Source organism: Silicimonas lutimaris (genome assembly GCF_047314965.1).
GTDB lineage: Bacteria > Pseudomonadota > Alphaproteobacteria > Rhodobacterales > Rhodobacteraceae > JAVJUV01.
On record NZ_JBLBVK010000038.1, the window covers coordinates 56,554 to 169,335 of the forward strand.

Below are 112,782 nucleotides of genomic sequence, written 5' to 3' on the forward strand. Positions count from 1 at the left end.
TCACCAACCCCGAAAACACGGTCTTTGCCGTCAAGCGCCTGATCGGCCGCCGCGTGGACGACGCGGAAGTGACGAAGGACAAAAAGATCGTTCCTTACAACATTGTTGATGGCGGCAATGGCGACGCTTGGGTCGAAGCCGGCGGCGAGAAGTACTCGCCCAGCCAGGTTTCCGCCTTCATCCTTCAGAAGATGAAGGAAACCGCCGAATCGTATCTGGGTGAAAAGGTCGAGCAAGCGGTCATTACCGTTCCGGCCTACTTCAACGACGCACAACGTCAGGCCACCAAAGACGCCGGCAAGATTGCCGGCCTTGAAGTCCTGCGCATCATCAACGAGCCAACAGCTGCCGCTCTGGCTTATGGTCTCGACAAGAAAGAGACAAAGACCATCGCGGTCTATGACCTTGGCGGCGGTACCTTCGACATCACCATCCTTGAAATCGACGATGGCCTTTTCGAAGTGAAATCGACGAACGGCGACACGTTCCTCGGCGGCGAAGACTTCGACATGCGGATCGTCAATTACCTCGCCGATGAGTTCAAGAAAGAGCATGGCGTTGATCTGACCAACGACAAGATGGCGCTTCAGCGCCTGAAGGAAGCGGCCGAAAAGGCCAAGATCGAACTGTCGTCCTCTTCGCAGACCGAAATCAACCAGCCGTTCATTTCGATGAACAAGGACACCGGCACGCCGCTGCACATGGTCATGAAACTGACCCGCGCAAAGCTGGAGTCGCTGGTTGGCGACCTCATCAAAAAGTCGATCAAACCGTGCCAAGCAGCTTTGAAAGACGCTGGCCTTTCGACAAGCGATATCGACGAGGTCGTTCTTGTCGGCGGCATGACCCGCATGCCGAAAGTCATCGAAGAGGTGACAAAATTCTTCGGAAAAGAGCCGCACAAGGGTGTGAACCCGGATGAGGTCGTGGCCCTCGGCGCCGCGATCCAGGCCGGCGTTCTGCAGGGTGACGTCAAGGACGTTGTCCTTCTCGACGTCACGCCTCTGTCGCTCGGCATCGAGACGCTCGGTGGCGTGTTCACCCGCCTGATCGACCGGAACACGACGATCCCGACCAAGAAGTCGCAGATCTTCTCGACCGCCGAAGACAACCAGAACGCCGTGACGATCCGTGTCTTCCAGGGCGAGCGTGAAATGGCCGCGGACAACAAGATGCTGGGCCAGTTCAATCTCGAGGACATCCCGCCGGCACCGCGCGGCATGCCGCAGATCGAGGTCACATTCAACATCGATGCCAACGGCATCGTAGCCGTGTCCGCGAAGGACAAGGGCACCGGCAAGGAGCAGACGATCACGATCCAGGCATCGGGCGGCCTGTCCGACGAAGAGATCGAGCAAATGGTCAAGGACGCCGAGGCGAACGCCGAGGCCGACAAGGGTCGCCGCGAACTGGTCGAAGCCAAGAACGAGGCCGAACGTGTCGTGCACGAGACGGAAAAGGCCATCGAAGAGCATGGCAGCAAGGTTGACCCGACCACGGTCGAAGCCATCGAGCTGGCCATTGCGAACCTCAACGAACAGCTGGAAACCGACGACGCCGGCAAGATCCGCGGCGGGATCCAGAACGTTCGCGAGGCGTCGATGAAGCTTGGCGAAGCCATCTACAAGGCCGAACAGGAAAAGGCCGGCGAGGTCGATCCTGACGACGAAGGTCCGCGCAATGTCGACGACGACATTGTCGACGCCGACTTCGAAGATCTCGACGACGATAAGCGCGCCGGCTAAGGCGCGTGTGAACGCGGCAAACGGGCTGGCCCGACCCGATCGGGCCAGCCTGCGCGTTCCAGGGGAAAAACCAGATGCCAAAGCGCGATTACTACGAGGTACTAGGGGTCTCGAAAGGCGCATCCGCCGACGAGATCAAGAAAGCCTATCGTTCGAAAGCGAAAGAGCTGCACCCCGACCGCGCACAGGACAATCCCAATGCCGAGGCTCAGTTCAAGGAAGTGAACGAAGCCTATGACGTCCTCAAGGACGCGGACAAGAAAGCCGCATATGACCGCTTCGGCCACGCAGCCTTCGAAGGCGGGATGGGCGGTGGCCCTCGTGGCGGAAACTATGCCGGCGGCGATTTTGCCAGCGCCTTTTCCGACGTTTTCGATGACCTGTTCGGTGACATCATGGGCCGGCGTGGCGGTAGCGCGGGCAAACGCGCCGTTCGTGGCTCGGACCTGAGGTATAATCTACGAATTTCTCTGGAGGACGCCTATCGCGGGCTCCAGAAATCCATACAGGTGCCAACAGCTGTGCAGTGCGACACCTGCCATGGTACCGGTGCAGAAAGCGGAGCCGAGCCTCAGGCCTGTCCGACATGTTCCGGAATGGGTAAGGTGCGTGCCCAACAGGGCTTCTTCACAGTCGAAAGAACATGCCCGACGTGCTCTGGTATGGGTCAGATCATCAAGAATCCCTGCGCGAAATGCGGTGGAGCCGGAAGGGTCGAGAAGGATCGATCTCTCAGCGTGAACATCCCGGCAGGTGTCGAGACGGGTACACGAATTCGCTTGGCAGGCGAAGGAGAGGCCGGCCTGCGAGGCGGGCCCTCAGGCGACCTTTATATCTTCATCGAAGTGACAGAACATGCGCTGTTCCAGCGTGACGGCATGAACCTCTATTGCCGCGTCCCCGTCTCTATGACATCGGCTGCAATCGGCGGTGACATTGAGGTGCCAACCATCGACGGTGGACGCAGCCGGGTCAAGGTTCCGGCAGGCAGCCAGTCAGGACGTCAGATGCGGCTACGCGGAAAGGGTATGCCAGCTCTTCGCGGCGGCGGGAGCGGCGACATGATGATCGAACTCGCGGTGGAAACTCCGGTCAACCTGACAAGCCGGCAGAAAGAGTTGCTCAAAGAGTTCGAGAAGCTTTCAGAGGAGAATAACCCGGAATCCTCGGGCTTCTTCAAAAAGGTCAAAACCTTTTGGGACAGCATGAAAAGCTGACATTTGATTCTTGAATTCCGAAACAATGAGGGCCGATCCGGGATACCGTGATTGGCCCTTGTTCAATCCGCCCCAATTCCACCCGATTTCTTGGTGAATAAGGCAAAAGCGTGTACAAATTTCGTCATTAATTAGTTTAGCGCCCCGCCCCGCGCACAAGTGACGAGTACCGATATGACCCCCATCGAACGCGTTTCCGTCCGAAGCAAAGCTCTTGCCACACTTGGATTGCAAGGCAATCCTACAAAGTCGGAAGTCCGAAACGTGTTCCGCAGACTGGCTTTCGAAAAGCATCCGGACAAATGCAAGGGCGCTGACGACGAATTCGCGCGGATCTCGGAAGCCTATCAAATGCTTTTCGAGTCCGCCGAAGACGATACGCCAAAACCCCCGAGTGCGTCGGTTTCTCGCCCGTCCGTGCGGCCAGTAGAGGCTGTATTCGATGAACAGACGATTGCCCTGTGCCGTGCTTTGTTCGAAGGCACTCACGAAGAAGCCAGTCATCATGTGGCGACCCGGCTGTATCGCAAAGGCCGGATGCTGACCTATTTCGTTCCGACATCCGTCCTCGAGGGACAGAACAAAGTTGCCCTGCCAACTGGCGACCTCATCGATTCCCGCCGTGTTCAGACCCGACTGGTCGATGTGCATTCGGCTGATCTTGCAGGCAACATCTTTGATGTGCCCGCCAAGATCTGTGCAGAAGTATTCCCCGGTGCGCGCAGTGTTCAGATCCGCTTTGGCGACGCGAATTAGAGTTAACTGAATTTTCACTACGAACAGGTCAGCGTGCCGGTTATGACCGGCACCAGCTCCTTCGACGAACCGCCATTGCCCCTTTTCGAGGGACAGGAATTCATTCTGACAGGGCCCCAGGGAAAGCTGCCGTCCTATATCAAGGATCACCGTAGTCGCCTGCGCCAACGCTTCTTGATCGGCGGTTCTTCCGCCATGCCGGATTACGAACTCCTGGAACTCGTTCTGTTCCGGTCTTTACCCCGCTGTGACGTCAAGCCGGTGGCCCATCGCCTTCTGCATACCTTCGGCGATTTCAACCGGGTGCTCTCGGCTCCGGTCGAGCGCCTGACAGCGGTCCGGGGAGTGGGACACATGGTGGCTGTGGACCTGAAGGTCGTCGAGGCGGCGGCGCACCGCCTTTCCCGCGCCCGAGTCCTGAAACAGCACGTCATCTCAAGCTGGGGGGCGCTCCTGGACTATTGTCACACCTCCATGTCCCACCTTGAAACGGAACAGTTCCGGGTCCTGTTTCTGGACCGCAAGAATGTCCTGATTGCCGACGAGGAACAGGCGAAAGGCACCGTCGACCATGTTCCGGTTTATCCCCGCGAAGTCGTCAAACGCGCGCTCGAACTGAATGCCTCGGCCCTGATTCTCGTCCACAACCACCCGTCAGGCGATCCGACACCGTCGGAAGCAGACATTGCAATGACACGCCAGATCGAAGCGGCGGCACAGGCTCTGTCGATCACGATCCATGACCACCTGATCATAGGAAGATCAGCAGAGTTTTCGTTCCGCTCGGAAGGTCACCTGTCCGGCTAAGGGGTCGGGCCTCGCAGCCAGACTTCCACCCGTCGGTTCACCTGCCGTCCCCAGGCAGTGTCGTCGCACGCCATCGGCAGAATCTCTCCATAGCCATCCACTTCGAGTTTCACAGGTGAATCCCCGGTGAATGCACCAACAGCCTGCCTGACGGCCCTGGCACGCCGCATGGACAGACGCTGGTTTCCCTCTGCAGGCCCGTCGCCATCAGTGAAGCCGACAAAAACCAGCTCCTTGCCATCGAACTCGCCACGCCAGATCGCATCCGCAAGCCTGCGAACATTGGAGGCGGACTGCGGATCCAATTCACTGGACCCATCGCGGAAACGAAAGGTCAGGGTCAACCGCTCTCCTAGCATCAATGTTGCGATCATTCGCTGGATTTCCTGCATTCGCTCCTGATCATCTCCAGCTGTCAGAACCGCATTCGCCAGCCGATCACCCTGACGATCGAACGGGATAAACCCGATCCCCTGATCCACGAAGCCTGCGGCCTGGATCACCGGCTGCGCCTCGTGCGATCGGACGTAGGCAATGAAATCACGCACGATCCGAGGCTGTCTTGCGCCATTGCGATGCAGAAACAGCGGTTGCGTCAGAGGATAGTCTTCGGCCTTTACTGTCCCGCGCGTAGCCGGACTGGCCAGACCGCAAGAACCGCTTATGACCAGCGGTACAGTGTTGCCGAGGCGAGAAAGCGGGACAAGCCCGAGAGCCGATGAACTGCTCGCAACCGCCGTCGCAAGAAGCTTCTTGTCCCTGTGCCTCGTGGCGCTCCCGGCTCGCAGACCGGGAAAGACCCGCGCCAGGGCCCTCGTCACATCGCGCCCCTCGGGAAGATGAAGATCGACCGGCATGTCGGGGCCATCGAGTTCCTCCCAGTTGTCGATATCACCCGTCAGAAGCCCTCGAAACTGCTCCAGCGTGACCATCGCCCTCGGGTTATCCAACGATACCACAGGAACCAGTGCGTCCAGCGCAATCACATCTTGGTCAACCGATTTTCCAGCCTCCTTTCGACCCAGAGAGAGATCCGTATCTCGAGAGGCAAGTTGGGTCAGCACATCTTCCTCCGGCGCGACCGCTCCTTCGATCCGAGCAACCAATCGGCTTGTCGAAGTTTCCGTCAGTTCCCAGGTAACCGTCTCATCACTTGTGAAAATCCGGTGATACGACAGTCCCTGCCGTCTGGCGAAACTCTCCAGAAGCGGCGGCATGAGAAGATGGATCATGTCGGCGGGTCCACCAACTCTCGCATGGGCGACCAATGCCTCGGGTTCGGGGCACCCGGGACCATCGCAGGAGACGTCCCCCCGATCCAATGTCAACGCGCCGAACTCGGTCTCGACCCGAAAGTATTCTCCATCGAAGGACAACAATTCGCCCGAGACGCTGTGCGACCCGTCAAGCGTCGTCAAAACGACAGCGCCGGAACTCCATCCGGTGCCGGGCACAAGGGCGATCACCGCCAAAGCGGCAAGTTTCTGGATCATTGGCAGCCAGACGTCCGATTAACGCCCGGCCAGTCTCATGTCCTGCAATAGGTTTTTCAACTCAATGACGTCGCCGATGCGATTGCATTCAGGAAGTGTGACCCTGACGTCCGTTTCGGTCATCCCTCCAAGTGGTCCGCTCTGCAATGCTTGAGCACTGATCATACGCCCGCAATTCGTCTCTGTCACATCGGCTTCCACCACAAGCTCAACGACGCCCTTGAGAGGCGTGAAACCCGTGGGAAACGTATAGACCTCGGCGCTGCGCCCAGTTCCATCGCCAATCGCGACAAGAAAACCTCCGGTTCCGCGCATCGCACGCGCTGGCGTTTTCGCTGATCCGGCCCGGATATGTCCGCTTTCGCCTCGTGATGCCCCCAGTTCATAGGCGTTCATCCGGAATACTTGCGTGCCCTCCCATGCCAGGATCACGCGCGAAAAGGCACGGGCATCGCTGACGTTGGAAATCGCCCGAGCCGTCTGGCGTTCCGATATCACCAGCACCTCCTCGATGTCTGTGAGTGCCGGAACCAGCGTCTCGGCACGACCAAAGGAATCGGTCGTCACATCGATTTCCAGCATACCATGCCGAACGGTCACCTTTCGGTTGGGGTCGCAGGCTGCGAAGTACAAGACTTCGATCATTGCAGCATCCAGAACACTAACGGTCAGATCCGGAGTGCAATCGAACCCGAACGGACTCATCCGTGCATCGTCCCAAATCTGCGGCAAAACAGGATCGGGCTTGTCGACGCGGTTCGGCATGATGGGTGGATTTGGAACCAGTGGGACAAGCGTCGCGGCCGGTGGCGTTGGCAAGCTGCCAGGCTGATCGGCTGACCGCAAAAGCGGCGCGGCATCCGGCATTTCGTCAACGGTCGCCAGCGGGGTGTTCTCAACCAGAACGCTTTGCATCAGGTACCCGGCACCAAAGGCAAGCAGAAGCGCTGCCAACGCCGAAACCGCCCGGCGCCTGCCAAGCAATGCAAGAGAGTTCATGCCTGCCTCCGTTTGGTCCGCTCTTTTACGGCAGATCCATTGTTTCAAGCATAATGCCCGCCAACTTAGCGTTGGCGGGCAAACCGTTCAGATGACAAATTTTTACGAAGCGCTGCGACGCGCATGCCACAACGCGTCAAAGCGCGCCGTGACAATGCTTGAACTTCTTGCCCGATCCACAGGGACAAGGATCATTCCGGCCTGGATTTCCCCAAGTCGAAGGATCGCTCTCGTCGAAACCGGCGTCGATGGCCTCGGCTGTGGGCGCAGGCGGACTGCTGGCCGCTGCCGCGGCTGCCGCGGCTGCCGCCTGCTGCTGCGCCAGCATCTGCTGCATCAAGGCCTGTTGTTCCTCCTCGGTCATCGGACGGATCTGGGCCAGCTTCTCGGTGACCTCACCGCGCAGACCATTCAGAAGACTGTCGAAAAGCTGGAAGCCTTCTGTCTTGTACTCGTTCACCGGATCACGCTGCGCATAGGCGCGGAATCCAACGACAGACCGCAGGTGTTCCAGCGTCAGGATATGCTCGCGCCACTTGGCGTCTATGGTCTGCAAAAGAAGCTGCTTTTCGATCGAGCGCATGTTCTCGACGCCGAACTGCTGCGCCTTGGCGTCCATGAACGCATCCGATTTTTCGTACAGCCGTTCGCGGATTTCCGCGTCATCCACGCCTTCCTCGTCAGCCCATTCGACGACGGGCACAGAAATGCCCAGCGACTTCTCGACGGCGGACTTCAGCCCTTCGGTATCCCACTGGTCGGCATAGGACTTGGGCGGAATGTAGGTATCGACCAGATCGTCGATCACCTGGTGGCGCATGTCCTGAACGACCTCCTCGACCTCCTCGGCCTCCATGATCTCGCGGCGCTGACCGAAGATCGCCTTCCGCTGGTCATTAAGCACATCGTCCAGCTTCAGAAGCTGCTTACGGATGTCGAAGTTCCGACCTTCCACCTTGGCCTGCGCCCGTTCGAGCGATTTGTTGACCCACGGATGCTTGATCGCCTCGCCCTCGGCCATGCCGAGTGTCGAGAGAACCTTGTCCAGCCGCTCGGAGCCGAAGATGCGCATCAGGTCGTCTTCGAGGCTCAGGAAGAATGCGGAACGCCCCGGGTCACCCTGACGACCGGACCGACCGCGCAGCTGGTTGTCGATTCGACGGCTTTCGTGTCGCTCGGTCCCCAGTACAAACAGGCCACCGGCCGCAAGTACTTTCTCCTTGTCGTCTTTGTGCTCGGCCTCGATCCGTGCGCGGATCTCGTCGGGATGCGCTTCCGGGTCTTCGGCCAGCGCGGCCATCACCCGCATTTCAACGTTTCCGCCAAGCTGGATGTCAGTACCGCGGCCCGCCATGTTGGTTGCGATCGTGACGGCGCCAGGGATGCCCGCATCAGCGACGATCTGGGCTTCTTTCTCATGCTGGCGTGCATTCAGGACATTGTGCGGGATGCCGTCCTTCTTCAGCAGTTCGGAAAGGAATTCCGACCGCTCGATCGAGGTGGTGCCCACCAGAACCGGCTGGCCCTTGGCATGCGCCTCCTTGATCGCCTTGACGATTCCTTCAAATTTCTCGCGCGCGGTGCGATAGATCTGGTCGTCTTCGTCGACACGCGCAATCGGGCGGTTCGTCGGAATCTCGATCACGCCCAAACCGTAGATCTCGCCGAATTCCTCGGCCTCGGTCGCGGCCGTGCCGGTCATGCCGGCCAGTTTGTCGTAGAGACGGAAATAGTTCTGGAACGTCACGCTTGCCAGGGTCACGTTCTCAGGCTGAATCGCCACGCCTTCCTTGGCTTCGATTGCCTGATGCAGACCCTCCGACAGCCGGCGCCCGGGCATCATCCGGCCGGTGAACTCGTCGATCAGGACGACCTCTCCGTCACGAACGATATAGTCCTTGTCCCGCGTGAACAGCTTGTGGGCCCGCAATCCCTGGTTCACGTGATGAACGATCGTGGTCGACTCAGGATCGTAAAGGGTCTGATCGTCGGGCAGCAGACCCGACTCGTGAAGGCGCTGCTCCAGAAACTCGTTGCCCTCGTCAGTATAGGTGACGTTCCGGGTCTTCTCATCCAGCGTGAAATGTTCGTTCCGGACCTCGGGGATCAGCATATCGATTGTGCGGTATAGCTCCGACCGGTCCTGGCTGGGCCCGGAAATGATCAACGGGGTCCGCGCCTCGTCGATCAGGATCGAGTCGACCTCGTCAACGATTGCAAAGTAATGCCCGCGCTGCGAAAGGTCGGACAGGCTCGATTTCATGTTGTCACGCAGGTAATCGAACCCAAGCTCGTTGTTCGTGGCGTAGGTGATGTCGGCTTGGTACGCGGCTCGCTTCTCTTCCTCGCCCTGCTGAGGATAGACCGCGCCGGTCGTCATCCCCAGATGCGCAAAGACCTTGCCCATCCATTCGGCATCGCGGCGAACCAGATAGTCGTTCACCGTGACGATATGCACGCTCTTCCCCGTCAGCGCGTTCAGATAGGCCGGGAACGTCGCAACCAGCGTCTTGCCTTCGCCAGTCTTCATTTCGGCGATATTTCCCTGGTGCATGAATATGCCGCCGATCAGCTGCACATCGAAGGCGCGGAGGCCAAGCGCTCGCTTGGCGGCCTCGCGGCAGTTGGCAAAGGCCTCGGGCAAGACGTCGTCAAGACTGGCGCCTTCGGCGACTCGCTTTTTCAACTCTTCGGTCTTGGCGATCAGGCCTTCGTCTGAAAGGGCCGCGAACTCCGGCTCCAGCGCGTTGATCTTTTCGACCACGGGCTGCGTTGCCTTGACCTTGCGGTCATTGGTTGTGCCAAAAACCTTCTTCGCAATCTTTCCGAATCCAAGCATCAATACTGCCTTCTTGCGCTGATCTGACGAGGTTGTGTGAGGGGATGCGCTTGCCCGTGCCTCTGGCCCGCCATAGAAGGGCAAGGCGATGACCGTCCTGACCCGTTGTTCAGCGATGTAAGGGGCGGGTTTCAGACTGTCAACGTCGCGGACCCGCGCGGCATCCAGAGAGGAAAGATTATGGCTTTCAGACACGGAATTACCGCAGCCGCAATGGCGCTCACCCTGGCACTTGCCGGTCCTGGCAATGCCGAGAACCATCTGGCCGCCGATACCGTGGTCGCAACCGTCAATGGCACCGACATCACACTTGGGCACATGATCGTCCTGAAACAGCGCCTGCCGGCCCAGTATCAGCAACTTCCGGCCGATGTCCTGTTCGAGGGGATCCTAGACCAGCTTGTCCAGCAGACCCTGCTCGGAGAGAGCGTGGACGAACTTTCGCTCGGCTCTCGCATCGTTCTCGAAAACGAATCCCGCTCACTACGCGCCGCCGAGGAAATTCAGCGCATCACCGATAGCGCCATCTCCGAGGATGCCGTGCAGAAGGCCTATGACGCCGCTTATGCGAATGCAGAGCCCGAAACCGAGTACAATGCGTCTCACATCCTGGTCGCAACCGAGGAAGAAGCACAGGCGCTGATCGACGAATTGGCCGGCGGCGCGGATTTCGCGACTCTCGCCCAGGAAAAATCGACAGGTCCTTCGGGCCCGAATGGAGGCCAGCTTGGCTGGTTCGGGCCGGGCGCCATGGTCGCTCCGTTCGAGGAAGCCGTCGTCGCCATGGAAGTGGGGACCGTTTCTGTTCCGGTGCAGACCCAGTTTGGCTGGCATGTGATCCGCCTGAACGAGACAAGGCTCAAAGACGCCCCAGCCCTCGACGCTGTCCGCGGTGAACTCAGTGAAGCTCTGCGCCGCGAGGCGATCGAAAGCCGGGTTGTAGAACTGACCGAGGGCGCCTCGATCGACCGGGTGGAAGCCGGAAGCATCGATCCAAACGTTCTGAACGACATCTCCATCGTCATCGAATAGGCATCCCATGGCAAAAGCACTGCCCGTCTCACCGCTTGCCCCGAAATCCGGTTTCCCGGACTTGCCGGTCATAAGTGGCGTTCGTTTCGCAACCGTTGCAGCAGGCGTTCGATATGCAGGCCGTACCGACGTCATGCTGGCGGAACTTGCTCCCGGAACGGTAATTGCCGGAACCTTCACAAGGTCGAAAACGCGTTCGGCTCCGGTTCTTGACTGCGAAGCGAAACTGGGCGGCACTTCGGACGCAGGGGCCGCAATCCTGGTGAACTCGGGCAATTCCAATGCATTTACCGGAAGCCGTGGGGTCGAGGCCGTGCGTGCTGTGACTGCCAAGGTCGCGGGCGCGCTGGGTATTCCGGAGTCCCGGGTGTTCACCTCGTCTACCGGGGTGATCGGAGAACCTCTGCCCCACCAGCGGATCACCGACGTGATCGATGCGTTGAACGCATCTCTCTCGCCAAACAGTATTGCCGACGCCGCGCGAGCTATCATGACCACCGATACCTATCCAAAGGGGTCGGTTCGGACGGTGGAGATTGACGGAAAAACAGTCTCTATTGCAGGGATCGCGAAGGGTTCCGGCATGATCGCGCCGGATATGGGCACGATGCTGGTCTATATCTTCACAGACGCGAAAGCCGACTTCCCCGCATTGCAAGCGATGACCGGGCAGACCTGCGACAGGACGTTCAACTGCATCACTGTCGACAGCGACACGTCGACGTCCGACACGCTGCTGGTCGCCGCAACTGGTGCCTCTGGTGTGGATGTATCCGGTTCTTCCGAATTTGCAGATGCGCTCACCGACGTCATGATGGACCTTGCCCACCAGGTTGTCCGCGATGGGGAAGGCGCGACGAAATTCGTCACGATTGGCGTTGAGGGCGCGGCCTCGGCCGGCGATGCGAAATTGGTGGCAATGGCCATCGCCAACTCGCCCCTCGTCAAAACCGCGATCGCCGGGGAAGATCCGAACTGGGGTCGCATCGTCATGGCTGTCGGCAAGTCGGGCGCCGAGGCGGATAGGGATCGGCTCACCATCCGCTTCGGAGATGTCCTCGTGGCACAGAACGGGATGGTCGCCGAGGGCTACTCCGAACCAGAGGCTGCGGCCCACATGAAGGGTGAAAACGTCACTATTTCGGTGGATTTGGGCTTGGGCGATGGCTGTTCGACCGTCTACACCTGCGATCTCACCGCCCAGTATATCGCCATCAACGCCGACTATCGTTCGTGAAGACCGTCCTCGTCTCCGCAGTCGCCCTGATCGACCGGGACAGCCGTGTCCTCTTGGCTCAGCGTCCCGAGGGGAAATCGATGGCCGGTCTTTGGGAATTTCCTGGCGGCAAGGTGGAGCCGGGAGAAACCCCGGAAGCCGCGCTCGTGCGCGAGTTGCATGAAGAATTGGGAATCGAGACCTGGACCAGTTGCCTCGCTCCCCTGACATTCGCCAGCCACAGCTATGACGATTTCCACCTGCTCATGCCACTCTTCGCCTGCCGAAAGTGGGAAGGAACCCCGCAATCTCGCGAGGGACAGGCTCTGAAATGGGCAAAAGCGAATGAGTTGCGCAATTTCCCGATGCCTCCGGCTGATATCCCGCTTATCCCAATATTGCGTGACTGGCTTTAACCATCTTTCTTTCGCACAATTTTCGGAAACAAACGGAAATATCTGCGTGCATTTTGTCCTAAATCGAATTACGTTCCGTCTTGCCGAAACTAATGGGGGTATCGTCGAATGCTTCGGACGATCCTGATGGGAAGTTGCGTATCGGTACAGGGCATTTTTGTTCAGGCCTTCACGGATGGCCGCATCGCGGTACGCGTGGGTAAGCGCGTCTTCAGTGGGTATCCCGTAGGCTGATCGCTTCCAGGGTCTCAAAGCCCTGAATGAAAAACGCCGCCCGAAAGGCGGCGTTTTTGTTTTACTTCAGCGTCCGCTCGATTTCTTCGCGCTCAAAGATCTCGATAACGTCACCCGGCCGGATATCGTCGTAGTTCTCGAAAGCCATACCGCACTCCTGACCGGAAATGACCTCGGCTACCTCGTCCTTGAAGCGCTTCAGCGTCTTCAGCGTGCCTTCGTGAATCACCACGTCGTCGCGCAGCAGACGAACACCGGCCGAACGACGGGCCACGCCTTCAGTGACAAGACAGCCCGCTACCTTGCCGACGCCCGATACCTTGAACACTTCCTTGATCTGCGCGTAGCCGATGAAGTTCTCACGAACCTCGGCCGACAGCAGGCCGGAAGCCGCCGCCTTGACGTCATCAACAAGGTCGTAAATCACGCTATAGTAACGAATTTCGACGCCCTTCTGGTTTGCGGCCTGACGTGCGGGCGCGTTTGCACGGACGTTGAAACCAATAACCGGCGCGCCAGATGCTTCGGCAAGGCCGATATCGGATTCCGTGATCGCGCCGACACCCGAATGCAGAACGCGCACGCGTACCTCTTCGTTGCCGATCTTGTCCATCGCCTGAACAATGGCTTCCGCGGAACCCTGCACGTCGGCTTTCACGACGATCGGCAGCTCGGCCACGTTTTCGTCTGCCTTGGCTTTCGCCATAAGCTGCTCCAGCGTAGTCGCAGCACCGGCCGCAGCCCGCTTTTCCTTTGCAGCATTGGCGCGGTACTCGGCGATTTCACGTGCCTGAGCTTCGGTCTCAACAACGTTGAGGACGTCGCCCGCCTCGGGCGTGCCGTTCAGGCCAAGAACTTCTACGGGAACCGAAGGTCCAGCTTCCTTGACGCGCTCGCCCTTGTCGTTCTCCATCGCACGAACCTTGCCCCACTGCTCGCCAACGACAAAGATGTCGCCTTGGCGCAGCGTGCCGTTCTGAACGAGCACGGTTGCAACAGGGCCACGGCCCACATCAAGCTGAGCTTCGATGACGGCGCCCTGAGCAGCGCGGCTAGGGTTCGCCTTCAGTTCAAGGATTTCCGCCTGCAGCGAAATCGCTTCGAGAAGCTCGTCCAGACCCGTACCCTTGGCGGCCGAAACCTCTACGTCCTGTACTTCACCGGACATCTTCTCAACGACCACTTCGTGCTGCAGCAGATCAGTCCGCACCTTGTTCGGGTTGGCCGCCGGCAGGTCAATCTTGTTGATCGCGACGATCATCGGCACACCCGCCGCTTTGGCGTGGTTAATCGCTTCAACCGTCTGGGGCATCACAGCGTCATCCGCCGCCACAACGAGAACGACGATATCGGTGACCTGAGCGCCGCGGGCGCGCATCGACGTGAACGCCGCATGGCCCGGGGTATCCAGGAACGTCAGTTTGGTACCATCCTGATCGACCTGATAGGCGCCGATATGCTGTGTGATCCCGCCTGCTTCGCCCGCAACGACCTTGGCGTTGCGGATCGCATCAAGAAGGCTGGTCTTGCCATGGTCGACGTGGCCCATGACCGTGATGACCGGCGGGCGTGACACGAGTTCTTCCGGCCGATCCTCTTCGGTCTGGATGACGTCTTCAACGTCGGCATCCGAAACGCGCTGAACCTTGTGGCCAAATTCCTCGATGATCAGCTCCGCGGTATCCGCGTCGATTGTCTGGTTCTGCGTCGCCATGATGCCGCTGTTCATCAGGGACTTGACGACGTCTGCCACCCGCTCCGACATCCGGTTGGCCAACTCGCTGACCACGATGGTTTCGGGCAACTGAACGGTGCGCATGACCTTCTCGCGGTCCTGCTGGCCGCCCAGGGCTTTCTGACGGGCGCGCTCCTGTTTGCGCTTCATCGCCGCAAGGGACTTCTGACGTCCGCCTTCCCCACCGGACAAAGCCTGGTTCAGGGTCAGTTTTCCTGACCGGCGCTCGCCATCATCCCGGCTTCCGCGACCGCCACGTGTCTCGCGACGCTCTTCCCGGCTGTCACGCTCGCGCAATTTCGGGGCCGGCTTTCCAGGACCGCGTGCGGGCCCAGACGGCTCTTCGTCCGGCACGGCCGCCGGTACTTCTGCAACTCGGGCTTTCGCCTCTTCTTCTTCGCGCTTCTTGCGTTCTTCTTCTTCGGCCTTGGCACGCGCCTTTTCTTCAAGCTCGCGCTCTTCGCGCTCTTTTGCCTCAGCCTCGGCGCGGCGACGTTCACGTTCCTCGGCGCGAGCCTGCTCTTCGGCCGCGCGCTTCTCGGCTTCCTCGGCCTCTGCTGCCTTTGCGGCAGCAAGTGCCTTCATGCGGCGTTCCAGTTCAGCGTCCGAAATCCCGGCAGGCCGGTTCGACGGATCGGTCGCAGGAGACTGGCTCCCGGGCCCGGCCACGGACTTTCCTCCGGCGGCACCCGGCTTAGGCACGACAACGCGCTTGCGTTTCGTCTCGACCACGACGCTCTTGGTCCGGCCATGGCTGAAGCTTTGCTTCACCTGTCCCGGCCCGCGGCCGCGCAGTCCAAGTGTCTTTTTGCCGTCACTATCGCTCATGTGGTCTTCTTTACCTTTCCGGTGGTGTCCCCACCGTCCAATTCGCGAACGCCAGATAGCCGGATGGCGTCCTCTCTGATCCGTTCAGTGAGTCCGCCAAAACCGAGCGCCGCATGTATCACACGTTCGCGCCCAAAGGACAAACCCAATTCTGAGGCCGTCAAAACCTCGAAAAAACTGCCCCGTCCACCCGGCGGATACAGTTTCGACTTACCGCGTTCCGAGCCGTCTATGGCCTGAAACAGAATTCTCGCTTCTTCCCGTCCAAGCCAGTCCTTGACCTTCTCGAACCCGGCAACAGCGCGTCCGGCCTTGCGCGCCATGGAAATGCCATCGATCAATCTCTTGGCCAATCCTGCCTCGACATCGGCGACAAGGGTCTCGGGAACCTTCACCGGTTGACGAGCGGCGCGGGCAAAAAGGCCCTTGTTCACCGCTGTCTCCAGAGCGCTGCGTTCAGCTGCTACCCAAATGCCCTTTCCCGGCAGTTTTTCAAGGATGTCCGGCACAACAATACCATCAGGCGACACCGCGAACCGGATCAGTCCTCGCTTGGGCTGAACCTCACCGGTCGCGATGCAGCGGCGCTCAGGATCGCCGTGCAGTTTTTCCTTGCCGCCGCGGGTCAAGGCGCCAATCCAGGGCCATCAGGCCCCGGCCTCCTCGTCTGCACCCTCTTCGCCGTCTTCGGCGTCATCACCTTCAAGGTCTGCGGGATCGACCCAGCCAAGCTGGATTCGCGCGGTCATGATCATGTGCTGTGCTTCTTCCAGCGACACGTCGAACGGCTCAAGCACACCGTCGTCCTTGACCCGCTCGCCATCGACGGTGGTCCAGCCACCAGCCAGTTCCCAGTCGGCGCAGGTGGCGAAATCTTCCAGCGTCTTGACGTCGTCCTTGGCCAAGGCTTCAACCATCTGCGGAGTCAGACCCTCGAATTCGATCAGGCTGTCCTCGGCACCCAGCGCACGGGCGCTCTCCAGCGCCTTGCGGTTCTGCTCTTCAAGGAAATCGCGCGCACGCGCCTGAAGCTCGGCCGCCGTGTCTTCGTCGACGCCATCGATGACCAGAAGTTCGTCAACATCGACATAGGCAACTTCTTCGAGGTTGGTGAAACCTTCCGAGACCAATAGCTGTGCAAAGAACTCGTCCAGGTCCAGCGTGTCCATGAACAGCTTTGTCCGCTCTTCGAATTCCTTTTGGCGCCGCGCCGATTCCTCTTCCTCGGTCATGATATCGATATCGAGGCCGGTCAGCTGCGAAGCAAGGCGCACGTTCTGACCGCGACGGCCGATCGCCAGCGAAAGCTGCTCTTCCGGCACCACGACTTCGATACGTTCGGCCTCTTCGTCAAGAACGACCTTCGTGACCTCTGCGGGCTGCAGCGCGTTCACAAGGAACGTGGGCGCATCCTCGTTCCACGGGATGATGTCGATCTTTTCGCCCTGCAGTTCGTTGACCACGGCCTGCACCCGCGAACCACGCATACCGACACAGGCGCCAACCGGGTCGATCGAGTTGTCATAGGAAATGACAGCGATCTTGGCCCGGCTTCCCGGGTCCCGCGCCACGGCCTTGATCTCGATGATGCCGTCGTAAATCTCCGGGACTTCCATCTTGAACAGTTCCGCCATGAACTCCGGCGCGGTCCGGGACAGGAAGATCTGCGGGCCGCGAGCCTCGCGCCGGACATCCTTGATGTAGCAGCGGATGCGATCGCCCGGACGGTACGATTCCCGGCCGATCTTCTCGTTGCGGCGCAGAACGCCCTCGCCCCGTCCGATGTCGACGATGACATTGCCGTATTCCTCGCGCTTGACGACACCATTGATGATGGTGCCCGCACGATCCTTGAATTCCTCGAACTGACGGTCACGCTCGGCCTCGCGTACCTTTTGCAGAATCACCTGCTTGGCCGACTGCGCAGCGATCCGGTTCATGTCGACCGGCGGCACCTCGTCCACGATCACATCGCCCGGCTTCGGATCGTCGAGGTACTGTCTGGCCTGCTCAACAGTCAGTTGCGCCTGGTAGTTTTCCAGCTCGTCTTCCGGTCCAATCACGGTGCGAACGCGTGTAAATGTCGCCTTTCCGGTTTTCCGGTCGATGGACACGCGGATGTCCATTTCGCTGCCGTAGCGGCTCTTCGCGGCTCGGGCGAGGCTCTCTTCCATCGCTTCGACCACCAGCGAAGGGTCGATCATCTTTTCGCGCGCGACCGCTTCGGCCGTTTGCAGAAGTTCAAGCTGGTTTGCGGATGTGATCGCCATGTCTCAGGTCTCCTCGTCGCCATCCATGATGGTTTGCACTTCGTCAAATTGTGTCTCGTCCACCTGGCCCGAATCCTTTCGGGCACGCAGAACATCGCGGATCAGCTCGTCGGTCAGAACAAGCTTGGCATCCGCCAGCCAATCGAATTTCAGCCCGATCACCGTTGGTTCACCATTCACCTCGATCTCGATCAGGACTTCGTCGCCCTCGACACCCATAAGGATACCTTTGAACCGCTTGCGCCCGTCGATCATCTCTTCGGTCTCAAGCCTGGCCACATACCCTTCCCAGGTCGCAAAATCCTTCAGCCGGGTAAGAGGCCGATCGATACCCGGAGAACTGACCTCCAGCGTATAGGCGTCTTCAAGCGGGTCCTCGACATCCAGCGTCGCACTGACCGCGGTCGAGATATCCGCACAATCGTCGACCTCGATACCGCCTTCAGGACGGTCGGCCATGATCTGCAAAGTCTTGGTCTGGCCACCCATCAGGCGAACGCGCACCAGTTCAAACCCCATGTCCTCGATGACAGGGGTGATGATCTCGGCTAGGCGCCGGTCGATACTGGCTTTCGCAATCAGATCGGACATTCGCTCAGACACAAAAAAACGGGCCAGCGGGCCCGTCGGTGGTTTCCGGTGGAGCCTCGGGGTTGGAAGCCGAAGCGCCGCTGTTGAAGGGCATATACGCTTCGCTCCGAAAAACTGCAAGAGCGGAACGCACCACGCTTTCGAATACCGAGGTTCAGTCCAAACCGCCCTCGCGCATTGTGATCTCGGCATCGCTCCGGCTATGGATGGGCAAACGTTTCCGGAAGTGAGGCCGCCTTGGACACGATGTCGCCAGTCATGCTCGGATTTACCGGCGCCTTGGCCGCGGGCCTGATGACATCCGTCGGCGCGGTTCCGGTCCTCTTCGGCCGCGCTCCTTCCCGGGCGACCCGCGACATGTTTCTCGGTTTCGCGGCGGGCGTCATGCTGGCGGCCTCGTTCTTTTCCCTCATCATTCCGGCCATTGACGCTGCGGCTAAAACCTTTGGCGACGGCGCGATCCCGGCCGGGATCGCCTGTCTGGGCATCCTTTCGGGTATGATCGCCGTACACCTGATGAACGAACTACTTCCGCACGAGCATTTCACCTCTGGCCGTGAAGGTCCCGAGGCCGCGTCGCTCCGGCGTGTCTGGCTCTTCGTCATCGCGATCACGATTCACAATTTCCCCGAGGGACTCGCGGTCGGAGTCGGTTTCGGTGCCCACGGCTTCGAAGGTGGCCTGCCCCTGGCGATCGGAATCGGGCTGCAGAACGCGCCCGAGGGTCTTGCCGTAGCAGTGGCCCTGTTGGGTGAGGGATACTCCCGCTTACGGGCGGTGGCGATCGCAGCACTAACCGGCATGATCGAACCTTTGGGCGGTCTGGTTGGCGCCGGCATCATTTCGGTCTCTGCGCCACTGCTGCCCTGGGGCTTGTCCTTCGCGGCAGGCGCGATGCTTTACGTGATCAGTCACGAGATCATTCCCGAGACTCACCGGAGCGGCCACCAGAACAAGGCGACCCTCGGACTTGCCGTCGGTCTCGTGGTGATGCTTTTCCTCGATGTCTGGTTGGCTTGACGTCGGCTATTGGCCGATCGTCATCGAAGGCTCGCCTAGCCGACGAAATTCTGGGTCACCCAGAAGCGGCCGCAATACTGGGCATTCGGATCAAAGGCGACAGCAGCCGACATCTTGGATACGCGCTTGTCCAGAATGTTCTTCCTGTGGCCCGGCGACTCCATCCAAAGGTTCACGATATGACGGGCAAGCGAAGCATAGGAGTGTGCCGGCAGGCGCTGCCCTTCGTAGGTGGCAAAATGGCAGCCTGATGAATCGAGAATTTTGAAACGGCGATTGTCGATCTGATACCGATGCACCATCCCGATGTTCTCGGACCCGGTGCGCACCTTCAAACCCGCGTTCTTCACTCTTTGTTGTAGCGTCGCCGCGCCCGCAACGGTGCTGCGATGGGTCAGCTGCTGGGTCTTGGCCATCCAGATCGAATGCTTATGCGCCTGGTTCGCCAGGCCATTTCCGCCATCGGAAACTGCGCGAAGTCCCGCGCGGCAGCGATGGAAATTCACCTCGGCGCGAATGGCGGTTTCCAGCAGCGGCTGGTCAATACCCTTCGCGGGAACCAACGATTGGGACGCAGCCTTCGACACCGAGCGGCTGCATGCATCGGCAGCGCTCGACAGCCCGAAAGTAATGGCGGCGCATACGCATGCGGCGATGAACTTCATTGTCATCCCAAAGTCCCCTGGCAGCGCCCCCAACGCAGGCACAGTTCTGCGAAAATGCGGCCAAACATTGGCGTTGGATCGGCAGACGTGGGGAAATTGATACCGAGATCGAAGAATGTTCTCAACTTGCGAACGGACGCTCGGCCAATAACTGCTCCGGCGCTACCCGGCGCGCCGAAGCGTATCCATCGTGCGAACAAGTTCGGCGCTGATGCCGGGTTCACTCAGCGCATGTCCGGCCCTAGGTACGAATCGCAAGACGGATCGGGGCCATTTGGCATTCAGCCGGTACGCCGCCGCGGGAGGGCAGATCATGTCATATCGGCCCTGGACAATGGTACCGGGTATGTCGGCGATCCGATCAAGGTTGGCCTCGATCCAGTTGTCGTGCTCGAGAAACCCGTGGTTTGAGAAATAATGGTTCTCAAGCCGCGCGAAGGCGCGCGCATACTCTGCCGGACTATCGCCGCCGGGACCGTCATTCGCGATAGAAGCCAGCGTGTTCTCCCAAGATGCCCAGGCGCGGGCATACCGCGTCTCGGTTTGCAGATCTCCCGAGAACAGCCGCCGGGCATAGGCTGCGATCAGATCATCCTGCTCGTCCGTCGGGATCATGCCGGCGAAATGCTTCCAGACATCGGGCCAGAAAGCGCCGGCACCCCCGCCATAGAACCAGCGCAGCTCAGCCTCGGTCATCATGAAGACGCCACGCAGCGCCAGATGGCGTACGCGCTCAGGGTGCTGGATGGCATATATCAGCGCAAGGGTCGCGCCCCAGCTGCCGCCGAAAACGATCCATCGGTCGATACCCAATGTCTCGCGGATCAGCTCGATATCCTGAACAAGATGCCAGGTCGTGTTGGCTTCGACACTGGCATGCGGCCGCGAGCGCCCGCATCCGCGTTGGTCGAACAGGATGACGCGATAATGTGAAGGATCGAAATAGCGCCGCATCGCTGGGCTACAGCCACCACCCGGCCCGCCGTGCAACACGACGACCGGTTCACCATGCGGCGATCCACACTGCTCCATATAGACGCGGTGACCATCTCCCACGTCCAGAATCCGCTGATCGAACGGGTCTATCGGCGGGTAGAGAAAATGTGACGCACCTTTTTTCCCTGCGGGTCTGTCCATATCCGACCTATATAGCGGGGCGGGGCGGTGTTCCACGGCCCAAATGACAAGAAATTCTCGCGCGGAGCTTTGACATGACGCAAGTATCCACCATCGACGCCGGCGAGGTCGCCAAGTTCCAGGCGATGGCCGCGGAATGGTGGGACCCGAACGGCAAGTTCAAGCCGCTTCACATGCTGAACCCCTGCCGGCTCGACTATATCACCTCGCAGATCGCGGCCGAGTTCGATCGTGATCTCACCGATCCCCTGCCATTCGAGGGGCTCCGCATCCTCGACATAGGATGCGGCGGCGGGTTGCTTTCAGAACCGATGGCGCGCCTTGGGGCTACTGTTGTCGGCGCCGACGCGGCAGAGCGAAACATTCCCGTCGCACAGGTCCACGCCGAAGAGCAGGGTCTCGATATCGACTACCGCCACACGACTGCGGAAGATCTTGCCGCAGCCGGAGAACGCTTCGATGCGGTTCTGAACATGGAAGTGGTCGAACATGTATCCGACCCGCTCGCCTACCTCACGGCCTGCCATGACTTGCTGAAGCCCGGCGGGCTGATGACCTGTTCGACGATCAACCGGAACCCGAAAAGCTTCATGATGGCCATCGTTGGAGCCGAGCATGTGATGCGCTGGCTGCCGAAGGGCACCCATGAATGGTCGAAGTTCATCACGCCCGACGAACTGTACGATCTGCTTCGACAGGCAGGGATGGATCCGGTCGATCGCAAGGGCTTCGTCTTTAACCCCGTCACCTGGAGCTGGCGCCTGTCCGACCGAGACCTCTCGGTCAACTACGTCACGGCTTCTGTTCGCCCGGCATAGCCCCCGCCTCGATTTCCTCGAAACGCAGACGCATCTCGCGCAGCACGGGCAGGACATTCCGCACGTTGGACGCGCCGATTGCTTCGACAACATCCGCAACGATGGGTGTGATCGCTGAAATCGCCGCGTCCCGCGCCTTGATTCCCGACGGACTTATCGAAACGAATTTGCGCCGCGCGTCATCCCAGTCCGGGCGTACGTGAACATGTCCCGCCCATTCCAGTTTTCCGATGGTGTTGGTCATCGCGCCGCGCGTGACATGAAAGGTCCGCGCCAGCTGCGCCGGTGTTCGCTCGGCTTTCGATCGGGCCAGATGGTTCAGAACCGAGAAATGGCTTAACTCCATGCCCTTGGGCAATGCCTTCGCAAGCCGCGCTCGCGCCAACTGGTCAGCCATGAACATTTCGCTGAAAAGCGTGATGGCCAGGGAATCGATGTGCTCTTTCTGTTCGGCCATCAGACCATCTTGTACTGTCGTTCGTGCATCAGTGACGGAAGCCGCCTGCGCACATCATCGACAAGCGAAAGCTCCAGATCAACCATAACCACCCCGGGCATTTCGCCGCCATCCGCCAGGACCCTGCCCCAGGGATCGACCGCAAGAGAGTGCCCGTGTGTTCGGCGGGTCCGTCCAAGCGCCGCGCGATGCTCTCCGCACTGGGCCGGAGCAAGGATGAAACTGCCGGTCTCGATGGCCCGCGCTCGCAAGAGAGTCTCCCAATGCGCCGCTCCCGTTTCTGGCGAAAATGCCGACGGAACCGTCAGGATCTTCGCGCCCGCTTTCGACATGCCGCGGTAAAGATAGGGGAAGCGCACGTCATAACATATTGTCAGCCCGACCGGCACGCCATCCACCTCGCTCATGACCGCCGCGTCGCCGGGTTGATACCCGTCGCTTTCCCGATAGGTCTCGGTCTCCGAGATTGTGACATCGAACATGTGGATCTTGTCGTACTTCGCGCGTACCTCACCATCCGGTCCGATCAGGAAGGAACGGTTCACGAAACGCTCTCCGTCAGCCTGTTTCAGCGCCAGAGACCCGATGAGGATCCACACACCCAGACGCCTGGCATCGGCGCGAAGCGCCGTAAGAGTTTCGTCCTCGCCTTCAAGACGCAGAACATCTGTCTGCCTTGTACGACTTGCGGAAACGCAATTCGTCACCTCGGGCGTCAGGATGAACCTGGCGCCTGCGTTGGCTGCCTGTTCGACATACTCTCGCGTTACCGGAAGATTCTCGGGCGGATCGTCCGACGAGTTCAGTTGGATCAGGGCTACCCGCACCAGTCAGGCCGCGAGGATCGGGTCAAGTTTTCCCGCCCGCTCCAAAGCATAAAGATCATCGCACCCCCCAACATGCAGATCGCCCACGAAGATCTGAGGGACTGTATGACGTCCATTCGCGCGCTGCATCATCTCCTTCCGCCGCTCGGGATCCTGCAGCACGTCGATTTCGGTGAAGCTCACGCCCTTCTGGTTAAGAAGTCGCTTGGCCGAATAGCAGAAACCGCAAAGCGGCGAGGTGTAGATTTCAACCGTTTTCATCGGCATGCATCCAATAACTGTACAAGATTGTTATCTAGGACGCTTTCTCGACCCGCGCCAGTACCAGAACCGAAACCCGGGTTGCACCGACATCATGGCAGGCCTTGGCCGCTGCCGACAACGTCGCTCCCGAGGTCATAACGTCATCGATCAGGCACAGATTGCGCCCCTCGAGCATCTCGCGACGTCTTGGATGCGCTTCGATCGCGCCCACGACATTCGCGAACCTCTGATCCACGCCCAGACCATCTTGCACCAAAGTCCGCCGAACCCGGACAAGGGCGTCAGGGAAAAGCTGATGACCCGTCCGCCGCGACAACGCGCGCGCCAGTTCGACCGATTGGTTGTAGCGCCGCCGCAGCAAGCGGGACCAGTGGATGGGGACAGGAACAAGCAGCGTCTCGGGCTCCAGAAATGGCGCTCCCGCACGCTCCAGCCATCGCGCGGCCGGTCCGGCGAGGTCCGGCCGGTCGCCATGCTTCAAAGCAAGAACAAGTCGGCGCCCGGAGCCGCCATAGGAGAAAACGGCCCGCCCCCGGTCCCAGGGGCGTGGCGTCGAGAGACAGTCGTCACAGAGCGCGGCGACACCGTCATCTTCGCCATGAAGTGCCGCACCGCAGGCGTCGCAGACGAGTCCGCGCAGAAACGTCACTTCCCGCCAGCACGATGCGCACAGCCCACCCGATGTTTCCACAAGTTCGGGGCAAAGCACGCATTGATCCGGAAAGATCAGTGACAACGCGCGTTGCATTCCCAGCATCAGACTTTACCTATGGGCCGGATATGACCGGCACACCCAAGATCACCGATATCGACGCGCTTAATCGTCACCGTCAGCGGGCCGCGCGCGACCCCGTTCTCTTCCTGCACGAGGAAGCCGCAGCTGAGATCGAAGAAAGACTTGCCGAGATTAAGAAATCGTTCATTGCACCCCTTCTGATCGGTCACGTCTCTTCGCCCATCCGGTCTCTCTTCCCAGAGGCGCCAATCATTCCCGACGATGAAAGGCTCGCGGTCCAGCCCTCGACCCATGACATCGTCTTGCACAGCTTTGCGCTGCACTGGTCGGACGACCCTATCGGGCAGATGGTCCAGTCGCGCCTCGCCCTACAGCCTGACGGTCTGTTCATCGCGGTGCTTTTCGGAGGCGCCACGCTCAGCGAATTGCGGACCGCTCTGGCCGAGGCGGAAGCGCGCCTCAGCGGTGGTCTGTCGCCCCGGGTGCTTCCGATGGCCGACCTCCGAGACCTTGGCGGGCTGATCGGACGCGCCGGCCTCGCATTGCCGGTGGCGGACAATCTCAAGCTGACCGTCCGATATCCCTCGCTTGCACGCTTGGTCGCCGACCTTCGTGGAATGGGCGAAACAAATGCACTCCAGACGCGTCACAAGGCGATACCTCCTCGCGCGCTTTTCGAACTTACCGAACAGCTTTACCGCCAGCACTTCTCGGATGCAGACGGCTATCTGAAAGCAACATTCGAGATGGCCTTTCTGACCGGTTGGGCGCCTTCGGAGAATCAGCAGAAACCGCTTCAACCGGGGTCGGCAAGGCAACGACTGGCCGATGCATTGGGCGTCGACGAACAACCAACAGGTGATCCTGTCGCACCCCGAACGCGTTGACCCGGCCCGATTTCCAATTATCTGGCCAAGGCAGGAAGACATCTGCACAGGAACCGTTTAAGGATGCTCGACGCAAAGTCAGACCGGACCGGACACGCTGCCATGGATGATACTGAGACCGTGAACGCGCATCTTCCGGCGGATCATCCGCCGGTCAAACGCGAACGTGTCGGCGTGTTGCTGGCCAATCTCGGCACACCAGACGGCTATGACTACTTGTCGATGCGCCGCTACCTGAACGAGTTCCTGTCCGACCGCCGTGTGATCGATTACTCGCCCTGGATTTGGCAGCCCCTCTTGCAGCTCATCATCCTGTCCAAGCGACCGTTTTCTTCGGGCGCAGCCTACAAGTCGATCTGGAACGAGGAGCAGGGCGAGAGCCCGCTCATGACAATCACGAAGGCACAGACGGAAAAGATACGGAACGCCATTGCCGCCCGCTATGGCGAGGACGTGATCGTCGACTTCTGCATGCGCTACGGCAATCCATCGACCAAGTCGAAGGTCCGCGTGATGGCAGAGCGCGGCTGCCGCAAGATCCTGTTCTTCCCGCTCTACCCACAATACGCGGGCGCAACGACGGCCACCGCGAACGATCAGTTCTTCCGCGCCTTGATGGAAGAAAAATGGCAGCCGCCCGTCCGTACCGTTCCCGCCTATTTCGACCGCCCTTCCTATATCGACGCATTGGCGAAATCCGTCGAGCGCGCCTACGGCGCGATGGACACCAAGCCTGATATCCTGGTGTGCTCCTATCACGGCGTGCCGCAACGCTACCTGATGGAAGGCGACCCCTATCACTGCCAGTGCCAGAAGACGACGCGCCTTCTGAAGGAACGGCTTGGCTGGGACGATACCCAGATCAGGACCACTTTCCAGTCACGCTTCGGTCCGGAAGAATGGCTTCAGCCGTATACCGTCGAAGAAGTCGCTCGACTGGCCGAACAGGGCAAAAAGCGGATCGCCGTCATCGCTCCCGCTTTCAGCGCTGACTGCATCGAAACCCTGGAAGAGATCAACGAAGAGATTCGCGAAAGCTTCGAAGAAGCCGGGGGCGAGCGTTTCACCTATATCCCCTGTCTCAACGATGATGATGCTCACATCGACGCGCTTTGCGAAACGATCGAGGAAAATCTTAAAGGCTGGCTGGACTGAAAGGCGGATGGCGGTCGCCCATCGCGGTGGGTGCTATGGCCTTGGCGGAATTCAAGACCGCTTTACGCCCACACGTCCTGCCGCTAAACCCAGACGGTTACTTTGGGGAGAGGCATGCGATGCCAGACGATCTGATCAACAGCTTCATGACCGGGCCGGACGAAAAGGGCCGATTCGGAATGTTCGGCGGGCGCTTCGTGTCCGAAACCCTGATGCCGCTCATTCTGGATCTCGAAGCCGAGTACGAGAAGGCCAAGACCGATCAAAGCTTCTGGGACGAGATGGATTTCCTCTGGAAGCACTACGTTGGTCGCCCCTCGCCCCTCTACTTCGCCGAGCGGCTGACTGAACGCCTGGGCGGCGCCAAGATCTACATGAAGCGCGACGAGCTGAATCACACGGGCGCGCACAAGATCAACAATGTGCTGGGCCAGATCATTCTCGCCCGCCGCATGGGCAAGACCCGGATCATCGCCGAGACCGGCGCCGGCCAGCACGGCGTGGCCACCGCCACCGTCTGCGCCAAGTTCGGCTTGAAGTGCATCGTCTACATGGGCGCGCATGACGTGGAGAGGCAAAAGCCAAACGTCTTCCGCATGAAACTTCTTGGTGCCGAAGTCGTGCCGGTAACAAGCGGCCGCGGCACGCTGAAAGACGCCATGAACGACGCGCTGCGCGACTGGGTGACGAACGTCCGCGATACGTTCTACTGCATCGGCACCGTCGCGGGTCCGCATCCTTACCCCGCAATGGTGCGCGACTTTCAGTCAATCATCGGCAAGGAAGCCAAGGAACAGATGCTGGAGGCCGAAGGCCGTTTGCCCGACACCATCATCGCCGCCATCGGCGGCGGATCGAATGCCATGGGCCTGTTCTACCCCTTCCTCGACGACAAGGATGTGAACATCATCGGCGTCGAAGCAGGCGGCAAGGGTGTGAACGAGAAGATGGAGCACTGCGCCTCCCTCACCGGCGGGCGCCCCGGCGTTCTGCACGGCAACCGTACCTATCTTCTGCAGGACGAGGATGGTCAGATCCTGGAGGGCTTCAGCATCTCCGCCGGCCTCGACTACCCCGGCATCGGGCCCGAACATTCCTGGCTGCATGATGTCGGTCGCGCGAAATACGTGGCCATCACCGATGTCGAGGCGCTTGAGGCATTCAAGCTCTGCTGCGAAACCGAGGGCATCATCCCCGCGCTGGAGCCGTCGCACGCTCTCGCCCACGTGGCAAAGATAGCTCCTGAATTGCCAAGGGACCACATCATCTGCATGAACATGTGCGGCCGCGGCGACAAGGACATCTTCACCGTTGCCAAGGCTCTTGGCTGGGCAATGGGCGCGGGCGACTAGACGGCCGCGCCACTCTGACTTCAGCCGTCCCTTAGACAAGGGTCCTTGGTATGCCGGCAAAGTGAACGGCGCTTTGCATGGCTCCTCTTGACTTGCGTAAGTTTCATTCACAAATCGGAATTTGGAAATGCAATATAATTGGAAACGCCATGAAATTTCGCGCCCCTGCCGCCCGCCGTATTCTCCTGCTCTCTGTGGCCGCCCTTGTGGCTGTCGGTGCCTTTGCCGCAGGTCAAACGATCGCAGTGGCACAGATGGCCGGCCATGGCGGTGGCGGCATGCATCGTCACGGCGCTGGCGGCATGATGCAACATGACATGACCAATATGCCCGGTCTCCGCGGGCTCGACGCAACGCCCGAGGAAAGCGCCGAACTGGCGGTGATGTTCAACAACTTCCAGCTGATCGACCGCACGGTCGAGAACCTCCCCAACGGCATCCGCACCATCACGAATTCCTCCGACGAAGAGGTCATGGCCAATCTCGTCAGCCACGTCACCGGCATGATCAACCGCGTCGAAGAAGGCCGAGATCCCCAGATTTTCATCCAGAGTCCCACACTGGACGTATTTTTCCTGAAAGGGGACCGCATCGAGACCGAGATCGACATCACCGACGAGGGCATCGTCGTGGTTCAGACATCGGACGACCCGGAACTGGTAGAGGCGCTTCAGGTGCACGCCGCGGAAGTCACCGATATGGCCAATCGCGGGATGGAAGCCGTTCATGACGCAATGATGCGGCGCGGTGGCTGATCCGGGTTAACCGAAGATCACGAAACGCGCTGTCAGAATCGATCCCATGATCAGGATGAATCCGCGCAGGATGTTTGGACTGATCCTGGGGATGATGGCCGCGCCTATGCTTGCGCCCGCTATGGCGAATACAAAGATGATCCCAGCCGCAAGCCAGGTCACCAGACCGGACCACGCCAGAACTGAAACAGCCGCCGTATTTGCAAAGGCGACGAAAAGGTTCTTCTGCCGCACCGCGCTGTGAAAATGCGTCGTCCCCGAGACGACCATCGACGCCACCAGGAAAAAACCAATTCCGGCGCCGAAATACCCTGCATAGACTCCGCACAGAAAAATCAGAACCCGACGAAGTGTCTTTCCGCCGTCGGCCTGCACGCGCTCTGCCAAGGTCTTCAGGCGGTCGCCAAAGGCGATGACCGCGAGCGCGAGAATCAGCAGGAACGGCACGACACTGACGAAGACGCGCTCACCCAGGCCGATCAATAGCGCAACGCCTATTACTCCGCCTACTCCGACAAGCGGCAGGTCGATCCATAGCCCGGGTATATCCAGCTTTGCCTCGGAGCCCTTGCGCGCGAAAGCGCCCGGCAAAGTCGAAGGCCAAAGCGCCACGGTTCCCGTCGCGTTGGCCGCCAAAGGAGGCAGACCCAGGGAAAGCAGAAGCGGGAAGACGAACAGCTTCGCTCCGCCAGCGGCGACGTTCACCATTCCGCCGGCCAGTCCGGCGATTGCAAGGAGGATATACTCAGACATGCATGACCCTTGAGCCTGTGGCGACAGGAAAGTCAATCGGGTCTTATGCCATTGATCTCAATACACAAGCCCGTCAGGGAATTATCGGATTGATGCAGATCAAGTGGTGAGCCATCCAAAACATTAAATTGTTCATATGTAAATTAACCAGTTGGGATTCCAAAAAGGGAGGAATGCAATGACAAGAACTGGAACAATCGCGCTCGCGCTGACGACCCTGCTGGCACTACCCGCCGCCGCGCAAGACTTGGGCGCCATCGAGTTCGCGAATAGTTGCGCCCAATGCCACGGAGCGGACGGAAAGGGTGATGGCCCGGTCACCCCATATCTCCTCAACCCACCGCCGGACCTGACTATTCTTAGCAAAACGAACGACGGGGTATTTCCCATCGCCAATGTCTATTCCATCATCGACGGAACAGCGGATGTGGCCGTTCACGGCGGACGGGACATGCCGGTCTGGGGCGACCGCTACATGACGGAAATGCGCGAGGACGCGACGGCGCACTATTCCTGGGCAGAAGCCCGCGCCTATGCTCAGAATCGCGTGCTGGCATTGGTCGAGTATATCGCCTCGATCCAGCAATAACCGCCTGAGTCAGGAAGCCGTGGGCGGATTTCCGAACCGCTCACCAGCAAACAAGAAAGCCGACGCAATTGCGCCGGCTTTCGAAACTCAACGGATGTTACTCCGTCAGATCAGGAGAACCTGCGTTCCATTCCGCGCAAGGCCGAACAGCTCCGCAATATGCTCGTTGTAGAGGCCGATGCATCCGTTCGACGACCGCCGCCCGATCTTCCGCGTGTCATGCGTTCCGTGAATCCGGTAGTATGTCCAGCTCAGGTACAGCGCGTGTGTACCCAGCGGATTATCGGGACCCGGCGGAACGTAATCCGGCCATTCCGGGTTGCGCAGCTTCATGGACGGTGTCGGGCGCCAATCGGGGCCTTCAACCTTCCGGACCACCTTTGTCCGGCCCAGGCGGGTAAGCTCCTCGCTGATCGGAACACTGGTCGGATAAAGCTTGTAGATCGTCTGGTCTTCGCTCCAGTAGTGCAGCGCCCGTGACGTGACGTCGACAAGGATCGCGCCCCCCCGCGTGTTGTTGAAATAGGGCTGCCAGTCCAGCGCCCTGAACGACGACGCATTGCGGCGGACGTTCCCGGCAATCGGTGAATGACCTTCGATGACGTCGGGCGCAGCCTCTTGCGCGATAGCAGGGCTGGCCAGAAGCGCCGCGCCTCCGGCAAGGACGCCACGACGGCTCAGCGTTTCTTTCTTTTGGACGGACATTTCTCGCCTCTCGTCTGTCTTTGACCAATCTATAATAGTGCGGCATTGCAGCACCTTCAAATCAAAGAAGCGTCAGAATGCCGATCTGTGGCCCGCTTGTGTTTGAACAGGCGCAGCCAAGACTGTAAGGCTTGCGGCAGGAAAACAGAGAAGACCGGCAACATGCTTCGATCCCTTGCACTATTCGCGATTGTGTCCCTCGGCCTCTCGGCGTGTTCGACGCCAGAACCGCGATTCGGCCCGGACGGCAAGCCGTTGCCGCAGGTCTATCAAATCTCGGCGCGGGACACGGCCAAGATCCAGTTCCGGATGCTTGATTCGATCAACACACTGCGCTCCGCACGCGGCGCTGTTCCTCTCCGCCTCTCGTCAGAGCTCAACGCCGCCGCCGCGACTCATTCCCGCGACATGTCGATCCAGAACCGGCCCTGGCATTTCGGTTCCGACGGCTCAAGCCCCCTCGATCGGGTGCGCCGCGTCGGATATACGGGTCGCCTCCTTGGCGAGAACATCTCCGAGACCTACGAATCCGAGCTGGAGACGCTCTCGGCATGGATGTCTCAGCCTGACACGCGCGAAGTCATCCTCGATGCCCGGGGACGCGACATGGGTTTCGCCTGGTTCCAGGAGTCGAACGGCAAAATCTGGTGGACGCTTATCGTGGGCCAGCCCAGCGCGCAGGGCTCATTTGTAAATTGAAATCGGCGTGCCGTCGCGGACCATGGCATAGATCTCCTCGATCTCGTCATCCGTGACGGCGATGCATCCCCAGGTCCAGTCCTTGCGCAGAAGCGAATAAAGCTTTCCGCGTCCGTGAATGAAAATGTCGCCTCCCGGGTTTTTTCCCAGTGCGCGCGCCTCGGCGATATCCCGTTCGTCGGGATAGCTTATTCCCAGAGACAGGTGATAGTCGCTGTCCGGGTTGCGCCGGTTGATCAGGTAGTGACCCTCAGGCGTTCTGCCGTCACCCTCGACCTTCTTGTCGCCCTCCGGCGCAAAACCCAAATCGATGCGATAGGATTTCAGAACGCGATTTTCGTGCAAAAGGTATAGACGCCGCAATTCCTTGTAGACGATGACCCGGGTGACCTCCGGTCCGTCGTAGGAGCGGAATTTCGTCGCACAGCCGGAAAGTGCAATTAGCACAGCCAGCCCCAAAGCGGCTTTGATCAAGACCCTCATCGAAACCTGCCCGTCATTGTTTTTCTGACTTTTACGATGAGTAACCTCAGGAATCTGCCTTCAGGCAAGAGAAAAATGCGCCACAAGCTCAACATGTGGCGACCAGCGGAATTGATCGACGACATCCAGCCAGCGGATTTCGTATCCCGCTTTAGTCAGAATCTCCGCATCTCTGGCAAAGGTGACCGGATTGCACGAGACAAAGGCGATATCAGGGATTTCGGCTTGCGCCAGTTCCATCGTCTGTGCCTCGGCACCCGCGCGAGGCGGATCGATGACGACAGCGCCGAAGCGGTCCAGTTCATCAGAAACCAGTGGTCGGCGAAAGAGGTCGCGGCGCTCGGTCGTCACCCGATGCAGGCCCCGGCCATGGCGCCACCCACGGTCCAGCGCATCCAGCATCGCACCCTCACTTTCGACGGCATGAACCTCATGACCGGCGGCAATAGGCAGGGCAAAGGTTCCGATCCCCGCAAAAAGATCGGCGACCGGCCCCTTCGCCGCTGCAATTGCTTCAAGCACCGACGAAAAGAGCGCGGCTTCGCCCTCCGCCGTCGCCTGCAGGAATGCACCGGGCGGCAAGGTGACAGGTGCGGTTCCGAACGTCAGAACTGGTGGCGTCTGCGTCGCCAAGGTTTCGCCATCCCACGTCAGGCGCACGAATCCATTCCCTACGGCCAGCGCCAGAAGCTGCTGGATCATCTCGGGATCAAGGGGTTTGCCGCCTGTGACAGCCAGGTCCAGACCGCTTTCGGTTTCGGTCACCGTCAGGCGCATCTCGCCCTTTCGGCTTCCTCCCGCCTCGACGATCTCCGCCAGTCGCGGCAGCGCGCTGGCCAGTGCGGGCCTTACCAGAAGGCAGTCGGGCACATCCCGGATCACGTCGCTGGAGGGTGCGTGAAATCCGACCGTTGCGCCTTTCTTGGTGCGCTTGCCCGAGAATGTCGCCCGTCGCCGGGAGCGGGGAGGAGAGGTGTGAAGGCCCCGTATCGGCGCGACTATCGCCCGCGCCGCAAGCGCCTGTCTCACAACATCGACCTTCCATCGCGCCACGAAGTCGTCGTTTGCATGCTGCAACCCGCAACCGCCGCAACTCTTGTAGTGGACGCAGGGCGCGCTCACGCGGTCCGGCGATGGAGAAAGGATCCGCGGTGCAGCCATGCGCCCGTCAACCACGTCGCCCTCCACCAGCTCGCCCGGCAGGGTGCGGGGCGCGAAAACCGGTCCGTCAGCGATGCCATCGCCAAGATGCCCCAGGCGTTCGATGATGACCTTCACGCTATTCCGCCGCCTCTTGCATCCCGATAAAGCCGCCCGACTGGCGCTGCCAGAACCGCGCATAGGTCCCGTCCAGTTCCAGCAATTCGTCATGCGTGCCCTGCTCGACGATCTGCCCGTCTTCCAGCACCACGATCCGGTCCATATGGGCAATGGTAGAGAGGCGATGCGCAATGGCCAGAACCGTCTTGCCTTCCATCACACGCTCCAGCGCCCCCTGAATAGAGGCCTCAACTTCGCTGTCCAAAGCGCTGGTCGCTTCGTCGAGAACAAGGATTGGAGCATCCTTCAGGATCGCGCGCGCAAGCGCGATCCGCTGGCGTTGGCCGCCAGACAGCTTGACCCCGCGCTCCCCAAGATAGGCGTTGTACCCTTGCCGTCCCACATGATCCTGCAAGCCGAGGATGAACTCATGCGCTTCGGCCCGCTTGGACGCATCGATCATCTCGTCTTCTGTCGCGTCTGGGCGGCCGTAGATGATGTTGTCTCTGGCCGTGCGGTTGAACATCGCAACGTCCTGACGAACCACCGAGATCAAATGCCGCAGCCCGGTCTGCGTCATGTCGCGCACATCGATTCCGCCAATCGTGATCCTGCCATGCTCGACATCGTAAAGGCGCAGCAACAGCGCCACGAGCGTCGACTTGCCGGCACCCGACGCGCCAACCAGCGCAACTTTCTCGCCCGGACGGATCGTCAGATCGATCCCCGAAATGGCGCTGACCCTGCCGCCATAGGCGAAGCGCACATTTTCGAACCGCACCTCCCCCGCCTCCGCCGGCTCCACCGCACCCGGACGGTCCTGCACCTCATGCGGAGGCGCCAGCGTGGCGATCCCGTCCTGAACTTCGCCCACATGGGCATAGATCATCACCGCGACCCGGCCGAACCGGTTCGTCACCATGCCAAGCCGCGTCGCAACCATCGCCACGGCTGCGATATCTCCGGAACTCGCCTGACCGACGCTCCAAAGCCAAAGCGCGCCCACGATCGCGGCAAATGGCAAAACGCCCGACAACGCCGTCAGCGTCAGCCGAAACCACATCGAGAGAACGCCGAACTCAACGGACCGCAGGCGCAAATCCTCGAAGGCACGCCGAGCGGCAAGGTTCTCGAACTCGTCGTCCGAGAACAACTTGACCGTTGCGATGTTGGTGATGGTATCCACGACCTGACCAGTCATGCCCGCGCGCGCGCCAGCCCGTGCCTTCGATCTGCGGCGCACGCGCGGAATGAAGAACACCAGCGCCGCGGCATAGGCGACCCCCCAGATCGCAAAGATGCCCAGAAGTCGTGGATCGAGCCCACCCATCAGGATCAGCGCTCCGAAGAACATCGCGGCGGCATAAAGCCCGACATCCAGAACTTCGATCACGATCTCGGTCAACGCCGAAGCCGTCTGGATCTCCTTCTGCGCCACGCGCCCTGCGAAATCGTTCTCGAAGAAACGCATCGACTGTCCCAGCGTGTGACGATGCACGCGCGAGATCACCAGCGGAAACAGATGCGGTCCCAGCAAGACAGACGTCACCCCGGCATCGGCGGCAAAGACGATGGGGCGCAGCACAAGAAAGAAGACGACCCCCACCAGGATCACTGGTGTGAATGGCTCCCAGAAACTTCCGGGTTCCGCCGCCTCGGCGATGTCGATGGCCCAGCCCGTAAACCATGCCGACAGAACCTCGGTCGTTGCGGCAGCGAAGATGATGACCGCCGCCACCAGAATCGCGGGCCCGGCTCCGGCGAGAGCCCAGCGCGCGAAGGGCCAGAACTGCCGCGGCGGTGACCCCGCCGCCTCGGCATAGGGGTCGATCATGCGCGTGAGACGATCGGAGAGACTCATTCCGCCGCGGTGTCCTTCTCGATCCCGATGAACCCGCCCGACTGGCGGTTCCAGAACCTTGCATATAGACCACCACGCGCCAGAAGCACATCGTGGCTTCCCTCCTCGACGATATGCCCATCGTCGATCACCACGATCCGATCCATATGCGCGATGGTCGAGAGACGGTGCGCAATCGCGATGACCGTTTTGCCCTCCATCATCCCGTAAAGCGTGTTCTGAATCGCCGCCTCCACCTCGCTGTCCAGCGCGCTTGTGGCTTCGTCCAGCACAAGGATCGGCGCGTTTTTCAGGATCACACGGGCCAGCGCAATCCTCTGCCGCTGACCGCCTGACAGCTTGACGCCGCGCTCGCCCACATGCGCATCATAGCCGGTCCGCCCCGCAGGATCGGACAGGTCCCGGATAAAGTCGTGCGCCTCGGCCTGCTCCGCCGCCCTGACAATCTCATCCTCGGTCGCATCGGGGCGTCCGTAACGGATATTGTCGCGCACCGAACGATGCAGCAGCGAGCTGTCCTGCTGGACCATGCCGATCCGCGCCCGCAGTGAGTCTTGCGTGACCAGGCCGATGTCCTGTCCGTCGATCAGAATGCGCCCGGTCTCCACGTCGTAAAACCGAAGCAACAGTTTGACCAGCGTCGACTTGCCCGCGCCCGAACGGCCAACAAGTCCGACCTTTTCACCGGGCTCGATCGTCAGATCGATCCGGTCCAGACCGCCGCTGCCGCGCCCATAGTGATGCGACACACCCTCCAACTCGATCCGGCCCGGACCGGGTAGCAGCGGACAAGCACCCTGCGCATCGACAAGATCGATGGGCTGCGCGATGGTCTCCATACCTTCTGCCACAACGCCCAGGTTCCGGAAAAAGCTGGTAAGCGCCCACATGATCCATCCGGTCATCGCATTCAGGCGCAGCACCAGTGACGACGCGACGGCGACAATTCCCACGCTTGCGGCATCCACCGACCAAAGCCAGATCGCCCAGCCCACGACCGCTACAATCAGGAACCCGTTGATCAGGGTCAGCGCCACGTCCATTCGCGTATAAATCCGCATCTCGACCTGGAACGTCTGGCGCGATGTCTCGATGGCTTCCTTGGCATAGTCGCGCTCGGTCGACGTATGCGCAAACATCTTCACCGAATGAATGTTGGTATAGCTGTCGACGACGCGTCCCGTGACAGCGCTGCGCGCGTCCGAAGCGGCCTTCGAGGCAGGGCCGACTCGCTGAACGGTCCAGCGCACCAAAAGCCCGTAAAGGACAAGCCAGACAAGCAAAGGCAGCGTGAGCGCCGGATCGGAACCCGACAACAGGACCACCGCACCTATGACATAAGCCGCCGAATAGGTCAGAGCGTCAAAGACCTGAAACACCGCTTCGCCCGCCGCCGGCGGCGTCTGCATGATCCGGTTCGCAATGCGCCCGGCGAAATCGTTCTCGAACCATCCCACCGACTGCCGCAACACATGGCTGTGCGCGCGCCACCGGATCAGCGTGCCGAAATTCGGCATGATCGCGTTGTTCAGCAGCCCGACATCCAGCATCTGAAGCAGCGGCCGGAGCAACAGGAGGAAAATGGCGACAAGGGCCATTTCCACACCATGCTCGGACCAGAAGGCCGAGGGTTCCGTGTCAGCAAGAACGTCTACCAGCCGCCCGATATACGAGATCAGCCAGATCTCGATGAAGGCCACGACGGACGTCAGGATGGCGGTCACAACGAAAAGGCCGCGAAACGGCTGGGCATAGGCCTTCAGGAATGGCCAGAGTTTTGTCGGGGGCCGATCCTCAAGCGGATAGTCGCAATAGGGATCAACCAGATTCTCAAAGAAACGAAACATCGGGCAAAAAGCCTTCTGGTGGATATGCTGCAATGAAAGACGGCGTGTGGCCTGGCCGTCCCTTCAGGACCGGGCCAGTCAGGCCAGTGCTGTGCGGATCCTGAACTTCATCGGCTGCCCTCCACGTGCGGCTTCGACTGAATAGCGGATCGCACCCGGGCTGTCATCCCCGTTTGCCTGCGCGCCTCAACAGGTCGCTCCGCGTAATGCCGAACCCGCTGTCGATCCATGCTTGCTCAAGCGTGTCCATCATCCGGCCCAGGTCCGGCCCCGAGAACTCCGGCATCAGGTCAACCGCCCTGATCGGAAATTCCTGTTCCGCGGCATGCCGCGCGTCGGTGATCGCAGCCATGTCCACCGATGACCCGATCGATGCAGCCGCCAGAACCAGACCGTCCAAAGCCGTTCGCGCACCAAGCCGGTATCCCGCCTCTGCCGGCGACATCGCGGTCGCCTTCCTGATATCCGACAACCGGGCGGCATCCCTGCGTGACAACCTCAAGCCTTCCCGCAAGCCCTCTCCACCAAGCGCCGCCAGCCGACGCAAGGCATCGGGGGCAAGCCCGACAGAATGCTCCAGGTGCACCAGCGGAGCCAGCGCCCGGTCGTCGGTCCCGGGCATGATCGCGGAAAGAACGCCAGTCGATCGCATGCCGGCAACAGCCGGCGCAGGATTGGGCGCCGCCAGCAGCTTCATCACCTCGGCCCCGATCCTCTCCCGCGATAGGGCAGCCAGACCGTCCACATGGGCCGCGATCGCCGCGATCGCCTCGGGATCGAAACCTTCCGCCGAATCCCCGTACCAGGCGTGAAACCGGAAGAACCGAAGGCTTCTCAGATAGTCCTCCCGGATACGCGTCGGGGCATCCTCGATAAACCGGATGCGCCGCGCCGCAAGGTCCGGCAGTCCCCCGATCGGATCCTGCACATGACCCTCGCTGTCGGCATAAAGCGCGTTCATCGTGAAATCGCGCCGGCGCGCGTCCTCGTCGATTGTCCCCGCGAAAGCCACGGTCGCGCGCCGCCCGTCCGTCTCGACATCATGGCGGAACGTGGTCACCTCATGCGGCACGCCGCTTGAGACGACAGTGACCGTTCCATGATCGATCCCCGTCGGCACGGCGTGAAATCCGGCTGCGACCGCAAGGTTCAGAACCATTTCGGGCCGGGCATCCGTCGTTATGTCGATGTCCTTGACGGGCATGCCCAAGAGGCTGTCGCGCACACAGCCCCCGACCGCATAGGCCTGAAACCCGGCATCAAGCAGCATTGCGAAAACCCTTTGGGTCGCTCGCGCGTTCAGCCAGTCCGCCTCAATCCGCGTCATCCGCCATCCGATCAGCCAGGGCCCGCAACATGCGCGCCGTCGCTCCCCAGATGTAATAGGGTCCCCAAGGAACCGCAAAGTAAGACCGCACCTGCCCCCGCCAGCGGCGCGACTGGATCCTGTACTGCGCGATGTCCATGACGTGATCCAGCGGCACCTCGAAGACTTCTTCGACCTCGCCGGCCTCGGGCATGGCGCGGAACCCGGGATCGATCAGCGCAAGCACCGGAGTCACGGTAAACCCGGTCACCGTCTCATGCGACGGCAGCGCGCCCAGGACTTCTGCCTGACCTTCGATCAGACCAATCTCCTCGCGCGCCTCGCGCAAAGCGGTTGCCACCACGTCGCGGTCGTCCGGATCGACTTTGCCGCCCGGAAAGGCGATCTGGCCGGGATGGTGCTTCAGCGCGGACGAGCGCTTGGTCAGAAGCACATGCGCGTCGCGCCCCCTGTCAATTACAGGCACAAGCACGCCGGCAGCGCGCAGCGGGCGCCCCTCGGGCAGCACCACGCCCTTGTTCAGGTCAAAGTCCGACGACGGACGCCCGTGCATCGCAAGCGCACGATCAAGCCGGAACCGAAGATCAGATGTCATCCTTCGCCTCGAACCCAAGCGTCGCCGGGTCGAATTCGTAATGCGCGCCGCAAAACTGGCAATCCGCCGTCACGATGCCCTCGTCCGTCGTCATATGGCCGATGTCCTTGGCCGAGTAGATCGACAACGTCTGGCGCACACGATCAGGCGAACAGGTGCAGCCGAATTCCACCGGCTGCGCATCGAACACCCGCGGACCGTCTTCATGAAACAGGCGGACCAGCAACTCGGACGGCTGCACACTGGGACCGATCAGCTCCATATCCTCGGCCGTATCCAGCAGGACGTTCACGTGGTTCCAGTCCTCGGCGGCGTCGCCCTCAAGGATGTCGGTGGCCTCCAGAAGCCCGCCGTCGCCCGATCCGCCACCGGTCGCATGCGGCGATGCCTCCGGCATCTGCTGCAACATCACGCCACCGGCGCGCCAGTGAAGCGGCTCACCAGGCGTCTGCGACTGGCCAAAGCTCAGAGCGAACCGCGTAGGCAACTGCTCAGACTGCGCGAAATAGGTCTCGGCACAGGCAGCCAGCGATCCGCCCGCAATGGGCGTGATGCCCTGGTAGGGAGTCATGCCCTGCCCCTGATCGATGAGAATCGCGAAGTAACCCTTTCCGATCTGGCGAAACGGATCGCCATTCGGCTCAAGCCGCGTTTCGTCGAAACTGGCATAGGCACGAATGCGCGCAGGCTGACCATCCTCGGAAGGCCCGTAATAGTCGGTCGCGATCAGGCGCGCCGGACCGTCGCCGCGCACTTGCAGCGATAGTTTCCAACGCAATTTGATCGTCTGGCCAATCATTGCCGTCAGCAAGGTCGCCTCGGCGATCAGGGCCTCGATGGCAGGAGGATAGTCATGCTGGGCAAGAACCCGCTGCAGGACTCCGTCCAGACGCGCCACGCGGCCACGCGTGTCGGTCCGGTCCAGCTGAAACGGCAGGACGGTATCGTCCCAGGCGATTTTCGATCCAATACTCATGGGGTTTCCTTGGGCAACGGCTGCGTGCCATACCGCGTCTATATAGTCACTGCAAGCTGAGGACCAAGGCATGATCCCTCGCATCGGCGAACCTGTAAGGGCCGGAATCAGATATCGGCAGAGACCCGGTATCTACGCTGTCCTCATACGCAACGGTGCCGTGCTCCTGACCCACCAGATGGAACCCGAACCGGAATACCAGCTTCCGGGCGGCGGGATCGATCCGGGCGAGGATCCGATCCCTGCCCTGCATCGCGAAGTACTCGAAGAGACCGGCTGGCGGATCGGCCGCGCCACCCGTCTTGGTGTGTTCCGGCGGTTCACCTACATGCCCGAATACGACCTTTGGGCAGAGAAGATCTGTCACGTCTATTTGGCGCGCCCCTCGATGCGGCTCGGCCCTCCAACCGAAGAGGGGCACACAGCCATCTGGACCTCGCCCGATATTGCGGCCGAACTTGTCGCCAACCCCGGCGACAGGATGTTCATTCAAAAGACCGCCGGTCTCGCAATCTAGGCGCGCTCGACAAGGATTGCCGACAGATCGTCCGGAAAATCGCGGCTCGATGCGAACGCGCCCAGCGCATCGACCAGACCGGACAGCAGGGCCGGGCCTCGCAGTTCAGCCCTGTCCCGCAGAATCTGCGAAAGGCCCCCTTCTGCCAGGAGATTTCCCTCTGAGTCCGGACATTCCGTGATGCCGTCCGAATAGATCAGAAGTCGGTCTCCCGACCCAAGCGTGATTCTCGAGACCTCGTACTGGGCTGTGTTCACAAGGCCGATGGGCATGCCAAATCTTTCGTGAAACTCCATCCGGCCGTCTGCCCGCAGGATCAAGGGGCTGGGATGTCCCGCCTGGCACAGGACGACTTCACCGGTTCGCAGGGACACGCACGCCAAAACCATTGTCAGGTATTGGTCCGAGTCCGTGTCCCCCTGAAGAAGAACATTCAGCCTGTCGCACACTTCATCCGGGGCAAGCATATCGAAACCATCCGCCGTGGCGACCAGTGCGATGTTCCGCTCGGGGGCGGCACCGCTGAAATAGGACGCGATCCGCGCCGTCATGAGCGCCGAGCTGACCCCATGGCCCGAGACGTCGACGGCATAAATGCCCCGCTCGCCCTCTCGGATCGGAAAATAACCGACCATATCGCCGCCGACATGGCCGCTGGGCCGGAACAGAAGCGAGACATCGGCACCCTCAAGAGGAACGAAAGCGTCGGGCACAAGGCCCTCTTGGAAGCGCCGCGCCTCGCGAAGATCGCGGTCGATCGCCGAATATGCCTCCGAAAGCTTGTCCCGCGTCAGCCGTAGTTCCGCATTCTTCACCGACAGGGCGCGCTGTGCGTTCAGCACACGCTCTCCCGCGCGCAGCCTTGCATGCAGTTCTATTGAGCTGACCGGTTTCGACAGAAAGTCGTCCGCTCCGCTTTCCAGACCCTCGGCCAGAATCTCGCGATCGGTCTGCGCGGTTAGAAGGATGAAGTAACCGGGCCGGTCACGTTTCATTTTCCGGTAGATCCGGCAGAACTCGACACCCGAGATTCCGGGCATCATCCAGTCGCTGATGATCAACCCTATGTCGCACGTCCGGCAAATCTCCAGGGCCTCTTCACCACTCTCGGCCTCCACCACCGAATACCCCCACCGCGCAAGTGTGCGGGTCATCAGCTGGCGATGCGCACGGCTGTCGTCAACGACCAGAACCATCTCTCCGCCGGCCACCGGATGAGCATTCTCGGGAAGGGAAAATTCGCGCGCCATGTCGTCGCCTATCTCCGAAAGACGTTAAGACGCGCTGAAGGATAGCAATTGAATGAAGAACCGCTTGTTTACCTTCGCCGGCTATCAGGTTTCGCAGGAGGTATCGCCATGATCGATACAGAACGCCTGGCCGACCTCAGGGAAGAGGTCGGCGCCGAAGACCTTGCCGAAGTCGTTGCGCTCTTCTGCGAGGAGGTTGAGGAAACGCTGGATCGTATCCGGAGGCATCCCTCAGGAAACCTCGGTGAAGATCTCCACTTCCTGAAGGGAAGCGCGCTGAACATCGGCATGTCCGAGGTCGGACAACTTTGTCTCGCCGCCGAGAAATCCTGGCGCAGCGACGCCAGCAATCCACCCGACCTGGCGCCGATCATGCACGCTTTCCGCAAGGCCCGGCAGGCATTGTGTCTGGAATTGGAAACCTGACACGACCAGATCGTTCCTCTCACCGATTCGCACTCGAATAGAAAACTGAACACGCCCTTGAAACGGTTATTCGCGCATTATGCTCAGTGACATCTTCATGCCATGATTGATGCCGCATTGTGGACAAATGCAGAATTTCTTTTGCATACGCGTCCAAATCGCGCGCCTCGTAGTTCATTGGCAGATGTAGTGGCTTCGATCTCGTCCAAAAAATTTAATAACCTACTCTTTCTATATATAAAACAACTACTTATATATATTATAATGTCTTTCCGGAAATAAATTCCCCCAAGTCTCCATCCTGAAAATCACAATCCGCCTCATCAAAGGTCGCAATTTCCCGCTCATTTCCGAACATCCGGTGATGACTGCCAAAGTCTCGCCACATACGCTGCCTAGCGTCCCTGGGAACCCGACTGGCCCCCACGCCGAAACACGGAGGAAATGAATACATGTCGAACAAGTTCAAGGGTCCATTGACCGCTCTTATGGTCTCGTCTCTGGCCATCGTACCCGCTGCAACCATCGCCTACGTCGCGATGGCCGATGTCGCATTCGCAAAGTCCGACAAGGCCGGTGGCAATGGCAACGGCAAGGGCGGTTCCGCAAAATCATCCGCAGGCGGCTCAAAGGGCAACTCGGGAACGAAATCCGCGTCTTCCTCCTCCGGCGGCGGCAAGAGCCGCGGCCATGGCGGGCTGGACAATTTCTTCCAGAAGCTGACCGGCAAGGACAAGGCGAAGTCCGCCAAATCAAAGTCCACGGGCAACTCGGCAAAACTCGCCTCGGCTGAGCCGAAAGAGCGTCCTGTCAAGGATGCGATGCACCCCAGCAACCTTGGCAACATGAACGGCGCGCTAAATGCAAATATCAACGCCGTTCTGGCGCACATCAAGAACGGGAACACCAATGGTCCTGTCGGCGCCATGGCGCTTCTCGCGGTTGCCAAGACCAAGGCGAACGAAGGTCAGGTCGTTCTTGACCTTCAGCAGGACTTCCTGACGCTTGAGGGCGAACTCCAGCGTGCCGGTTACGAAAGTGTCGAAGATTATTTCGCCGCCCTCGATGGCAAGGACCCGATCGAACCGATTCAGCCGATCGAGGACGCGATCGGTGCGCTGGCAAGTGCCGAGCAGTCCGAGGCCGACCTGAAGACGGCGCTCGAAGGCGCCGGGTTCTTCGGCGACACCGCTCTTGACGACTATCTCGCCGCGGGAGCCGGCGTCATCCAGGTCGATGACGCAATCTCCGCCTACACCGATCCGGTCGATGCCCAGGCCGACCTCGATCAGGCCTTGGCAGATGCGATGTATCAAGGTGACGATCCGCTCGCTGACTATCTGTCCGACAAGGCCGGCACGCCCCCGGCCGACGAAGACACGGTACTCAACGGTGCCATCGAAAACCTCGACGGCGATGTGGCCTCCCGTACGGACGTTCAAAAGACTGAACCGAGCGAAGAAGAAGTCACCGAAGCCAATGAAAAGGTGGCGGGCCAGGCCGAGGCCGAGGCCGAAGTCCTCGCGCTCTGGAACAAGTCCGGAACCGCGCCCGCCGAAACCGAAGCTGAGCTCCTCGCTGCGTTACATGAACGGCTCGACGCCGAAGCCGAGGCTATCGCAGCCGCTGTGGCCGAGGTAGAAGCCGACGTATCGACGGAAGAAGAGCCGGTCCAAGAGGAGCTAACTGAGTGTGACGCAGAATCAACCGAATGCGCTCCGGACGAGGAAATCGCCGCCGTCGAATAGCATCCGGCATTAATCCACCAACAAGGGCGGCTTCGGCCGCCCTTTTCCTTTGCCTCGCCACCTTGTTCCCGCGCCTGAAAAAACGTAAACGCCCACGGATACCAGAATCCGGGAAACATCCATGTCCGCGCCCAAGAAAGTCGTGCTTGCCTATTCCGGCGGCCTCGATACCTCGATCATCCTGAAATGGCTTCAGTCCGAATACGGCTGCGAAGTTGTCACCTTCACCGCCGATCTCGGCCAGGGGGAAGAGCTGGAGCCCGCTCGCGCCAAGGCCGAGTTGCTGGGCGTCAAGGAAATCTACATCGAAGACCTGCGCGAGGAATTCACCCGGGATTTCGTCTTCCCGATGTTTCGCGCCAACGCGCTGTACGAGGGTCTCTACCTGCTCGGCACCTCCATTGCCCGCCCGCTGATCTCCAAGCGGCTGGTAGAAATCGCCGCCGAAACTGGCGCCGACGCCGTCAGCCACGGGGCGACCGGCAAGGGCAATGACCAAGTCCGTTTCGAACTCTCCGCCTATGCGCTGAACCCCGATATCAAGGTCATTGCGCCCTGGCGGCTCTGGGACCTGACCTCGCGGACGAAACTTCTCGACTTCGCCGAAAAGAACCAGATCCCTATCGCCAAGGACAAGCGTGGCGAAGCGCCGTTCTCGGTCGACGCAAACCTTCTGCACACCTCCTCCGAAGGCAAGGTGCTGGAAGACCCTGCGGTCGAGGCTCCCGACTACGTCGCCCAGCGCGTCGTTCCCGTCGAGCAGGCGCCGGATACCCCGGAGTTCATCGAGATTGGCTTCGAAAAGGGCGACGCGGTGTCGATCAACGGCAAGGCGATGTCGCCTGCCACGATCCTCACCAAACTCAACGAGCTTGGCGGCAAGCACGGCGTCGGCCTCCTCGACCTCGTCGAGAACCGTTTCGTCGGCATGAAATCGCGCGGGGTCTACGAGACACCCGGCGGCACCATTCTGCTCGAAGCCCATCGCGGCATCGAACAGATCACGCTCGACTCCGGCGCGGGTCACCTGAAGGATTCGATCATGCCGCGCTATGCCGAACTGATCTACAACGGCTTCTGGTTCTCGCCCGAGCGCGAGATGCTCCAGGCGCTGATCGACAAAAGCCAGGAACATGTCACCGGCACTGTTCGCATAAAGCTCTACAAGGGCTCGGCCCGCACCGTCGCGCGTTGGTCGGATCACTCGCTCTATTCCGAACAGCACGTCACCTTCGAGGAAGATGCCGGCGCCTACGACCAGAAGGACGCGCAGGGCTTCATCCAGCTGAACGCGCTCCGGCTGAAACTGCTGGCAGCAAGAAAGCGCCGTCTCGGCTGATCGAGAAGCTCAGGACAATTCGACTAAAATTGTCCTTCCTCTTGGCCAAAATACTTCGGGGGGAGTCGCGCTTGCGCGACGGGGGCAGAGCCCCCTCCCCCGATCGCTACATCTGGTAGCGCCGGATATATAGCATTTTCCTTTGCCATACGCTTTGCCGACGCTTTGCGGACGGTTTGCCGATCGCGTCTTGCCCTTGCTTTTAAGGGAATCTGCTCCTGGCCCCGCACGACGCAGCAGAACGACGCGAACCTTGTGGGAAGAAGTCGTTAACGAATCCGCCGCTCGAACAGCTTCTTATAATGCGGCAGGGCTTCTTCCACCAAAGCCGCCTGCGCTCCACCAACCTCCGGCAATGGTCCTTCGGGCCCGGCAAAGCCGGTCGACCGATGCACCGCCCCGTACCAGTGCGGCGCCCAGGCCCCGTCAAAACCCTTCGGGCCGGCAGGCCACGACAACATTGCCGTATCGAAGGGCAATCCAATGATATCACATAGTTTTCTCAGAATCCCTTCGGGATTGTTGCGAATATCGCCGCTGTCCAGAACCGGCCCCGGGATGCGCTGGAATAGTTCCGTCTGACGCGCGTAGCCTATGTCCTGCATCGTCGGATTCTCGCGCTTTGCCACATAGCTCGCCACCACCCGTGCCGGGTGCCGGATCAGGTGGACGTTCACGCAGTCACGAGCCCAGTCCATCGGAAAACCATCGACCATGTGGAATGGCATATGCTTCATGTAAAAGTGCTCTTTCCCATCCGGGATGGGTCCCACACAGGCCTCCGCCACCTTTTGCGGATCGCTCTCATGCGCCGCCAACACCTCATCCCGCATCGGATGATCAATCCCCGTCGCCGCCAGGTAGGCCGCATAGAACGGTTCGTCCCACGCCGCGAAATCTTCCCTGTTTCCAAAGGAATACATCATCGCTGTCGAGATGTTGCGCGGCCCGGACCACATGGCAATTCGCATTGAAAGCCTCCTTTTCCGGGCGACGCTAGGATTGAAACACAGATCACACAAGCGCGACATCACGCGCCGTTGAATTGCTACGGGCAACGGTTGGGGCGCATTCTTCCGGCAATTGAACAGGAGCCCTGAAATGACCCTGACACTTCAGTCCATGAAAGCCCCGCTTCTGGCGGTACTCATCGTCCTCGGACTTGCGGCCCAGTGCAACGTCGCCCGCGCAGCCTCATCCGAAAGGGCCTATTTCGCAGGTGGCTGCTTCTGGTGTGTCGAGGCCGACTTCGAAAAACTCAAGGGAGTCAGGGAAGTCGTCTCAGGTTACACCGGCGGCACGGTGGCGAATCCGACCTACAAGCAGGTAACACGCGGCGGCACTGGGCATTTCGAAGCAGTTGAAGTTCGGTATGATCCCGCAAAAATATCTTATGATCAGTTGCTTCATGCGTTTTTCCGCTCGGTTGACCCAACCGATGCGGGCGGGCAGTTCTGCGATCGTGGAGAAAGTTACCGAACCGCGATCTTCGTTTCTTCGCCCCAGGAGCGCGCAGCAGCAGAGGCCGCAAAAGCCGCCGCCGAAAGCGATCTTGGTCGCAAGATCGTTACGCCGATCTTGGACGCCAAGCCGTTCTACGATGCAGAAGACTACCACCAGGACTATTACAAGAAATCCGATATCGTGCTCACGCGACGCGGCCCGAAAAAGATGATGGATGCCTACAAGTTCTACCGCGATGCTTGCGGTCGTGACAAACGTGTCCGCGAGCTCTGGGGAAGCTCTGCACTGTTTGCCGGCTGATCGCCGACAACCAAGAAGCGATGTTCGCGCGGTGGCTTTTCTCCTAAGTTTCTAGCCGACCTTGCAAGCGGCCAGCACCGCCATGTGCAGGATATCGTTCACGCTGCTGACGGACGGCAAGATCTGGATAGGCTTGTCGACGCCGGTCAAAATTGGTCCGATCACGGTAGCTCCCGCCATTTCCTGCATCAGCTTGACCGAGATCGAAGCCGAGTGACGCGCTGGAACGACGAGAATATTGGCGGGCCCGGTCAATCGCGAGAACGGATAGGCTTCTCTCGCTTTCGGATTCAGAGCCACGTCGACGGTCATTTCCCCTTCGTACTCGAAATCGACATCCATCCCGTCCAGAACCTTTGGTGCGAAATGCATTTTCGCAGCACGCTCGGAGACCGGGTATCCAAAGGTAGAAAAACTGACGAACGCGACCCGTGGTTCCAGACCCAGTGACCGGGCGACTTTCGCACTTTGAATAGCGATATGCGCAAGGTCATGGTCATCCGGCCATTCGTGAACCAAGGTATCAGCGATAAGAACGATCCGGCCTCGATGCAGAAGCGCCGTCACGCCGACAGCGCCGTCCTCGGCCCTGGCGTCGAATACGTGGTTGATAAGGCTCAGCACATGCGCGGATTTTCGTGTTGCTCCCGTTACCAGCGCATCACCGTGACCATGTGCAAGCATAAGGGCGGCGAAGACATGCCTGTCTCGTGCCGCAAGACGGTGGATGTCCGTCCGGTCAAATCCCGATCTTTGAAGGCGCTTGTAGAGGAAGTCCTTGTACGTATCCAAATGGGCAGTATTTGCAGCGTTTACGATTTCAAGCTCGGAGAACGCGTCGCCCAAACCCTCGCTTTCAAGCCGCTGCTTTACGTCCGCTTCGCGCCCCACTACCAGCGCTTTCCCGAAACCGTTGCGTTGATACGAAACCGCTGCGCGCAGGACGCGCGTATCGTCGCCCTCCGCAAAGATCATTCGGGATTGAGCGGCCCTTGCGCGCGCGTTGATCGACCGGAGAATACTGGCGGTAGGGTCCATCCGGGATTTGAGCGCCAGTTCATAGGATTCCATATCCACGATCGGTCGACGCGCAACGCCGGTATCCATGCCTGCCCTTGCCACCGCGGTGGGCACGCGATGAATTAGACGCGGATCAAACGGGGTGGGTATGATATAGTCTCTTCCGAAGGTCAGTTTTCTGCCATAGGCTATGGCCACTTCATCCGGAACGTCTTCTCGGGCCAACTCGGCCAGAGCCTTGGCGCAGGCGATCTTCATCTCGTCGTTTATTGCGCGAGCGTGGATGTCCAACGCTCCACGGAAGAGATACGGAAACCCCAAAACGTTGTTTACCTGGTTTGGGTAATCCGAGCGCCCCGTTGCAACGATGGCGTCTTCGCGTACTGCTTGCGCTTCCTCCGGAGTGATTTCGGGATCAGGATTTGCCATGGCGAAAATGACCGGGTTTGGCGCCATTCTCTCCACCATCTCGGGCGTCACCGCACCCTTGACGCTGACGCCGAGAAAGACGTCGGCCCCAACCATGGCCTCTTCCAGAGTTCTGAGCTTGGTCTTGATGGCATGCGCAGATTTCCACTGGTTCATGCCCTCGGTACGACCCTGCCAGATGACACCCTTGGTATCGCAGACGATGCAGTTCTCGTGGCGAGCGCCCATCCTTTTGAGAAGTTCGATACACGCAATCCCGGCGGCTCCTGCGCCGTTCAAGACGATTTTTACGTCTTCTATCTTCTTTCCTGAAATTTGCAGCGCATTCAGCAAACCAGCTGCACAGATCACCGCGGTTCCGTGCTGGTCATCGTGAAAGACGGGTATGTCGCACTCTTCCTTCAGACGCTGCTCGATGATGAAGCACTCCGGCGCCTTTATGTCCTCGAGATTGATGCCGCCAAACGTTGGGCTCATGAGCCTTACAGCCTGACAAAATGCGTCCACGTCCTCCGTATCAAGTTCGATGTCGATGGAATTGACATCAGCGAAACGCTTGAACAGCACTGCTTTGCCTTCCATGACCGGCTTAGAGCCAAGCGCCCCCAGATTCCCCAACCCCAGAACCGCGGTTCCATTGGATACAACTGCCACAAGGTTTCCCTTGTTGGTATAGTCATAGGCAACTTCGGGGTTGGCTGCGATTTCCTCGCAAGGGATGGCAACGCCAGGCGAATAGGCCAGTGACAGATCCCTCTGGGTGGTCATCGGCACCGTCGCATGAATCTCGAATTTTCCCGGTGTCGGATGCATGTGAAAGGACAGTGCGTCCTCACGTGTAAATTTCGGATTCGCCATGCCTATCCTCCCTGTGCCCGTTGACATTACTGGTCCCCACGGCAGGGGCAACAGCACGATTTCGCCTTTCTTCCGCTGACTCGGCCAGTTAGATTCCACGAAATCCGCACTGGGGGGTGTGAGCAGTGACAGTCCCGAACGCCGCCGTCACACCGATGATGGCGCAATATCTGGAAATTAAATCAGCGCATCCGGATGCGCTGCTCTTTTACCGGATGGGCGACTTTTATGAACTCTTCTTCGAAGACGCCGCAGCGGCTGCCGCGGCTCTGGACATCGCGCTCACCAAACGCGGCAAGCATCTGGGCGAAGATATCGCGATGTGCGGTGTCCCTGTTCATTCGGCGGAAGGCTATCTCCTCACCCTCATCCGAAAGGGTTTTCGCGTAGCGGTCTGTGAACAACTTGAGGACCCAGCCGAGGCGAAAAAGCGAGGATCGAAAGCCGTCGTCAAACGGGGTGTCGTTCGTCTTGTCACTCCCGGCACACTAACCGAAGAGTCGCTTCTGGAGGCCCGTCGCAATAATTTTCTCGTTTCCCTTTCAGAGGTTCGTGGAGAGGCAGCCATTGCCTGGGTCGACATATCGACCGGTGAATTCCGGGTGCTGCCTTGTTCGCCTTCGCGTTTTGCGCCCGAGCTTGCGCGCCTTCAGGCTCGCGAGGTGATCGTCTCCGAATCGAAAGAAGGCGATTACAATGACTTGGTTTCGGATTCGGGCGCTTCGCTTACACCGCTTGCACCGGGTTGTTTCGACAGTCAGACCGCAACCAAACGTCTAACGGACCTCTATAAAGTTGGCAGCCTGGAGTCCTTTGGTGCTTTTGGACGGGCAGAGATTTCTGCCATGGGAGCCATCGTCGACTATTTGGACTTAACACAAAAGGGTAACCTGCCGCTGCTGCGCCCTCCGGTGCGAGAAGCGGTTTCGTCAACCGTTCAGATCGATGCCTCAACCCGGCGAAACCTGGAATTGACACGATCACTCTCAGGTACCCGAGAAGGTTCTCTCTTAAGCGCAATCGACCGAACGACGACCGCCGGCGGTGGCCGCTTGCTGGAACGTCGGATTTCAGCACCCTCTCGGGATCTGTTCACCATTCATCAGCGACTGAGTGCTTCGGCTTGGTTCTTTGACGAGTCGGATAAATGCGAGTCGATCAGGTCGTGTCTGCGCCGTTGCCCTGACATTCAGCGCGCTATGTCAAGAATTGCTCTTGGTCGCGGAGGTCCGCGGGACCTCGCCGCGATACGAAATGCGCTTTTGCAACTTCCCGCAATAGAAGGCCTTCTGTTGGGCGAGGTGCCTGAGATCATTGGGGCATGGCTGCAAGACTTCTCGTCCTTCGAAGGTCTTTTGGAAATGCTGAATTCCGCTCTGGTTGCCGAGCCTCCTCTTCTGGTTCGTGACGGTGGCTTCATTGCTTCCGGTTACGACGCAGATTTGGACGAGGCGCGAACATTGCGCGGCGAAGGCCGAAGCGTAATTGCCGGCTTCCAGGCTGACTACGTCAGGGAAACCGGGATCAGCTCTCTGAAAATCAAGCACAACAACGTGTTGGGCTATTTTATCGAAACAACGGCTACACATGCCGAGAAGATGTTGTCCGCCGAATTCTCGGAAAAGTTCATCCACCGGCAAACGACAGCCAACTCGGTGCGATTCACAACCCTAGAATTGTCCGAGATCGAGACCAAAATCCTCAATGCTGGCGCAAGAGCGCTTGAAATGGAGAAGCGAGTTTTCGACCGGCTGGTCGGTGCAATCCTGAATCAGTCCGGAATCCTTGGAACTGTGGCCAGCGCTCTTGCGGAACTGGATGTTGCATCGGCCTTCGCAACACTTGCCCAAGCAGAGGATTGGTGCGAACCCAAAGTCGACGACAGCCGAACTTTCCGAATTGTTGGTGGCCGCCATCCGGTTGTGGAAACGGCACTCAAATCGGTCAGCGGAGCAAGATTCATAGCGAACGACTGTGACTTGAGCGCCGACAGAACTGCTGCCATCTGGCTACTTACCGGTCCCAATATGGCGGGTAAGTCAACATTTTTAAGGCAGAACGCCTTGATTGCTCTCTTGGCGCAGGCCGGGAGCTTTGTACCCGCAAGGGAAGCGCATATTGGTCTCATAAGCCAGTTGTTCAGTCGAGTTGGAGCGTCGGACGACCTGGCAAGGGGGCGCTCCACATTCATGGTCGAAATGGTAGAGACAGCGGCAATTCTGAATCAGGCAGACGATCGTGCACTTGTCATCCTGGATGAAATCGGTCGCGGCACTGCAACCTATGACGGCCTTTCGATTGCATGGGCAACGCTGGAGCACCTTCACAACGCGAACGGGTGCCGCGCACTGTTTGCCACCCACTATCACGAAATGACTCAGCTTGCCGACAGGCTTGAAGGAGTCGAGAACGCAACGGTCGCCGTCAAGGAGTGGGAAGGCGAGGTGATTTTCCTGCACGAAGTGAGGAAAGGCGCCGCGGATCGAAGCTATGGCGTCCAGGTCGCTCGTCTAGCCGGGCTCCCGGATGCGGTTGTCGAGCGCGCGCGTATTGTTCTTGAGGCCCTCGAGAAAGGCGAACGAGAGGGCGGCCCAAGACAAAAGGCGCTTGTCGACGATCTCCCGCTGTTTTCCGTTGCGGCGCCGACTCCGGCGCCAAGATCGGTCAAAAGCTCCGAAATAGAAAAGATAATCGAAGAGCTGCTGCCCGACGAAATGACCCCTCGCGAGGCTTTGGATACGCTTTATTCGCTAAAGGCTTTGTCTAAGAAGCAGGACTCGAGCTGACGCCAACCTTAGCCGGACGAAGCAACCGTTCGTGCAGCATGAAGCCATCGGCGGTTACTTGAATGATCTCTCCAGCCTTCGTTCCTGGAACCGGCGCCTCGAACATCGCTTCATGAACGGCAGGATCGAATTTGTCGCCAACATCTGGCGAGATCAGCTCGATTCCGTGCTTCCGAAACACATTGAGGAGTTCGCGCATCGTAAGCTCCAACCCCTCAATCACGGCCTTGTTCGCCTCGCGGTTTTCGACAGGAATTGACTCAACGGCGCGCTTCATGTTGTCAAACACCGAGAGCATATCCCGAGCCAACCGCGAACCACCGTATTGTTCCGCTTCGCGGCGATCCCTTTCGGACCGTTTGCGCGAGTTCTCGGCATCTGCGAGCGCGCGCATCCATTTGTCTTTGAGCTCATCACGCTCCGCCTCGAGCTCTGCGATGCGCTGATCGTCCGTAGGATCTTCCAGCGCCTCCGGAGAGTCGATGTCGATCAGCTCTTCTTCATTCGCCGGTTTCTTGGCTTCTGCGTTGCTCATGCTTTGCCTCGGTCTGAAATAAGCCGCCCGACGAGTTGGGCGGTGTAGTCAACGATTGGCACGATACGTCCATAGTTCAACCGTGTGGGTCCTATGACACCGATCGCGCCGACGATCTTTCGATCCGCGTTCATATATGGAGATACAACCAAAGAGGAACCCGAAAGTGAGAAGAGTTTGTTCTCTGAGCCAATAAAAATTCGAACCCCCTCGCCCGCTTCGGTCAATTCAAGAAACTCCGCGATGTCGCGCTTTCTTTCAAGATCGTCAAACAGGTTCCGGATCAGCTCCAGATCGTGTTCTTCGGTGGAATTCGCCAAAAGATTCGCACGCCCACGTACTATCAGCCTTTCATACGGCGTTCCTTCGCTTTCCCAATATGCGGCGCCGTTTTCCACGAGGTCACGAGCCAAGCCATCCAATTCCTGGCGACGTCGCGCAATTTCACGAGATACGACAACTCCTAGCTCTCTTAGAGTGTGTCCTTCAATGATCGAATTCAGAAAGTTGGCCGCCTCACGCATCGAGCTTGGAGTCTGACCCGCAGGAGGCACGAAAACCCGGTTTTCTACGTGCCCATCCCCAAAGACCAAGACAACAAGGGCCCGATCATGCGCAAGACTGACAAAATCAATGTGCTTGAGCGGAGCTTCATGTTTTGGGGCCAGAACAAGACTGGCCCCGTGCGTAACCCCGGACAATGCGGAACCAACCCGATCGAGAAGAGTTGTAACGTCCGTATCGTTACTTTCCAGCTTCCCGTCGATGGCAGCACGGTCTTCCTTGGTCAACTCGCTGATCTCAAGCAGGCCGTCCACAAACATGCGCAGTCCAAGTTGGGTTGGGATGCGACCTGCGGAAATATGCGGCGAATCTAGCAAGCCCAGATATTCCAGGTCCTGCATTACATTTCGGATCGTCGCGGCGCTGACCTTCTCGGTCATTTCGCGCGTCAGCGTTCTGGAGCCTACGGGATCACCTGTTTGGAGATAGCTCTCCACCACCCGACGAAATACTTCGCGGGAGCGATCGTTCATTTCCTCCAGAAGTTTACCTGCGTCGGACATGATCCTTGGATTTCCTTCGAGCAAAGCAATTAAAGGGAAGGTGTCGGCAGGGTCAATCGGGGTTGATGGTTGATGAGCCCCCGACTATCAAGCGCTGTCAAACGCAGCGAGGTATCCACATGCGCCCTTCCGGTCGTGATGTAAGTGAAATGCGCCCGATTTCAATCGAACTGGGTGTGGCGCGACATGCCGAAGGATCATGTCTGATCCGGTGCGGAGACACGCATGTGCTGTGCACCGCTTCCATTGATGAACGTGTCCCGCCGTGGATGAAGAACTCTGGATTGGGTTGGGTCACGGCCGAATATGGAATGCTTCCAAGAGCGACGCACACAAGGACCCGGCGTGAAGCGAAGAACGGTCAATCCGGAAGAACTCAAGAAATTCAGAGGCTTATAGGTAGGTCTCTTCGGGCATGCGTGGATCGTCCTGCGCTCGGTGAACGCCAGATCACCATTGACTGCGATGTGATACAAGCCGACGGTGGCACACGTTGTGCTTCGATTACAGGCGGTTGGGTGGCGCTTCGAATGGCCGTCAACCAGCTGATGAAGGCCGGCTTGGTGACATCGGATCCGTTGATTGATCATGTCGGTGCTGTGTCATGCGGCATTTATGCGGGTCAACCTGTGCTTGATCTGGATTATTCTGAAGACAGTGAGGCTGGGGTCGACGGTAATTTCGTCCTGACCGGTCGAGGTAAATTGATCGAAATTCAGATGTCCGCTGAAGGTCAAACCTTTTCGAAGGATCAATTGGCTACCCTGCTCGACCTGGCTGAACATGGCGTCGGCTCGCTTGTGCAGGCCCAGAAGGCTGCCTTTGTTTGATGCGTAAGTTCACCAGCAAAACATTGCTCATCGCCACGCACAATTCTGGCAAGCTGGAAGAGATCGCTGACTTGTTGGGAGATTTTGGAATCACGGTCGTTGGAGCGGCCGAGTTAGATCTTCCTGAGCCCCATGAAACCGGGACATCATTTGTCGAGAATGCAAGGATAAAGGCGCATGCTGCTGCGAAGGCTACCGGCCTGCCCGCACTTTCTGACGACTCCGGCATCGAAATCGACGGGCTTGATGGTGCACCCGGTGTCTATACGGCCGACTGGGCGGAAACGCCTTCAGGTCGCGATTTTGTGTTGGCCATGACTCGTGCGCATGACGAACTCGTCGCTCGCGGGGCTCCAAAACCTTGGACTGCACGCTTTTGCTGCACTTTTGTGCTTGCCTGGCCGGACGGACATGACGAAGTTTTCGAGGGCCGCATGGAAGGTCAAATTGTTTGGCCTATGCGCGGAGGCCATGGCCATGGATACGATCCAATCTTCCAGCCAAAAGGATTTGCGCAAACGTTTGGCGAGATGGATCGCTGGCAGAAAAATCGGATCAGCCATCGTGCAGATGCCTTTAGAAAGCTGATCGCCGTTTTCGAGCATGACTGAGCGCTCCGGCTTTGGACTCTATGTTCACTGGCCCTTTTGCCAGGCGAAGTGTCCCTATTGTGATTTCAACAGTCATGTTGCCGCTTCAGTTGACCAGTCCAGATGGCGAAGCGCGATGGAGTCGGAGATTCGTCGTGTGGGCCGGGAAACAGAAGGGTTGGTTCTTGATACGATCTTTTTCGGCGGCGGCACTCCCAGTCTCATGGAACCTGAGACCGTTGCGAAGGTGATTGAAACAGCACGATCGGTTTGGACGCCTTCGAACGATATGGAGATTACTCTCGAGGCAAATCCCACGTCTGTCGAAGCGTCCCGATTTCAAGGCTATTCGGAAGCTGGCGTGAACCGGGTATCAATTGGCATACAGTCGCTTCGAGATGCTGATCTCAAGCGGTTGGGCCGACTGCACTCGTCGCAAGAAGCTGTGGCGGCACTCGAAATCGCGCGCTCCGTTTTTGATCGGGTGTCCTTCGATCTCATCTATGCCAGACAGAACCAGTCGCTGGCGGATTGGAAGGATGAATTATCAGAAGCACTTTCTTTACACCCGGATCATCTCTCTCTTTATCAACTTAGTATTGAAGACGGCACCGCCTTTGGGGACAGGTTTGCAAGAGGAAAGCTTTCCGGACTTCCGGGCGAGGATTTGGCAGCCGACATGTTTGAGGCTACCCAAGAGATTACGTCTCGTGCGGGTCTCCCGGCTTATGAGATATCCAATCATGCCAAACCAGGACAAGAATCGCGCCACAACCTTATCTATTGGCGGTCTGCGAACTGGGCAGCTGTCGGTCCCGGTGCGCACGGTAGGTGTACATTTCAGGGTAGTCGTGTCGCTACGGCTGCTTTTCCGGCTCCAGGAGCGTGGCTGGAAGCCGTTGAGAAGCGGGGCAGCGGCGAGGCAACGCAAGAACTCCTCTCTGACGAGGAAGCATTTGAAGAAAGAGTCATGATGGGTCTGCGTCTAAGAGAAGGCGTCTCTCGATCAATTTTTTCCCCGATTTATTTGTCTAAAATCAATGAGTTAGTGGATACGGGGCTGATTGAAGTATCTTCTGAAACCTTAAGGGCCACCCCAATGGGGCGGCCCGTACTAAACTTCATACTTCGCCAGCTTCTGGCCTAGTCAAAATTGGGGTCGCTGGGAACCGAAAGTTTCCTGCAAATGTGATCGAGTTGATCCAGCGATCGGTATTTCAAGACGATGGCACCACCGGGCTTTCCTGCTTCGTGGTTAATGGTGACGCTTAATCCCAGAGCCGCCGAAAGGTCCTCCTCCAGCCTTCGCGTATCGGCATCCTTTAGATGGGCAACATTTTTTGCCGTCACGGGTTTTTTGGCATCGCGAGATTTTTTGGCCAGAACCTCTGCTTGACGAACAGATAGCCCATTCTTGATGATCTCTCTCGCAAGGCCGGACGGATCAACTGCAGTGATCAGCGCACGCGCATGTCCGGCCGACAATGCGCCATCACGCACGAAACCTAAAACGTCCTCTGGCAGGGTTAACAAACGAAGCAGATTTGCAATGTGGCTTCGGCTTTTCCCGAGAGCCTCGGCAAGCTGTTCCTGCGTATGCCCAAAGCGATCCATCAACTGGCGGTAGCCAGCTGCTTCCTCGATGGCATTCAAGTCCGCACGCTGAATGTTTTCGATAATCGCAAGCTCGAGAACCTCCGTATCGTCAAGATCTCGAACGATTGCAGGAACCTGGTGCAGTTGGGCGCGCTGGGCGGCGCGCCAGCGCCGTTCGCCCGCGACGATTTCAAAGCCTTCTGGGTTTCTGGGGTTTCTTCGCAGAATGAGCGGCTGGATAATGCCTTTCTCACGGACGGAGGCAGCAAGCTCGTTCAAGGCATCTTCGGCGAAAGTACGTCGAGGCTGGTCCGGATTCGGCGTAATGAGTGCAATGTCTACGAAGGTCTCGGGCTTTCGTGGCGCCTGCTCAGACGTTGCGCGCGAAGGTGCGGATTCGACATCTGCCATCAAGGCCGACAGCCCACGTCCCAGGCCCCTGCGCTCTACCTTCGCTTGTGTCATGTGACTACCCTATGATGCGGTTTCCTTCAACCTATCTACCATTTCTTGTGCCAAAGCGCGATAGGCAATGCTGCCTTTAGACATGGGATCATAGGAAATTACAGGCATAGAATACGATGGCGCCTCCGAGACCCGAACATTCCTCGGAACAATAGTTCGGAACACCAGATCACCTAGTGTCCCGCGTGCATCCATTTCCACCTGTTGACTTAGGTTGTTGCGAACATCGTACATCGTTAGAACAACGCCTTCGATCCTGAGTTCGGGATTTGCCGTTTGGCGAACCTCTCTAACAGTAAGCATCAGTTGTGAAAGGCCCTCCAGCGCGAAAAACTCGCTTTGAAGCGGTATCAGCACTGAGTCAGAGGCCACCATGGCGTTTACCGTAAGGAGGCTGAGCGAAGGTGGACAGTCGATCAGGATGAAGTCCAGATCGTAATTGTCAATTGCGGGCTGCCTCAACGCATCGTGCAACAGAAAGCTACGCTTTTCTGTAGCCATCATTTCGATGTCCGCCGAGCTCAAGTCAGTTGTTGCCGGCGCAAGAAGGAGGCCCTCCACGGCGGTAGTCTTGAGGACATCACCCAACTCGGCGCCCTCCAAAAGGAGATCGTAAGTCGTGTACTTTCGATCTTCCGGCTCAACCCCAAGCCCCGTCGACGCATTGCCCTGCGGATCGAGATCGACAAGAAGGACATTGTATCCCCCTTCCGCGAGGGCTGCCCCGAGGTTGATTGCGGTTGTGGTCTTCCCCACACCGCCTTTCTGGTTTGCAACAGAAATAATCCGCGGTAACCGTGGTCGGATCAGGTCAGACACGCTCGATATCTCCGATTTTTAGGATGACGGCGTCTTTGTCCGTCTGGCTTTGATAAGTTTGGCAATCGAAGCGCCAGCTTTCAAGCGCCGCTGCGATCTCGGCTTGGGCCGTCGAGCCCTTCGGGAACAGCGCGATCCCTCCGGATGCAAGATGCCGGGAGGCGAACCCAAGAAGCACCGTCAGGGGGGCCAGGGCGCGTGCTGACACGACGCTGGCGTGGAGTGGGTCATTATCTTCGATACGGTTTGCTAGCACAGTGAATCCAACGCCCGTTTCTCTGGCCACCGTTCGAAGAAACGCTGCTTTTCTTTGATCTGATTCTACCAACGTCACACGCATATCCGGGGCAGCTTCGCTTGCCATTATTGCAATTACAGCGCCAGGAAAGCCTCCACCGCTTCCCAGATCGGCCCAAAGGCGGCAGCCTTGCGGCCGTAGATTGAATATCTGTGCAGAATCGAGCATATGGCGCTCCCACAACTGAGACAACGATCCCTTCGAAACAAGGTTGATCTTGGGATTCCAGCGCCCCAGCAACCCTGCGTAGGCCTTCAAACGGTCCATTGTTTCACGTGAAACATTGCTTCGGGCCTGAAAGGCGTCCGCGCCAATATTCATGCCCGCCTGCGTTCCGCCTGTCGCAACTTGGCGAGAATCAAAAACAACGCTGCGGGGGTCACGCCCTCTACACGACCAGCCTGGCCAAGAGTCTCGGGTCGGACCTTTGTGAGCTTTTGCTTCAACTCATGCGACAGTCCGTTGAGGCTGGAATAGTCGAAATCCAGCGGAATGGCATAAGCTTCATCTCGCCTTAGGCTGGCCACATCTTGGCGCTGACGTTCGATATACTGCGCGTACAAGCCATCACGCTTCAGTTGATCTCTTATCTCTTCTGGGATGGCCTCCAGCTCCGGGCGCAGCAACAAAAGGTGTGCAAACTCGACGTCTGCAAATGCCAGAAGAGACATCCCGCCACGTCGCTCCCCGTCTGCGGAGATTCGTATTCCAACGGATGCCGCTTCAGACGCCGAAACCTGTACGCCCTGCAGCATCTCACGGCCTAACGCAATCTTTTCCATTTTTTCATTGAACTGGCGCCTGCGGCCATCCCCGACACAACCAGCGCTTATCCCAAAAGGTGTCAGCCTTTGATCAGCGTTGTCGGCGCGCAAAGACAATCTGAACTCTGCACGAGAAGTAAACATTCGATATGGTTCGGTGACGCCCCGGGTGATCAAGTCGTCGACCATCACGCCAATATAAGAAGTTTCTCGGCCGAAGTGGACCGGATCAAGCTCAAGCGCATCGCCGGCAGCATTCAGACCAGCAACCAGCCCTTGGGCTGCCGCCTCTTCATAGCCGGTCGTCCCGTTGATCTGCCCGGCGAGATACAGCCCCGGGACGTCAGCCAGTCGCAGGCTGGATGTCAGCGCCCTCGGATCGACATAGTCGTATTCAATTGCATAGCCAGGCTGCGCAATCTCAGCCGCACCTAAGCCATGAATTGACCGCACATAATCATACTGAACCTCCTCGGGCAAAGACGTCGAGATCCCGTTTGGATAGACGAGGTCGCTCTTCAAGCCCTCTGGCTCAAGGAAGATCTGGTGCGACTGCTTCTCGGCAAACCGAACAACCTTATCCTCGATGGAAGGACAGTATCGCGGGCCGATACCCTCAATGTGGCCACCGTACATGGCAGATCGGCCGAGATTATTTCGAATAATCTCGTGAGTTTTCTCATTCGTGTGAGTGATACCACAGGCCACTTGATCCGCTGACGGTTTGTCAGAAAGGAACGAAAACATCACGGGTTCTTCATCACCCGGCTGTGACTCCACTGCGTCCCAGTCGATTGACTTCGAGCGGATACGGGGGGGTGTTCCCGTCTTGAGGCGACCAAGCGGCAAGCCGAACTCATCAATGCGTTCAGCCAGCCTAACCGAGGGTCTGTCGCCCATTCTCCCGCCGGGCCTTGATACATCGCCTATGTGAATGACGCCCCTAAGGAAGGTACCTGTCGTCAACACAACGGCTGCTGAGGTAATGCGAGAGCCATCACCCAAGATCACCCCAGCGACACTCCCGCGCTCCATGATCAGGTCGGTCACTTCTCCTTCGACAATCCATATTCCGGATTGTCCTGTCATTTCGGCCTGCATCGCTGACCGATATAGATCACGATCCGCCTGAGCCCTTGGGCCTTGAACCGCGGGACCCTTCCGACGGTTCAACAGCCGAAATTGGATACCTGCCTTGTCTGCCACACGCCCCATGACCCCATCCATGGCGTCAACTTCCCTGACAAGGTGACCTTTGCCTAGGCCCCCTATCGCGGGGTTGCATGACATGACTCCGATTCCGGAAAAGCTGAGAGTTACCAGGCAAACACGAGCGCCCCGCCGCGCCGCTGCATGTGCGGCCTCTGCTCCCGCATGACCGCCGCCCACAACTACAACATCCGCGTCTCGATGTTTCACGTGAAACATCCCCTCATTTTCCTATACAAAAGTTTGCGAAAATCTCGTCCAGGATATGTTCAACATCGACACGCCCTACAAGTGAGTCCAGCGCCCGGACCGCATCACGCACGTCTTCTGCGATCATTTCAGCTAAGTCAGGCGATGCCTCTAACCGATCTAATGCGATTCCCAAAGCAGAATTCGCTCTCTCCATGGCAATCCGATGCCGTTCTCTGATGGCAACTCCTGCCATACCCGCTCTCTCTTCGAGAATGGACGAGATCCTTCCAACAAGACGGTCAACACCGTCGCCGGTAATCGCCGAAAAATCGCCAACCGTGATATCGGACTTTGACACGACAACGATATCATCACCACGTGGCGAAAGCGGAGCATCATCATGTTTCCTTTCAAGAAGTATCACACGGAGATCGGCTTGCTCCGCCCGGGCCTTAGCTCTCTCAATTCCGATGGACTCGATGACATCCGCCACGTCGCGAAGGCCCGCTGTGTCTAGGAACGTAACTGGTAAGCCGCCCAAATCCATCCGCACCTCGATTACATCCCGCGTGGTTCCTGCGATCTCTGACGTAATAGCTGCCTCTCGACCCGCTAATGCGTTCAAAAGCGTCGACTTTCCAACATTAGGTCTTCCGACAATCGCGACCTCGAACCCATCGCGAATGCGTTCAGCTACACCCACACCCCGAACTTCCGCATTGAGAGACAAAACTGTCCTTTCCAGAAGCTCCTTTACCTCGGGCAAGACATTCACCGGAACTTCTTCATCTGCGAAGTCAATCGTCGCCTCAAGCAGGGCTGACGCGCGAACAATGTCGCTTCGCCAAGTCTCGGCAATACGCCCCAAGCCTCCTGACAAAACACGAAGTGCTTGACGGCGCTGCGCCTCAGTCTCGGCTTCGATCAGGTCAGATAGGCCCTCAACCTGGGCCAGATCAAGTTTCTCGTTCTCCAATGCACGCCGGGTGAACTCGCCTGCCTCGGCCAGGCGGAATCCGGGTATTCTTCCAAGGGATGAAAGAACCGCGTTTACCGTGGCAACCGAGCCATGCAGATGGAGTTCAACAACATCCTCGCCAGTGAAACTATTCGGTTCGGTGAAGTGAACGACAATCGCTTCATCCAGGATTTCCCCATCCATGCTAAGGATACGTACCTCAGCCTGCCGAGGTTTCGGAGCATTGCATGAGAATGCCTGGAACACCCGTGCCGCTTCCGGTCCTGAAATCCTCATGACGGCAATACCGGATTTACCCCGACCAGAAGCTAGGGCGAAGATGGTATCCATATTTTAACCGTTTGTTTTTAAAAAGAAATCACGTATTCATCGAGTCAAAGAACTCGGCGTTTGTTTTCGTCTGCTTCAGCTTCGACAGAAGAAACTCAATACCGTCCGTTGTGCCCATGGGATTGAGGATACGCCGGAGAACAAACGTTTTCTGCAGATCACCCTTGTCGACCAAAAGGTCCTCTTTCCGTGTGCCAGACTTCAGGATGTCTATCGCAGGATAGACGCGTTTGTCCGCGACCTTCCGATCCAGGACGATTTCACTGTTGCCAGTGCCTTTGAATTCCTCGAAGATGACTTCATCCATTCGGCTACCGGTATCAATCAATGCTGTCGCAATGATCGTCAGCGAACCGCCTTCTTCTATATTCCGTGCTGCACCAAAGAACCTCTTAGGCCGCTGAAGTGCGTTCGCATCAACACCACCTGTAAGGACTTTTCCAGAAGACGGCACCACAGTGTTGAAAGCTCGACCAAGCCTCGTGATCGAGTCGAGTAGGATCACAACATCGCGCTTGTGCTCGACCAGTCGCTTCGCCTTTTCGATGACCATGTCACTTACAGCAACGTGACGGGATGCAGGTTCGTCAAAAGTTGAGGATACGACCTCACCTTTTACACTGCGCTGCATATCCGTAACTTCTTCCGGCCGTTCGTCTATGAGCAGGACGATCAGGTAACACTCCGGATGATTGGTTTCGATCGAATGAGCGATATTCTGCAGCAGAACCGTTTTGCCAGTCCGCGGCGGTGCCACGATCAAACAACGCTGACCCTTTCCAACCGGCGCCACCAAGTCGATGATCCGAGCAGAGCGGTCCTTGATGGTGGGATCCTCGATTTCCATCTTTAGGCGCTCGTCAGGATAGAGAGGCGTCAGGTTATCGAAGCTGATCTTGTGTCGGGCCTTTTCAGGATCCTCAAAGTTGATCTTCTCAACTTTTGTCAAAGCAAAGTAACGTTCGCTGTCATTTGGTTCGCGGATAACACCCTCAACGGAATCCCCTGTGCGCAGAGCGTACTGCCGGATCATGTCCGGGGATACATAGATGTCGTCCGGTCCCGGAAGATAGTTCGCTTCCGGCGATCGGAGAAAGCCAAACCCATCCTGGAGAACTTCCAGAACGCCATCTCCTCCTATAACCCAATCCTCATCCGCCCGCTCCTTGAGGATCGAGAACATCATCTCACCCTTGCGCATGGTGGAAGCGTTCTCGATCTCGAGTTCCTCTGCCATTGCAAGAAGTTCTTTCGGAGACTTGGATTTGAGATCGGCAAGGTTAAGGCGGTCAGACATGAGGAAACCCCGGATCGCGATCACAAACGACCGCATTGAATAGCTTTGTTTGAGCATACCATCGGCAAGCAGGACACCCGCCGGCGCGTTGTAGGTAAGGCCGAAAGAACTACGAGTCAATCTAACTTAAAGGGGACGTGCGATTACCGAGACGACAATGACAATCATAAAGACTGTCGGAACCTCGTTCATCATCCGGTAGTATCTTCCCTCACGGATATTTGTACCAGAGGCGAATTCTTTCCTACGAAGCCCGCACCAATGATGGAACCAAGTCATTCCGATAACGGCCGCAGCCTTTGTCCAGGGCCAGACCTCCGACCAGGAGATAACACCCGGCGTTGCCACAAGAAGAAGACCAAAGGCCCAGGTCGATATCATCGCGGGATTCATGATGACCCGAAGAAGTCTGACCTCCATCGTCTGAAACAAACCGTGGGTTTCACCCTGAGTACCAACGGTCTCAGCATGGTATACGAACAGTCTAGGCAAGTAGAACAAACCTGCCATCCAGGCGATGACCGAAATGACATGTAACGACTTCACCCAAGGATAGATAGTGCTCAGTAACTCGATCATGAAGAACTCCAGATCATGCATAATCCTCATAAAATAAAATGAGATTAAAAGAAAAGATGATGAGGTTGTAAGGCCCGTGGATAAGTGGAATTCAAGGCCTTCAAGCACAGTTATCCATAAGACCACGTCAAGTGCCTGATTACCCACCGCCACGGTACAGAACAACAGAAAACCATTTGCTTTTAGATATTTAACTTATCTTGATTTATTCACTTGTCTGTGGATTTTCTCCTTGAACAGAATGTATCGTATGTTTTCAACACATGACGTTAGGAAGTTTATCCCCTCTGGACAACTTTCGGATGGATATCGGGGTACGCCATGGGCGAAGATGAAGAACTCGTTACTCACCGGACACTGCACGTGTCATCGTATGCTCAGGCAGTAATTCTCACAGGTTTATCCACATGAGCGAACGCTTCATACTAGCGTCGAAATCCGGCATACGTTCGCAACTTCTAAGAAATGCGGGAATAAAATTCTCCGCGGAATCTGCGCGCATCGACGAGGAGGCGATAAAACTCTCGATGATTCATGAGAACGCCCATCCCCGCGATGTCGCTGACGCTCTTGCCGAGACAAAGGCCAGGAAAGTGGCCGCACGAAACCCTGACGCTTTGGTTCTGGGTTGTGATCAGGTCCTTTCTGCCCAAGGGAGACTTTTTTCAAAACCTGCCAATCAGCAGGATGCGGTTTCGCAGCTGAAAAAACTTCGAGGGTCCACGCACCAGCTCTATTCAGCAGCAGTGCTTTATGAAGAAGCTAAGCCTGTATGGCGTCATATCGGCCAAGTCCGACTAACGATGCGCAACGCCAGCGACGACTATATTGAAGACTACGTACATCGAAATTGGGAAAGCATTCGCCATTCCGTAGGTGCCTACAAACTCGAAGAGGAAGGTGTCCGGTTTTTCTCCCGCATCGACGGCGATTACTTTACCGTTCTCGGAATGCCCCTTTTGGAACTATTGTCCTATCTTACATTGCGGGGGACGCTGCCAACATGACGCAGTTCAAGATCCCACTAGCAGGTGTCATTGGAACGCCCATCGCTCACTCGCGATCGCCGCGACTTCACCAGCATTGGCTAAGACGCTACGGGATACAGGGCTATTATATCCCGATGGATGTAGCATCGGATGACCTGGAAGCAGCGTTGGAGACACTGCCAAAGTTGGGCTTCGTCGGGATCAACGTCACGATTCCCCACAAAGAGAGAATCCTGGCGCTGGCCGATGTTGTATCAGACCGAGCGGCAGTGATCGGCGCAGCGAATACGATCGTCTTCAGGAGCGATGGAAAAATCCATGCAGACAATACGGATGGCTATGGTTTCATCGAGAACCTTAAACAATATGCTCCTGATTGGACCGCCAAAGATACACCGGCGGCAGTGATCGGCGCGGGTGGAGCGGCGCGCGCCATCGCAAGCGCACTCTTGGATGCCGGCGTTCCGGAAATCCGTTTGTCGAACCGAACGAAAACCCGAGCGGAGGCACTTCGCCAGGAATTCGGTACAAAAATCACCGTTTACGACTGGGTTCAGGCCGGAAATATGTTCGAGGGGGCTGGAACTATTGTCAACACAAGCTCACTCGGTATGGAAGGGAAGCCTCAGCTGCGTATCCCTTTGGATGGAATAGAAAAAACAGCCGTCGTAACAGATCTCGTCTATGCTCCCCTTGAAACAGATCTGCTTGCGCACGCTCGAGCAATTGGTTGTCGGACAGTCGACGGACTCGGTATGTTGCTCCATCAGGCCGCACCAGGATTTGAAAGATGGTTTGGTGTTCGTCCCGCGGTGGACGAAGACCTGAGACAAGCGGTCTTGCGGTGAAGCGACCATTTCTCATCGGTTTGACTGGCTCCATTGGTATGGGAAAGTCGACGACGGCCGAGATGTTCGAGGCCGAAGGAGTTCCCGTCTGGAGTGCGGATGAAGCAGTGCATCGGCTTTACTCGGCTGACGGAGAAGCTGTTTCTGCCATCGCATCGCTTTGCCCCGATGCAGTAAACGATCAGGGAGTGGATAGAGGTATCCTTTCGAAATGGATTGCAGAGACGCCAAACGGCCTATCTCGAATAGAGGCGCTCGTTCATCCCATGGTCGCGGCAGATCGCGAACGATTTCTCAAGGACACCTTGTCGGATCTGGTTGTCCTGGACATTCCTTTGCTATTCGAAACAGGGGCGGATGCCAGAGTTGATGCAGTAGTCGTGGTTTCCGCGCCGGAAGAAGAGCAAAGAAGACGAGTGCTGGAACGGCCCGGTATGACAATCGAAAAACTGGAAATGATCCTTTCAAAACAACTACTTGATGCAGAGAAACGTCGGCGGGCTGACTATGTGATCTGGACGACATCTCTTGATGAAGCTCGAGCAGCCGTGCAAAAAGTAATCAGAGATATCCGAAGTAGAAGACGCAATGCGTGAAATAGTACTTGATACCGAAACAACAGGCTTTGACCCGCAGTCCGGCGATCGGATAGTTGAGATTGGTGCGGTCGAATTGAATCGGCACGTCCCGACCGGCAGGACATATCACCAATACATCAACCCAGAACGCTCAATGCCGCAGGAAGCATTTGAAGTGCACGGACTAGGTGACGATTTTCTGAGGGACAAGCCGGTATTCAAGGAGATCGCCAAGGACTTCGTGCAGTTCATTGGCGACGCCAAGCTTGTTATCCACAACGCAGCGTTTGACATGAAGTTTATCAACGCCGAGCTCGGTTGGGTCGGACTGCAGGCTCTGCCGTGGGAAAGAGCGATCGATACGCTGGAGATCGCGCGGCGGAAATTTCCTGGTTCTCCGGCGTCACTGGATGCGCTTTGCAGACGCTACGGGATCGACAACTCTTCCCGAACCCTCCACGGGGCCTTGTTGGATAGCGAAATCCTCGCAGAGGTCTATCTTGAGCTTATAGGTGGTCGCCAGCCGGACTTTGCTCTCGGCGTTGTGGAACCCACCGGGCCATCAGAGACCAAAACCGAAACATGGCGTCCGACTTCTCGGGAAGTCATTCTTCCATCACGACTTTCTGATCGGGAAAAGCAAGCCCACGACGCATTTGTCAGCGCCATGGGCGAAAACTCTTTGTGGTCCCGCTTTAGTTAGCGGGAGTCTTCTCGGCGGCCTGGGTCTGTTGCCGCTGCGCGAGCTGCTGCCGATACAGTGCAACGAAGTCGATATTATCCAGATTAAGCGGCGGAAAACCCCCGTCACGCGTGACGTCGCTCACGATCCGACGGACAAACGGAAAAAGCATTCGCGGACATTCGATCAGAAGAAACGGATGAAGCTGCTCGTTCGGCACGTTGTCGATCTGAAACAATCCGGCGTACTCAAGCTCAAGGACAAACAGAACGGTGTCCGACCCTTTGTTCTTGGACGTCACATTGAATTTGGAAACCACCTCATACTGGTTTCCTTCGCCACGCTTCCGACCGTCAAGCGCAACTTGAACTTGGATGTCGGGCTGAACTTCGCCTTCGATGGGCTTTCGCGCGAGAATGTTTTCGAACGACAGGTCGCGGATAAACTGTCCGAGAACTTTCATCTGCGGCATGACCGGCTGTTGCGGGGCGGCGCCGTTTTCGTTTTCTGCCATTGGGTCCTTAGTCCTTCAAAATCCAGAAATTCGACCGGTTTCTAACAGACGCAGCCATCACCCTCAATGGCGGGTCCAACCCGAGGGTCCGTTTGGTTTGTCTTCCGGGTCCAGAACCTCGAAGTCGGCATCGACGATATCTGACTGTGGCGGGCGACCGGAATGATGCCCGTAACGGATTTCCTGAACGCTGATGCGTTTTCGCATAGCGTCAAAGATTACCTTTCGAACACTCGGAATCAGCAAAGCGAAACCAACAGCATCCGTAAAAAAGCCAGGCGTCAGTAGTAGAGCCCCGGAGAACAGGATCATCGCCCCATGGGCAAGGGGCTCAGTTGGATCTCGCAAGTCTTCCATCGAACCACGCAGATTGTTCAGCGCCGCCAAGCCCTGGCTGCGGACGACGCCGGTTCCCAATATAGCCGTTGCGACGACAATCAGAAGGGTCCAGCCCAACCCAATCATCCCACCAACCTGAATGAAGAGCGCAATTTCGATCAGGGGCACGGTCAGAAATAGCAGAAACAGCTTCATATGATCCTCTTCGCCGCAGTTCGTCCGGTAGACTTACCGGGCGCCGCACCCTACATATGTGCCTTGTTACACTGAAACCAACCATCGCGTCGTTTGAGAGGTATAATGAGCTCCTCACTGATACAGCTTCTGGTCCTTGCCGGAATTGCTTTGTTCCTGATCCTTCGTCTCAGAAGTGTCTTGGGCACGCGAGATGGTTTCGAGAAACCGCCCGTAACAGGGGCGTCCCAGTCAAGGCTGTCCAAACGCCCGGAATTCGACGTTATAGAGGGCGGCCCCGACCACGACATAATCGATCATGTCGAAGATGGATCCGACAGCGCGAAAGCACTCGCCGCAATGAAAATGGCCGAACCTGGATTCATGGTCAGCCCGTTTCTCGAAGGAGCGCGCGGCGCTTACGAAATGATCCTCATGGCCTTTGAAAACGGTGATCTCAATCCTGTTCGCGATTTTTTGTCGCCCGATGTCGCTGCATCATTCCAATCGGTTATCGACCAGCGGAACGAACAGGGGCTGAGCGTTGAGGCCAATTTTGTCGGAATCCGTGAAGTTAGCCTTAAGGAAGCCGATTTTGACAGAAACACAAACGAGGGCGACATCTCGGTTCGCTTTGTCGGTGAGCTCACTTCTGTAGTTCGCGATGCCCATGGCCAGATTGTCGAAGGGAACCCCAACGAGATAAAAAGACAGCGGGATGTCTGGACGTTCTCACGGGTTATGGGATCGTCCGACCCCAACTGGCAGCTTGTGGCGACTGGGGAGTGATGCGAACACTGGGGCTCGGATTTTTGGCCGCCATAACCATATCGGCCCCTGGCTCTGCGGAAACGCGACTTCTAGACTGGTCAGATTTGCACGGATGGGCAAATGACGACCATGCCCAAGCTCTTGAGGTGTTCCTAGAGACTTGCGGCGACTTGAGTGATGGCGACTGGCCAGCGATTTGTGCGGTTGCACACAAGATTGGCGAGCCAAGAACCTTTTTCGAAGCTTTTTTTCGCCCAGTTCTCATAAGGGACGGCGAGGCTCCCTTGTTCACGGGATATTACGAACCAGAACTCGTCGGGTCGAGGCAGTCTTCCGATAGGTTCCAGTTTCCTCTCTATCGCCGCCCCGACGATATTCCAGAAGGAACTCCATGGCTGACCAGAGAAGAGATCGAGTCCTCTGGAATTCTTGCGGATCGGGGACTGGAAATCGTTTGGCTTGAAGATCCGGTCGAAAAATTCTTTCTTCAAGTTCAGGGGTCTGGACGAATTCGTCTTCACGAAGGTGGCAGTATTCGTGTCGGCTATGGCGGAAAAAATGGCCATCCTTACCGCTCTGTCGGTGTCGAGCTTGTTCGTCGCGGCGAGTTTGAAGAGCACCAGGTATCGGCCAATACAATTCGGAACTGGGTCAGGGGAAACCCTGGTTCTGGGCCACAGCTGTTGTGGCATAATCCTTCATACGTCTTCTTTCGTGAGGTCAGCCAGGTTCCGGCAGACAAGGGTCCGCTTGGAGCCATGAATCGTTCAATCACTGCGGGCCGGACAGTTGCCGTTGATCCGGAATTCGTTCCGCTTGGAGCTCCTGTTTGGATTGAAAAGGAAGGTCGGTCCCCCTTGAGGCGCTTGATGGTGGCGCAGGATACTGGCGCAGCGATCAAGGGCGCTCAGCGAGCAGACATATTTTACGGCACCGGGGAAGATGCCGGCGACATTGCGGGAATGATAAGGGACAGGGGTCGTATGGTCGTCCTTTTGCCTGTCTCTGCGGCTCTGGAATTGACTGACGGGAAATAGCGGGATGAGCCGTCGGAAGCCGAGGACACTTCGATCGGAGGAGGCCGAGATTTGGGCTCAGGTCGCCAAGACCGCGAGACCCATGCATTCCAAGCAACCGAAACCCTCGATCAAGGTTTCGGATCAGGCAGATGGAATCCAAAACCGCTCTCAACCGGTTGCAGAGTTCCGAATAGAGCCATTCCGGGTGGGATCACGAGCGACCACAGCGCTTTCCGAAGGCCCCGCATCGCCATCGTCCACCCCTCCTGGCCGCCCTGCTCACAACATGGACCGAGCCACGTTCCAAAAAATGAAACGCGGCAAGGTTCGACCCGAAGCACGGATCGACCTTCACGGCATGACTGCGGATGCGGCTTACAATGCACTTACGGCTTTCCTGTTTCATGCGCATGCCTCTGGCAAGCGGTTGGTTCTGGTCATTACGGGAAAAGGCCGTCCCGGCACGGATGATGGACCGATACCGTCCCGTGTGGGGGTTCTACGAAGAAGTCTGCCCGAATGGCTTGGCCGCCCGCCACTTCAAGCTATCGTTCAACAGGCAACCGAGTCGCATCAGCGGCACGGCGGATCAGGCGCCTTCTATGTCTACCTTCGTCGCGCGCGGTAGCCGACGCGTGGCCGCCTCGACTGCAAGCCAGACCATCAGCATTGCAATCAAGAAGTATCCTGCAATTGCGAACATCTGATCGGAAAAATTGAAGCCCCAGTCGATCAACAGCCCGGAGACGCCGGGTCCGATGGCCGAACCGAAGACCATGATGCTTGTCGACATCGCCTTGATTGCACCGATGTGACGGGTGCCAAAAAACTCAGCCCAGAATGCCGTAATGATGGTCGACTGCAAACCTGTCGCCACACCCAAAAGGACGAAGGCGATTGCTGCGACGGCAAGAGTTTCTGCTCCTGCCAAAAGACCAAACCCAGCGATCCAGGGCATCAGAAAAACCTGCATTGCCCGCCCGGACCCAAAGCGGTCGATGACGCTTCCCGATGTCAGAGTGACTGCGACTGAAACCGCCGTCATCAAGGGGACAAGCGCAAGGTAGTCAACCAATGGCCATCCCTTGATGCTTGCGATGTGAACCTGCTGAAAGAACAGGGAAGTTCCCCATGCAGAAGGACCCAACAGCATTGGAAGGAGCATGAAAAAGAACGGCGAGCGCGATACCTCTCCGCGCGTCCAGTGACGACCGTCCATACCGGAGCCGCTGTCCGAATCCGAAATTGATCCCGGCATGCGTTCCAGAGTCAGAAGCCAAAGGATTATGGGAAATGCGATCAGGACCAGGCCTGCGGCTACACCCCACAAGATACGCCAGTCAAAGAAGGAGAGAAGAGAAGCGAAGATCATTGGGTAGAACGCCTGCCCGAACATGAATCCCATCGAAGAGATGGAAAGAGCAAGGCCGCGGCGGCCGACAAACCACCGGGCCATGGCAGTTGCCGCCAGTTGGTACATCATACCCTGCCCAAAGAAACGAAGCAGAAAAACGATTATAATCAGACCGATAACCGAAGTGTTCAGCCCCATGGCGACACATGCGAGCGCAAGGCCGGGCATGACGATCACCACGAGGAGGCGGACGCGAAAACGGTCGGTCAGAGCCCCGGCCCAGAACAGAGCAACTGCGGAAGCGGTTGTCGCGAGAGTGTAGGCAAGCCCCCATTCGCCGTCACTCAGTGCAAACTCTGACATGATCTGTGCGGCGAAAATCGAAATGAAAAAAGTCTGGCCGGGACAGGAGGATAGAAGCAGGATGACGCCCGCCGAGAGGAAGCGCAGGTTGTTGCGAATGAAGCGGATCGAGCCCATTCGCAATATCTCTGCCTGTTTTCGGGGAAAGGAAAGGCCCGACCGTTCTTGCAGGCAATGGCGCGACTTCGCTGTATCGGCACAACGTATGCAAAGCGTCTGCAAAGTGTATCGCAAACGGCCATACGGGCCGCGCGCTCATCACGAGTGGCGCAATGCTCCAGGTGAATCTCAGGGTCGTTCTACTGGCTGACCGGCAAAAGGATGATCTCGCTTGCGTTTCGTACGCTGAGGATAGTCCCGGTCAGTGGATCGACCCGGGAGGCTGGATCGTCTTCGAATGACTCCTCTACCGCTGCCATCTGGCTAATGATGGTAAGAAGCGCGGGGGATCGGCCGACGTCGAAATGTCCGATCCCGCTGTTGAAAAGTGAAATGTCGATCAAGGTGACTTCCATGTCGCCAACCAGCGCAGGATCCGTCACCGCACCGAGCCGAAGCGTGTCACCGGAGATTCTGGACGACAGGGCTAGTGCGCGATCCTTTTCGGAAACGAAAATTACGAATGGCTGCGGCAGTTTGCCGATGCGTGCCACCTGGGAACGAAAGACATCCAGATCGATATCGGGAGAAATCAAAACAACCCCGCCAACATGGCTCCTGATCCACGAGGGATCATTGATCGCAATCTGGCGGAGCGTTTCCATGGTCAGAAGTGAGCCCATCGAGTGCGCGACGAGGATCAGGCGTTCGGGGCGGCTTCTTGCCAGGGCGCGCAAGAAACGCTCGTAAGAATCGCGACTGTAAAGTGCGCTGTCGCGGTCATATGCATAACCCAGCACACTTGCGGCGCTGGGCCATGAAAACAGCGCGGCGACCCCCGAGATATCGAGGTCGAATTTAAGCTGTGCCGTGCGCGCCAAGCTTTGTGCGGCTGACATGTTGAAACCGGGCGCGAAAACGCTGATTTCCCGCTCGCCAACGGGCAGCCGCGAAAGCTCCCGTTGCAAGCTCCGGATCAGGGCAGACTCGTCGCCAAGAGATAATTTGTCGGCAACGAGGAATTGCTGGTCGGCACGGACTGACCGGGCCGTGATCGGAACGCTCCCCGGCTGCCGCATTTCGGGAATGCGGATATCGTAGCGGCCATAGCTGTTTTCGGGAGAACGACCGAGCCTTGGTTCGTCCAACGGGCCGTAAGCCCGATTCGACGCCTGAAACACCGTCACCGTGTCGCCGGGCGGCGCTCCGTCGGGAACGAGCGCCAACGGTCCGCGTGGCGTGCAGGCCGCAAGCCCGGCCGTTACCAGCAGGTAAATGAAGGTCAGGATGATTTGTCGGGCGCGAAGCATGCTTCGGAAGTATGCACCCGGGATTTCCGTGATGAAAGTGGTGCGGCGTTGGATCCTAAAGCACGTAGCGGCTCATGTCTGAACTTTTGAGAAGTTCACCCAGGTTCGTCTCGACGAAGGCGGCGTCGACCGTCACACTTTCGCCTGCCCGGTCCGGTGCGGTGAAGCTCAACTCTTCGAAGACCCGCTCCATCACGGTGTAAAGACGCCGGGCGCCAATGTTCTCGACCGACAGGTTCACGTCGGCGGCAATGCGAGCCAAGGCCGCGATTCCGTCAGACGTGAAATCGACGGTCACCTCTTCCGTTCCCATCAGCGCGGTGTACTGCCGGGTCAGGGCGTTGTCGGTTTCAGTCAGAATGCGCACAAAATCTTCTTCGGTCAGGGCGCGCAGGTTTACCCGGATGGGCAGCCTTCCCTGAAGCTCGGGAAGAAGATCGGAGGGCTTTGCAATGTGAAACGCGCCGGACGCGATGAAGAGCACGTGATCGGTTTTAACTGGGCCATATTTGGTGGAAACGGTCGTTCCCTCGATCAGCGGCAGCAGATCGCGCTGTACACCTTCGCGGGATACGTCGGCCCCTCGGGTTTCCGAGCGCGCTGTGACCTTGTCGATTTCATCGAGGAAGACGATTCCGTTCTGCTCAACCGCGTGAAGCGCCTGTTTAGTGACTGTTTCGTCGTCCAGAAGCTTATCGGCCTCTTCCTGGATCAGGATGTCGTAGCTTTGCGCGACTGTCATCCGCTTCCTGACCGTGCGTCCAGGAAAACCCTTGCCGAAGAGCGAACCAAGATCGAGACCCATGCCGCCCTGCCCCGGTTGCATTCCGGGCATCTCGAAGCCCTGGAACGGATTTGTTTGATCGCGCAGCTCAAGCTCGATCATCGTATCATCCAGTTCGCCCGCCTTCAGTTTCCGGCGGAACATGTCCAGTGTCTGTTCACGGGCGTTTTCTCCGGCGATCGCGGCCAGGACGCGGTCCTCGGCGGCCTTGTGCGCGTTGGCCTTTACATCTTCGCGCATCAACTCGCGAGTCATGGTAATGGCGGCTTCCACGAGATCGCGGATGATCTGCTCAACGTCGCGACCGACATACCCGACTTCGGTGAACTTGGTCGCTTCGACCTTGAGGAAGGGCGCCTTCGCAAGCTTTGCCAGCCTGCGGGAAATCTCGGTCTTTCCCACGCCCGTCGGGCCGATCATAAGGATGTTCTTCGGATACACCTCGTCGCGCAGGTCGTCGGCCAACTGCTTCCGCCTCCAGCGGTTGCGAAGAGCCACGGCAACAGCGCGCTTGGCGTCTTTCTGTCCGATGATGAACCTGTCCAGTTCCGAGACGATTTCGCGAGGGGTGAGATCGGTCATTTCGAGATCGTCTCCACGGTGAGGTTGCCGTTGGTGTAGACACAGATGTCTGCAGCGATTGCCATGGCGCGACGCGCAACCTGCTCGGCATCGAGGTCGCTGTCGATCAGGCCTCGTGCCGCCGCAAGCGCAAAGTTTCCGCCTGATCCGATGGCCGCGATATTGTGTTCCGGCTCAAGCACATCCCCTGCCCCGGTCACGACATAAAGATCCGCGCCATCGGTGACGATCAGCATGGCTTCCAGCTTTTGGAGGTATTTGTCAGTGCGCCAGTCCTTTGCAAGCTCGACCGCGGCGCGCTGCAACTGACCCGGCGTCGCCTCGAGCTTGGCTTCGAGACGCTCGAGAAGCGTAAAGGCGTCGGCGGTTGAGCCGGCAAAACCCGCGACCACGTCATACCCACCCGGGCTGAGGCGCCGGACCTTTCGGGCTGTGCCCTTGATCACGGTCTGACCCAGGCTGACCTGTCCGTCGCCGGCGACAACCACTTTTCCGCCCTTCCGGACTCCGATGATCGTCGTGCCGTGCCAGCCGGGGAAATCTTTTTCAGCCATGAATGCCTCCGTTGTTCGGGGCTATATGCTTACCGCTTGCGCGGACTGCAACCCGAGGCGTCACCGTCCATGAAAAAGGCCACCCTTGGGCGGCCTTTCATCAGATGGCTCCGAGGCGGATCAGATCGATTCGTCGATCCAGCCTTTCAGGGCCGCTTTCGGGGCGGCGCCCGTCTTGTTCGAGACGACCTGTCCATCCTTGAAGAGGAATAGCGCAGGAATGCCACGGACGCCCAGCTGAGCCGGAGAATTCGGGTTTTCGTCGACGTTGACCTTGGCGATCTTGACCTTGCCGGCGTACTCGTCGGAAAGCTCTTCCAGAGCGGGGCCGATCATCTTGCAGGGGCCGCACCATTCGGCCCAGAAATCCACAACCACCGGCACGTCCGAATTGCGGACTTCGGCGTCGAAGGTGTCGTCGGTTACGGCTACGGTCGCCATGATCGGTCTCCTTGGGGCAACGTGATGGGGTGCGAAAGTATGAAGCCCTTGGCGGAACGTCAAGATGTGGTATGCCGCGCCAAAGCCTGCCTCACGATACCGTGTGAGAGTCCGGAAATCCCGGCTGTCTTTGTCCAGAGGATATTCAATTCGATCTCTCGTCCGGGAAAGATCTGTTCGACAGCTTCCAGATAAGCGCCCATCTGGCGCAGAAGGCCCTCGGGAACGTCATCTTCGGAAGCGGGCACGACCGGGTTCGTCTTGAAGTCGATCACGGTCACGCGTTCCGGTTCGATCACGAGGCGATCTATGGTTCCCGAGATACGGGCCTGGATCGTTGGAAGCAGAGCGCCAACATCGACTTCGGCGAGTGCTTCTCCGCTGAAAAGCCGAGGGTGTGCATTGATGACGCCGATGGCCTCTTCAAGCAGCGGCGGGACATCCGCCTCGTCAATTGGATCTTCGCCGCTTGCAAGAATGCGATAAGCGGCTTCGGTCGAATGTTCGGAAGACGGCAGGAATTCGAGAAGCCTGTGAATCTGGCGGCCGTGCTTCAGCGCGGCCTCTTCCTCACGGGCGCCGCCGCCAAGGGCCTTGTCGCCACCCATGTCGGAGGGTGACAGTATCTTTTCCTTCGGGTCGCTATCCGGTGCGGGTTTGCGCAAAAAATCGGGCAATTTCCCAATATCAGTGACTTGTTCGCGCTCATCTTCCGGAGGGGAAGTTGGCCAGATGCCCCGGCTGACGCGCAGCCCCGCACCCGTCGGCGTGTCAAGGGGCGCAGGCGCAAGCTTCTCCATCCCCTCCCGGACATCGACATACCACCCTTTGTTCGCCGTTCTCTCGTTCTCGGCCCCGCAAACGATCAGCCAGGTTTCGGCGCGCGTCATCGCAACATAGAGAAGACGCTGGCGTTCCTGCCGCGCCAGTTCGCTGTCGATTTCTGCAGCATCCCGCATGGTGTCGGGACGGGCTTCGGCCGATATTCGCCAAAGTGGCGTGTTGTCGGCGTCCAGAAGCACCGGGTCGCTTTGCCCTTTTTCGGATCTCGTCGTGTCCGGAAGAATCACGATCGGAGATTCAAGCCCTTTGGCCCCGTGCACGGTCATCACCCGGATCAGATCGCCCGAGGCGTCCGACTGACGCTTGATCTCGATATCGTCAGATTGAGCGCGTGTCAGAAATCCGGTGAGGCTAGGCACCGAGTCACGCTCGAATGCCAGGGCCTGGTTGAGCAGTTCGTCGATCCCGTCTTCGGCTTCGGACCCCAGGCGAGCCAGGAGTTTTTCTCGCCCGCCGTATTGGGTGAGTATCAATTCGAGGAGTTCGTAGGGTCGAAGAAAATCCACTTGCCGCAGGAGAGCGTTCATTTGATCGAACGTCTCGGGAAACTCGTCTTTGCGATCACGCAACTCGGCCCAGAGATAAGACTGCTTGCGACCGTGAGCGAGGCCGTAGAGCTGTTTCTCACTCCAGCCGAACAGTGGAGAGCGCAGCGCGGCGGCAAGCGAGAGATCATCCTCTTGAAGGGCAAGGAAGGACAGCAGCGCAAGCAGGTCCCGAACGGCCAGTTCACCGCCGATCTTGAGGCGATCGGCGCCTGCCATCGGTAATTGCAGCGCCTTGCAGGCCCTGATGATATTGTCGAACAGAGCGCCGCGCCCCTGGACGAGAATGAGGAAGTCTCCCGCCCGAACGCGTCGAGGTATGCCTTTTTCTCCCGGAATAGTCTCTGTTCCAATCATTTCCTTGATCGTTTTGGCGATCATGTCGGCAAGAACCACCTTTGGGTCGTCCGCCGCGGTTTGATCGACGGGTTCGTACCACTCGGGCTTCAATGCCATTTCTGGCTTTGGCGCGAGAGGCCAAAGATCGACGCGTCCAGGAAGCTCGGTATGGAACGCCCTGTGCAGCATGTTCCGGTCAAGCTCCCTGCCCGCCTCTGCATCGAAGACGCTATCGACCGATGACAGGATCGCCTCGGAGGAACGGAAGGAAAAATGTAACTCGCGCGACATCAGCGTGGGACCGTTCGCCAGCCGCGCCGTAAAGGTGCTTTGCATCTGGTCGAAAACACGGGCGTCCGCGCCCTGGAAGCTGTAAATCGATTGCTTCTTGTCTCCGACGACAAAGATCGTGCGGTTCACCTGCGCCCCCTCGCCTGCGGTGATTTCGCGGGCCAGCGAGTCGATCACGTCCCATTGTTGCGGTGATGTATCCTGTGCCTCATCGACAAGGATATGTTCGATTCCGCCGTCGAGACGGTATAGCACCCATTCGAGAGAGCGATCCGACAACAGATCGCCTACTTTCTGAATCAGGTCATCGAAATCCAGCACGCCGGCGGTTTCTTTCGCCCGGTCGTAGGACGGCAGGAAAGCCGATGCGAAATCGTGAAGTGCCGAGGCTTTTTTCGCCGCGTTCAGCGCACGCCGCTGGCGGCAGGCCGACTCGATCTGCGCCATGATGTCGTTGAAGCGATCATGATAGGGCTGGAACGGTCCGTCGCGAAACGCCTTCGTTGGAAGTGTTCCGATCTTGGCGCCAAAGGGCGATTTCGCGCTGTGACTGAAGAGAAAGCAGCCTTCGAGTATGCCGAGTGTCGTTTCCGACGGTTCATCCGGGAGGCCAGCAAGCTTTTGGGCAAGCCCCTGATCGGTGCTTTTCTCGGATGTCGCGAGGACACGCGCGACGTCTTTCAGGAATTTCAGATCGGTAATGTCGAACGCGCCCGCCAGAATATCTTCGATCCCCGTCGAAGGATCGATCTCGAAACGCCGGAAGATGGCGTCATGAGACAGCGGCGGTCGAAAATGCGCCCGGTTCTTGGCGATTGATCTGGCGAGGTCCGTCAGGGTCTGGTCGGACGAGATTCGGCTGATGGCGCCGAGTGACGGATCGTCGTCTAGGGCAAGCTGGTCCAGCACCTCGTCGATCAGCGCTGTCTGGCCGGACTCATCCAGTTCACGGAACTGGGGAGATACACCCGCCTCGAGAGGAAACTGGCGCAGGATGGTCGAGCAGAAGGAGTGGATCGTCAGTATTTTCAGGCCGCCGGGCGCCTCGATGGCGCGAGCAAAGAGGGTGCGCGGAAGCGTCAGGTTTTCCGGCGGCGCTTCGCCAAGATCGCGCAGTTGTTGCCTCAGAGCGTCATCGTCCAGCATGGCCCATTCGCCGAGGCGTTTGAACAGCCGGTTCTGCATCTCGCTTGCTGCCGCCTTCGTATAGGTCAGACAAAGGATGTTCTGGGGCTCTGTCCCGGCCAGAAGCAGGCGCGCGACGCGGTCCGTCAGAACGCGTGTCTTGCCGGACCCGGCATTGGCGGACAGCCACGTCGAGAACCTTGGATCCGCGGCGTCGATCTGGGCCTGTGTCGCGTCGTCGATCATGACAGGCCTATTGTCGTGACGGGCGTCGTTTCATCCCATTCGCCAAAGCGGGCAAGGTGGTCGTAGTCGCCGTCATAACGCACCTTTTCCATGGCGCGGCGTGACGGATAGCCCTTGGTGTCGGAGTCGAAGCTGCTCAGAAGATGCGCCAATTCGCCTTGAATAGTGACTGTTCTAAGATCGAGATCCCCCTCGGCGGTCAGCGGAGTCTCCTGTAATTTCGGCGTTCGACCGAGACCGATATGCGTGACATGGCTGACGGTTGCTGCCGGGATGTCATCGAAACCGCCAAGCTCTGCCATGACGGCTTCAATCGGGAGCTGGCGGTCGAAATAGCGAAGTTCCTCGGCTGTTGGGGGCCGACCCGTCTTGTAGTCGTAGATGACCAGTGATCCGTCATCCAAGCGGTCGATCCGGTCCGCCTTCCCGCGGATCGCGTACCTTGTGCCCGGCACATCGAACCTTCCTTTTCGCTCCAGTGCGACAGGCTTGCCCACGGCCCGGCGGTTTTGCTCGTCAAGCACGAGCTGGTCGGCAATCGAGTCGAGACGGCCGTACCAATGTGCCGCGACACCCGGCCAGGGAAGTTTCGCCAGGTGCTTGCGCCCGATATCCCGCAGCCTTTGCGCCGAGGCGGCTGGATCCGAGAAATCTGCGTCCATGCTGAACGCCTCTTCGATAATATCGTGGAATACCTGACCCCGAATCCGCGCGTCGGCAATGCCGCGAAGCGGGTTCAGTCGGTGAAGTTTCAGAACATAGCGCGCATAGATCGAATACGGATCGCGGATGAGCTTCTGTATTTCGGTGACGGTCAGGTCACGGGGCCGAACGTCGCGAGGCGGCGAGGGCGCTGGGCGTGGTTCGGCGGGAACTTTCCGATCAGGCCTTCCCAGAAGACCGGCGAGGTCGACATAGTTTTGCCCCGCGTCCCGCATGGCTTTCAGCGCTTCGGGGCCATTCTGTTCCTTCAGACCTTCAAGCAGGTTCGTAAGGCGAGTCAGCCAACGAGACGGAACCGTCTCGCTTTCCGCGTCACGCCTTGCGCGGGCAAGGATGACCTCCTTGGCGGCAATGGCCTGCTGGAAATCATGTGCCGAAAGGCCGACCTGCCGTTCTGGCAGCAAGAGTCCTGCTCGCCGCCGAAGGGTGCGGTTGAGCCAGGGGTCGGGCGAGGGATGTTCGGGCCAGATTCCTTCGTTCAGACCGCCAAGAACGACCAGATCGGCACCTTGTACCCTGGCCTCAAGAGTGCCCCAGATCATCACGTCGGGACGCGCAGTATCATAGTTGCGCGTACTGGCCGCTGCGAGCATGCGGTCGAGCAGGCGCCGGTACTCGGAAAACGGCAGGTGGCCCGGATGACTGGATTCGGCCCGGAATTTCGCGATCAGCCCAAGAGCATCGCGGCCCGCCGTTTGTTCCCACAACTGCCCGGAGCCGCCATGTTCTCCGGACGCGAGCGCTTCCGAAACGTCGATATGTCTCGTTAGGCATGAATCAAGGTCCGGGGCAGGGGGTTGGCCGAGCCCATCCAGCCAGTCCGCAAGCCAGTTGCACCAGGCATGTTCCTTCGCGGGCCGCTTGTCCCGGAACGCTTCGATGACCGAACGCGAGACAACAACAATGCTTTCGCGCCGAAGATAAAGCTCCAGTTCACGGGCGCATCGGAGATGCGGACCGCGATCAGCATCCGCCGACATGGCGATCGGATGCTTTAGCAGTGCCAGAAGATCGACAGGATCGGGCGGGCATCCGATCATTCCGGCGACTTGCCGTAGAAACCGACCCGGCGCGGTGAGCGAGAGCGGTCGCCCGGCGCTGTCATCGGGGACGATGTTCCATTGCTGAAGTGCGGCGGCAACGCGTCGGCCTAAAGTACGATCGGGCGTGATCAGAGCCGCCGTCTTTCCCTGTTCAACCGCCTGTCGCAGAGCCACCGCAATGGCCAAGGCCTCATCGCGCGGTTGGGGAGCTTCGAGAAGCGCGAGGTTTTTGGTCCTGGCTCTCAGATCTCCCAGAGCCGGCCCCTCGGCCAGCCACCTGTCCGTCACCGGGGCAGGGCGCAGAGACAATGAAATCCACGCGTTGCGCTCTACCTGCGGATCCGACGCGGTCCAGCGACCGACTTCGTTCTTCTCCAACTCAAGCATGTCAAGAAACTTGGCGAAGCGAAATTGAGGATGATCCTGCGAGCCAAGGGGCGAAAGTCCCGGGCCATTCAGCCTTTCAAAAACGCTGTCCGGAAGATGGAAATCGAACCCGGGCAGCACAACGGCGCCCTGCGGCAAGTGCGCCACGGCCTGCATGATCATCGACGTCGTCGCCCGTGATCCGGTGGAACCGGCGACGATGATGGGATCGGCAGGCGGCAGAGCGTTCCACGCAGCGATGAGGCCAAGCGCCGCCTGTCTTCCTCGAGCCTCGGGATCCAGCCATTTGCCGGACATTTCGTCAGTGTATGCACGCACGATAGAGAGAAATTTCAGGCTGCGCGCCCAGTGTCCGGACTGATCGGCAATATCCAGCGACAAAAGCGTTTCGAGAGATACGCCTTCGCCCTGCATTTCGTCCATCAGGCTGGCGAGGCTGTCGGCAAGATCGACGCTTGCCGAGGCGGGAGCTATTCCGGGTTCTGTCTCGATCAGCCGGTCGACCAGTTGCGCAAGTTCCAGTCTCCTGCGCAGCGGTGTCACCGGCGGGGGAATGTCTGCTCCCGGCCGGAGAGCATCGAGGTCGGTCACAAGACCGATCCGGGGAAGGAGGCGCGCCTGACCTTGGGACAAAAGGGCCTTGAGCCTTCGCTGCATGCGTCGGGTGTTCACCAATACAGTTACACGCGCCAAGCTTTCTGGCGGCTGACCTTCCATGCGAGCAAGAAGGCCATTGGCCAGTTCTGAAGCGAAATCCGCGCCTGGCGGCAGTCCAAAGACACGAGCCTTGCCGGTGGGCTCAAACATCGGCAAGCATCCTTTCCGCTTTGGCAAGGCCGTCGGGGTGACCAATGTCGCACCAGCCACCCGTGTGAACAACGCCGTGGATCGGGCCGCCTTCTGAAAGCAAGTCCCAGTAGCGGTTCAGCGAGAATACGTGGTCCTGAATCCGGTCTAGCCGATCAGTGCGCAGGATCTGCGCGCCTGTATAGATAAAGTCGCCCTTTCGGCGAATTTCCCCTTGCTCGAGACTGAAATCACCAGCGTCTCGCGGCGTTTCGGCTGTAGAAAGTGGTATCAGGAGAAGCAACGCCTGCATCTCGGGCCGCCACGCCCGCAGGAGCGTTTCAATCGGGTTGGGCCCAGTCCATGCCGCATCGGGATTGAGCGTCACCACGGGGTCGGAACCGAGAAGGGACAGGGCCGCCTTCAGCCCGCCGCCGGTTTCCAGGATCTCGGGTTGTTCTCGAACGACATTGACGTTCAGCGACCGGAGATGCGGTTCTATGCGTTCATGAAGATAATGCGTGTTCGCCACTATGCGGTCGATTCCCGCTGCGCGAACAAGGTCGATGGCATGGTCGATCATCGGCCGTCCCGCAAGCGGCAACATCGGCTTCGGCGTCTCGCGGGTCAACTCGCCCATTCGGGTGCCGAGGCCAGCAGCGAAGATCATCGCGGAGGTTGGCGCATCGTTCATCGCAATACCTCCGCCAGCACCACTTCGGGCGGGGCTATGGCCGCGAGCGTTTCCTCGGCCACGTCTTCAAATATCGGGTTGCGTAGGGCTTCTGTGAAATAGCCGTAAACGCGAGGCAGTTTCGCAAGGTGGCCGGTTTTTCCGAATTCTTTCGCGGCCCGAACGAAAATTCCGAGAATCCTCAGATTACGCTGGGCGGAAAACGCGGCAAAGGCGACTTCAAGCTTGTGCGGATCATCCCCGGACCTGTCGGCGTACAGGCCGATCATCCGGCTTCGAAACGCAGGATCGATATCCGTACGAGCGTCGGTCAGGAGAGAAACGAGGTCATAGACCGGATGAGTAAGAAAGGCGTCCTGATAGTCTAGCAGGCCAAGTCGCGCGACACCTTCGCGCTCAGGCAGCCACATCAGGTTGTCGGCGTGGAAATCGCGAAGCGAGACCGTCGGAGCAGTCGCGGCGAGATCGCGGAAAATCGTCTCTAACACGGCCCGAAACGGCAAAATCCCGGCTGTGTTCAGGCCGGGATAGTGATCATCGGCAAGCCTTGTCATAGCGACCAGGGCAGCGGGCTTGGGGCAGGGCAAGGCAGGAACTGACTGTGCCCTGATCAGGAGCAAGAGATCGAGGATCGTGTCGTAGATTTCCAATCGCTCGGATGGCCCGGCATTCACCAGATCGCTGACCTTGAGATCTCCGAGGTCCTCCAGCAAGAGCAGGCCCAGTTCCGGCTTGGCGGCGAGAATTCTTGGTGCGGACAGGCCGAAGCCGCGAAGCCACTCTGTCATGGCGACAAAAGCAGGAGTGGACGCGTCCTTGTCAGGCGGTGCGTCCATCAGAATCGCCGTACCGCCATTGCGGGCAAGTCGCAGATAGCGGCGCGCTGAAAGGTCGCCCGCCATTGCCGCACGCGTCGCATCCGCCCAGCCGGCGCTGCCCAGGAAGGAGTCGATGCGAGCGGAGCGATCCGTCATTCCAATTCCTTCAGCATCGGCTCGAGGCGCGCCCATTTTTCGGATGACGAGGATAGCCGCACGCGCCGACTATCGTTTTCGACCCCCAAATCGATCGTCAACGCGTCTCTTGGTACACCGCTGCCCAGCCGGTCTGGCCACTCGATGAGCACGATCGCGTCATCGAAAGCAGCATCGAGTCCAATCTCGACGACCTCTTCGGGATCGGTCAGGCGGTACAGGTCCGCGTGCCAGATCTCGCAATCGCCGTCAAAATAGGTTTGGACGAGTGTGTAAGTCGGAGACGGCACGTCTTCGAGCAGCCCCGCCTTTGACAGTCTTTCCTGGATTATCGCTCGGGCGAGATGCGTCTTTCCCGCACCGATCGGTCCCTGCAGCAATAGCGTATCGCCCGGATGGAGCAGCGACGCGAGGCGCTGCCCGAACCGGGTTGTCTGTTGCTCGGAAGAGAGATGGAACTCGAATGCAAAGGCGGTCGTCATGCCGCCACTTTGGCGGTCCCCGGTTTCGGTCGCAAGCGGCTATCAGACGGCTTCGCGCAACTGTTTGGAGGAAACGCCTTTGCCCGACAGGGTTGAGAAGATCACAAGGCTGGATCCACCCTTTTGCGGCGCGAAGCGGCAGGACAACTGGCGACCATCCCGCATGGCGACCGTTGCGGTCCACTCATTTCGTTCCCGATTGTGAAAAGCGAAGTCCCGGAAATCACCCCAGACCGGGGTCGGAACTGTCATCTGATGCCACTTTCGGGTCGCGTCCACGACGGTGGAGCCTAGAACGGACTCCTCCGACGGATCGTCCCAGAGTTCCTTGTAGGCGGTGTTGGAGAACGTCATCTCTCCGGTTGTGGAGAAAAGCGCAACTGCGTCGTCGAGCGAGTCGATGATTGCCTGTGATTGTTCCAGCTGAGCCCGAAAACGCCTTGTTAGAGACATTTCGGCGCTGATGTCCTCGAATAGCAGAGCCATCGCTCCGTCCGGGTGAGGGCGTCCGGTTACACGGTAGGTCTGCCCATCGGGCAGTGACCAGGTCTCGGCGTATGTGCCGTTCATTGCGGCGTTCTCGAGATCCGAAATCGATTTTCGCCAGCTTCGGTAATCGCGTGGTTCTGGCATCACCCGATTTTCGCGAAGCTGATCGAGAAAACTGACAAGCGATGGCCGACTGGTTAGAAAATCGACTGGAAGAGAGGTGAGGTCGGTCAAAGCCGGATTGAAAAGCGCCAGCCTTCGCGAACGGTCGAAAATGGCGAGACCGATCGTCAGATCCGAGAATGTCTTGGTCAGGGTCTGAGTGAACTCACGTCGCCGCGACTCGCTTTTTACCGCTTCGTCGGCACGAAATGCGGTGCATAGCGTTTCGTTGCCCAACCTGGTCAGATGGCAGTCATACCAATTCGCGACTTCGCCCGACGCCGCATGCAATTGAACGCGTCTGAGATGATCTTTTCCCGATGTCCCCGCGGCCCCAAGATCTTTGAAAAGATGGGGGATCGGCCACATGCTGGTTCGCCGTGTGCCGAAAACCTGTGTAACGGCTTCCAGATAGTTTTGGTTGGCCCATATCACCTCGCCAGCGGAATTCTGTCGCCAGACATGAAACGGAGCGACCTTAGTAATTGATCGCAGCATGTTAAGTTCGTCCCGTTCCGCATCAAGACAATGCATATCCCGGCGCCCGGGGGATACGGTCTGCCGGGAGGTCACCTGCAACCGAACCTCGTCGCCGGCGACTTCGCGAATTATCTGGAGATTTCCATCGCGGGAACTTGCCGACAGATCAGGCTTCTTGTCGGGTTTCGCGAGCAGATCATCAAGCCCGTCGAAGCGTGAAGACAGAAGCTGCCGCAATCGCATTTCGTCACTCGTGCCGTCGATGATGCAGTCCAGCTGCCTTCGCCCCTCGAAATTTGCCTGAATCAATCTTCCACCACGCAGGTGGAAGATTTCACCGTCCTCACCGAATTCCTTCCGTTCGGTTTGTGAAGAGCTTTGCCTTCCGCGCGCAAAACGCAGAACGCCCAGTGTCGCGACAAGCGAAAGAAGAACGCCGGTGCCATAGGGCACGACAGATAGAATCCCGGATTGAACCACGATACTTCCCCCAGAACATACCGGCGATATCCTCGGCGGATGTGGTTAACGATGCGTTAACCCGGACAAGGAAGAAGGCGTCAGCCGCGGATCGGCTGGTTCTCTCCAAGCGCCATGCGTTCTACCTCTTCGGAAGCCGCGATCCGGGACTTTTTCCAGCGCGCTTCGACAACGGCGCCACTGCGTTCGCCAGGTGTTGTGCCGAAGTCGCTGCCATTGGCAAAGCTCATTTCAGCTCCCGAGCGCTCCAGAAGAGTTTTCGCGATAAAGAGACCAAGGCCCATACCTTCGTAACCCGGCCGGTGTCTCGACGCGGATACGCGGCGCCTTCGACTGACAAACGGGTCGCCGAGGCGGTTGATGACCTGCGGGGAAAAACCTGGTCCGTCGTCCACGATGCGCACGCCAAGCGTATCGTCGTCCCAGAACACATCGACCCAGATGTTTGCCGAGGCGAAATCTACCGCGTTCTGCACGAGGTTGCGCAGGCCATGAATGATTTCGGGGCGACGTTCGATGACAGGCTGGCGGGGATCGGCGTCCCGAACCGGGCCAATGTCATAATGCAGTTCCTTGCCACGGTCGGAATGCGGCTCGGCCGCTTCGCGGACCACGGCGGCGAGGGGTGCGCGACGCATGTGCAGATCATCCTTACCCGCCTGTCCCATAGAACGCAGGATGTCCCGGCACCGATCTGCCTGATCCCGGATAAGCGTTGCGTCCTCCTGAAGATCGGGCCTGTCGTCCAGCTCTTCGATGAGTTCGGCACTTGCCAGTTTGATCGTTGCCAGAGGGGTGCCAAGCTCATGAGCCGCCGCAGCGACGACGCCGCCAAGGTCAGTCAGCTTTTGTTCCCGCGCCAGCGCCATCTGCGTTGCGGTCAGCGCTTCGGACATCGCGTGCACCTCTGCCGTTACCCGGCTGGCGTAGACGGAGAGAAAAATCACGCCAATGGTAATCGCGACCCAGAATCCATAGACGAAGACAAGGGGCATGCGCATGACAAAACCCTGATCGGTGCGCAAGGGCAGGTTCCAGATCGCAACGATACTTACCAGGAGAATGCTCAGCGTCGCGATCAGTGCGGTGGTTCCTGTCTTCAACGCCATGGCCGAGATTGCGACCGGAGCAAGGATTAGCAGCGCGAAGGGATTGTTCAGGCCACCTGTCAGGCCGACAAGGAAGGCAAGCTGCGTGACGTCGAAGATCAGCATCCCGGCAACCTCGGCTTCGGTAAGGCGCTTGTTCTCGGGATAGACGAATACCGCGATCAGGTTGGCGACGATCGACGCACCGATGGCCAGGAAACACAGACCCAGCTCCAGATCGAGGTCGAACAGGCGCTGGGCGACCGTGATGGCCGCCAACTGGCCGAAGATTGCGATCCAACGCAGAACGATCAGCGTCCGAAGACGCACCCAGTTCGATCGGTGTTCACGCGGGTCGTATGTGTCTTGCGTCGCGATGGCGCACACCTTTTCGGGATGAGACAGACTGACTACTTGTAGTCGGCGGTCGCGTCGGGGATCAATGCGGCGTTCATCGGAGACGGGTCATGTCGAAACTTTATGCCGGGCTCTCGGCGCTGGTTCTTGCCGCGATCATCGGTGGAACGGCTCTTTATACCACCCTGCAGAGGCCGGACGACTGTGGCGGAAATTCCGTCGCGGGCGGGTCAGCCGCGATTGGGGGGCCGTTCGAGCTCGTCGCTCCTGATGGCAGCATCGTTGGGGAGACGGACGTGATCGACCGTCCTGCACTGGTCTACTTCGGCTACACCTTCTGCCCGGATGTCTGCCCGTTCGACGTCGCGAGGAATGTCCTCGCCGTGGATCTTCTTGACGAACAGGGCATCGACGTGCGGCCGGTCTTCATTTCGATCGATCCCGAACGAGATACGCCAGAGGTGATGGCAAAATACGCGCAGGACATGCACCCGAAGATGATGGCTCTGACCGGATCCGCAGAACAGGTCAAGAGCGCCGCGCAGGCATACAAGGTGTATTATGCGAAGGGGAGTGGGGAGGGTGAGTTCTACCTGATGGATCACTCCACGTTCACCTATCTCATGCTGCCGGAAACGGGCCTTGCGACATATTTCGGCAGGGACGCTACACCCGAGGACATTGCCCAGCAGACAGCATGCCATGTCGGGGGCTGACGGTGGTGTTTGACCGGGTGGTGCCTGCGCTCTAATGTCTCCGCAAGCGATTGGGAGACGGGAAATAATGGCAGACAAGCCCCTGAAAGATATCGGGCCGGATAACACACTTCTCATCGTCGACGATGACGAGCCGTTCCTGAAGCGCTTGGCCCGCGCCATGGAGAAACGGGGGTTTGCCGTTGAGACTGCGGAATCCGTAGCGGCAGGGACCGCCATCGCCACAGCCCGCCCGCCGGCCTTTGCCGTGGTCGATCTTCGGCTTGAGGACGGGAACGGCCTTGACGTTGTCGAGCGGATCAGGGAGCGCCGCTCCGACAGCAAGATTGTGGTCCTTACGGGATATGGCGCGATTGCCACCGCCGTTGCTGCAGTCAAGATCGGGGCGACCGATTATCTGTCCAAGCCCGCAGACGCGAACGACGTTACGGCGGCCTTGCTGGCCACGGGTGACGAACTGCCACCCCCACCAGAAAACCCGATGAGCGCTGATCGTGTCCGCTGGGAACATATCCAGCGCGTTTACGAACTTTGTGACAGGAATGTCAGCGAAACCGCGCGGCGGCTGAATATGCATCGCAGGACGCTTCAACGCATCCTGGCGAAAAGATCTCCGAAGTAGCTTTAGAGTCCTGCAAGGAGTTGGCGGTGGCGTTCGACGAACGCCTCGCGGACTTCGACGGGCGGACGAAGCTTCAGCTTCAGTCCGCGCGCAAGGTCTTCATCCGGCGCTCCGAAATACTTGCTGGCCTCGTCCAGCGTGAAGCCTGCGAGTTGTACCGCTTCGAGCCATGCAGAGATCTTGTCGGCTTTCTTGATCTTCTTCTTGATGGCCTGCGGGATCGAGGCGGGAAGGCCGAAGCGGATGTGAACAGCGGCCGCCAGTCGATCGTCAAGCGCGCCATAGCCCGGTCCGACTGCCGCCTTTACCGGAGAGATCATGTCGCCGATCACGTATTCTGGCGCATCATGAAGGAGCGCGGCCAGACGCCATTTCGCAGGCGTATCCGGCATCATCCGTCCGAAAATCTCCTCGACGAGAAGAGAATGCTCTGCAACGGAATAGGGGAAATCCCCCTTGGTTTGTCCATTCCATCGGGCCACGAAAGCCAGTCCGTGGGCGATATCCTCGATCTCGATGTCGACCGGTGTCGGATCCAGCAGATCAAGCCGCCTGCCGGATAACATGCGCTGCCATGCGCGTGCCTGTGTCTTTCGTCCTGCCATGCGCCTGATGTCATGCGAGGATCACCGGAGGTCAAGTGGCTTGTGGGAACGGCGATCTCTCTCAGGAGTTGCGGCAAACGTGCCTGTTTCGGCATCAAATGGTCACGTTCTTGGCCATTATTCCGGCAAAGTTCGGGTGCAGCATTCATATCAGGCACCCGATTCCATGCTCGACGGAATGGTTGTGGGAAACACGGACTCAAGCTGACTGAATTAGGCCAGCAATAACACTTGAAGAGTAGGAAGGTACGAGAAACCGGGAGGACGACGAGGCAACGCGGCATGGCCGCATTATAGGAGAAGCAGATGCAACGCATCCTTACCGGCCTGACCGTCTTGGCAGTACTTCTACCCTCGGCATTGAACGCTCAGGCGACCTGCGCCACACGCGCCACGCTGATCGAAAAGCTTGAAACCGGATATGGTGAGGCTTTCGCCGGCGGCGGACTTCAGAACTCCACCAGTATTTTCGAGGTCTGGTTTTCCGAGGAAAAGGGAACCTGGACCATTCTGATGACCCGTGCGGATGGCACGTCCTGCATCATGGCATCCGGCACAAACTGGCGGGAAGCGCTGCCCACGCAAAAGATCGCAAAGGGCACGCCAAGCTGATTAGGTTGCCGGACGGGGGCACCGGTGCTAAGTGGCCCGCTGAATAGCTCAGGAGCGGGACATGACAAAGGATTTTGTCGTCAAAGACATTTCGCTTGCAGCCTTCGGGCGCAAGGAACTCGATATCGCCGAAACCGAGATGCCCGGCCTGATGGCCTTGCGCGAGGAATACGGCAAGGCGCAACCGTTGAAGGGTGCGAGAATCGCCGGATCGCTTCACATGACGATCCAGACAGCGGTGCTGATCGAGACACTCAAGGCCCTTGGTGCCGATGTGCGCTGGGCCTCTTGCAACATCTTCTCGACACAGGATCACGCGGCGGCCGCGATTGCCGAAGGTGGTACGCCGGTGTTTGCTGTGAAGGGGGAGACGCTGGAAGAATACTGGGCGTATACCGACCAGATTTTCCAGTTCGCCGAAGGCGGCGCGAACATGATCCTGGACGACGGCGGCGATGCGACGCTTTACATCCTGATGGGTGCACGGGTTGAAGAGGGTGAGGAAGACCTGATCGCCGTTCCGACCAGCGACGAAGAAGTTGCTCTGTTCGCGCAGATCAGGAAGCGGCTGAAGGAAAGCCCAGGCTGGTTCGTCAAGCAGCGCCACATGATCAAGGGTGTCTCCGAAGAGACCACGACCGGCGTCCACCGTCTCTACAAGATGATGGAAAAGGGTCACTTGCCGTTCCCGGCCATCAACGTCAACGACAGCGTCACCAAGTCGAAGTTCGACAACAAGTATGGCTGCAAGGAATCTCTGGTCGATGGTATCCGCCGCGCCACCGATACGATGATGGCCGGCAAGGTTGCCGTCGTCTGCGGATATGGTGACGTCGGAAAGGGTTCGGCGGCGTCGCTGCGCGGGGCAGGTGCGCGCGTCAAGGTGACCGAGGTCGATCCGATCTGCGCGCTTCAGGCTGCGATGGACGGCTACGAGGTCACGCTTCTGGAGGATGAGGTCGATAGCGCCGATATCTTCATCACGACCACCGGCAACAAGGACGTAATCCGCATCGAGCATATGCGCGAGATGAAGGACATGGCGATCGTCGGCAACATTGGCCACTTCGACAACGAAATCCAGGTTGCGGCTCTGAAGAACCACAAGTGGACCAACATCAAGGAGCAGGTGGACATGATCGAGATGCCTTCGGGCAATCGGATCATTCTCCTGTCAGAAGGGCGCCTTCTGAACCTGGGCAATGCCACCGGTCACCCGTCCTTCGTGATGTCCGCCAGCTTTACCAACCAGGTTCTGGCCCAGATCGAGCTTTGGACGAAGGGCGACAAGTACGACAACAAGGTCTACATCCTGCCGAAGCATTTGGACGAAAAAGTCGCGCGTCTGCATCTTGGCCGGATCGGCGCAAAGCTGACGGAACTGAAGCCGGATCAGGCGGAGTACATCGGCGTAAAGCCAGAAGGCCCGTTCAAGTCTGATCACTACCGGTACTAGTCACGAGAAAAATCTCGAAAAGGGGCCGCTTTTGCGGCCCCTCTTTTCTTCAGATCAGGGTCAGCACGCCGCCGATAATCGCGCAGCCAAAGGTGGCGTAACCACCGTCAATGAGCGTCAGCCTGAATGGCCGCATCCCGTAGGCGTTGTTGATCATGATCCACGGGCTGATGAAGAACAGACCGACACCAAGCCCCGCCACCGCGCCCTTGCCGAATTCGTCGATCCCGGAAAGAGCGAAGATATGGCGCATCATGCCGGATACGACGATCATGGCGATGGCGGACAGGATGAACGGCATCGGGCTTCCGCCCTTGGGGCGTCCGTTTTCATCGCATTCTATGCCGGAAGCTTCGATCCAGGGTTTTGAAAGGGCCATGTACCATACGGCGCCAAATACCCAGGCTGCTGCCGCCGCCGCCAATACACTTATCAGACTCATGTTGCTTGCCCTCCCACAGCCTCGCCGGGGTCAGTCTGCATCCCGCGCGCGCTTTCATGAAGGGAATTTTGCTACGCGAGCCCTGACATCCCGCAAATCACAGCCCATTCATCGGCGGTGACCGGTTGAACCGAGAGCCGTGAATTCTTCAGCAGCACCATGCTCTGAAGCCTTGGCTCAGCCTTCACGTCGTCAAGTGTCACGGGGCTTGGAACCGGGTTGACCGCCTGGATGTTCACGCATTCCCAACGCTCGTCATCAGTTGTGCTGTCGGGATGTGCTTCCGCGATCACCTCGACAATTCCGACGATCGCCTTCTCGGATTGCGAGTGATAGAAAAAGCCTCGGTCGCCGATCTTCATTTCGCGCATGAAGTTGCGGGCCTGGTAGTTCCGCACTCCATTCCACTCTTCGCCCTCGGCGCCTTTGGCCACCTGGTCGTCCCAGCTCCACGTGGAGGGTTCGGACTTGAACAACCAATAGCGCATCTCTCATTCCTTTCCCGCAGGCCGAGACAGCAGCGTTTCGATTGCCATGGGGATGTCAAGGTGGCCTTCGGTGACGGCCGCAATGGCATTGGTCAGCGGCATGTCCAATCCCATCTTGGCTGCCTCGGCCGCAACCGCCTGCGCTGTCGCGATGCCTTCGACCGTCGCGTCGGCATCGGGCGAGCCTCCCTTTCCCAGCAGAACTCCGGCGGAAAAGTTGCGTGATTTCTCGGATGTGCAGGTCAGAACAAGGTCTCCAAGACCGGAAAGGCCTTGAAGTGTCTCGGTTTCGGCGCCTCTTTGGCGCGCATAGCGGGACATCTCCGCAAAGCCGCGCGCGATCACCGATGCCCTCGCGCTGTCGCCAAGACCGGCCCCGATGGCGATGCCGGCCGCAATGGCGATGATGTTCTTGAGAGCACCTCCCAACTGCGCTCCAGAAACATCGGACGTCCGATAAATCCGGAGCGCGGGCCGGTTCAGCGCGCGCTGGACCGGTTCGGCATCGCCCCGCATGGCAAGGACAAGCGCCGTCGGCAGGCCGCGCGCAATATCCACCGCAAAGCTGGGACCGGTCAGGCAGGCCGCGCGCGCAGAGGGGAGGACAGATGTGATCACATCGACAGGTCCAAGTCCGGTGCCCCGTTCGATGCCCTTGGCACAGGAGACGATCGCGCAGTCCGTGAGCCGCTCGCCGTTCTCCTCCAGAAAAGCGCGAACGCGCTGGGCGGGAACGGCCACCAGAGCGATATCCGCTTGAGGAATGTCTCTGGCAATGGTCAGGCTGGCCGGCAGGCTCAGGCCCGGAAGGGCCTTTCCACTCATGCGCGTCTCCCTCATGCGGTCGGCGTCGAGGCGATCGCGCGACCAAAGTGAAACTTCGCTGCCGTCTCCGGAAAGCGCTATGGCAAGGGCGGTTCCAAAGGCCCCCCCGCCGAGTACCGAAATGCTCATGCCTTGGCTCCCTTTTTGCCGTGGCCCAGCAAGCTGGGGGCGGTGGTGTCCAAAGGCCATCGCGGACGGGCGACAAGGGGTTGCTGCCCGGGATCGCCGATGCGGACCAACTCTATTCCCGCCCAGGCGATCATCGCGGCATTGTCCGTGCACAGACGCAGAGGCGGAGCGGTGAAGGCAACGCCCATTTCCCGGCAAACAGTCTCTAGACCTGACCGAATCATGGAATTCGCGGCAACTCCTCCGGCGACGGCCATCGCGGGCTGAGACGGGGAAGTAGCCATGTACTCGGTCAGCGCGCGGCGCGATTTCTCGAGCAGAACATCCGTAACGGCGGCCTGGAAGCCAGCCGCGATATCCGCACTGTCCTGGACAGTCAGGCCTCCTTGCGCGGCAACAAGATCATCCCGGCAGCGCAGAACGGCGGTCTTGAGGCCGGAAAAACTCATGTCCATGCCGGGACGGTTGAGAAGGGGCCTGGGAAACTCGAAACGTTCTGGATCACCCGACTTCGCTTCGTTTTCGATTGATGGTCCCCCGGGTTGAGGAAGGCCCAAAAGGCGCGCAGTCTTGTCGAATGCCTCGCCCGGCGCGTCGTCAATGGTGCCGCCCAGCCTTCGAAACGCATTCGGGCTGTAAGCGATCAGGAACTGGCAGTGTCCCCCCGATACGAGAAGCACGAGATACGGAAATTCCAGCTTGTCGGTCAGTCTCGGGGTCAGCGCATGCCCGGCGAGATGGTTTACCCCGATCAGCGGTTTACCCGACCCCTTGGCCAGCCCCTGCGCCAGCATGACGCCACTCAGAACGCCGCCGATCAGCCCGGGACCCGCCGTGACTGCAATCGCGTCGATGTCGGCGAGGGTCATCCCCGCTTCGTCGAGAGCGGCTTCGACGGCAACATCCATTTTTTCGGTGTGCGCACGCGCGGCGATTTCCGGCACTACGCCACCGAAAGCTGCATGAAGCGTCGTCTGATCGACCACGACCGAAGACAGGATGGTCCCGTCATTGCGGACGATCGCTGCTGCCGTGTCGTCGCAGCTGGATTCGATCCCGAGCATGGTCAGTTGTTTTGACATTCTGTCCGGCTTGCCTGCGTGTGAACGGGCAGCTACCACCGGAGACACGTTCAGACAAGCAGGGCGAGCCAATGACCGACGCAGAGCCAACGCTGCTGCTGACCCGCCCCGAGGCGCAATCGCGGGCGTTTCTGCACCAATGCGAGGCCGCCGTCGGGCGGAGGTTGCCGACTGTCGTTTCGCCCGTCATGGAGATCGAACGGATCGGTGAACTGCCCGATCTCGATGGCTATGGCACGATCGTCTTCACGTCGGGAAACGGAGTGAGAAGTGCTTTGGAGACGGGAAGCCTGACGGGGCGCACGGTCGCAACGGTTGGCAAAAAGACCGCCGACCTGGCGAAGGCAGCCGGTGCCGATGCCGTTCCGCTTGGCGAAGACGTCGATGGCTTCATTGCGGGGGCAGGGGGCCTGACCGGTCCGGTCCTCCTGTGCCGCGGGGTTCATTCGCGGGGGGACTTGGCCGAAATTCTGCGCGGCCTGGGCCTGGCTGTCGATGAAGCGGTCATTTACGATCAGGCGGCGCGTGCCTTGTCTTCGGCGGCGCTGTCCCTTCTTGCCGGAACAAATCCTGTCATCGTTCCGATTTTTTCACCCCGTAGCGCAGCGCTGCTGGCGGGCTATGGCGAGATTACGGCCCCGGTCACTGTCATTGCGATGAGCCGCAATGTAGCCGACGCTTGGTCTGGTCCGGGGGAGGTTCTCGTGGCAGAAAAACCGACCTCCGAGGCAATGTGCTCACTGACAATAAGCTATTTCTGAGCCGGGACCCTTGGACTCACGGGTTCGGGACACTAAACTCCCGTCGATAAAGAATTTCCCGGCCAGTATTGGTTTGACGAACGAAAGGTCCCTTGTCGTGGCACGCAGTTCAAAGTCTTCGAAAGGTTCGACAAAACAGTCCGAAGAGACGGATCAGACGGGCAAGGATGAGTTCGAGATCGCTGCAGATCAGGTCGCAACGGAATCCGTAGACCCCGAATCGTTTGCTGACACGGATGCCGCGACTTCCACCGAGGAAGGCTCCGGATCTGTGGAAGAAGCCGTTGTCGAAGAGGATGCGGAGGCCAAGGCCGAGGCGTCGGAGCTGCCTTCCGGGGCCGAAGCAACGACCGAGACTGCCGCCGAGCCTGAATCACCCGCCGTTCCCGGAGTGATCCCTGCGCATGCGCCATCGGTTGAACCCTCGGCTCCACCGCCACCGCCTGTTCCGGCGTCCTCGGGGCCGGGGACGTTCGGTCTCGTTTTCGGAGGACTTCTGGCTGGAGCCATCGGTTTCCTTGTCGCTACATTCGCCGTTCCCGAGGGTTGGCCAAATCCCGCTCCTTCGGGCCTGGATGCGCTGCAATCGACCCTGGAGGAGCAGACCGGCAAACTGGAAGCATTGACTGCCGAAGTGACGGAAATCCGCAATTCAGCCTCAACGGCACCCTCCGCCGGAGAGGCGCCCGACCTGTCGCCGCTCATGGACCAGCTGGCCGGGTTCGAGAGCCAGTTGGCCGATACCGCCGCATCCTTCGAGACCCAGATCGGAGCCCTTTCCGGAGAGATCGACGGGTTCGAGGCGCGGCTGGCTGAGTTGGAGGCTCGTCCTGTTGCTCCGACCGGCCCGGACGGATCTGCGGCCATGGAAGCCCAACTGGAGGCGTTTCGCCAGCAGCTTGACGAAGTGACCGCCGACGCGGAACAGAGGATCACCGAAGCACAGGATCGAGCCAGCGCGATCGAAGCCGAAGCAGCCGAAGCTGCAGAAACCGCGAGGAGACAGGCGGCGCTGTCGTCCCTGAAAGCTGCACTGGACAGCGGAGCGGCGTTCACAGAACTGCTTTCCGACCTTCCGGATGTCCCGGAACCGCTTGCATCGGCGGCGGAAAGCGGCGTGCCGACTCTGACCGGCCTTCAGAATGGGTTTCCGGACGTTGCGCGCGAGGCCCTCTCGCAGGTCCAGGTCGTTCCCGAAGAGGCATCGACCGGCGAACGTTTCGTGGCCTTCCTCAAGCGCCGGACGAATGCTCGATCGCTAACCCCGCGCGACGGAGATGATCCTGACGCGGTTCTGTCACGGGCCGAGGCTGCCTTGTCCAATGGTGATCTTGGATTGGTCCTGGATGAGCTGTCCGCGCTGCCGGAGGCCGCAAGGGGGGCCATGTCGGCGTGGATCAGCGCCGCAGAAACCCGTGTTTCAGCCCTGAATGCGTTCACGTCGCTTGAGACGGCAAACAACTGAGGATGAATTGAGATGTTATGGTCATTGATAAAGGTCATCCTCTTTCTCGGGTTCGTTGCCTTGGCGGCATGGAGCGCCGGCCTCCTGATGGAATCGGAGGGTGGCGTTCGCATTGCCGTCGCCAACTACGAGTTTACACTCGGTGCGCTCGAGTCCGTTATCGGGCTCATGGTGCTTGTTCTTGCAGTCTGGCTAGGGCTGAAGATCGTCGGCCTTATCGTGGCCTTCCTTCACTTCCTGAACGGGGACGAGACCGCGATCACGCGATATTTTGCCCGGAATCGTGAGCGGAAGGGCTACGATGCGCTGGCTGAAGGGATGATGGCGCTTGCGTCTGGCGACGGCAGGCTCGCGCTGACAAAGGCCGCCAAGGCCGAGCGGCTGTTGCATCGCCCCGACCTGACAACGCTTCTGACGGCGCAAGCGGCCGAGCAGGCAGGTGATCGAGCAAAGGCGGAGGAGGCTTACAAGAGGCTTCTTTCCGACGAGAAGACCCGGTTTGTCGGCGTGCGCGGCCTGATGCAACAGAAACTCGAGGCAGGGCAGACCGATGTTGCGTTGAAGCTTGCTGAAAAGGCATTCGCGCTGAAGCCCAAGCACGAAGGCACTCAGGACATTCTTCTAAAGCTTCAGGCCGGTGCCCATGAATGGTCTGCCGCGCGCAAGACACTTGGCGCCAAACTGAAGCACGGAGGCCTGCCGCGCGACGTGCATAAGCGCCGGGACGCGGTACTGGCGCTTGGCGAGGCGAAGGATATCCTGGACGAAAGCAAGCCGATCGAGGCGCGCGAAGCCGCGATCGCCGCCAATCGCCTTTCGCCGGACCTGATTCCAGCTGCGGTCATGGCGGCGGATGGATATGTCTCGGACGGCAAGCCGAAGAACGCGACCCGGGTCCTGAAGAAGGCTTGGGAGGTGCAGCCGCACCCTGACCTTGCCGCCGCATTCGCGCGCATCAAGCCCGATGAGAACCCCAGGGAACGCATTGCGCGGTTCCGCCTTCTGACGAACATGCACCGGGACAACCCCGAGACGCGCATGCTTGAAGCCGAGCTGCAGATCGCGGCTGAGGATTTCCCCGAAGCCCGCAAGGCGCTGGGCGATCTCGCCGAAACCGATCCGACGGCAAGATCGCTTACGATCATGGCGGCCATCGAGCGCGGTGCGGGGGCGGACGATGCTGTCGTCAAGGGATGGCTTGCCCGTGCGCTTACGGCACCGCGCGGTCCGAAATGGGTTTGCGACAATTGCCAGAAAACCCATGCCGAGTGGGGCCCCGTTTGCGACAGCTGCGGTGGTTTCGACACTCTCAGCTGGCGCCGGGCCGAAGAGGAGGTGTCGGATCTTCCCGCGGGTACCGAAATGTTGCCGCTCATCGTGGGCCAGATTGCAAAGGCCGCGCCTGAGATCGAGGACGCGGTCGTTGCCGATGCCGAGATTGCCGAAGTCCCGGACGGGGGCGCCGAGGAGCCGGCTGATCCAGACAGCGCCGATCGAAAATCCTCCGCCAACGCCGACGCGCCGCCTGCCGACTACGCGGTGGACGAGGACACATATTCGGACGAAGACGCGGTTGTGAAAAAAGACGCAACTTAGGACTATCCTTCGCGCCCGATCCTTGCTAACAGGCGCGCCGGTAAGCCGCTGTAGCTCAGCTGGTAGAGCACGTCATTCGTAATTAGCGGGTCCGCTCGCGATTGACGTTCTCGACCAATCGGTTAGAAGCACGGGCAAGGAACTAGTAGGGCCATAGTAGGGTCCAGGAAGCCGCTGTAGCTCAGCTGGTAGAGCACGTCATTCGTAATGATGGGGTCGGGGGTTCGAGTCCCTTCAGCGGCACCAGTTCTTCAACAAAATCAGATTCTTAATCAGAAAACACTCGCTTGGCTGATGTCGAGTGTCTGCTTTGATCCCCAATGCAGACATGCTTGTGCGGCTGCAGCATTATTGCGAAAGCTGCCGTTCGCTCGGGTGTACGCCAATGTCTCAGTTGCGGACAATGCTGCCGTTCAGGCTAGAGCATGGTATAGAGTAAGCGACATGACCAAAGTTGCCATCTTCAGTGATCTTGATGCAGTCGAGCTCGACAGACTGGCAAGGCAGAATGGTTTCCGAACGATGGGAAGCCGAACGTGGGCACGTCGGACGGCAGAGTTCGTTCAGGTCGTCAATCTCCAGCGCTCGCAGTGGTCCAATGAAACTCGCTACCTAAATTTTGCCCTATGGCCTCTAGCGTTGGGTGAACCGACATCCTTCGCGGAGAGCAAGTTCCATTTCAGAACTCGAGCCGAGAGCATGGCGGCGCGTGGGCTAAGGGAATTCTTCACAGAAGCCGACAAACTGACGACGCTTGTCGAGTTGGCTGAGGCGCTCGAAACGAATCGCATATCGGGCCTCGTGTCCAAGGATCTCCGCCCTCTCCTGACACCTCGTGCCTGACCGGGCACGGCAAAGCGACCCATTCAGGCTCTGAAACTCCGATCACGTCAACAAATTGAACGTCCGCCTTTTTAAAGAGAAAACGTTCAACCTGCGCACCTAATTGACTGTTTGGCGGGACGGAGCCGCCACTAGTCTGGCCCACCCAAATTGACCACCTTGAGTGCTAGCGCTGGAATGCAATGTTGTTTTTTTGAAATTCCGTCGTCGCATTAGTGTGCGGATAGGCCTGATCCGGCACCGGGACCTCGAGGAACTCGCAGAGCGGCCCCCATCCCGAGCCCAGTTCATAAACTAGGAGGCGGTCGGCCGGGATTGCCGACTTCACCTCTGCGATGTGCGCTTCAAATTCTTCAATTGCGCGCTCCTCGTTGTCGAAGCGATCGCCGAGGAAGACGTCCACAAACTCCTGGATCTGGCGCATGTGGGAAGCATCCGGCGGCATCTCGGTTTCGCGGAAGACCTTGATCGTCTTCGAGTATGACGCATACCAACCTTGAGGATCGCGTACCGACAAGATCACCTTCGCGTCCGGGTATCGCTCGGCCGACTCGCGCCATAGGTGGGCGCCGGGCCAATCGACCTGGGACCGATAGCCAGCGAACAGCAGGTCGAGATCAAGCGGTGCCCCGCCACAGAAATGGTCGTGCCATGGCCCCGCCTTCTCAGGATTGTCCCGGATCTCGTGCATATGGTGGCATGGCCCAAAGCCGAGAACTGTCAAAGCCTCGCGCAGCGAATCCGTGCCTGTCCGTCCGAAGCCGGCGCCGATGATTTCGAGAGCCATCTGCAAATCTCCTTGCTGCAACTTGATCGTACATATTGAGCATAGTGCGGCCCTACATACGGTCTGACAATGACCAAAATCTGGACCGTTCCTGGGGACAGAGATTCCAAAAAATCGTGGCTCAGAAGAGCGCCGCTTGGAACTGGCGTCCCAAATCTTCCGAAGGTGTAGTTGGCACCCGGAGCGGACATGGTGAGGGTCTGGGGCAAGGTCCGCTCAGCGGGACTTAGCCGCCACCTGAAAAGCCTTTCCTGATCAACACAAGGTATGCCGAGATCGGCCGGCACACATAGATAAACTAAGATATTTGCGCGCGAGCGCCTTTCTACTAACATCAAGAGACAAACAAAGTAGGGAGGGTAGTGATGTATCTTGGGAAAGTACTTGTAGGTGTGATTGCATTAGGTTGCGCCTCGGTTGCAGCTGTGGCGCAAGAAGACGATGCGGGCCATGGAAGCGATTACCGCACATTCAGCGCCGATGGTGTCGCCTACGGCCAAATCGGCAATAGCTACACCGCCGACTTGGTCATGTATCTCGCCGGCAACCAGTTCATGGTGATGGAAGAGCTCATCACCGCCTTTCAGGCGAAAAACCCCGACATCGAAACGATCTACGTGGAAACGATCCCACCAGGACAGATCATGAACGGCCAGATCCTTAACCAGGGCCAGATCGAAGGTCAGGACACGGCCATGAATCCCGACATCTACGCGTCAGTGCGGGTGAACCACCTGCAACGGCTGGCGCAGGACGGGATCATGCACGACTACATGACATACATTCACAACAAGCTTGAACTCATGGTAGCCGAGGGCAACCCGAAGGGTATCAAGGGCGTCGAAGACCTCGGCCGAGACGACCTCGTACAATCCCACCCGAACCCCCAGTCAGAGGGCATCTTCCGCTTTTACGGCTCCCAGATGCTGAAAGACGTTGGCTTGCACGAAAAGGTCACCGGTGGCGCAGACTGCCGCGAATGCTGGGCAGTGGAAGGCAAGACATGGTTCACGGCACGCCACCACCGCGAAACGCCGGACCGGATAGAGAAAGGCGAGGCTGACGTCGGCATCGTCTGGACGACTGAGGTGATCGAAGCCAAGAAGCACGACCGCAAAATCGATGGCGTCGCGATCCCAGACGAGTTGAACAAGGGCGACGTGGTTGGCTACGCCATCGGAGCGCTGTCGACTGGGCGCAATCCCTACAACGCGATGCGCTATTTGTCTTGGCTCGGCACCGACGAGGCGCAGGGCATCTACGAAAGCTACGGCTTCATCCCTGCGACAGCTGAGGAACTGAGGCTTAAGCCCTTGGTCACACAATAAGCATTGCTAGCGGAGAGGTTATGCCTCTCCGCGTGCCCTGAGATTGCAAGTTTTGCGAGGGGCGAAATGGCCCCACAGCAAACCTACGTTGCAAGCCCGCTCCGGGCTCGACGTGGACGCTTGGCTGAAACTGCTCTTTGACCGCTCAGCGGGACAAAGGCGACGCTGTTCCACGAGAAGTCTGGCGGGCCTAGGCGGTTCTGTCCTTGCTGAAATCTCGGCGCAACTGAAATCCGATTGCGAGTTTGACGATTACATTGCAAAAGGGCAATGTTTGTATATGGGCTCCCTCACGCAAATCGAAGTGCTGCTGCCTGAAATCCGCGCGTATGCGAGGGCACTTTGTGACCGCCAGGAGAATGCCGAAGATCTGGTGCAGGATGCGATAGAGCGGGCTTTGAGAGCCGAGGACCGCCCAGGCACGCTCTCCGAATTCAGGCCTTGGATGTTTCGCGTGATCCGAAACCTTCGATACGATGAATTGCGAAAACGCCGTGTCAGACGGGAATATATTTCCAGAGAGAAACGTCTTTATGGTCAGGCATACTGGGCGCAGGACCATGCCCGGGATGTTCTTTTGCGCCTCGCTTTCGAACGTATGCCATCGAAAAAACGGGAAATCCTTTTCCTTATCGATGTTGTAGGACTCAAATATGCCGAGGCGGCGGAAATCATGGGCGTGGCGGCTGGTACGGTGATGAGCCGGCTAAGCCGCGCACGTAAGGCACTGCGCGACGAGGTGGACATTCAGGCGGATGACAGGTCCAGGAGAAAATCTGATTTGAAATCGAGCGATTGAATGGGAAACAGAAATGGAACCGACCGACACGGATTTAGAACTGGTCAATGCCTTTCATGACGGCGAGCTTGACCGTCATGCCGCGGCGGCCTTCGAGGAGCGCCTTGCAGCGGAGCCAGCGTTGCAGGCTGCGCTGGAAGAGGTCTCTGAAATCTCCCGTGCCCTTGGCGCACTCCGGCCAGCGGTCACTAACGCACCCGGAAACAGAACAACTCGATCTGCTGTTTTCGACGGTCTCACGGTCGCAAGAATGGCGGTTGCGGCGTCGCTAGCCGCGGTCTTTCTGGCTGGAGCGACACTCCTTCTACCCGGCCAGTCGGAGCTGTCACCAACTCCGTTCGATTGGCATCGACTTTTCGTCGCTCAGGACTATCCGAGTGTCGATGCGAACCACGCCACGCCAGCGGCGCATTGGATCGGCAATGTGCCAGACCTGAGTTCCGCGAGGTTGACGCTGGTCGATGCGGCCGGCTCTGTGGGCGAAGAATTCTACTTTCACTACTCGGGCGTAAACGGTTGCAGATTGACCTTCGGAATTCATCTCGAAAAGCCCGATGTTCCCGCCGACGAACCCGATCTCCTTGTTCGAAACTGGAGTGCACGAGAACTGCATTACTCCCTGTTTGCTGTGGGAATGGATCGTCACAGATTTGAAGCGATCGCAAGGATGCTTCTGCAGGAAACCGAGACAGGCAGTCCGGGTAGCAGCAGCTTGTTGGCTGTCAGGGAAGCTACCCGAGCTGCCGTGCCATGCGCATAATTCCCATTTTGGAGGAGTTTAGCGCGATGGAAAGTTAGGACGGTCGGTGTTGTAGTTTTCGGCGAGGTAGTCGAGGATCGTGTTCCTGTCTTCCGAAGTCAGTTCCCCCATTCCCTGTTCCTCGATCATCCAGTCAAATAGCTTGTCCCAGCCTTCGCGCGTTTTGCCCTGTTGCGCCACGATCATCTCCGAGTGGCAAGGCGTACAGGCGTAATAGGTTACGTCTACGCCCTCGGCATTGACCAGAAGGCCGAAATCTTCATCGACTTGCTCCACGGTGGCTTCGCTTGCGCTTGCGGATATTGGAAGCGGGTTGTCGCTCTGTCCGTTCAGATAGAGGATCAGGTCCGCCCGTTGTTGCGGATCCGACAATCCGCGATAGCTCATGCGAGTTCCCCTGAAAGTTCCTCTTGGATCGGCAAGAAAGGCATCCAGTTGCTCTGGTGTCCAATCGCCATCCGCCTCGCTCAGGGCGGAGGAATAGCGAAACCCATCGACTGCTCCGATCTTACTGCCGACCACTCCGTAAAGATTGGGTCCGGTCCGATTGGCGCCATCTTTTTCGATTGTGTGGCAGGCCTTGCACTGTCGGAACAGGCTTTCGCCGGATGAGGCGCTGGCCGCCTCCAGCCGATCATCGATATCTTGTGCCGAAACAGGTGTGTGAAGAGCAAGCCCCACCGCGATGGAGGCGGAGGCAACCCGTATGTTTTTCATAGAATTCTCCCGTTCACAACTGGAAGAGCGGCGGCTTTCCACCGCCGCTCCGAGACCCATTAGCTAACCTTCAGTCCGACACGGTGCATCGTGTTGTTCAGGTAGCCTTTCGGATTCCAGTCGATGGCAAAGGGTTGCGCGACCCCGGCGCTGTCCGTTGCCCTCGCCCAGACCTCGTAGTACCCGGCTTCCGGGAAACTGACATTTGCCCGCCAGTTCTGCCACGCGCCGTCGTTGACCGGAGCATCCACCGTGGCCTCTTGCCAAGTGGCGCCAAAGTCAATCGAGATGTCCATCCGGTCGATGGTGCGGTCACCTGACCATGCGTGCCCGCGCACTTCCGTTGACATGCCGGTCTCGGCGCCATTCGCCGGGAAGGTGACTAGCGACTTTACAGGCATACGCTCGATGATCTCGAAATCCTCCGTCGGGACTTCTGTCCCGGCGGCGACTGGGTATCCCGGCACACGATACGACGTGCCCGTCATCTTGGGGCCATCATGCACGACATCGCGCAGTTCGATCCGTGTCAGCCACTTCTGCGAACATGAACCTGGCCAGCCGGGAACAACCAGGCGCAGCGGTGCGCCGTTCATCGGGTGCAGGTCGGCGCCATTCATCTGGAACGCAATCAGGATGTTGTCTGTCATAGCCTTGTCGATCGGCACACCTCGTGAAATGGGCAGTTTCTCCGGGTCGCCCGAAAGATGCGGATCGGCGCCGTAATGCGCGGTGTACACGACATCCGACTTCACACCTGCCTTCTCCAGCACATCTTTCAACCGGACTCCGGTCCACTCCGAACAGGCGACAGCACCATAGGTCCACTGGTTGCCGCTTGCCGGAGGATCGAAGAAGGCGCGCCCATTGCCGCCGCATTCGATCGTCAGGGCCATTGTGACGACTTCAAACTGAGATTTCAGTTCATCGATGGACAACTCCATCGGGTTGTCCACAAGACCGTCCACCGTCAGGGTCCAGCCATCCGCACTGGTGTTGTCCGGCACCGCACCATTGTTGCGGATGAAGTGCCGTTCGGTGGGCGTGATCGCATCGTCCAGCAACTCAGGCGGCGTTTCCGCATTTACGGGACGGTCATTAAGCAACGTCAGACCGTTCTTGCCAGCCAGTACATCGCCCTGCGCCATAGCCGCCGGAATGAAACCCTGGGGTATGTTGCGATGGAAAGGGATTGCCATTCCGACTGCGGCGGTCATCGTTGCCAGCCCGGCACCCTTGAGAAAACCTCGTCTGTCGGGATAACTCCGCCGTCCGAAAATCTCGATGTCCGCTTTTTCCGGGTCCTCCGCGAAGAACTTGCGGATATCCTTCGAGTTGTTTCCATCTGGTGCCATATTGTCCTCCCATTTTCAGAATGCACGCTCATGTGCTGTTTAAGGGACGTCTGGGTTGATCGTTTTATTCCATCGCTCCATTTTTTTCCGGATCAGAATGTGACTTCGCGGATGAACACCTGATCCAAAGCCAGCTTGCCTTGGAAATTCGGCATGTCGGCTTCGGGCTCGTTGCGGTCATTCGCTGCGTTTTGCACGAATGACGGCTATGAGCATCGGGCTTTTCCTTGGTGGCAGCGCCTCGGTATCTGCCTTTACAGCTTAATCAGCCATTCAGCGTCCGGTTGCCGGAAGGTGAGATCGTCCACCGGGCCTCTCAGATCGCCCAGGACGGTCCGTTTGCCGCGCGGGTGGGCCAAGCACTTGCCCAACGCTACCCGCCTTGGCCCGCCGAAGAGGTGGCCGAGAAGCGAATGTATGAGGGGTTCCCAGCCGGGCAGACGAAGGGCGCATGCAGGCGTTCCACGCGGCGACCTGGCCGGAACGCGCCGAGCTTGTTGAAACTTTCGAAGACGACCGCCTGCGCGAACTTGGCCGGCGCATCGTGTTTCTTGAACGGCCGGATGCTCTAAGGCCGGAACTTCGCACCGGGCTTGAGACCTGGCTGCACAATCGGTTGCACGGTCGAGAGGGTGTGGAGGCGGGGCGCACCATTGCCGATGCGGTCTGCGATCTTGAGGGGGTAACCGCAGACGAAAACAACACGACGGCGCTGAAGGAAATTCGACGTTGGCTGGAGGCCACTGCAGGGCGTAGGGGCGAGCACCACTAAGACCTAGGCCCGGGTTTGACCGGTTTTGCGGGTTTTTACACGCCGCGCGAGATGGTGGGCCAAAACAAACCCGGCATACCCGCAAAACCAGTGGGGGCGGCATTACCGACCCCACCAGTGTTCGTATCCGACCGCCCCTTAGAACGGAGGCTCAATTGGCGGGGGTGCGCCCGGAAACTCCAAGCGATACCGCTTCACACCGGACGGGTCATCTTCACAGCGCAGCACACGGCCACTAACAAGACGATCTTTGTGCTTGCCGAGGTACCGCCCGACGCTACGCGTATTGAACACGTGCCGCTGCGTGCGTTCGGCAAGCGCTTGATGCAATGCGGCCACCATCGAGCTCGGCGCGTTGTTCGTCTCTTCCACAAGTTCCGAAAGGGTGACGGCGCGGGAACCCAGCGCCTCCTCCCAGAGCTCGAGAAGCTCGGCCAGCTCATACTTCCGCGGATCATCAGCGATGACGTTCTCGCGCGTGAGGGCCGGGTCTTCTTCGCCGAGCCAGACCAGAGCCTCGCGCACTAGGTTCCATCCCTCGAACGAACCCATCGGGGTCATGCGGTTAGGCTTGCCCGCCACCACATATGCTCGGAGCACCGTAAGGGCCGCTGTGACAAGCCGCGGCCTGTTCGTTAACGCCTCTTCGATCGGATCGAATGAATGCTCGATCTGGTCGGGCCGCTCCGCGCCTGTGTCTATTCGGCAGACAAGTGTGCGGCGCCCCAAGTCCCCGATTACTTCAAGGTTATTGCCGGTCGCCATCACCAGGACGTTCGTGAGCATCTGCTCCATCTGCGACTTGCCGAGAATGCGCGATGCGATGACCTCGGACGTCAACATCGAACACAGCGTATCGCCGCCGAGCGGGCGCTCGCAGTTGTCGATAACAAGGACAGCGTCGCCGGCCATCAGGACACTTGAGAGGCGTTTTTCGTCTTCTTCAGGTGTCTTGCCTTGGGAGATAATTGTGGGCTTGTAACCCGACGCTATGACGCCGACCGTCTCGCATAGTAGCGTCTTTCCCGAGCCGGCCGTGGGCGCGTCGATGGCAAAGAGTGGCGCCGAAGGCAGGATACGGCGGATCACCGAGGTGATGGCGGCTGCCAGAAGCACCGACCCGTCCGCTGGACTGGGTAACTGATACTCGCGGAACGGTTTCTTTAGCTCGTTCAGAGCCTCTTTTGCGTCCTCATGCGTCGGACTCTCGGGAACGTGGGGAAAGATGACGCCACCTGGCTCGTACAGCAAGCCCGACGATAGGTCATATCCAGGCTCCTGCAGGATCGTGCCATCTGCCCGCATCGTGGGGCAGGACACGACGCCCCGCAGTACCGGCGCATTCCATTCACCCACGCGCGCCAGAAGGGCGCGCGCATGTTCCGCGGGGGGATTGATCGGATAGGCCTCCTCCTTGCCTTGCCTCACCCAGTCTGCCGCGATCGCGAGTTTCTCCCGCAGCCAGGCCGTGCTCAGAGGACGGATTAGCAGGGCGCCGCTTGGGCGCTTTACACCATCATCACCTTCACTGTGTGGAAGGCGTACGACACGCACGAGACTCTCGCCGCGCTGGTAGATGCCGAGCCCCGCTTTCAGGAGCGCGTCCTCGGCTGCGTCTACCTCGGCCGGCAGGTTGCCTCCACTTACAAAGATAACTGGACGATCCGAGCCGGCGGGATTTGCTGGGGCACCCTTGATGCAAAGCCACTTACGAAACGTCCGTTCCGCGGCTTCGAGGCCGAGGCGGGAACAGAGCTCGGGCAGCCCCCATGCACTCTCGCCCGCGTCGATGCGTGCGCGCGTGGCGGCAGATTTACCGCGGCGCTTTTCAGCTTCCTCATCGCAGCCCAGCGTTGCGACGCACTCGATCAGGTCATCGACTAAGTCATCACCGAGGCCTGCGCGGACAAGAATTCCAGCGAGCATCATGGCAATCTCGTCACGTTCTCCCGCAACGCTCGGATAATGCATCGCAATGGCCGACAAGAACGCCACGAGTCCCGCCCGCTTTATCAGTTCGTCAGGTTCGAACCGGGGTACAAGCCGCGGATTATCGTGCCAAGCAACTGTCTCGCCGCAGGGATGGATTGACGGGGGAAACATTGACTGATGCCTGTTTCCACGCAGCTCGAGCAGCATCTGACGATCAGCGCCGGATGTGTCTACCAGTGCCTTTGGAAGTTGAAATGGCACCTTCGTCTTGCCCAGATCGCAGTATACAACGCGGTGGCTGTACGGCGAACTTTGGCGCCCGAAGCTTGGCAAGTCAGGGAAGAGGATGCGCCCGAGTGCTGCGGCCTCGCGACAGTCAAAATCTAAGTCTATGAGTCCGCCGGAGCGGTCACCAAGGGCGATCCCGACATTACTAGCTGGCCCGAAGGCCTGTGCGATCTGGTCTTCGGTCCATTCCCGCGGTTCTTTCCACGGTTCCTTCGGGCGCTTTTCGTGCGTGGGGAGTCTTAGTGGTTCCCAGCCAAGCTTGTGGTAAGAAAGGGCCGCAGAACGCGGCCCCTCCATGATCTGATGAATGATCGGCTGGCTGTCAGGCATTGCCACCTCCCTGAATGAAGGTGTCGAGCGCCGACTTGCGGTACCGGATTGAACGGGTTCCGATGCGAGTCGGTTCCGGCCCGCGGCCCTGGCTACGCCATTTGTCGAGCGTGCAGGGCTGTAGAGTTAGGTATTTGGCCGCTTCCTTATTGTTCAGCAGGGGATCGCGGTCTAGTTCGGCCGCAGCGAACAAATGAGAGTATTTTTTCACGAAACTTCTCCATTAAGTTTTGTCGTACGCGGTGCATCGCGCGGCTATGGAGATGCCGTGTTTCTGGTGATCCAGGTTGGGAAGGAGCTAAGGAAATCTTCCCAACTTTTGTTTCTATTTCTTTAGTACAATCGGAACGCCGGCCTTCTTGATTGCTTCAGCGATCTCTTGCAGAGCCGCCCATTCGACGGACTCCAATGTGTAGTCTTGCTCTCTGACCCTGTGCGTAAGTGTACTCCGGTGATGAATTTCGGAGCCGTTCTTCAGTTTCTTTTGATAGCTGCCCGTATACATTTTTCTGAGGTTATCGATGCGCGTTGTTTTCTGATCTTTCCAGTCGCGTGTGCCGAATATCTGCTCCTCGGCCATCTTTGCCAGCGCGAGAGGTTTTCGCACCTTTGGCGGCTTCGCTGGAACTTCTTCTCCGCGGCGTTTGCGCCAGTGATAGTCAAATTCCGCAACTTCATCCTTGTATTCAGCCTCGGCCATCAGGCGGAGTCCTCGTTCATAAAGGCCTTCGTCATTCGGCTGTAGAGATGCCTTTTGGCCAGTGATCGCAAGCATGGCCTGATCAAGCCGCGCAAGGCGCGCAGTCTCTTCGAATTTCTTTAATTTCGCTTTGATCTTTGCCTTTTCCTTGCTTTGCTCAGCATCGTCCGCCTTGGCTTTCAATGCGGCCGCTTGGCCATCGATTAGTGAGAGCAGCAAAAGTTCGATCAGTGGCCGACCAAAGGCACTATATGGGGTCAAATCCTCATCAAAATCGTCGCTCATGCCGCGTACTGACCTCCTTTTGGCCCGCTTTTCGATAGCTCCAGAATTCTGCCCGCAACCGCCTCTACAGGTCCTCGCAGTCTTTCAGGCTGGCTGACAATATACCCTGCCGTGACGTCGCCTGTGAGGCGGTGGTTCAGGAGACGCTTCAAGGCGTAATGGGGTATGTCCTGATTTTCCGCTATTGTGATGAACGTGCGGCGCAGATCGTGAAGGGTAAAAGCGACCCCTGACCGCGCCGCCACCCGAGCTGTGAACTTCTTCGTTTCGACCAGGTGGCCGGTCTTGCCGCTACTCGGGAACACCCATGGCGACGTCCCGGTCTCGGCGCGCCGTGACCTTAGCAACTCGACCATGAAATCCGCCAGGGGAAGATCCAGCGGATCGCCGTTCTTGGTCTTCGGTATGTGCAGTGCTCGACCTTCCAGGTCGATGTAATCCCAGCGGAGGCTTGCGATCTCGTTCCGTCGCATGCCGGTGAACAGGGCAATCAAAAGGAAGTCGCGCGAATGATCCGGCTCCTCCATTACGGCAGCCCACCAGGCTGGCAGCTCGTGTGCTGGCACAGCACCGCGACGCCGCCGTTCGGGAAACCAGGCCCGTGCCTGCGTCAGGATCGCTACCGGGTTCGGAGGGAATTCATCATAGGCCGCAGCTGTGACGTTATATACAGACCGCAAATGCCTCATGACGTTGTTGGCCGTGACCTGGCCGTGTTCTGCACCGATACGCTGATGGCGCTTCAGGATCATTTGCCGAGAGATTGCCGTGATCGGTGACCGTTTCCAATCCCGGAGATAAAGGTCACGCGTGCGGCCATAGGCGTCAACGCTGCCCTTTGTCATATCTATTCTTACATCAAAAAAGCCGCTGAAAGCTTGGGCAAGAGTGATTGTCTCCTGGACTAAGCGGCGCTTCTCTTGGTTGGGGTCAATACCGCCTACCATATCGCTCAATGCCCCAAGGGCACGGCGACGAGCTTCCTCAACGCCTAGTACGTCGGCACGACCGAGACTTACGCGACGCGTGCGACCGTTTACCTGACCTTCAACAAAAAACACCTTGGAGCTTTTACCAACGCGAACACCGAGCCCACGCAAGGCCGCGTCCCTGTACAACTTCTGACCATTGGTTGTGAAAGGCAACGCTTCGATCGCGCGCTTGGTGAAATTCAGTTTTGACATCGAGACCTCCGTCTGGCCTCAACTCAACTTAAGTCATGATTGTCGAAAATACAATCATTATCAGACACTTATCAGAAGTATCATGCAGCGTACTACGCCGTCATGCGCGCGCGTGTGAGGGAAGGTCAGCGGGATCAGGACATATAGAGATACCTGTAGATGCTTAACCGTCTGTTTTTGGAACGGGGCTCTAGTAAGGATCAAAAAGGCTCGCGATCGGCCCTGGACCGAGGGAGCTTACCCAGTGAGTCGGTCTGAAACCGTCGATGGGGTGGGGTCCCCAGGGGTTTGCCGTGTTTAACGGGTTTGGCAGGGCTGCGGGCGGAGGAGAACCAAACTTAACATAAGGGCGCTTATGTGGGTTGAGCACCAACGTCCGCCAAGCGAGCCGAAGCGGTCATCCGACCAAAAGACTCGGATGTCTCCGTTGAGCCCGGAGCAGTCACTCGCCGCAGGCCTGCTTTTGATGAACGGCAGCGAGAGAGAGCCCCTGATGCACTTGCAGAATTGAAGGGATAAAAAGCTTGGGCTCTTTTCCTTTCGGTTGTCCTTAGCTTTCGGATGAAAAACTGCGTGGCTTGCAACGATTCCAAATCGCAGACCCTTTACGCCTCGCACATGCGCTCAGTTGATTGTCTCGGCAACTTGCAGGATCTCAACCGGTGGGAAGATGTTAAGCTTCCTTGCTACGTCCATGTTCACGACATAGGCGAAATCCGTCACTCGCTTGATCGGAAGATCACCAGGCCGCACGTCGTCGCGAAGGATAGTGATGGCAAGTTCGGCCGCCTCGCGTCCGACGTCGTAAGCTCGGGCAGCAATCGAGACAAGAGCGTGGTTCTCGCGGACAAGCTCTTCGTAAGGACTCAGGACTGGAATTCCGTTCTCGACAGCCGAGCGGGTAAATTCCTCGGCGTGAATGCGCAAATAGGAGCTTGAGCCGAGGTAAATAAAATCGACACCGGCGTCGGCCAGTTCCTTCATCCTAACCGGGATCAGCGCAGGATCGGGCGCGCCTGCATTACCTGGGTCGAGCTCGACCGCGGTGAATTCATACCCCATTTCATTAGCCAGGTTTTCATGTTCGGCCACTTTGATGAGGGAATTGCGTTCGTTACCGTTGTAGAGGATCCCGAGATGGCTGAAGTCCGGCTTGATGCTGCGGATGGTCCTGATGTTGACCTCTTCCGGGACCCGGTTGAAAGTCCCGGCCACAAGCGGTCGTCCCGTTCCTTCGAAACTCTCCGCTATGCCTGCGCCAAAGGGATCCGCGACGTACCAGAACACGCCCGGAACGTCCTGAACGTAGCGTGGGTCGCCCGCATCCGTTATCTTGCCGAGAATACCGAGGGTAACACTTGTCCCGTAGGTCGCGACAAGATCGGCCCCGAGCGCTCGCGACTCCTCCACGAAACCTGGAAATTTACTCTTGTCCTGATTTGACAGCCTCAGGACCAGTTCGGCGTCCAGACCGCTCTTTTCAATGGTTTCGAGGAAGCCCTGGCAGGAATGTTCGCATTCATGCTCCCAAGTCACCACGTAGATTAGTTTTGTTTCCGCCCAAGCCGGCGCGCTTGTCAGAGCAGCAAGGCAAAAGGCTTGAAGTATTCTGATCACGTTTTCCTCCAAGTCCCATCCGTTTACCGGAGACGCTTTGCGTTTCATTAAGGTGTCCCCACCTTGGAACGTCTAAACATCGCGTGGCTTCCTTCAGCCACGATCATGAGAAATGCCCCGATAAAAAACAACATTCCGATCGCAACGGCCAACCATACATAATCGAAGCGCAGCACGAGTTGGGCACCGACCAGCAGGCCTGCGATGGCTGCTAAGCGGACGATGATCCTCAATGCGGCTAGGCTGGTATCTCGGGCCCCGACAATACCGCTCTCTTCTGCAATCCGGATAATGTGGGCAAATACCACTGCATCGCACATTGCGAAGCCCAGCCCAAAGAAGCCCACCGCACCGACCATGGGCCAGAACCCCGCCCCGAAATACAGCGACGACAGCGCACAGCCGGCTACAATCGTTCCGACGACCAGCATCGGCACATAGCCGACCTTTCCATCCGCCAGACGGGCGATCGTCGGACCGACGAGCACCGGGACAAGGTAGTACACCATTACCACTCGGCCGATGTCCGAGATCTGCGCGCCCGCCGCTTCCAAGATCAGCGGCGTCAGATACCATATGAACACGGACATGCCGATATTCATCGGCACTGCCACGCCGAAGATCAGTGCAAGTACTCTATGCTTGAATAGTACGGCAAACGGTCGCGCAGTTTTTCTGGGCTCTTCAGTCGTCGGAAACTCCCGCGGCGCGACGTTTCCTGAAAGAAAGAACGCAGCGATGATGCCGGAAATCAGGACTAGCACCGCGCCGACAAAGAAGGTCTCGTTCATCCCGACACGATCGGCGAGAACCCCTCCGATCGCCGTGCCGCAGAATGCCCCGCCGAGGATAACGAACAGATAGCTTGCGATGGCCTGCGCATCCTCGCCTTTTGGCGCCGTCCGGATCGCGTATTCTTGGCAGGCGATGGCCGCCGCCGCGTAGACCAGCGCCATCGCCCCATGCCAGATCGCGATCCAAAGCGCCGACTGTCCAAGTCCCACCCCGACCATCGCGAGGGCTGTTAGAGGAATACATAGAAGAAAGAGAGTGCGAGGCGTCACCACGCGCAGGATCTTTCCACCAAAGGGCGAGATGACTGCAATGGCCGCGAGATATGCAATCAGTGGAAGCGTCGCTGCGAGTTCTGGTGCAAGCCAAGGCGGATTGGTCGCATCCCGTGCATACATCGGGAGAAACGCCCCGCTGATCTCGGTCGCGAGCGAAAACACGAAAAGCGGCAACCGTACATCCACGAAATAAGCCTGCGGAAGTCGTTTAGGCGTGAAAACGGTCCTACCCCGCTCTGCTAAGTCGAGCGCACGATCTGAAACACGGCGCAAGACACGGCGTAGGTTTCCCCCGTCCGCCTCCGGCACGAAATGGCTGAAGTCGCCTCGCGCCTGCATGCGCAAAAGCGTGAACATGCGGTCAAGTGGTTTGCCGAGAGCGCTTGCCGCAACGGCGACAACGAGTTCGAAAGCCAGTAGAGTTGCGACGAGTCCAACGACAAATATGTCCAACAAGATGTTCTGCAGTCGAGCGCGCAGGTATCCAGGCTCGATCTCTATCCTCACCTCTCCGACAAGTGTGTTCCGGTTGAGGATCGGGACGGAAAAGCTGGGCCCGGCTCTAGCGCCGACATTGGCCACACGGGACACAACACTTGTCTCGGAAGTCGTGGCTGACTCCGCCTGAGAGACGATTTCGCCGGACCGCGTCAGCAGCGTGATACTGCGAACCTCGTCGAATTCTTGCAGAACGTCTTCGAGATATTTGTCCGCGCCAGATACCGCCCCCAGGGGAAGACCCATCTCGAGCGCATTTTCGACGCTGTCTCGGATCGAGGTCCCGATCAATAGCGAGCGCTTATCCAGTTCTGGTTGAATAGCGGCGTCGAATGCGCGAAGCGCCCCAAAGGTCATGATCAGCAGCGAAACTGCCATCATGATCCCTACCCATATGATAACGCGCCGCGCAGCGATGCGCCCGGGCTGATCCAGCACTCGCATCAAAGCGAGTCCTCATCGCCCTCGCGGTCGCGCGGAAGCTGTTTCTGTCGGTAGCTCATTTCGGATCGGTCGAGCAGATCGCGAAACTCGGAGATTCGAATGCCCAGGCCAGCGACATCGTCTTCGGATTGCCCGACGGTTGGCTCTTCTCGCCAGAACCCACGTTCGAATCCGTCGAAACTTGCTAAAAGCCCTTTGAAAATTCGGAGATGCTCTGCAAGGGCCAGCCGGATGGGTCCATATCCGACTAGAAAGGTGCCGCCTAGGACAAGCGCGGCAAGGATAACAAGCTGGGCCTCCATAGCT

Annotated in this window: 107 protein-coding genes, 1 tRNA gene and 1 pseudogene (2 of these 109 cut by a window edge); 45 read left to right on the forward strand and 64 right to left on the reverse strand. The window is 58.7% G+C overall.

Annotated elements, in window-relative coordinates:
* The 4 genes from dnaK to radC all read left to right on the forward strand — a co-directional run.
* A protein-coding gene (gene dnaK, locus ACKLNI_RS04520) for a molecular chaperone DnaK (RefSeq protein WP_413717841.1) crosses the window boundary here: on the forward strand, positions 1 to 1,745 show its 3' portion. It extends 172 nt beyond the left edge of the window; the window shows 1,745 of its 1,917 coding nt (coding positions 173-1,917); its start codon lies off the left edge, out of view; it ends in the stop codon at positions 1,743 to 1,745.
* 74 nt (positions 1,746 to 1,819) lie between these two features.
* Positions 1,820 to 2,962, forward strand: a complete 1,143-nt coding sequence (gene dnaJ, locus ACKLNI_RS04525; protein WP_413717842.1) for a molecular chaperone DnaJ — start codon at positions 1,820 to 1,822, stop codon at positions 2,960 to 2,962.
* Positions 2,963 to 3,136: 174 nt separating this feature from the next.
* Positions 3,137 to 3,718: a J domain-containing protein gene (locus tag ACKLNI_RS04530; protein WP_413717843.1), complete on the forward strand. Its 582-nt coding sequence runs from the start codon at positions 3,137 to 3,139 to the stop codon at positions 3,716 to 3,718.
* 42 nt (positions 3,719 to 3,760) lie between these two features.
* Positions 3,761 to 4,525, forward strand: a complete 765-nt coding sequence (radC, locus tag ACKLNI_RS04535) for a RadC family protein (protein ID WP_413717844.1) — start codon at positions 3,761 to 3,763, stop codon at positions 4,523 to 4,525.
* Here the strand turns inward: radC and ACKLNI_RS04540 are convergent.
* The 3 genes from ACKLNI_RS04540 to secA all read right to left on the reverse strand — a co-directional run bounded on the left by ACKLNI_RS04540 (position 4,522) and on the right by secA (position 9,856).
* On the reverse strand, positions 4,522 to 6,018 hold the full coding sequence (locus ACKLNI_RS04540) for a phosphate ABC transporter substrate-binding/OmpA family protein (protein WP_413717845.1): 1,497 nt from the start codon (positions 6,016 to 6,018) through the stop codon (positions 4,522 to 4,524). The genes radC and ACKLNI_RS04540 overlap by 4 nt on opposite strands.
* Positions 6,019 to 6,036: 18 nt before the next feature.
* Positions 6,037 to 7,017, reverse strand: coding sequence for a hypothetical protein (locus ACKLNI_RS04545; RefSeq protein WP_413717846.1), 981 nt, complete (start codon positions 7,015 to 7,017; stop codon positions 6,037 to 6,039).
* 136 nt (positions 7,018 to 7,153) lie between these two features.
* Complete coding sequence (gene secA, locus ACKLNI_RS04550) at positions 7,154 to 9,856, reverse strand: preprotein translocase subunit SecA (protein ID WP_413717847.1); 2,703 nt, start codon at positions 9,854 to 9,856, stop codon at positions 7,154 to 7,156.
* 180 nt (positions 9,857 to 10,036) lie between these two features.
* Here secA and ACKLNI_RS04555 point away from each other — a divergent pair, with 180 nt between their 5' ends.
* The 4 genes from ACKLNI_RS04555 (at position 10,037) to ACKLNI_RS04570 (ending at position 12,754) form a co-directional block, all read left to right on the forward strand.
* Positions 10,037 to 10,888, forward strand: coding sequence for a peptidylprolyl isomerase (locus tag ACKLNI_RS04555; protein ID WP_413717848.1), 852 nt, complete (start codon positions 10,037 to 10,039; stop codon positions 10,886 to 10,888).
* A 7-nt stretch (positions 10,889 to 10,895) separates the two neighbouring features.
* Positions 10,896 to 12,125, forward strand: coding sequence for a bifunctional glutamate N-acetyltransferase/amino-acid acetyltransferase ArgJ (gene argJ, locus ACKLNI_RS04560; RefSeq protein WP_413717849.1), 1,230 nt, complete (start codon positions 10,896 to 10,898; stop codon positions 12,123 to 12,125).
* Positions 12,122 to 12,520 (forward strand): 8-oxo-dGTP diphosphatase MutT, encoded by a 399-nt coding sequence (gene mutT, locus ACKLNI_RS04565; protein WP_413717850.1) that lies wholly within the window; start codon positions 12,122 to 12,124, stop codon positions 12,518 to 12,520. The genes argJ and mutT overlap by 4 nt, the downstream gene beginning before the upstream one ends.
* A gap of 108 nt (positions 12,521 to 12,628) precedes the next feature.
* On the forward strand, positions 12,629 to 12,754 hold the full coding sequence (locus ACKLNI_RS04570) for a hypothetical protein (protein WP_413717851.1): 126 nt from the start codon (positions 12,629 to 12,631) through the stop codon (positions 12,752 to 12,754).
* A gap of 61 nt (positions 12,755 to 12,815) precedes the next feature.
* Here the strand turns inward: ACKLNI_RS04570 and infB are convergent, their stop codons facing one another.
* From infB to rimP, 4 genes are read right to left on the reverse strand one after another with little or no spacing between them, the layout of a single operon-like run.
* Positions 12,816 to 15,317: a translation initiation factor IF-2 gene (gene infB, locus ACKLNI_RS04575; protein WP_413717852.1), complete on the reverse strand. Its 2,502-nt coding sequence runs from the start codon at positions 15,315 to 15,317 to the stop codon at positions 12,816 to 12,818.
* Positions 15,314 to 15,946 (reverse strand): RNA-binding protein, encoded by a 633-nt coding sequence (locus ACKLNI_RS04580; protein WP_413717853.1) that lies wholly within the window; start codon positions 15,944 to 15,946, stop codon positions 15,314 to 15,316. Before ACKLNI_RS04580 ends, infB begins: the two co-directional genes overlap by 4 nt.
* Positions 15,947 to 15,964: 18 nt before the next feature.
* Positions 15,965 to 17,587, reverse strand: coding sequence for a transcription termination factor NusA (gene nusA / locus ACKLNI_RS04585; RefSeq protein ID WP_413717854.1), 1,623 nt, complete (start codon positions 17,585 to 17,587; stop codon positions 15,965 to 15,967).
* Between the two features lie 3 nt (positions 17,588 to 17,590).
* Complete coding sequence (gene rimP, locus ACKLNI_RS04590; RefSeq protein WP_413717855.1) at positions 17,591 to 18,178, reverse strand: ribosome maturation factor RimP; 588 nt, start codon at positions 18,176 to 18,178, stop codon at positions 17,591 to 17,593.
* Positions 18,179 to 18,436: 258 nt separating this feature from the next.
* Between rimP and ACKLNI_RS04595 the strand changes: the two genes are divergently transcribed.
* On the forward strand, positions 18,437 to 19,198 hold the full coding sequence (locus ACKLNI_RS04595) for a ZIP family metal transporter (RefSeq protein WP_413717857.1): 762 nt from the start codon (positions 18,437 to 18,439) through the stop codon (positions 19,196 to 19,198).
* A gap of 35 nt (positions 19,199 to 19,233) precedes the next feature.
* Here ACKLNI_RS04595 and ACKLNI_RS04600 read toward each other — a convergent pair whose 3' ends face one another.
* Together ACKLNI_RS04600 and pip are read right to left on the reverse strand one after the other, a co-directional pair.
* Positions 19,234 to 19,869, reverse strand: coding sequence for a CAP domain-containing protein (locus ACKLNI_RS04600; protein ID WP_413717858.1), 636 nt, complete (start codon positions 19,867 to 19,869; stop codon positions 19,234 to 19,236).
* A 156-nt stretch (positions 19,870 to 20,025) separates the two neighbouring features.
* Entirely contained in the window at positions 20,026 to 21,000 is a 975-nt protein-coding gene (pip, locus tag ACKLNI_RS04605; RefSeq protein WP_413717859.1) for a prolyl aminopeptidase, read from the reverse strand.
* 74 nt (positions 21,001 to 21,074) lie between these two features.
* On the opposite strand from pip, the gene ubiG reads away from it, so the two are divergent.
* On the forward strand, positions 21,075 to 21,818 hold the full coding sequence (gene ubiG, locus ACKLNI_RS04610) for a bifunctional 2-polyprenyl-6-hydroxyphenol methylase/3-demethylubiquinol 3-O-methyltransferase UbiG (RefSeq protein WP_413717860.1): 744 nt from the start codon (positions 21,075 to 21,077) through the stop codon (positions 21,816 to 21,818).
* Here the strand turns inward: ubiG and ACKLNI_RS04615 are convergent.
* Genes ACKLNI_RS04615 through ACKLNI_RS04630 form a run of 4 tightly spaced genes read right to left on the reverse strand, consistent with a single transcriptional unit; the run spans position 21,793 to position 24,120 of the window.
* Positions 21,793 to 22,275: a MarR family winged helix-turn-helix transcriptional regulator gene (locus ACKLNI_RS04615; RefSeq protein ID WP_413717861.1), complete on the reverse strand. Its 483-nt coding sequence runs from the start codon at positions 22,273 to 22,275 to the stop codon at positions 21,793 to 21,795. The genes ubiG and ACKLNI_RS04615 overlap by 26 nt on opposite strands.
* Positions 22,275 to 23,102 (reverse strand): carbon-nitrogen hydrolase family protein, encoded by an 828-nt coding sequence (locus ACKLNI_RS04620; RefSeq protein ID WP_413717862.1) that lies wholly within the window; start codon positions 23,100 to 23,102, stop codon positions 22,275 to 22,277. Before ACKLNI_RS04620 ends, ACKLNI_RS04615 begins: the two co-directional genes overlap by 1 nt.
* 3 nt (positions 23,103 to 23,105) lie before the next feature.
* Positions 23,106 to 23,363 (reverse strand): glutaredoxin 3, encoded by a 258-nt coding sequence (grxC, locus tag ACKLNI_RS04625; RefSeq protein WP_413717863.1) that lies wholly within the window; start codon positions 23,361 to 23,363, stop codon positions 23,106 to 23,108.
* Between the two features lie 34 nt (positions 23,364 to 23,397).
* A complete protein-coding gene (locus tag ACKLNI_RS04630; RefSeq protein WP_413717968.1) occupies positions 23,398 to 24,120 on the reverse strand; it encodes a double zinc ribbon domain-containing protein in 723 nt (240 codons plus the stop codon).
* A gap of 26 nt (positions 24,121 to 24,146) precedes the next feature.
* Between ACKLNI_RS04630 and ACKLNI_RS04635 the strand changes: the two genes are divergently transcribed.
* The 4 genes from ACKLNI_RS04635 to ACKLNI_RS04650 all read left to right on the forward strand — a co-directional run bounded on the left by ACKLNI_RS04635 (position 24,147) and on the right by ACKLNI_RS04650 (position 28,251).
* Complete coding sequence (locus tag ACKLNI_RS04635) at positions 24,147 to 24,989, forward strand: methyltransferase domain-containing protein (RefSeq protein WP_413717864.1); 843 nt, start codon at positions 24,147 to 24,149, stop codon at positions 24,987 to 24,989.
* A 102-nt stretch (positions 24,990 to 25,091) separates the two neighbouring features.
* A complete protein-coding gene (gene hemH, locus ACKLNI_RS04640; protein ID WP_413717865.1) occupies positions 25,092 to 26,144 on the forward strand; it encodes a ferrochelatase in 1,053 nt (350 codons plus the stop codon).
* 119 nt (positions 26,145 to 26,263) lie between these two features.
* Complete coding sequence (gene trpB / locus ACKLNI_RS04645) at positions 26,264 to 27,496, forward strand: tryptophan synthase subunit beta (RefSeq protein ID WP_413717866.1); 1,233 nt, start codon at positions 26,264 to 26,266, stop codon at positions 27,494 to 27,496.
* A 149-nt stretch (positions 27,497 to 27,645) separates the two neighbouring features.
* The gene (locus ACKLNI_RS04650; protein WP_413717867.1) at positions 27,646 to 28,251 is read left to right on the forward strand and encodes a hypothetical protein; all 606 of its coding nucleotides are present in this window, start codon (positions 27,646 to 27,648) and stop codon (positions 28,249 to 28,251) included.
* A 6-nt stretch (positions 28,252 to 28,257) separates the two neighbouring features.
* Here ACKLNI_RS04650 and ACKLNI_RS04655 read toward each other — a convergent pair whose 3' ends face one another.
* Positions 28,258 to 29,004 carry a sulfite exporter TauE/SafE family protein gene (locus ACKLNI_RS04655; protein ID WP_413717868.1) on the reverse strand — a complete coding sequence of 249 codons (747 nt, stop codon included), beginning with the start codon at positions 29,002 to 29,004 and terminating at the stop codon, positions 28,258 to 28,260.
* Positions 29,005 to 29,182: 178 nt separating this feature from the next.
* Between ACKLNI_RS04655 and ACKLNI_RS04660 the strand changes: the two genes are divergently transcribed.
* Positions 29,183 to 29,593 (forward strand): c-type cytochrome, encoded by a 411-nt coding sequence (locus ACKLNI_RS04660; protein ID WP_413717869.1) that lies wholly within the window; start codon positions 29,183 to 29,185, stop codon positions 29,591 to 29,593.
* 105 nt (positions 29,594 to 29,698) lie between these two features.
* On the opposite strand, the gene ACKLNI_RS04665 is transcribed toward ACKLNI_RS04660, so the two are convergent.
* Positions 29,699 to 30,298: a L,D-transpeptidase gene (locus ACKLNI_RS04665; RefSeq protein ID WP_413717870.1), complete on the reverse strand. Its 600-nt coding sequence runs from the start codon at positions 30,296 to 30,298 to the stop codon at positions 29,699 to 29,701.
* 162 nt (positions 30,299 to 30,460) lie between these two features.
* Here ACKLNI_RS04665 and dalA point away from each other — a divergent pair, with 162 nt between their 5' ends.
* Positions 30,461 to 30,997 carry a divisome-associated lipoprotein DalA gene (dalA, locus tag ACKLNI_RS04670; protein WP_413717871.1) on the forward strand — a complete coding sequence of 179 codons (537 nt, stop codon included), beginning with the start codon at positions 30,461 to 30,463 and terminating at the stop codon, positions 30,995 to 30,997.
* Here the strand turns inward: dalA and ACKLNI_RS04675 are convergent.
* From ACKLNI_RS04675 to hslO, 7 genes are all read right to left on the reverse strand, one after another.
* Entirely contained in the window at positions 30,983 to 31,480 is a 498-nt protein-coding gene (locus ACKLNI_RS04675) for a L,D-transpeptidase family protein (protein WP_413717872.1), read from the reverse strand. The genes dalA and ACKLNI_RS04675 overlap by 15 nt on opposite strands.
* Before the next feature lie 60 nt (positions 31,481 to 31,540).
* Positions 31,541 to 32,758, reverse strand: coding sequence for a class I SAM-dependent RNA methyltransferase (locus tag ACKLNI_RS04680; protein ID WP_413717873.1), 1,218 nt, complete (start codon positions 32,756 to 32,758; stop codon positions 31,541 to 31,543).
* A gap of 1 nt (position 32,759) precedes the next feature.
* Positions 32,760 to 34,601, reverse strand: coding sequence for an ABC transporter ATP-binding protein (locus ACKLNI_RS04685; RefSeq protein ID WP_413717874.1), 1,842 nt, complete (start codon positions 34,599 to 34,601; stop codon positions 32,760 to 32,762).
* Positions 34,598 to 36,448: an ABC transporter ATP-binding protein gene (locus tag ACKLNI_RS04690; protein WP_413717875.1), complete on the reverse strand. Its 1,851-nt coding sequence runs from the start codon at positions 36,446 to 36,448 to the stop codon at positions 34,598 to 34,600. Before ACKLNI_RS04690 ends, ACKLNI_RS04685 begins: the two co-directional genes overlap by 4 nt.
* Before the next feature lie 163 nt (positions 36,449 to 36,611).
* Complete coding sequence (locus tag ACKLNI_RS04695) at positions 36,612 to 37,775, reverse strand: CCA tRNA nucleotidyltransferase (protein ID WP_413717876.1); 1,164 nt, start codon at positions 37,773 to 37,775, stop codon at positions 36,612 to 36,614.
* Positions 37,762 to 38,370: a CoA pyrophosphatase gene (locus ACKLNI_RS04700; protein ID WP_413717877.1), complete on the reverse strand. Its 609-nt coding sequence runs from the start codon at positions 38,368 to 38,370 to the stop codon at positions 37,762 to 37,764. The genes ACKLNI_RS04695 and ACKLNI_RS04700 overlap by 14 nt, the downstream gene beginning before the upstream one ends.
* A complete protein-coding gene (gene hslO, locus ACKLNI_RS04705) occupies positions 38,360 to 39,346 on the reverse strand; it encodes an Hsp33 family molecular chaperone HslO (protein WP_413717878.1) in 987 nt (328 codons plus the stop codon). Before hslO ends, ACKLNI_RS04700 begins: the two co-directional genes overlap by 11 nt.
* Before the next feature lie 70 nt (positions 39,347 to 39,416).
* On the opposite strand from hslO, the gene ACKLNI_RS04710 reads away from it, so the two are divergent.
* Positions 39,417 to 39,863, forward strand: coding sequence for an NUDIX hydrolase (locus tag ACKLNI_RS04710; RefSeq protein ID WP_413717879.1), 447 nt, complete (start codon positions 39,417 to 39,419; stop codon positions 39,861 to 39,863).
* On the opposite strand, the gene ACKLNI_RS04715 is transcribed toward ACKLNI_RS04710, so the two are convergent.
* Positions 39,860 to 41,113, reverse strand: coding sequence for a PP2C family protein-serine/threonine phosphatase (locus ACKLNI_RS04715; RefSeq protein ID WP_413717880.1), 1,254 nt, complete (start codon positions 41,111 to 41,113; stop codon positions 39,860 to 39,862). The genes ACKLNI_RS04710 and ACKLNI_RS04715 overlap by 4 nt on opposite strands.
* A gap of 108 nt (positions 41,114 to 41,221) precedes the next feature.
* On the opposite strand from ACKLNI_RS04715, the gene ACKLNI_RS04720 reads away from it, so the two are divergent.
* From ACKLNI_RS04720 to ACKLNI_RS04730, 3 genes are all read left to right on the forward strand, one after another.
* Positions 41,222 to 41,539 (forward strand): Hpt domain-containing protein, encoded by a 318-nt coding sequence (locus ACKLNI_RS04720; RefSeq protein WP_413717881.1) that lies wholly within the window; start codon positions 41,222 to 41,224, stop codon positions 41,537 to 41,539.
* A 452-nt stretch (positions 41,540 to 41,991) separates the two neighbouring features.
* Positions 41,992 to 43,287, forward strand: coding sequence for a hypothetical protein (locus ACKLNI_RS04725; RefSeq protein ID WP_413717882.1), 1,296 nt, complete (start codon positions 41,992 to 41,994; stop codon positions 43,285 to 43,287).
* 121 nt (positions 43,288 to 43,408) lie between these two features.
* Positions 43,409 to 44,626: an argininosuccinate synthase gene (locus ACKLNI_RS04730; protein WP_413717883.1), complete on the forward strand. Its 1,218-nt coding sequence runs from the start codon at positions 43,409 to 43,411 to the stop codon at positions 44,624 to 44,626.
* A gap of 269 nt (positions 44,627 to 44,895) precedes the next feature.
* Here ACKLNI_RS04730 and ACKLNI_RS04735 read toward each other — a convergent pair whose 3' ends face one another.
* The gene (locus ACKLNI_RS04735; RefSeq protein ID WP_413717884.1) at positions 44,896 to 45,597 is read right to left on the reverse strand and encodes a sulfotransferase-like domain-containing protein; all 702 of its coding nucleotides are present in this window, start codon (positions 45,595 to 45,597) and stop codon (positions 44,896 to 44,898) included.
* Positions 45,598 to 45,727: 130 nt separating this feature from the next.
* Between ACKLNI_RS04735 and msrA the strand changes: the two genes are divergently transcribed.
* On the forward strand, positions 45,728 to 46,390 hold the full coding sequence (gene msrA, locus ACKLNI_RS04740; protein WP_413717885.1) for a peptide-methionine (S)-S-oxide reductase MsrA: 663 nt from the start codon (positions 45,728 to 45,730) through the stop codon (positions 46,388 to 46,390).
* A gap of 51 nt (positions 46,391 to 46,441) precedes the next feature.
* Here msrA and ACKLNI_RS04745 read toward each other — a convergent pair whose 3' ends face one another.
* Positions 46,442 to 48,697 carry an NADP-dependent malic enzyme gene (locus tag ACKLNI_RS04745; RefSeq protein WP_413717886.1) on the reverse strand — a complete coding sequence of 752 codons (2,256 nt, stop codon included), beginning with the start codon at positions 48,695 to 48,697 and terminating at the stop codon, positions 46,442 to 46,444.
* A gap of 155 nt (positions 48,698 to 48,852) precedes the next feature.
* Here ACKLNI_RS04745 and mutS point away from each other — a divergent pair, with 155 nt between their 5' ends.
* Positions 48,853 to 51,483: a DNA mismatch repair protein MutS gene (gene mutS / locus ACKLNI_RS04750; RefSeq protein ID WP_413717888.1), complete on the forward strand. Its 2,631-nt coding sequence runs from the start codon at positions 48,853 to 48,855 to the stop codon at positions 51,481 to 51,483.
* Here mutS and ACKLNI_RS04755 read toward each other — a convergent pair.
* Both ACKLNI_RS04755 and hrcA read right to left on the reverse strand, forming a co-directional pair.
* On the reverse strand, positions 51,461 to 52,018 hold the full coding sequence (locus ACKLNI_RS04755) for a nucleotide exchange factor GrpE (RefSeq protein WP_413717889.1): 558 nt from the start codon (positions 52,016 to 52,018) through the stop codon (positions 51,461 to 51,463). The genes mutS and ACKLNI_RS04755 overlap by 23 nt on opposite strands.
* Positions 52,015 to 53,085 (reverse strand): heat-inducible transcriptional repressor HrcA, encoded by a 1,071-nt coding sequence (gene hrcA / locus ACKLNI_RS04760; RefSeq protein ID WP_413717890.1) that lies wholly within the window; start codon positions 53,083 to 53,085, stop codon positions 52,015 to 52,017. The genes ACKLNI_RS04755 and hrcA overlap by 4 nt, the downstream gene beginning before the upstream one ends.
* A gap of 119 nt (positions 53,086 to 53,204) precedes the next feature.
* On the opposite strand from hrcA, the gene rph reads away from it, so the two are divergent.
* Genes rph through hemW form a run of 3 tightly spaced genes read left to right on the forward strand, consistent with a single transcriptional unit; the run spans position 53,205 to position 55,652 of the window.
* Positions 53,205 to 53,915, forward strand: a complete 711-nt coding sequence (gene rph / locus ACKLNI_RS04765; RefSeq protein ID WP_413717969.1) for a ribonuclease PH — start codon at positions 53,205 to 53,207, stop codon at positions 53,913 to 53,915.
* Positions 53,915 to 54,526: an RdgB/HAM1 family non-canonical purine NTP pyrophosphatase gene (gene rdgB, locus ACKLNI_RS04770; RefSeq protein WP_413717891.1), complete on the forward strand. Its 612-nt coding sequence runs from the start codon at positions 53,915 to 53,917 to the stop codon at positions 54,524 to 54,526. Before rph ends, rdgB begins: the two co-directional genes overlap by 1 nt.
* Complete coding sequence (gene hemW, locus ACKLNI_RS04775; RefSeq protein WP_413717892.1) at positions 54,519 to 55,652, forward strand: radical SAM family heme chaperone HemW; 1,134 nt, start codon at positions 54,519 to 54,521, stop codon at positions 55,650 to 55,652. The genes rdgB and hemW overlap by 8 nt, the downstream gene beginning before the upstream one ends.
* Here the strand turns inward: hemW and ACKLNI_RS04780 are convergent.
* The 7 genes from ACKLNI_RS04780 to hemJ form a co-directional block, all read right to left on the reverse strand.
* Complete coding sequence (locus tag ACKLNI_RS04780) at positions 55,649 to 56,566, reverse strand: ParB/RepB/Spo0J family partition protein (RefSeq protein ID WP_413717893.1); 918 nt, start codon at positions 56,564 to 56,566, stop codon at positions 55,649 to 55,651. The two genes, hemW and ACKLNI_RS04780, sit on opposite strands and share 4 nt — an antisense overlap.
* Before the next feature lie 9 nt (positions 56,567 to 56,575).
* Entirely contained in the window at positions 56,576 to 57,385 is an 810-nt protein-coding gene (locus ACKLNI_RS04785) for a ParA family protein (protein WP_413717894.1), read from the reverse strand.
* On the reverse strand, positions 57,378 to 58,004 hold the full coding sequence (gene rsmG / locus ACKLNI_RS04790) for a 16S rRNA (guanine(527)-N(7))-methyltransferase RsmG (protein WP_413717895.1): 627 nt from the start codon (positions 58,002 to 58,004) through the stop codon (positions 57,378 to 57,380). Before rsmG ends, ACKLNI_RS04785 begins: the two co-directional genes overlap by 8 nt.
* Positions 58,001 to 59,875 carry a tRNA uridine-5-carboxymethylaminomethyl(34) synthesis enzyme MnmG gene (mnmG, locus tag ACKLNI_RS04795; RefSeq protein WP_413717896.1) on the reverse strand — a complete coding sequence of 625 codons (1,875 nt, stop codon included), beginning with the start codon at positions 59,873 to 59,875 and terminating at the stop codon, positions 58,001 to 58,003. Before mnmG ends, rsmG begins: the two co-directional genes overlap by 4 nt.
* A 4-nt stretch (positions 59,876 to 59,879) precedes the next feature.
* Positions 59,880 to 61,157 carry a tRNA uridine-5-carboxymethylaminomethyl(34) synthesis GTPase MnmE gene (gene mnmE / locus ACKLNI_RS04800; protein ID WP_413717897.1) on the reverse strand — a complete coding sequence of 426 codons (1,278 nt, stop codon included), beginning with the start codon at positions 61,155 to 61,157 and terminating at the stop codon, positions 59,880 to 59,882.
* 28 nt (positions 61,158 to 61,185) lie between these two features.
* Positions 61,186 to 62,454, reverse strand: a complete 1,269-nt coding sequence (gene rho, locus ACKLNI_RS04805) for a transcription termination factor Rho (RefSeq protein ID WP_413717970.1) — start codon at positions 62,452 to 62,454, stop codon at positions 61,186 to 61,188.
* A 126-nt stretch (positions 62,455 to 62,580) separates the two neighbouring features.
* Positions 62,581 to 63,033: a protoporphyrinogen oxidase HemJ gene (hemJ, locus tag ACKLNI_RS04810; protein ID WP_413717898.1), complete on the reverse strand. Its 453-nt coding sequence runs from the start codon at positions 63,031 to 63,033 to the stop codon at positions 62,581 to 62,583.
* Positions 63,034 to 63,440: 407 nt separating this feature from the next.
* Between hemJ and ACKLNI_RS04815 the strand changes: the two genes are divergently transcribed.
* The 4 genes from ACKLNI_RS04815 to dnaQ are packed head-to-tail and all read left to right on the forward strand — an operon-like array spanning position 63,441 to position 66,151.
* A complete protein-coding gene (locus tag ACKLNI_RS04815) occupies positions 63,441 to 64,040 on the forward strand; it encodes a Maf family protein (RefSeq protein WP_413717899.1) in 600 nt (199 codons plus the stop codon).
* Positions 64,037 to 64,870, forward strand: coding sequence for a shikimate dehydrogenase (locus ACKLNI_RS04820; RefSeq protein WP_413717900.1), 834 nt, complete (start codon positions 64,037 to 64,039; stop codon positions 64,868 to 64,870). The genes ACKLNI_RS04815 and ACKLNI_RS04820 overlap by 4 nt, the downstream gene beginning before the upstream one ends.
* On the forward strand, positions 64,813 to 65,466 hold the full coding sequence (coaE, locus tag ACKLNI_RS04825; RefSeq protein ID WP_413717901.1) for a dephospho-CoA kinase: 654 nt from the start codon (positions 64,813 to 64,815) through the stop codon (positions 65,464 to 65,466). The genes ACKLNI_RS04820 and coaE overlap by 58 nt, the downstream gene beginning before the upstream one ends.
* Entirely contained in the window at positions 65,459 to 66,151 is a 693-nt protein-coding gene (gene dnaQ, locus ACKLNI_RS04830) for a DNA polymerase III subunit epsilon (protein ID WP_413717902.1), read from the forward strand. The genes coaE and dnaQ overlap by 8 nt, the downstream gene beginning before the upstream one ends.
* Here the strand turns inward: dnaQ and secB are convergent.
* Together secB and ACKLNI_RS04840 are read right to left on the reverse strand one after the other, a co-directional pair.
* On the reverse strand, positions 66,144 to 66,644 hold the full coding sequence (gene secB / locus ACKLNI_RS04835; protein ID WP_413717903.1) for a protein-export chaperone SecB: 501 nt from the start codon (positions 66,642 to 66,644) through the stop codon (positions 66,144 to 66,146). The genes dnaQ and secB overlap by 8 nt on opposite strands.
* Before the next feature lie 63 nt (positions 66,645 to 66,707).
* A complete protein-coding gene (locus ACKLNI_RS04840) occupies positions 66,708 to 67,178 on the reverse strand; it encodes an FxsA family protein (RefSeq protein ID WP_413717904.1) in 471 nt (156 codons plus the stop codon).
* A 105-nt stretch (positions 67,179 to 67,283) separates the two neighbouring features.
* Here ACKLNI_RS04840 and ACKLNI_RS04845 point away from each other — a divergent pair, with 105 nt between their 5' ends.
* From ACKLNI_RS04845 to ACKLNI_RS04855, 3 genes are all read left to right on the forward strand, one after another.
* A complete protein-coding gene (locus tag ACKLNI_RS04845) occupies positions 67,284 to 67,946 on the forward strand; it encodes a Tim44/TimA family putative adaptor protein (protein WP_413717905.1) in 663 nt (220 codons plus the stop codon).
* Positions 67,946 to 68,965: a murein transglycosylase A gene (mltA, locus tag ACKLNI_RS04850; protein ID WP_413717906.1), complete on the forward strand. Its 1,020-nt coding sequence runs from the start codon at positions 67,946 to 67,948 to the stop codon at positions 68,963 to 68,965. Before ACKLNI_RS04845 ends, mltA begins: the two co-directional genes overlap by 1 nt.
* A gap of 292 nt (positions 68,966 to 69,257) precedes the next feature.
* Entirely contained in the window at positions 69,258 to 69,575 is a 318-nt protein-coding gene (locus ACKLNI_RS04855; RefSeq protein WP_413717907.1) for a Smr/MutS family protein, read from the forward strand.
* Here the strand turns inward: ACKLNI_RS04855 and ACKLNI_RS04860 are convergent.
* The 12 genes from ACKLNI_RS04860 to regB form a co-directional block, all read right to left on the reverse strand.
* Positions 69,537 to 70,781, reverse strand: a complete 1,245-nt coding sequence (locus tag ACKLNI_RS04860) for an MFS transporter (protein ID WP_413717908.1) — start codon at positions 70,779 to 70,781, stop codon at positions 69,537 to 69,539. The genes ACKLNI_RS04855 and ACKLNI_RS04860 overlap by 39 nt on opposite strands.
* Positions 70,782 to 70,963: 182 nt before the next feature.
* On the reverse strand, positions 70,964 to 72,073 hold the full coding sequence (locus tag ACKLNI_RS04865; protein ID WP_413717909.1) for an alpha/beta hydrolase: 1,110 nt from the start codon (positions 72,071 to 72,073) through the stop codon (positions 70,964 to 70,966).
* A gap of 55 nt (positions 72,074 to 72,128) precedes the next feature.
* Positions 72,129 to 73,439: an ATP-dependent protease ATPase subunit HslU gene (hslU, locus tag ACKLNI_RS04870; RefSeq protein ID WP_413717910.1), complete on the reverse strand. Its 1,311-nt coding sequence runs from the start codon at positions 73,437 to 73,439 to the stop codon at positions 72,129 to 72,131.
* On the reverse strand, positions 73,436 to 73,993 hold the full coding sequence (gene hslV / locus ACKLNI_RS04875; protein ID WP_413717911.1) for an ATP-dependent protease subunit HslV: 558 nt from the start codon (positions 73,991 to 73,993) through the stop codon (positions 73,436 to 73,438). Before hslV ends, hslU begins: the two co-directional genes overlap by 4 nt.
* A 120-nt stretch (positions 73,994 to 74,113) precedes the next feature.
* A complete protein-coding gene (gene trxA / locus ACKLNI_RS04880; protein ID WP_413717912.1) occupies positions 74,114 to 74,434 on the reverse strand; it encodes a thioredoxin in 321 nt (106 codons plus the stop codon).
* A 59-nt stretch (positions 74,435 to 74,493) separates the two neighbouring features.
* The gene (gene addA, locus ACKLNI_RS04885; RefSeq protein WP_413717913.1) at positions 74,494 to 77,823 is read right to left on the reverse strand and encodes a double-strand break repair helicase AddA; all 3,330 of its coding nucleotides are present in this window, start codon (positions 77,821 to 77,823) and stop codon (positions 74,494 to 74,496) included.
* Entirely contained in the window at positions 77,820 to 80,783 is a 2,964-nt protein-coding gene (gene addB / locus ACKLNI_RS04890) for a double-strand break repair protein AddB (protein ID WP_413717914.1), read from the reverse strand. The genes addA and addB overlap by 4 nt, the downstream gene beginning before the upstream one ends.
* Positions 80,776 to 81,456 (reverse strand): nucleotidyltransferase family protein, encoded by a 681-nt coding sequence (locus ACKLNI_RS04895; protein ID WP_413717916.1) that lies wholly within the window; start codon positions 81,454 to 81,456, stop codon positions 80,776 to 80,778. Before ACKLNI_RS04895 ends, addB begins: the two co-directional genes overlap by 8 nt.
* On the reverse strand, positions 81,453 to 82,430 hold the full coding sequence (locus ACKLNI_RS04900; RefSeq protein ID WP_413717917.1) for an aminoglycoside phosphotransferase family protein: 978 nt from the start codon (positions 82,428 to 82,430) through the stop codon (positions 81,453 to 81,455). Before ACKLNI_RS04900 ends, ACKLNI_RS04895 begins: the two co-directional genes overlap by 4 nt.
* Positions 82,427 to 82,912, reverse strand: a complete 486-nt coding sequence (gene tsaE, locus ACKLNI_RS04905) for a tRNA (adenosine(37)-N6)-threonylcarbamoyltransferase complex ATPase subunit type 1 TsaE (RefSeq protein ID WP_413717918.1) — start codon at positions 82,910 to 82,912, stop codon at positions 82,427 to 82,429. Before tsaE ends, ACKLNI_RS04900 begins: the two co-directional genes overlap by 4 nt.
* Positions 82,913 to 82,954: 42 nt before the next feature.
* Positions 82,955 to 84,523, reverse strand: coding sequence for a PAS-domain containing protein (locus ACKLNI_RS04910; RefSeq protein ID WP_413717919.1), 1,569 nt, complete (start codon positions 84,521 to 84,523; stop codon positions 82,955 to 82,957).
* Between the two features lie 80 nt (positions 84,524 to 84,603).
* On the reverse strand, positions 84,604 to 85,998 hold the full coding sequence (regB, locus tag ACKLNI_RS04915) for a sensor histidine kinase RegB (protein WP_413717921.1): 1,395 nt from the start codon (positions 85,996 to 85,998) through the stop codon (positions 84,604 to 84,606).
* An 80-nt stretch (positions 85,999 to 86,078) separates the two neighbouring features.
* Here regB and ACKLNI_RS04920 point away from each other — a divergent pair, with 80 nt between their 5' ends.
* The gene (locus ACKLNI_RS04920; RefSeq protein ID WP_413717923.1) at positions 86,079 to 86,684 is read left to right on the forward strand and encodes an SCO family protein; all 606 of its coding nucleotides are present in this window, start codon (positions 86,079 to 86,081) and stop codon (positions 86,682 to 86,684) included.
* A 67-nt stretch (positions 86,685 to 86,751) separates the two neighbouring features.
* A complete protein-coding gene (locus tag ACKLNI_RS04925; RefSeq protein WP_413717924.1) occupies positions 86,752 to 87,306 on the forward strand; it encodes an ActR/PrrA/RegA family redox response regulator transcription factor in 555 nt (184 codons plus the stop codon).
* Positions 87,307 to 87,308: 2 nt separating this feature from the next.
* On the opposite strand, the gene ACKLNI_RS04930 is transcribed toward ACKLNI_RS04925, so the two are convergent.
* Positions 87,309 to 87,911 carry an HD domain-containing protein gene (locus ACKLNI_RS04930; protein WP_413717925.1) on the reverse strand — a complete coding sequence of 201 codons (603 nt, stop codon included), beginning with the start codon at positions 87,909 to 87,911 and terminating at the stop codon, positions 87,309 to 87,311.
* A gap of 306 nt (positions 87,912 to 88,217) precedes the next feature.
* Here ACKLNI_RS04930 and ACKLNI_RS04935 point away from each other — a divergent pair, with 306 nt between their 5' ends.
* Both ACKLNI_RS04935 and ahcY read left to right on the forward strand, forming a co-directional pair.
* Positions 88,218 to 88,523 (forward strand): hypothetical protein, encoded by a 306-nt coding sequence (locus ACKLNI_RS04935; RefSeq protein WP_413717926.1) that lies wholly within the window; start codon positions 88,218 to 88,220, stop codon positions 88,521 to 88,523.
* Positions 88,524 to 88,584: 61 nt separating this feature from the next.
* Positions 88,585 to 89,979 carry an adenosylhomocysteinase gene (ahcY, locus tag ACKLNI_RS04940; protein WP_413717927.1) on the forward strand — a complete coding sequence of 465 codons (1,395 nt, stop codon included), beginning with the start codon at positions 88,585 to 88,587 and terminating at the stop codon, positions 89,977 to 89,979.
* Positions 89,980 to 90,028: 49 nt separating this feature from the next.
* On the opposite strand, the gene ACKLNI_RS04945 is transcribed toward ahcY, so the two are convergent.
* The 4 genes from ACKLNI_RS04945 to tsaD form a co-directional block, all read right to left on the reverse strand.
* Positions 90,029 to 90,421 (reverse strand): DUF1761 domain-containing protein, encoded by a 393-nt coding sequence (locus tag ACKLNI_RS04945; protein ID WP_413717928.1) that lies wholly within the window; start codon positions 90,419 to 90,421, stop codon positions 90,029 to 90,031.
* A 71-nt stretch (positions 90,422 to 90,492) separates the two neighbouring features.
* Positions 90,493 to 90,909, reverse strand: a complete 417-nt coding sequence (locus ACKLNI_RS04950) for an EVE domain-containing protein (RefSeq protein ID WP_413717930.1) — start codon at positions 90,907 to 90,909, stop codon at positions 90,493 to 90,495.
* A gap of 3 nt (positions 90,910 to 90,912) precedes the next feature.
* Positions 90,913 to 91,863: an NAD(P)H-dependent glycerol-3-phosphate dehydrogenase gene (locus ACKLNI_RS04955; RefSeq protein WP_413717932.1), complete on the reverse strand. Its 951-nt coding sequence runs from the start codon at positions 91,861 to 91,863 to the stop codon at positions 90,913 to 90,915.
* Positions 91,860 to 92,945, reverse strand: coding sequence for a tRNA (adenosine(37)-N6)-threonylcarbamoyltransferase complex transferase subunit TsaD (gene tsaD, locus ACKLNI_RS04960; RefSeq protein ID WP_413717933.1), 1,086 nt, complete (start codon positions 92,943 to 92,945; stop codon positions 91,860 to 91,862). Before tsaD ends, ACKLNI_RS04955 begins: the two co-directional genes overlap by 4 nt.
* 71 nt (positions 92,946 to 93,016) lie before the next feature.
* Here tsaD and ACKLNI_RS04965 point away from each other — a divergent pair, with 71 nt between their 5' ends.
* The 5 genes from ACKLNI_RS04965 to ACKLNI_RS04985 all read left to right on the forward strand — a co-directional run bounded on the left by ACKLNI_RS04965 (position 93,017) and on the right by ACKLNI_RS04985 (position 97,610).
* Positions 93,017 to 93,706, forward strand: coding sequence for a uroporphyrinogen-III synthase (locus tag ACKLNI_RS04965; RefSeq protein WP_413717934.1), 690 nt, complete (start codon positions 93,017 to 93,019; stop codon positions 93,704 to 93,706).
* Positions 93,707 to 93,803: 97 nt separating this feature from the next.
* Positions 93,804 to 95,171 carry a COG4223 family protein gene (locus tag ACKLNI_RS04970; RefSeq protein WP_413717935.1) on the forward strand — a complete coding sequence of 456 codons (1,368 nt, stop codon included), beginning with the start codon at positions 93,804 to 93,806 and terminating at the stop codon, positions 95,169 to 95,171.
* Positions 95,172 to 95,183: 12 nt separating this feature from the next.
* Complete coding sequence (locus ACKLNI_RS04975; RefSeq protein ID WP_413717936.1) at positions 95,184 to 96,767, forward strand: heme biosynthesis protein HemY; 1,584 nt, start codon at positions 95,184 to 95,186, stop codon at positions 96,765 to 96,767.
* A 170-nt stretch (positions 96,768 to 96,937) separates the two neighbouring features.
* Positions 96,938 to 97,013, forward strand: a tRNA-Thr gene (locus ACKLNI_RS04980).
* A gap of 198 nt (positions 97,014 to 97,211) precedes the next feature.
* A complete protein-coding gene (locus tag ACKLNI_RS04985; RefSeq protein WP_413717937.1) occupies positions 97,212 to 97,610 on the forward strand; it encodes a DUF4304 domain-containing protein in 399 nt (132 codons plus the stop codon).
* A gap of 166 nt (positions 97,611 to 97,776) precedes the next feature.
* Here ACKLNI_RS04985 and ACKLNI_RS04990 read toward each other — a convergent pair whose 3' ends face one another.
* Positions 97,777 to 98,397, reverse strand: coding sequence for a sulfotransferase family protein (locus tag ACKLNI_RS04990; protein WP_413717938.1), 621 nt, complete (start codon positions 98,395 to 98,397; stop codon positions 97,777 to 97,779).
* Between the two features lie 365 nt (positions 98,398 to 98,762).
* Here ACKLNI_RS04990 and ACKLNI_RS04995 point away from each other — a divergent pair, with 365 nt between their 5' ends.
* From ACKLNI_RS04995 to ACKLNI_RS05005, 3 genes are all read left to right on the forward strand, one after another.
* Positions 98,763 to 99,725, forward strand: coding sequence for a molybdate ABC transporter substrate-binding protein (locus tag ACKLNI_RS04995; protein ID WP_413717939.1), 963 nt, complete (start codon positions 98,763 to 98,765; stop codon positions 99,723 to 99,725).
* Positions 99,726 to 100,005: 280 nt separating this feature from the next.
* Positions 100,006 to 100,524, forward strand: coding sequence for an RNA polymerase sigma factor (locus ACKLNI_RS05000; protein WP_413717940.1), 519 nt, complete (start codon positions 100,006 to 100,008; stop codon positions 100,522 to 100,524).
* A 13-nt stretch (positions 100,525 to 100,537) separates the two neighbouring features.
* Positions 100,538 to 101,284 carry an anti-sigma factor family protein gene (locus ACKLNI_RS05005; RefSeq protein ID WP_413717941.1) on the forward strand — a complete coding sequence of 249 codons (747 nt, stop codon included), beginning with the start codon at positions 100,538 to 100,540 and terminating at the stop codon, positions 101,282 to 101,284.
* An 18-nt stretch (positions 101,285 to 101,302) separates the two neighbouring features.
* On the opposite strand, the gene ACKLNI_RS05010 is transcribed toward ACKLNI_RS05005, so the two are convergent.
* Positions 101,303 to 102,001 carry a c-type cytochrome gene (locus tag ACKLNI_RS05010; protein WP_413717943.1) on the reverse strand — a complete coding sequence of 233 codons (699 nt, stop codon included), beginning with the start codon at positions 101,999 to 102,001 and terminating at the stop codon, positions 101,303 to 101,305.
* Positions 102,002 to 102,060: 59 nt separating this feature from the next.
* Entirely contained in the window at positions 102,061 to 103,356 is a 1,296-nt protein-coding gene (locus ACKLNI_RS05015; protein ID WP_413717944.1) for a sulfite oxidase, read from the reverse strand.
* Between the two features lie 451 nt (positions 103,357 to 103,807).
* Between ACKLNI_RS05015 and ACKLNI_RS05020 the strand changes: the two genes are divergently transcribed.
* Positions 103,808 to 104,128, forward strand: coding sequence for a hypothetical protein (locus tag ACKLNI_RS05020; RefSeq protein ID WP_413717945.1), 321 nt, complete (start codon positions 103,808 to 103,810; stop codon positions 104,126 to 104,128).
* A 138-nt stretch (positions 104,129 to 104,266) separates the two neighbouring features.
* Here the strand turns inward: ACKLNI_RS05020 and ACKLNI_RS05025 are convergent, their stop codons facing one another.
* The 8 genes and pseudogenes from ACKLNI_RS05025 to ACKLNI_RS05060 form a co-directional block, all read right to left on the reverse strand.
* Complete coding sequence (locus ACKLNI_RS05025; RefSeq protein WP_413717971.1) at positions 104,267 to 106,123, reverse strand: hypothetical protein; 1,857 nt, start codon at positions 106,121 to 106,123, stop codon at positions 104,267 to 104,269.
* A 63-nt stretch (positions 106,124 to 106,186) separates the two neighbouring features.
* Positions 106,187 to 106,678, reverse strand: a pseudogene (locus ACKLNI_RS05030) (bifunctional DNA primase/polymerase); the annotation flags it as partial.
* The gene (locus ACKLNI_RS05035; RefSeq protein ID WP_413717946.1) at positions 106,671 to 106,889 is read right to left on the reverse strand and encodes a helix-turn-helix transcriptional regulator; all 219 of its coding nucleotides are present in this window, start codon (positions 106,887 to 106,889) and stop codon (positions 106,671 to 106,673) included. The gene ACKLNI_RS05035 and the pseudogene ACKLNI_RS05030, both read right to left, overlap by 8 nt.
* A gap of 114 nt (positions 106,890 to 107,003) precedes the next feature.
* Complete coding sequence (locus tag ACKLNI_RS05040) at positions 107,004 to 107,663, reverse strand: hypothetical protein (protein ID WP_413717947.1); 660 nt, start codon at positions 107,661 to 107,663, stop codon at positions 107,004 to 107,006.
* The gene (locus tag ACKLNI_RS05045; protein WP_413717948.1) at positions 107,660 to 108,847 is read right to left on the reverse strand and encodes a tyrosine-type recombinase/integrase; all 1,188 of its coding nucleotides are present in this window, start codon (positions 108,845 to 108,847) and stop codon (positions 107,660 to 107,662) included. Before ACKLNI_RS05045 ends, ACKLNI_RS05040 begins: the two co-directional genes overlap by 4 nt.
* 624 nt (positions 108,848 to 109,471) lie before the next feature.
* On the reverse strand, positions 109,472 to 110,512 hold the full coding sequence (locus ACKLNI_RS05050; RefSeq protein ID WP_413717949.1) for an ABC transporter substrate binding protein: 1,041 nt from the start codon (positions 110,510 to 110,512) through the stop codon (positions 109,472 to 109,474).
* A complete protein-coding gene (locus tag ACKLNI_RS05055; protein WP_413717951.1) occupies positions 110,512 to 112,476 on the reverse strand; it encodes an MFS transporter in 1,965 nt (654 codons plus the stop codon). The genes ACKLNI_RS05050 and ACKLNI_RS05055 overlap by 1 nt, the downstream gene beginning before the upstream one ends.
* Positions 112,476 to 112,782, reverse strand: partial view of a hypothetical protein gene (locus ACKLNI_RS05060; RefSeq protein ID WP_413717952.1) — the 3' end only. The gene runs 449 nt beyond the window's last position; 307 of the gene's 756 nt are visible here — the last part of the coding sequence; the start codon falls outside the window, past its right edge; it ends in the stop codon at positions 112,476 to 112,478. Before ACKLNI_RS05060 ends, ACKLNI_RS05055 begins: the two co-directional genes overlap by 1 nt.

Excerpts from the sequence above, each read along its gene's own strand:
- dnaJ (WP_413717842.1), top strand. The coding sequence starts at position 1,820 with ATGCCAAAGCGCGATTACTACGAGGTACTAGGGGTCTCGAAAGGCGCA.
- ACKLNI_RS04530 (WP_413717843.1), top strand. The coding sequence starts at position 3,137 with ATGACCCCCATCGAACGCGTTTCCGTCCGAAGCAAAGCTCTTGCCACA.
- radC (WP_413717844.1), top strand. The coding sequence starts at position 3,761 with ATGACCGGCACCAGCTCCTTCGACGAACCGCCATTGCCCCTTTTCGAG.
- ACKLNI_RS04540 (WP_413717845.1), bottom strand. The coding sequence starts at position 6,018 with ATGATCCAGAAACTTGCCGCTTTGGCGGTGATCGCCCTTGTGCCCGGC.
- ACKLNI_RS04545 (WP_413717846.1), bottom strand. The coding sequence starts at position 7,017 with ATGAACTCTCTTGCATTGCTTGGCAGGCGCCGGGCGGTTTCGGCGTTG.
- secA (WP_413717847.1), bottom strand. The coding sequence starts at position 9,856 with ATGCTTGGATTCGGAAAGATTGCGAAGAAGGTTTTTGGCACAACCAAT.
- ACKLNI_RS04555 (WP_413717848.1), top strand. The coding sequence starts at position 10,037 with ATGGCTTTCAGACACGGAATTACCGCAGCCGCAATGGCGCTCACCCTG.
- argJ (WP_413717849.1), top strand. The coding sequence starts at position 10,896 with ATGGCAAAAGCACTGCCCGTCTCACCGCTTGCCCCGAAATCCGGTTTC.
- ACKLNI_RS04570 (WP_413717851.1), top strand. The coding sequence starts at position 12,629 with ATGCTTCGGACGATCCTGATGGGAAGTTGCGTATCGGTACAGGGCATT.
- infB (WP_413717852.1), bottom strand. The coding sequence starts at position 15,317 with ATGAGCGATAGTGACGGCAAAAAGACACTTGGACTGCGCGGCCGCGGG.
- nusA (WP_413717854.1), bottom strand. The coding sequence starts at position 17,587 with ATGGCGATCACATCCGCAAACCAGCTTGAACTTCTGCAAACGGCCGAA.
- rimP (WP_413717855.1), bottom strand. The coding sequence starts at position 18,178 with ATGTCCGATCTGATTGCGAAAGCCAGTATCGACCGGCGCCTAGCCGAG.
- ACKLNI_RS04595 (WP_413717857.1), top strand. The coding sequence starts at position 18,437 with ATGCTCGGATTTACCGGCGCCTTGGCCGCGGGCCTGATGACATCCGTC.
- ACKLNI_RS04600 (WP_413717858.1), bottom strand. The coding sequence starts at position 19,869 with ATGACAATGAAGTTCATCGCCGCATGCGTATGCGCCGCCATTACTTTC.
- pip (WP_413717859.1), bottom strand. The coding sequence starts at position 21,000 with ATGGACAGACCCGCAGGGAAAAAAGGTGCGTCACATTTTCTCTACCCG.
- ubiG (WP_413717860.1), top strand. The coding sequence starts at position 21,075 with ATGACGCAAGTATCCACCATCGACGCCGGCGAGGTCGCCAAGTTCCAG.
- ACKLNI_RS04615 (WP_413717861.1), bottom strand. The coding sequence starts at position 22,275 with ATGGCCGAACAGAAAGAGCACATCGATTCCCTGGCCATCACGCTTTTC.
- grxC (WP_413717863.1), bottom strand. The coding sequence starts at position 23,363 with ATGAAAACGGTTGAAATCTACACCTCGCCGCTTTGCGGTTTCTGCTAT.
- ACKLNI_RS04635 (WP_413717864.1), top strand. The coding sequence starts at position 24,147 with ATGACCGGCACACCCAAGATCACCGATATCGACGCGCTTAATCGTCAC.
- hemH (WP_413717865.1), top strand. The coding sequence starts at position 25,092 with ATGGATGATACTGAGACCGTGAACGCGCATCTTCCGGCGGATCATCCG.
- trpB (WP_413717866.1), top strand. The coding sequence starts at position 26,264 with ATGCCAGACGATCTGATCAACAGCTTCATGACCGGGCCGGACGAAAAG.
- ACKLNI_RS04650 (WP_413717867.1), top strand. The coding sequence starts at position 27,646 with ATGAAATTTCGCGCCCCTGCCGCCCGCCGTATTCTCCTGCTCTCTGTG.
- ACKLNI_RS04655 (WP_413717868.1), bottom strand. The coding sequence starts at position 29,004 with ATGTCTGAGTATATCCTCCTTGCAATCGCCGGACTGGCCGGCGGAATG.
- ACKLNI_RS04660 (WP_413717869.1), top strand. The coding sequence starts at position 29,183 with ATGACAAGAACTGGAACAATCGCGCTCGCGCTGACGACCCTGCTGGCA.
- ACKLNI_RS04665 (WP_413717870.1), bottom strand. The coding sequence starts at position 30,298 with ATGTCCGTCCAAAAGAAAGAAACGCTGAGCCGTCGTGGCGTCCTTGCC.
- dalA (WP_413717871.1), top strand. The coding sequence starts at position 30,461 with ATGCTTCGATCCCTTGCACTATTCGCGATTGTGTCCCTCGGCCTCTCG.
- ACKLNI_RS04675 (WP_413717872.1), bottom strand. The coding sequence starts at position 31,480 with ATGAGGGTCTTGATCAAAGCCGCTTTGGGGCTGGCTGTGCTAATTGCA.
- ACKLNI_RS04685 (WP_413717874.1), bottom strand. The coding sequence starts at position 34,601 with ATGAGTCTCTCCGATCGTCTCACGCGCATGATCGACCCCTATGCCGAG.
- ACKLNI_RS04690 (WP_413717875.1), bottom strand. The coding sequence starts at position 36,448 with ATGTTTCGTTTCTTTGAGAATCTGGTTGATCCCTATTGCGACTATCCG.
- ACKLNI_RS04695 (WP_413717876.1), bottom strand. The coding sequence starts at position 37,775 with ATGACGCGGATTGAGGCGGACTGGCTGAACGCGCGAGCGACCCAAAGG.
- ACKLNI_RS04700 (WP_413717877.1), bottom strand. The coding sequence starts at position 38,370 with ATGACATCTGATCTTCGGTTCCGGCTTGATCGTGCGCTTGCGATGCAC.
- hslO (WP_413717878.1), bottom strand. The coding sequence starts at position 39,346 with ATGAGTATTGGATCGAAAATCGCCTGGGACGATACCGTCCTGCCGTTT.
- ACKLNI_RS04710 (WP_413717879.1), top strand. The coding sequence starts at position 39,417 with ATGATCCCTCGCATCGGCGAACCTGTAAGGGCCGGAATCAGATATCGG.
- ACKLNI_RS04715 (WP_413717880.1), bottom strand. The coding sequence starts at position 41,113 with ATGGCGCGCGAATTTTCCCTTCCCGAGAATGCTCATCCGGTGGCCGGC.
- ACKLNI_RS04720 (WP_413717881.1), top strand. The coding sequence starts at position 41,222 with ATGATCGATACAGAACGCCTGGCCGACCTCAGGGAAGAGGTCGGCGCC.
- ACKLNI_RS04725 (WP_413717882.1), top strand. The coding sequence starts at position 41,992 with ATGTCGAACAAGTTCAAGGGTCCATTGACCGCTCTTATGGTCTCGTCT.
- ACKLNI_RS04730 (WP_413717883.1), top strand. The coding sequence starts at position 43,409 with ATGTCCGCGCCCAAGAAAGTCGTGCTTGCCTATTCCGGCGGCCTCGAT.
- ACKLNI_RS04735 (WP_413717884.1), bottom strand. The coding sequence starts at position 45,597 with ATGCGAATTGCCATGTGGTCCGGGCCGCGCAACATCTCGACAGCGATG.
- msrA (WP_413717885.1), top strand. The coding sequence starts at position 45,728 with ATGACCCTGACACTTCAGTCCATGAAAGCCCCGCTTCTGGCGGTACTC.
- ACKLNI_RS04745 (WP_413717886.1), bottom strand. The coding sequence starts at position 48,697 with ATGGCGAATCCGAAATTTACACGTGAGGACGCACTGTCCTTTCACATG.
- mutS (WP_413717888.1), top strand. The coding sequence starts at position 48,853 with ATGATGGCGCAATATCTGGAAATTAAATCAGCGCATCCGGATGCGCTG.
- ACKLNI_RS04755 (WP_413717889.1), bottom strand. The coding sequence starts at position 52,018 with ATGAGCAACGCAGAAGCCAAGAAACCGGCGAATGAAGAAGAGCTGATC.
- hrcA (WP_413717890.1), bottom strand. The coding sequence starts at position 53,085 with ATGTCCGACGCAGGTAAACTTCTGGAGGAAATGAACGATCGCTCCCGC.
- rph (WP_413717969.1), top strand. The coding sequence starts at position 53,205 with ATGCGCCCTTCCGGTCGTGATGTAAGTGAAATGCGCCCGATTTCAATC.
- rdgB (WP_413717891.1), top strand. The coding sequence starts at position 53,915 with ATGCGTAAGTTCACCAGCAAAACATTGCTCATCGCCACGCACAATTCT.
- hemW (WP_413717892.1), top strand. The coding sequence starts at position 54,519 with ATGACTGAGCGCTCCGGCTTTGGACTCTATGTTCACTGGCCCTTTTGC.
- ACKLNI_RS04780 (WP_413717893.1), bottom strand. The coding sequence starts at position 56,566 with ATGACACAAGCGAAGGTAGAGCGCAGGGGCCTGGGACGTGGGCTGTCG.
- rsmG (WP_413717895.1), bottom strand. The coding sequence starts at position 58,004 with ATGAATATTGGCGCGGACGCCTTTCAGGCCCGAAGCAATGTTTCACGT.
- mnmG (WP_413717896.1), bottom strand. The coding sequence starts at position 59,875 with ATGTTTCACGTGAAACATCGAGACGCGGATGTTGTAGTTGTGGGCGGC.
- mnmE (WP_413717897.1), bottom strand. The coding sequence starts at position 61,157 with ATGGATACCATCTTCGCCCTAGCTTCTGGTCGGGGTAAATCCGGTATT.
- rho (WP_413717970.1), bottom strand. The coding sequence starts at position 62,454 with ATGTCTGACCGCCTTAACCTTGCCGATCTCAAATCCAAGTCTCCGAAA.
- hemJ (WP_413717898.1), bottom strand. The coding sequence starts at position 63,033 with ATGATCGAGTTACTGAGCACTATCTATCCTTGGGTGAAGTCGTTACAT.
- ACKLNI_RS04815 (WP_413717899.1), top strand. The coding sequence starts at position 63,441 with ATGAGCGAACGCTTCATACTAGCGTCGAAATCCGGCATACGTTCGCAA.
- ACKLNI_RS04820 (WP_413717900.1), top strand. The coding sequence starts at position 64,037 with ATGACGCAGTTCAAGATCCCACTAGCAGGTGTCATTGGAACGCCCATC.
- coaE (WP_413717901.1), top strand. The coding sequence starts at position 64,813 with ATGGTTTGGTGTTCGTCCCGCGGTGGACGAAGACCTGAGACAAGCGGT.
- dnaQ (WP_413717902.1), top strand. The coding sequence starts at position 65,459 with ATGCGTGAAATAGTACTTGATACCGAAACAACAGGCTTTGACCCGCAG.
- secB (WP_413717903.1), bottom strand. The coding sequence starts at position 66,644 with ATGGCAGAAAACGAAAACGGCGCCGCCCCGCAACAGCCGGTCATGCCG.
- ACKLNI_RS04840 (WP_413717904.1), bottom strand. The coding sequence starts at position 67,178 with ATGAAGCTGTTTCTGCTATTTCTGACCGTGCCCCTGATCGAAATTGCG.
- ACKLNI_RS04845 (WP_413717905.1), top strand. The coding sequence starts at position 67,284 with ATGAGCTCCTCACTGATACAGCTTCTGGTCCTTGCCGGAATTGCTTTG.
- mltA (WP_413717906.1), top strand. The coding sequence starts at position 67,946 with ATGCGAACACTGGGGCTCGGATTTTTGGCCGCCATAACCATATCGGCC.
- ACKLNI_RS04855 (WP_413717907.1), top strand. The coding sequence starts at position 69,258 with ATGAAACGCGGCAAGGTTCGACCCGAAGCACGGATCGACCTTCACGGC.
- ACKLNI_RS04860 (WP_413717908.1), bottom strand. The coding sequence starts at position 70,781 with ATGGGCTCGATCCGCTTCATTCGCAACAACCTGCGCTTCCTCTCGGCG.
- ACKLNI_RS04865 (WP_413717909.1), bottom strand. The coding sequence starts at position 72,073 with ATGCTTCGCGCCCGACAAATCATCCTGACCTTCATTTACCTGCTGGTA.
- hslU (WP_413717910.1), bottom strand. The coding sequence starts at position 73,439 with ATGACCGATCTCACCCCTCGCGAAATCGTCTCGGAACTGGACAGGTTC.
- hslV (WP_413717911.1), bottom strand. The coding sequence starts at position 73,993 with ATGGCTGAAAAAGATTTCCCCGGCTGGCACGGCACGACGATCATCGGA.
- trxA (WP_413717912.1), bottom strand. The coding sequence starts at position 74,434 with ATGGCGACCGTAGCCGTAACCGACGACACCTTCGACGCCGAAGTCCGC.
- addA (WP_413717913.1), bottom strand. The coding sequence starts at position 77,823 with ATGATCGACGACGCGACACAGGCCCAGATCGACGCCGCGGATCCAAGG.
- addB (WP_413717914.1), bottom strand. The coding sequence starts at position 80,783 with ATGTTTGAGCCCACCGGCAAGGCTCGTGTCTTTGGACTGCCGCCAGGC.
- ACKLNI_RS04895 (WP_413717916.1), bottom strand. The coding sequence starts at position 81,456 with ATGAACGATGCGCCAACCTCCGCGATGATCTTCGCTGCTGGCCTCGGC.
- ACKLNI_RS04900 (WP_413717917.1), bottom strand. The coding sequence starts at position 82,430 with ATGACGGATCGCTCCGCTCGCATCGACTCCTTCCTGGGCAGCGCCGGC.
- tsaE (WP_413717918.1), bottom strand. The coding sequence starts at position 82,912 with ATGACGACCGCCTTTGCATTCGAGTTCCATCTCTCTTCCGAGCAACAG.
- ACKLNI_RS04920 (WP_413717923.1), top strand. The coding sequence starts at position 86,079 with ATGTCGAAACTTTATGCCGGGCTCTCGGCGCTGGTTCTTGCCGCGATC.
- ACKLNI_RS04925 (WP_413717924.1), top strand. The coding sequence starts at position 86,752 with ATGGCAGACAAGCCCCTGAAAGATATCGGGCCGGATAACACACTTCTC.
- ACKLNI_RS04930 (WP_413717925.1), bottom strand. The coding sequence starts at position 87,911 with ATGGCAGGACGAAAGACACAGGCACGCGCATGGCAGCGCATGTTATCC.
- ACKLNI_RS04935 (WP_413717926.1), top strand. The coding sequence starts at position 88,218 with ATGCAACGCATCCTTACCGGCCTGACCGTCTTGGCAGTACTTCTACCC.
- ahcY (WP_413717927.1), top strand. The coding sequence starts at position 88,585 with ATGACAAAGGATTTTGTCGTCAAAGACATTTCGCTTGCAGCCTTCGGG.
- ACKLNI_RS04945 (WP_413717928.1), bottom strand. The coding sequence starts at position 90,421 with ATGAGTCTGATAAGTGTATTGGCGGCGGCGGCAGCAGCCTGGGTATTT.
- ACKLNI_RS04950 (WP_413717930.1), bottom strand. The coding sequence starts at position 90,909 with ATGCGCTATTGGTTGTTCAAGTCCGAACCCTCCACGTGGAGCTGGGAC.
- ACKLNI_RS04955 (WP_413717932.1), bottom strand. The coding sequence starts at position 91,863 with ATGAGCATTTCGGTACTCGGCGGGGGGGCCTTTGGAACCGCCCTTGCC.
- tsaD (WP_413717933.1), bottom strand. The coding sequence starts at position 92,945 with ATGTCAAAACAACTGACCATGCTCGGGATCGAATCCAGCTGCGACGAC.
- ACKLNI_RS04965 (WP_413717934.1), top strand. The coding sequence starts at position 93,017 with ATGACCGACGCAGAGCCAACGCTGCTGCTGACCCGCCCCGAGGCGCAA.
- ACKLNI_RS04975 (WP_413717936.1), top strand. The coding sequence starts at position 95,184 with ATGTTATGGTCATTGATAAAGGTCATCCTCTTTCTCGGGTTCGTTGCC.
- ACKLNI_RS04985 (WP_413717937.1), top strand. The coding sequence starts at position 97,212 with ATGACCAAAGTTGCCATCTTCAGTGATCTTGATGCAGTCGAGCTCGAC.
- ACKLNI_RS04990 (WP_413717938.1), bottom strand. The coding sequence starts at position 98,397 with ATGGCTCTCGAAATCATCGGCGCCGGCTTCGGACGGACAGGCACGGAT.
- ACKLNI_RS04995 (WP_413717939.1), top strand. The coding sequence starts at position 98,763 with ATGTATCTTGGGAAAGTACTTGTAGGTGTGATTGCATTAGGTTGCGCC.
- ACKLNI_RS05000 (WP_413717940.1), top strand. The coding sequence starts at position 100,006 with ATGGGCTCCCTCACGCAAATCGAAGTGCTGCTGCCTGAAATCCGCGCG.
- ACKLNI_RS05005 (WP_413717941.1), top strand. The coding sequence starts at position 100,538 with ATGGAACCGACCGACACGGATTTAGAACTGGTCAATGCCTTTCATGAC.
- ACKLNI_RS05010 (WP_413717943.1), bottom strand. The coding sequence starts at position 102,001 with ATGAAAAACATACGGGTTGCCTCCGCCTCCATCGCGGTGGGGCTTGCT.
- ACKLNI_RS05015 (WP_413717944.1), bottom strand. The coding sequence starts at position 103,356 with ATGGCACCAGATGGAAACAACTCGAAGGATATCCGCAAGTTCTTCGCG.
- ACKLNI_RS05020 (WP_413717945.1), top strand. The coding sequence starts at position 103,808 with ATGCAGGCGTTCCACGCGGCGACCTGGCCGGAACGCGCCGAGCTTGTT.
- ACKLNI_RS05040 (WP_413717947.1), bottom strand. The coding sequence starts at position 107,663 with ATGAGCGACGATTTTGATGAGGATTTGACCCCATATAGTGCCTTTGGT.
- ACKLNI_RS05045 (WP_413717948.1), bottom strand. The coding sequence starts at position 108,847 with ATGTCAAAACTGAATTTCACCAAGCGCGCGATCGAAGCGTTGCCTTTC.
- ACKLNI_RS05050 (WP_413717949.1), bottom strand. The coding sequence starts at position 110,512 with ATGAAACGCAAAGCGTCTCCGGTAAACGGATGGGACTTGGAGGAAAAC.
- ACKLNI_RS05055 (WP_413717951.1), bottom strand. The coding sequence starts at position 112,476 with ATGCGAGTGCTGGATCAGCCCGGGCGCATCGCTGCGCGGCGCGTTATC.